Source organism: Streptomyces sp. CBMA152, assembly GCF_014596475.1.
Classification (GTDB): domain Bacteria; phylum Actinomycetota; class Actinomycetes; order Streptomycetales; family Streptomycetaceae; genus Streptomyces.
This window is the reverse complement of the sequence record NZ_MECJ01000038.1, coordinates 1-115,343: the sequence shown is the minus strand read 5'-3', so window position 1 is coordinate 115,343 and position 115,343 is coordinate 1. Positions and strand designations below refer to the sequence as shown.

The window sequence follows — 115,343 nt, the reverse complement described above, 5'->3', positions numbered from 1 at the left end:
CCGGTCGTCACTGTCGTCGTCGATCACCCAGACATGCGCGGCAGGAAAGTCCCCTCGCAGCTGCGCGACCGTAGTCCCGACAACAGCTTCCTCGTCCCGGCACGGCACGAAGAAGTGCCAGTCCAGGGCGGCCGGGTCACCGGCTTCCGTCGGCGGCCGACGCACATACGAGCGCCGAGCCCCGGCCCAGTAGAGGAGAAAACAGGTCAAGAGGGCGAAGGGGAAGAGGAATATGAGCAGGCTGGAGAACACGGGAAGTCTTTCAGTGGAGATGCGGTGGCAGGGGGCCCGTACGAGTGGGGCGCGCGTGCGCCCCTTAAGGGGCGCGGGGCTGTGACATCTGCGGCTCCGCCGCGGGGCGCGACCAGCCACAACCGGCCCGCAGCAGAAGAACCAGGCGACCGTCAGGCCGCGGCCGCGTACGTCGTCTCGCGCGACGACACAAGACGGCCCAGCAGCGCCACGATCCGCCGCGACGCGAGCCCGTCTCCGAACGGGCTCGGCAACGCGGCAAGCCGGGCACGCCCACCCGCACCCAGCGCCAGCGCCGCACGCGCCGCACGCCCCAGCTCAGGACCGGGCGCGACCAGGGTCGCGAAGTCGGCCATGGCCTCCGGGCGTTCGGTGGAGTTGCGGACCACCACCAGCGGGCGGCCGAGTACGGTGACCTCCTCCTGGACGCCCCCGGAGTCGGAGACGAGCAGGGCCGCGTGCCGGGCGAGGGCCAGGAAGTCGCGGTAGCCGAGCGGCCGGGTCACCCGCAGCGGGGCGAGGAGCTCGACGAGGCCCGCCGCCTCGATACGGGCCCGGGTGCGCGGGTGGAGCGGGAGCACCACCGGCACCTCGGCGGCGAGCGCGGCCAGCTCGGTGAGGATCGCGCGCAGGGCCGCCGGGTCGTCGGTGTTCTCGGGGCGGTGGACGGTGGCCAGGACGAAGCCGTCAGGGGTGAGGCCGAGACGCTCCAGGTGTGCGAACCGCTCGTCGCTGGAGGGGAGTTGGCTGTGGACGGCCTCGACCACCGTGTTGCCGGTGATGTCGACGAGGTCGGCGCGGACGCCCTCGGCCAGCAGGTTCTCCCGGTTCTCCGGCGTCGCCGCGCACAGCACGTCGGCGAGCCGGTCGATCAGGACCCGGTTGTGCTCCTCGGGCATGTTCCGGTCGTGGCTGCGCAGCCCGGCCTCGACGTGCACGAGCGGGATCGAGCGGGCGTTGGCGGCGAGCGCCCCGGCGAGGGCGGCGTTGGTGTCGCCCTGGACGACCACGGCGAGCGGCGGCTCGGCCAGGAACAGCGCGTCGAGCTGGGCGAGGCCCGCGGAGATCTGCACCGCGCGCGGCTGTCCGCCGATGCCGGTGAGGTACGTCGGGTCGGGGATGCCGAGGTCGGTCAGGAAGCGGCCGGACAGTTCCTCGTCGTAGTGCTGACCGGTGTGCACGACATGCGCGGCGGGCCCGAGGAGGCGGATCAGCTCGGTCAGCTTGACCAGCTCGGGGCGGGTACCGAGGACGACGGCGATGCTGCGGGGCGGCAGGGCGGACACGGAGAGCTCCAGGGACGGACCGGCGGGGACGTCCACCAAGCTCGCCGCCGACCGTTGCCCACCCGGCTGGTACTCGGTTGCCCGACGGTTGCGGTTCCCGCCGGGGAACGGATTCGGGACTTTCGGCCCCGCCGCCCCGGGACCTTGGCCCGGGACCTTGGCCCGCACCCGGGCATGCCGTACGACCCGTACGAGCTCAAGGGCTCACGAACCCACCGGCTCAGCCGCCGCCCTCCCCCTCCCCCCGATACCGATACCCCATCCCCCGCACCGCCTCGATCGGGTCCGTCTCCAGGCTGCCCGCCGCCTGCTGGAGTTTGCGGCGCACCCGCAGCACCGCGAACTTCACGCGGTCGCGGCCGACGCCCTGCGGGTCGTCCCAGACCTGGTCGAGGAGCTGGTCGGTGGTGACGACCCGGCCGCGGTTGCGGACGAGGACCTGGAGCAGGCGGTACTCGATGTCGCTGAGCCGTACCTCCTCGCCGAGCCAGACCGCCGAGCGCCGCTCGGGCACCAGGCGCAGTGACTCGTCCTGGGCCGTGCCCGCCCAGCGCGAGGTGGAGGCGCGCCGCAGCAGTGCCTCGATCCGGGCGACCAGCTCGTCGTTGCCGAACGGTTTGGGCAGATAGTCGTCGGCCCCGGCCCGCAGCCCCCGCACCCGGTCGCTCTCGGCTCCGCGCGCGGTGAGCAGCAGTACGGGCAGGTCGGTCATGTCCCGGGTGCGCTCCAGGACCTGCCAGCCGTCCAGCCCGGGCAGGCCGATGTCGAGCAGCATCAGGTCGGGCGCGTCGGCGAAGAGGCGCCGCAGCCCCTCGCGGCCGTCGGCGGCGGCCACCACCTCGTATCCGGCCCGGGTGAGCAGCACACGCAGTGCGGTGGCCACATCGGGGTCGTCCTCGACGATCAGGATCCGGGTCATGGCGCCTCCTCCTCACGCGCGGGTCCCGTGATCGGCAGGTGGACCGTGAACAGCGCTCCCCCGCCCGGCGCCTCGGCGACCGAGAGCTCGCCGCCGTGGCGGCGCACGATGTCGCGGCTGAAGGTGAGGCCGAGGCCGGTGCCGGGGAAGCCGCCCGACTCGGCGTTGGGGGCGCGGACGAACCCGGAGAAGATCTCCTCGCGGTACTGCTCGGGCACCCCGATCCCGGTGTCCGCGACCGTGATGCGCCACGTGTCGCCCTCCGGCTCGGCCTCGATGGCGACGCGCCCGCCGGGCGGGGTGAACTTGGCGGCGTTCTCCAGGAGGTTGGCGAGCACGTGCTCCAGGCGGTGCTCGTCCCCGTACAGCGGCGGTCCCGGCGTACAGCTGAGCACGGTGAACAGTCCGGCCCCGGTCAGTGTGGACATCCGGTCGGCCACCGCGTGCTCCAGCATCCGCGCGATGTCCACCTCGCCGAATTCCAGCCGCAGTTGAGGCTCGCGCATCATCGTGGTGTCCATCAGCGTGGTGATCACTCCCGCCATGCGGGCGGCGTTGCGGCGGATCGCGGCGAGGAAGTTCAGCTGGTCGGCGCCGAGCGAGCCGGAGGCGGGGTCGGCGAGCAGGTCACAGAAGCTGATGATGGAGGTCAGCGGGGTGCGCAGTTCGTGCGAGGCGGAGGCCAGGAACTCGTTGCGCTGACGGGCCAGCTCCGCGAGCGCCGCGTTGTCGCGGTGCAGCGCGTGTTCGCGGCGCTTGTCCTCGGTGATGTCCTCGGCGGTCCACAGCGACCCGAAGGGCTCGCCGCCCGCGTCGTACAGCGGCTCCACGTCGCGCCGGATGACCCGGCCGTCGGTGAGCGCGATCTCGGCGGCGCGGTGGACGCGGCGCGCGGCGATGGCGGCGGTGCCCTCCACGATCCAGGCCGGGCGCTCGGCGAAGTGGTCGAGGACCGCCTCCACCACGGGCTCCAGCGGGGCGCCGGGGGCGTAGGCGACCCGCCCGGCCAGCGCGAACATCTCGACGAAGCGACGGTTGACGGCGACCACGTGCTCGTCGCCGCCCTGCACGATCGCCGCCCGGGGCAGTGCCTCCAGGACGGCCTGAAGCCGGTCGCGCTCACGGTCCACGCCAGCACGGTACGCGCGGATCACCGCTGGTCGGCGGCGCCGCGCCTCCCGGCGGCCGACCGGGACCGTGTCAGTGCTCGGTCACCTTGCCGTCCGCGACCTCGACGCGCCGGGTGGTGCGGACCGCGTCCAGCATCCGGCGGTCGTGGGTGACAAGGAGCAGCGTGCCGGTGTACGAGTCGAGGGCGGACTCCAGCTGCTCGATCGCCGGCAGGTCGAGGTGGTTGGTCGGCTCGTCGAGGACGAGCAGATTTACGCCCCGGCCCTGGAGCAGCGCGAGGGCCGCACGGGTGCGCTCGCCCGGCGAGAGCGAGGTGGCCGGGCGCAGCACATGGTCGGCCCGCAGACCGAACTTGGCCAGCAGGGTCCGTACTTCGGCCGGCTCGGTGTCCGGGACGGCCGCGCAGAACGCTTCGAGCAGCGATTCCTCGCCGACGAACAGGCCACGGGCCTGGTCCACCTCGCCGACGACGACGCCGGAGCCGAGCGCGGCCTGGCCCGCGTCGAGCGGGAGGCGGCCGAGGAGGGCGGCGAGCAGCGTGGACTTGCCCGCGCCGTTGGCGCCGGTGATCGCGACGCGGTCCGCCCAGTCGATCTGGAGCGAGACCGGGCCGAAGGTGTAGTCGCCGCGCCGGACCTCGGCGTTGTTGAGGGTCGCCACGACCGAGCCGGAGCGCGGCGCGGTCGCGATCTCCATGCGCAGCTCCCACTCCTTGCGGGGCTCGTCGACGGTGTCGAGCCGTTCGATCATGCGCTGGGTCTGGCGGGCCTTGGCGGCCTGCTTCTCGCTGGACTCGCTGCGGAACTTGCGGCCGAGCTTGTCGTTGTCCCCGGCCTTGCGGCGGGCGTTCTTGACGCCCTTGTCCATCCAGCTGCGCTGCATCTGGGCGCGGCCTTCGAGGGCGGCCTTCTTGTCGGCGTACTCCTCGTAGTCCTCGCGCGCGTGCCGGCGGGCGGTGTCGCGCTCTTCCAGGTACGCCTCGTAGCCGCCGCCGTACAGGGTGATCTGCTGCTGGGCGAGATCGAGTTCGAGCACCTTGGTGACGGTGCGGGTGAGGAACTCGCGGTCGTGGCTGATGACGACGGTGCCGGCCCGCAGCCCCCGTACGAAGGTCTCCAGGCGCTCCAGACCGTCCAGGTCGAGGTCGTTCGTCGGCTCGTCGAGCAGGAACACGTCGTACCGGGAGAGCAGCAGCGAGGCGAGGCCCGCGCGGGCGGCCTGGCCGCCGGAGAGCGCGGTCATCGGCTGGTCGAGGCCGACGGTGAGGCCGAGGGTGTCGGCCACCTCCTCGGCGCGCTCGTCGAGGTCGGCGCCGCCGAGGTCGAGCCAGCGCTCCAGGCTGTCCGCGTACGCGTCGTCGGCGCCGGGCGCGCCCTCGACCAGCGCCTCGGTGGCCGCGTCCATGGCGGTCTGGGCGGCGGCGACACCGGTGCGGCGGGCGAGGAAGGCGCGCACGGTCTCGCCGGGGCGGCGGTCCGGCTCCTGCGGGAGGTGCCCGACGCTGGCGCCCGGCGGGGAGAGCCGCAGCTCGCCCTCCTCCGGAGTGTCCAGCCCGGCCAGCAGCCGGAGCAGGGAGGACTTCCCCGCTCCGTTGGCGCCGACGAGGCCGATGACGTCGCCGGGGGCGACGACGAGGTCGAGCCCGGCGAAGAGCGTGCGGTCGCCGTGTCCGGCGGCGAGGTCCTTGGCGACGAGGGTGGCAGTCATGAGGTCTAGATCCTACGTGGGTGCCAGGACTCCCACGGTCCGGTTTTCGCCACGCCCGCGCACCGCCGGTACGGCGGACCGTTTCGGCACATATGCCCGGTGGACCGTTTCAGCGCCACGCTCCAGCGGACCGTTTCAGCGCGCGACCGCCGTAGTGATCACCCCGCCCGTGGTCCGCGCCACCAGGAAGGACTCCCCGCGCAGGACGTGCGGGTCCAGCGGCACCTGATGGGTGCCGGGGTCGAGGATCGCGTCCAGGACCTCCTCGGTGTGGACGCGGTGCAGCCGGTCCAGGCGGTACGCGGTCAGGCGCACCCGGCAGGTCGCGCCGACCGTGAGGCGGGCCTCGTCAGGGGTGGCGAGCAGCCGGGTGAGGCGGCGCTGGGCGGGCGGGGTGCGGTCCAGGGCCTGTTCCAGCTGGGCGACGAGCAGCGGGGTGACGGGGGCGAGGCCGATCACATACGCCGGGTGCGCGTGGGCCCGGGCGAACGCGGCCCGCACGGCGGCGCGTTCGTCCTCCGGAACCCCCCGCCCGAAGGCGACCGCCCCGTACGACATGAGCTCCTCGGGCATCGCGTCGCTCACGTCGTGCGCGATGTCCGCGCCGATGCCGATCGAGCGCAGCGCCGCCGCGAGCTTGCCGAGGACGGCCGCGCGGGCCCCGATCAGGAGCACCCGGCGCCGGGGCGGCTCGTCGTCGAGCAGCCGCTCCAGGGCCGCCCGGTACTCCTCGGCGCGGAAGCGGAACGGCCCTATCCCGTGGTAGCCGTTGCGCTCCAGATCGGGCACGGGGGCGGTCTGCCAGGCGAAGTCGCGCCAGATGATGTCGTCGCCGCGCCGCTCGATGACCGCGGTGACCGCGCCGCACGCCAGGTCCTCGCACTCCGGGCAGGCGTAGACCACGTAACGCCCGTTCGCGAGCGGTGGGTCGGTCTCCAGGAGCAGGCTGCGCACCTGGGCGCCGAGGATCGCGGGCGGTACGTCGGAGGCCAGCGGCGAGACGGCGTCCAGGTCGGCGAGTTGGAGCAGCAGGGGGCGGCCGTTGACGACGAAGTCCATGAAGTCGCGGTGCAGTTGCGGTGATCCGTTGCCATCGACGTCGCCTGCCCGCATCGCGGGGGCCAGTCCGAAGGTCGCGTACGCGGCAGACATATCCCCAGTATTCCCACCTTCCGGCTGTTTCGAGCACGGCATCACCCGATCCGCTACCGTCCCGTCATGAGCGACGAGACGATCGTGGTGGGTGGCGGGGTCATCGGTCTGACGACGGCGGTCGTCCTGGCGGAGTCGGGCCGCAAGGTCCGGGTGTGGAGCCGGGATCCGGTCGACGGCACCACATCGGCGGTGGCGGGCGCCCTGTGGTGGCCGTACCGGATCGAACCGGCCGCGCGCGTCGGCGAGTGGGCGCTCACCTCCCTGCGGGTGTACGAACAGCTCGCCGCCGAGCCCGAGACGACCGGGGTACGGCTGGTGGAAGGGCTGCACGCGGGCATCCGGCTCTCCGAACTCGGCCCATGGGCGGCCGAGGTGGACGGGCTGCGCCAGTCCGCGCAGGGGGTGCTCGCCCGGGTGCCGCTGATCGACATGCCGACCCATCTGGACTGGCTGCGCGCACGTCTGGAGGCCACGGGCACGAAGGTGGAGATCCGTGAGGTCGACCGGCTCCCCGACGCGCCGCTCGTGATCAACTGCACCGGCCTCGGCGCCCGCCACATCGTGCCCGATCCGCAGGTACGGCCGGTGCGCGGCCAGTTGGTGATCGTGGAGAACCCCGGCATCACCGAGTGGTACACCGCCGTCGACGACTCCGATGCCAGCACCTACTTCTTCCCCCAGCCGTACGGACTGCTGCTCGGCGGCACCGCGCAGGACGACGCCTGGGACCTGACCCCCGACGCCCGGACCGCCGAGGAGATCGTCGCGCGATGCGCCCAGGTGCGCCCCGAGATCGCCGGGGCACGGGTGCTCGCGCATCGGGCCGGGCTGCGGCCGGTGCGGGACGGAGGCGTCCGGATCGAGGCCGAGGCGACCAGCTCCGGTGGTGTCGTGGTGCACAACTACGGCCATGGCGGCGCCGGTGTCACCGTCGCCTGGGGGTGTGCGCGGGAGGCGGCCGCACTGGCCGCCTCCCGCACTCCCCTCCGGTGAGAACCCGTCTCAGCAGCGCTGGCCGGGTTCGGCCGCGCGGACCCTCATCGCTCCCCCGGGACCCGGCTGCCCGTCTGCGGGACCGAGACGCCGGTCGGACGCGCGAGATGCGGCGCGACCTGCGGCGGCGTGCCGGTGGTGGCCCGGCGGAACGCTCCCGTACCGCCGACCAGCGGCAGCTTCGCCCAGGTGTGGGCGAGGTCGACGGTGAGTGTCGGGGTGCTCGCGGGCGGGTCGATGAGGTCCTTGTCGGTGCCCGCGACGATCAGCGCGAGCCGGTGCCCGGCCGGGACGACATGGTCGCTGGCATGCAGGTCGAGCGTGATCGTGTACGGCGTGCCCGGGTTCAGCGGCTGCCCGGTGTCGCCCGTGTAGTGGCCGAGGTCGGCCCAGCCGCGGCTGAACACGGTGTAGTCGACAGCCTTCTTGTCGGCCGAGGTGACCTTGTAGCAGGAGCTGTCCCCGGTCGTGCTCGGGCCCCAGCAGGTGCGGTCGGTGCCGGTGAGGATGCCCTCGCCCGCGCCGCCGTAGTTACGGATGGTGTCGGGGCCGAGGTCGACCAGGACCGCCGAGAGATGAGCGCTGGTGGTGGTCGGGGTCGCGGTGACCGTCACCTTGGAGGAGCCGGAGAGCCGCAGGTCCTTGGTGAGCGTCGGGGTGACGAATCCGGCTTTCTCCGGGGTCGGCTTGTCCACGGTCGCGGACCAACTGGTCTCGTCCAGCGCCGGGTTGTCGGTGAACGTCTCGCTGGAACCTGCGGGTGCGCGGCTCAGCCCGAGGGTGCCGACGCCGGGCGCGGAGCCGGTGGCCGGGCGCAGCACGGTGTCCCGGGTGCCCGTGGGCGGCCACACGGCATCGGTGGACCACTGGTCGACGTGGCGCTCGATGTCGGCCATCGGCGCACGCTCGATGCCGTTGTCATAGCCGAGGAGGTAGTGGTCGAACCACTGGTGCAGGGTGTCGACCCAGTCGGAGCGCCGGTAGTCGAACGGGTCGACGTGCCCGGTCTGGGAGAGCCAGATCTTGCGCTCGACACCGTTCGCCGCGAGCGCGTCCCACCACTGGCCGAAGTTCTTGGTGCGCACGTTCAGGTCCTGCATGCCGTGCACCACGAACACGCTGGCCTTGACCTTGGACGCGTCGGCGACGTAGTCACGCCCGGTCCACAGCGGCGTCCAGTCGCCGTCGCGCGGCGCCCCGTCGACGAGTTTCTGCTGTACGGCGCCGCAGTGGGCCCGCGCATCCGGGCTCTCGACGTAGTTGGAGAGCCAGTCGGGGCCCGAGTCGTAGAGCGAGGCGCCCTTGGCGAAGTAGTAGTCGTACCAGGAGGAGATGGAGCTGATCGGCACGATGGTCTTCAGGCCCTCGACGCCGGTGGCGGCGACCCCGTTGGCGATGGTGCCGTCCCAGCTCTTGCCGATCATGCCGGTGCGGCCGTTGGTCCAGTCGGCGCCGACGCGCTGTGTACCCGTACGGGTGGTGTAGGCACGCGCGCGGCCGTTGAGCCAGTCGACGACCGCCTTCGCCGACTGGACGTCCGAGGAGCCGCCGACGTCGACACAGCCGTCCGAGCGATTGGTTCCGGACAGGTCGACGGCGACGAAGGCGTAGCCGCGCGGCACGAAGTAGTTGTCGTAGAACAGCGGCATCTGGACGACATGGCCTTGCGCGTCGTACGTCTTGAGCTGGCTCTCGTTGCCGCGCCCGCAGCACGAGTAGTACGGCGAGGCCTCCAGGATGACCGGAACCTTGCGGCCCTGCTGTGCGGGCTCGCGCGGGCGGACGATGTCGACGGCGACCCGGTCGGTCCTCCCGTCGCCGTCCGCGTCGAGGCGGGTGTCGACCCAGACGGACTCGCGGATGGCGTTCTCGTACGAGTAGACGGGCCTGCTCTCCTTGGCGCGGGCGGCCTGGGCGCCCACCGGCGAGACGAACAGGGCGGTCAGGGCGGCCGCGACCGCCACCACGAGCAGGCGACCCCAGCGGGGCGACCGGAGCGAGCTGTTCCGAGGCGATCTGGACCTCGTGCGGGTGAACCGCGTGGCTATCGGCATGGGCGGACGGTACTCCCGTCAACTCCCGTGCAAAAGAGGGCAGTCGTGGTCCGAAAGAGAGTCGAGTCGAGCAAGTAAACATGTCGGCGCAATGGCGATCGTGTGACAGCAGGGGCCATGGACATGACCGGTGCGGCGGGCGCTGAATAGGGTCCGAAGAGATCGTTCACCCCGACGACTTGGAGCACTCGTGCACCGCAAAATCATCGCCCCGAGCGTGCTCGCCGCGTCCCTGCTGCTGGCGATCCCGGCATCCGCGACCGACTTCACACCGGGAGCCCCGGGTATCGGCGACTCCTACTACCCGAGCAGCGGCAACGGCGGTTACGACGTTTCCCACTACGACCTGAGACTGAAGTACCAGCCCACCACGGACCTGCTGGAGGGCACGGCGACGATCCTCGCCACCACCACGCAGAACCTCTCCCGCTTCAACCTCGACTTCGGGCTCCAGGTGAGCGAGGTGCTGGTCAACGGCACGAAGGCGACGTACGCCAAGTCCGGCACCCAGGAGCTGGAGATCACCCCGGCCGCGCCGCTGGTCAAGGGGAAGTCGATCTCGGTGGTGGTGAAGTACGCGGGCAAGCCGTCCGAGCTGAGCATCGGCGGCTACACGGCCTGGCACCGCACCCCGGACGGTGGTGTGGCCGCCCAGGAGCCCGACTCGGCCGTGTGGTGGTTCCCGTCCAACGACCACCCGCTGGACAAGGCCACGTACGACGTGTCGGTGCTCGTGCCGGACGGCACCCAGGCGATCAGCAACGGCACGCTCCAGTCGCAGAGTTCCGCGCGGGGCTGGACGCGGTTCAACTGGCGCTCCAACAAGCCGCAGGCCAGCTATCTCGCGACGCTCGCGATCGGCAAGTTCGACATCACGACGGACACCACGGCCAACGGCCTGCCGATCATCAACGCGTACAGCAAGGACCTCGGTGACAACGACGGCGCCGCGCGCGCCAGCGTCGAGCGCACCAAGGACGTCGTCGAGTGGCTGAGCACCCTGTACGGCCCCTACCCGTTCAACTCGGTCGGCGGCTACGTGCCCAACGTGACCTCCGGCTTCGCCCTGGAGACGCAGACCCGCCCGTACTACAGCCCCAAGCAGTTCGCGAACGGCGCCAACGTCTCGGTGATCGTGCATGAGCTGGCCCACCAGTGGTACGGCGACAGCGTGTCGGTGAAGGGCTGGAAGGACATCTGGAACAACGAGGGCTTCGCCCGCTACACCCAGTGGCTCTGGTCGGAGAAGGAGGGCGAGGGCACCACGCAGGAGCTGGCTGACTACGTGTACGCCCAGCACCCGGCCAATGACCCGTTCTGGCAGGTCAAGCCGGGCGACCCGGGCCCGGACAACCAGTTCGACCTGGCCGTCTACGACCGGGGCGCGCTCGCCATCCAGGCGCTGCGCAACGCGGTCGGCGACAAGGCGTTCTTCGCCATCCTCAAGGGCTGGCCGACGGCCCACCAGTACGGCAACGCCAATGTGGGCGACTTCGTACAGTACGCCGAGAAGATCTCCGGCAAGCCGCTCGCCGGGCTCTTCGACACCTGGCTGTACCAGCAGGCGAAGCCCGCCGCCGCGGCCGCGAAGAAGGCCAACCTCGTGGCCCGGTCCGCCGGAACGCCGGTGGCCCAGCCGAAGTCCTGGAAGAAGATCGCGGAGACGAACGACATCCACGACCACCACTGAGGGCTCCTGAACCGGTGGGCGGGCGCGGCTGGGAAGCCCGCGCCCGCCCACCACTTAGCGCTCTGCTGGGGGCGGCGGCGCGCCACTACGCTGTACGCGGCGCCCCGCCCGGCGCCGCCACGCCGCCCGCGAGGAGCACCCGCCTTGACCGAGCAGCACACCGCACCGGACACGGACCCGCACCCCGGGTCCCGGCCCACGCTGGAATCCGTCGCCGCGCGCGCCGGTGTCTCCCGGGCCACGGCGTCCCGGGTCATGAACGGCGGCGCGGGCGTGCGTCCCCCGCTGGTGAACAAGGTGCGCCAGGCGGTCGAGGAGCTGGGATACGTCCCCAACCACGCGGCCCGCACCCTGGTCACCCGGCGCACCGGCGCGGTCGCCGTGATCATCGCCGAGCCGGAGATCCGGATCTTCTCCGACCCGTTCTTCTCCCAGCAGATCCGGGGCATCAGCAAGGAACTCACCGCCCACGACACCCAGTTGGTGCTGCTCCTCGTGGAGGGGCCGGGCGACTACGAGCGGATCGCGCGCTATCTGGCGGGCGGACACGTCGACGGCGCGCTGGCCTTCTCGCTGCACACCGACGACCCGCTGCCCGCGATCGCCCGCAGGACCGGGATACCGACCGTGTACGGGGGCCGCCCGAGCTGGCCGACGCCGCCGGGCGAGCGGCCCGTGCCGTACGTCGACGCCGACAACCGGGCCGGTGCCCGCGCGGGCGTACGCCATCTGCTCGCGCTCGGCCGCACCCGCATAGCCCACCTGGCGGGCCCGCCCGACCAGACCTCGGCGACGGACCGGCTCGACGGCTTTCATGACGTCCTGCCCCACACCGACCCGAAACTGATCGCCGAGGGCGCCTTCACCGTGGAGAGCGGAGCCCACGCGATGGCCCAACTCCTGCACCGGCGGCCCGACTTGGACGCGGTGTTCGCCGCGAACGACCTGATGGCGTCGGGCGCGCTTCAGGTGCTGCGCGAGCGCGGCCGCCGGGTGCCGGAGGACGTGGCCCTGGTCGGCTTCGACGACATGCCGGGCGTCGCCGAGGCGACGGACCCACCGCTGACGACGGTACGTCAGGACATCGAGGGCATGGGCCGCCTCATGGCCCGACTGCTGCTGAGCGGCCTGAACGGGGACGGCACGAGCCCGGAGCCGGTGATCACGGAGACGGTACTGGTGCGGCGGGCGTCCGCGTAACGCGTCATCCAGCGCGCTTCTCGGCCTTTGCCCGCGCCCTGGCCCGTCGGGCGAGCGGCAGATAGCGCAGCCGCTCCGGCAGTACGGGCACGACCGCCCGCACCACGCGGCCGAACCGGCGCAGCGCGCGCTCCTGGGCGTCGGTCCATTCGAGCCCCATCGCCGCGCGCGCGTCCGGCGGCAGGAAGCCGATGGTCAAAAACCGTCTGAAGCGCGCGATCGGCGGCAGGAGCAGCGGCCAGCACAGCCGCAGCAACAGTCGTACGGGGAGCGGCCCGAGGGCGGGGGCCGGAACGTCCGGGTGGAGCGAGACCAGCTCCTCGACCACGGCGTTCGCACCGATCTCGTCGGCGAGCACCTTGCGGTAGTACGGCCAGAACTCCTCGATGCTCTGCGGCATGTCCCGGTCGTGGATGCCCAGAACGCGCCCGACCTGAAGCCACTCCGCGTACATCTGCCGCTCCTGCGCCTCGGTGCAGGGACGGCGCAGGTACTGCTGGCTGTAGGCGAAGATCGGATACCCGGTGGCATGCACCCACGCGTAGTTGGCCGGGGTCAGCGCATGGTAGCGGCGGCCCCGCGCGTCGGTGCCCTGGATGCTCCGGTGCAGCTCCCGCAGCCGACGCCCCTCCTGGGCCGCGGCCTCGCCCCCGTACACCCACAGCTGGAGCGAGCGCAGCGAGCGCTCACCGCGGCCCCAGGGGTCGGTCCGGAACACAGAGTGCTCGTCGACCCCGGCGCCGACGGCGGGATGGGCGACCTGGAGCGCCAGGGCCGCGGGCAGCGTGAGCAGGACCCGCACGTCCCCGGCGAGGCTCCACAGCACTCCGCCGGGCGGGGGCGGGGTGGGGTCGGTGGACGTACGGTTTTCGATCACACATCCAGGGATATCAGATGACTAGTGGGGCGCGAGTTTCGGATGGTCGGTGTCGGGGAGCCAGTCGCGCCCCGGCTTGTACTCCAGCCAGCGCCGGGAACGACCTGCTTCGGCGAAACCGCGCAGCAAGGTGTCGAGCTGTGGATGGCGGGACGACTCGCGCCAGGCCAGCGACCAGGCGTACAGCGGTGTCGGCTCGACGAGCGGGATGGAGCGCAGGCCCGTGTGGTCCGGCAGCGGCGCGTCGGCGGGGAAGACGGTGAAGCCGTCGGGGTCGGTGCTCAGGCCCCGGACGAGGTGGTCCAGGCCCAGGTTGGGGCCGTCGTGGCGCCGCGTGATCTGGAACTCGTCGGCGAAGCGGCGCAGGAAGTCCAGACGGCTCAGCTCGGCCGGACACCACAGGACGCTGTCGCGCAGCTCGGCCGGGCGCACCGCGTCGGCGCCGGCCAGCGGGTGCGAGGGGCCGACCACCAGGTCGACGGGTTCGAGGCGCACGAGGCGCTGCGTGAGTCCCGCGTCCCGGCCGTCGGGCAGCGGGTGCACCCGGCCGAAACCCAGGTCGGTGTCCCCGCGCAGCAGCGCCCCCGCGACCGACGGCCAATCGCGCCCGGGGCCCGGCTCCCACCGCACGGCGGCGAGCGCCTGCACCGCCTCGGCGACCGTACGCATCGGCGCGTACAGATGGCCCCAGGTGTCGATCCGTACGGCCGGTCCGGCGTCCGTCACCGCGGCGACCGCCCGCTCGCCCGCCGCCAGCGCCTCGCGCGCGGCGGGCAGGAACCGCTCCCCCGCCTCGCTCAGCCGGACGCCGCCCTGACGCTCGAAGAGCCGTACGCCAAGCAGCTCTTCCAGGCGGGCGATGCGCTTGGACAGCGCCTGCTGACTGGTGTTCAGCTCTTCGGCGGCGCGTCCGAAGTGCAGTGTCCCGGCGGTCGCGGCGAAGGCGCGGACCTGGGCGAGGTCGAGGTCCATGGCGCTGACCTTATGCGACAACGCTTTGTTGTCGATCATGCGGTCCGGTTGTTGGCCGGGCCACCGCTCCACGCGGTCCGATGGTCCCCGAAGCCGGAAAGCGAAGCCGGAAAGCAAGCGCCACCGAGGAGTTGACCACGATGAAAGCCTTCGTCCCGACCGGAGATCCCGCCGAGCCGGTCGTGCTCGCCGATGTCCCCGAGCCGACGCCGCGCCCCGACGAGGCGCTGGTGAAGGTCGAGGCGTTCTCCGTCAACCGGGGCGAGACGTTCAAGCTGGAGCGGCCCGTCCCCGGCGAGCGCCCCGGCAAGGACATCGCGGGCTTGGTGGTGCAGCCGGCCGCCGACGGCAGCGGGCCGTCCGGGATCACGCGGGTCGTCGGCCACCCCATGGCGGGCGGCTGGGCGGAGTACGTGGCGGTGCCGACCGGCGCGCTCGCCGAACTGCCCGACAGCGTCTCCGTGCTCCAGGGCGCGGCCCTGCCACTGGCCGGTCTCACCGCGCTGCGGCTGCTGCGCGCGGCCGGACCGGTGCTCGGCCGCCGGGTTCTACTGACCGGCGCCTCCGGCGGCGTCGGCCACTACGTCACCGAACTCGCGGCCGCCGCCGGGGCCGAGATCACCGCCGTGACCAGGGACGCCGAACGCGGCGCCCGGCTCGCGGAGCTCGGCGCCGCCGAGATCGTCCACGACGTCGCCGGGGCGCGGGGCCCGTACGACATCGTCCTGGAGTCGACCGGCGGCCGGGCGCTCTCCGTCGCACTCGCGCGGCTCGCCCGGCGCGGCACGTTGATCTGGTTCGGGCAGGCCAGCCGCACCCCGGCGACGCTCGACTTCTTCGACTTCTTCAGCGGCCCCGAATCCGCGACCATCCGCCATTTCCACTACCTCGACGCCGACACCCGCCTCGACGAGGACCTGGCGGCGCTGGTCCGGCTGACCGCCGAGGGCCGTCTGCACCCCGAGATCGGCCGCGTCACGGACTGGGCCGACACCGCGACCACCCTCACCGACCTGCGCGACCGCCGCATCCGCGGCAAGGCCGTCCTCACCCTGTCCTGAACACCACGCCTGAAAGCAACCGAAGGAGCAAGACCGTGAGCACCACCGACCCCCGCGCCGTCGTCATCCGCTACGTCGAGGCCGTACGCGACGGTGACATCGACGTCATCCGCGACAGCTTCGCCACGGACGCGACCTGGCACTACCCGGGCGATCTGCCCATCTCCAAGGTGTGGCACGGCCGCGACGCGATCATCGACGACTTCCTCGGCGGCATGGGCCCGGTCCTCGTCCCCGGCACCATGGAGATCGAGCTGATCAGCACGATCGCCGAGGGCGAGCGGGTGGTGGCCGAATGGACCTCCAAGGCCGAGACGGTCTACGGCGGTACATACGACAACCGCTGCCTCGGCATCTACACGGTCCACGACGGGAAGATCGTCTCGGTCGTCGAGTACGCCGACACGAAGCATGTCGCCGAGACCCTGTTCCCGGACGATGCCACCGACCGCCTCGGCGGATGACCGCCCCCGGGCCCCTTTCACAACAGTGGTGAGACAGCAATACTGTTGAACCGGATCGACCGCGAACCGGGAAAGAGGCACAGCCATGGCGACCGAGACCGAGGAGCCGACCCTCACGGTCGACGAACTGGCCGCGCGCGCCGGGGTCACCGTGCGCACCATCCGTTTCTACAGCACCAGGGGTCTGCTTCCGCCGCCCTCGATCGGGCCGCGCCGGGTCGGTCACTACGGCCCGGCGCATCTGTCCCGGCTCGCCCTCATCGAGGAGTTGCAGCACCACGGGATGACGCTCGCCGCGATCGAGCGCTACCTCCAGCAACTGCCGCCCGATCTGAACGCGCACGATCTGGCGATCCACCGCGCCGTGGTCGCCTCCTGGGCGCCGGACGCCGCCGAGGAGACGACCCGGGCCGAGCTGGAGCGGCGGGCCGGGCGCGCCCTCTCCGACGTGGACATCGACCGGCTGGCCGCCATGAACGTACTGGAGCGCACCCCCGGCGACGGCGACGCGTTCCGGGTCGACCCCGGGCTGCTCGCGCTGGGGGTGCAGCTGCTTGACGTGCCGATCGCGCACGAGACGATCCTGGCGGCGCGGACCGTCCTCGTGGACCACACGCGCTCGGCCGCGCACGAGCTGACGCGGCTGTTCCGGGACGAGGTGTGGAACCCGTACCGGGAGCGCGAGTCGGACCCCGACCATGTGGCCGCGATGAAGTCACTGTCGGCGCACATGCAGCCGATGGTGGTGCAGGCGCTGGTCACGGCGTTCCAGCGGTCGCTCAAAGAGGAACTGCGGGCCGCCTTCCGCGCCGAGGCCGAATAGCGAGTGAGGGGCCGGGGATCTCCTCCCCGGCCCCTCCCCCTTTACGCGTCGGCGAACCTCACGCGTCGACGGGCCTTACGCGTCCGTGAACTTCTCGCCCCGCTCCGCCTTCTCCACCAGCAGTGCCGGCGGCAGGAACCGGTCGCCGTAGCGCTCGGCCAGTTCGCGGGCGCGGGCGACGAAGCCCGGCAGACCGCCCTCGTAACCGTTCATGTACTGCATCACGCCACCCGTCCAGGCCGGGAAGCCGATGCCCATGATGGAGCCGATGTTGGCGTCGGCGACCGAGGTGAGCACGCCCTCCTCGAAGAGGCGGACGGTGTCCAGCGATTCGGCGAAGAGCATCCGCTCCTTCATGTCCTCGAAGGGGACCTCGACGTCGGGCTTCCCGAAGTGCTCGCGCAGGCCCGGCCACAGCCGTACGCGCTTGCCGTCCTCGCCGTACTCGTAGAAGCCCGCGCCGCCGCTGCGGCCGGGGCGGCCGAACTCGTCGACCATGCGGTCGATCACCGAGTCCGCCGGGTGGCCGGGCCAGACGCCGCCCGCCTCCTCGACCGCGCGCCGTGTCTCGTCACGGATCTTGCGCGGCAGGGTGAGGGTCAGCTCGTCCATCAGGGAGAGGACCTTGGCGGGGTAGCCCGCCTGGCCCGCCGCCTGCTCGATGGAGGCGGGCTCGATGCCCTCGCCGACCATCGCTACGCCCTCGTTGATGAACTGGCCGATGACGCGCGAGGTGAAGAAGCCGCGCGAGTCGTTGACGACGATCGGGGTCTTCTTGATCTGGCGGACCAGGTCGAAGGCGCGGGCCAGCGCCTCGTCGCCGGTGCGCTCGCCCCTGATGATCTCGACCAGCGGCATCTTGTCGACCGGCGAGAAGAAGTGCAGCCCGATGAAGTCGGCCTGGCGGGTGACGCCTTCGGCGAGACCGGTGATCGGCAGCGTCGAGGTGTTGGAGCAGAGCAGCGCGTCCGGCTCGACGATGTCCTGGATCTCCTGGAACACCTTGTGCTTGAGTTCGGTGTTCTCGAAGACCGCCTCGATGACCGCGTCGCAGCCCGCGAGGTCGCGCGGGTCGGCCGTCGCCGTGATGCGGGCGAGCAGTTCGTCGCGCTTGGCCTCGGTCGTACGACCCCGGCTGAGCGCCTTGGCGAGCAGCTTCTCCGAGTACGCCTTGCCCTTGTCGGCCGCCTCCTGCGAGACGTCCTTGAGGACGACCTGGATGCCGGCCCGGGCGCAGGAGTACGCGATGCCCGCGCCCATCATGCCCGCGCCGAGGACGGCCACCTTGCGGACCGGGCGCGGCTCGATGCCCTTGGGGCGGCTGGCGCCGGAGTTGACGGCCTGGAGGTCGAAGAAGAACGCCTGGATCATGTTCTTCGCGGTCTGGCCGGTGACCAGCTCGGTGAAGTACCGGGCCTCGATGGTCAGCGCGGTCTCGAAGTCGACCTGGGAGCCCTCGACGGCGGCCGCGAGGATGTTGCGCGGCGCCGGGTAGGGGGCGCCGTTCAGCTGCTTCTTCAAGTTGGCCGGGAACGCCGGGAGGTTGGCGGCGAACTTGGGGTTCGACGGGGTGCCGCCCGGGATCCGGTAGCCCTTGACGTCCCAGGGCTGCTGGGACTCCGGGTTGGCGTCGATGAACGCGCGCGCCTTGGCGATCATCTCCTCGGGCGTGGCGGCGACTTCGTGGACGAGGCCGTTCTCAAGCGCCCGCTGCGGGGTGTACTGGGTGCCCTGGAGCAGCACCTTGAGGAGCGCGTCCGCGATGCCCATCAGCCGTACGGTACGGGTCACACCGCCGCCCGCCGGGAGCAGGCCCAGGGTGACCTCGGGCAGGCCGATCTTGGAACCGGGCGCGTCGAGGGCGACGCGGTGGTGGCTGGCGAGCGCGATCTCGTAACCGCCGCCGAGGGCAGCGCCGTTGATGGCCGCGACGACCGGCTTGCCCAGGGTCTCGATGCGGCGCAGCGAGTGCTTGATGGCGGTGCCGGTCTCGAAGGCCTGCTGGGCGTTCTCGGGGCCGACCTGGATCATGTCCTTCAGGTCGCCGCCCGCGAAGAAGGTCTTCTTGGCGGAGGTGTAGATGATGCCGCGGATGGAGTCCTTCTCGGCCTCGGCGCGGTCGGCGATGGCCGCGATGGAGTCCTTGAAGGCCCGGTTCATGGTGTTGGCGGACTGGTTGGGGTCGTCGAGGACGAGGGTGACGACGCCGGTCTCGTCCTGTTCCCAGCGGATGGTCGTGCTCTCGTTCATTGCTGAAATCTCCGTATGAGGGGGTGCCGGGACAGGACGGTCAGAGACGCTCGACGACGGTGGCGATGCCCATGCCGCCACCGACGCACAGCGTGGCCAGGCCGTACCGCTGGTCGCGGCGCTCCAGCTCGTCGACGAGCGTGCCGAGGATCATCGCGCCGGTGGCGCCCAGCGGGTGGCCCATGGCGATGGCGCCGCCATTGACGTTGATCTTGTCGAGCGAGAGGCCCATGTCGCGGGCGAAGCGCAGCACCACTCCGGCGAACGCCTCGTTGATCTCGACGAGGTCGATGTCGTCGATGGTCAGCCCGGCCTTGGCGAGCGCCTTGCGGGTGGCCGGGGCGGGGCCGGTGAGCATGATCGTCGGCTCGGAGCCGGAGACGGCGGCCGAGACGATCCGGGCGCGCGGGGTCATGCCGTAGCGCTCGCCGACCTCTCGCGAGCCGATGGCGACCAGGGCCGCGCCGTCCACGATGCCCGAGGAGTTGCCCGCGTGGTGGACGTGGTCGATCTTCTCCACCCAGTGGTATTTCTGCAGCGCCACCGCGTCGAAGCCGCCCATGTCGCCGATGGCCGCGAACGAGGGCTTGAGGGCCGCGAGCGAGTCGGCGGTGGTGCCGGGCCGCATGTGCTCGTCGTGGTCGAGGACGACCAGGCCGTTGCGGTCCTTGACGGGCACGACGGAGCGGGCGAACCGGCCGTCCTTCCACGCCTCGGCGGCCCGCTCCTGCGAGAGCGCCGCGTACTCGTCGACATCGCGGCGCGAGAAGCCCTCGATCGTGGCGATGAGGTCGGCGCCGATGCCCTGTGGGGCGAAGTTGGTGTCGAAGTTGGTCATCGGGTCGGCGAACCAGGCGCCGCCGTCCGAGGCCATCGGGACCCGTGACATCGACTCGACGCCGCCCGCGAGCACCAGGTCCTCCCAGCCCGAACGGACCTTGGCGGCCGCCAGGTTGACGGCCTCCAGGCCCGAGGCACAGAAGCGGTTCTCCTGCACGCCCGCGACCGTGTCCGGCAGCCCGGCGGCGATGGCCGCGATGCGGGCGATGTCGGAGCCCTGGTCGCCGACCGGGCCGACCACGCCGAGGACGATGTCGTCGATCGCCGCCGGGTCGAGGTCCGGGAAGCGGCCTCGGACCTCGTGGATCAGCCCGACGACCAGGTCGATCGGCTTGGTTCCGTGCAGGGAGCCGTTGGCCTTGCCGCGCCCGCGCGGGGTGCGGATCGCGTCGTACACAAACGCTTCGGTGCTCACTGATAAGCCTTTCAAAGAGGGTTAGCCGAGCAGGGAACGACCGATGATCTCCTTCATGATCTCGGTCGTCCCGCCGTAGATGGTCTGGATGCGGCCGTCGGTGAACGCCCTGGCGACCCGGTACTCGCTCATGTAGCCGTAGCCGCCGTGCAGTTGGAGACAGCGGTCGGCGACGCGTTTTTGCAGTTCGGTGGCCCACCACTTGGCCATCGAGGCGTGCACGGCGTCGAGTTCCCCGTTCGAGTGATCGACGATGCAGCGGTCGAGGAACGTACGGGTGACGGCGCACTCGGTGGCCATCTCGGCGATCTCGAAGCGGATGTGCTGCTTGGTGGCCAGCGGCCGCCCGAACGCCTCGCGCTCCTTGACGTACGTCGTGGTGATCTCCAGCAGGTACTCGGCGGCGGCGATCGCGGCGACCGCGATGCTCAGGCGCTCCTGCGCGAGATTGGTCATCAAGTGGATGAAGGCGCCGTCGAGCTCGCCGAGCAGGTTCTCCTTCGGCACGCGTACGTCGGTGAAGAACAGCTCGGCCGTGTCCTGGGACTTCTGGCCGATCTTGTCGAGGTTGCGGCCGCGCTCGAAGCCGTCCATGCCGCGCTCGACGACGAGCAGCGACAGGCCGTGCGCGCCGCCCTCCGGCGTGGTCTTGGCGACGACGATCACCAGGTCGGCGAGGATGCCGTTGGAGATGAACGTCTTGGAGCCGTTGAGCAGCCAGTGGTCGCCCTTGTCCTCGGCGGTGGTGCGGATGCCCTGGAGGTCGGAGCCCGCGCCCGGCTCGGTCATGGCGATCGCGGTGATCAGCGAGCCGTCGCAGAACCCGGGCAGCCAGCGCCGCTTCTGCTCCTCGGTGGCCAGCCCCGTGAGATACGGCCCGATGATGTCGTTGTGCAGCCCGATCGCGAGCCCGGCGGCGCCCGCCCGGGTGAACTCCTCGGCCAGCACGGCGCTGTAGCGGAAGTCCGCGTTCCCGCCGCCTCCGTACTCCTCGTCCACGGCGAGCCCGAGGAGCCCCTGGCGCCCGGCCGCGAGCCATGCCTCGCGCGAGACGATGCCGTCCTTCTCCCACTGCTCGTAGTGCGGCAGGACCTCCTTGGCGAGGAAGGTGCGTACGGTCTCGCGGAAGGCGTCGTGCTCGGCCGTGAAGATCTGCCGCTTCACCTGTCGTTCTCCTCTGTGGTGTGGTGGTAAAGGGCCGGCACGTCCCAGTCGCGGGCGACCTCGGCGGTGTCGGCGCCCGGCAGCGCGGGCGGGCGGCGCAGCGAGCCCGGGGTGCGCGAGAAGCGGGGCGCGGGCGCGGGCTGGGTGATGCCGCCGTGCTCGGCGAAGGTGCCGCGCGCGGCCAGATGCGGATGCGCGGGCGCCTCCCGCATCGAGAGCACGGGCGCCACGCACGCGTCCGAGTCCTCGAACACGGCCGTCCACTCCGCGCGCGTACGGGTCCGGAACCGCTCGGCGACAGCCGTACGCAGCTCGTCCCAGCGAGCGAAGTCCTTACGGGCCGGGGCGACGGCCTCGATGCCGAGCAGTCGTACGAACTCGTCGTAGAACTGCTGCTCAAGGGCGCCGACCGCCATGTACTGGCCGTCGGAGGTCTCGTACGTGCCGTAGAAGGGGCAGCCGCCGTCGAGCAGGTTGGCGGCGCGCCGGTCCTGCCAGCCGCCGGCCGCCAGCATGCCGTGGATCATGGTGGCGAGATGGGCGGCGCCGTCGACGATCGCGGCGTCCACGACCTGGCCCTCGCCGTGGGCGCGCGCGTGCTGGAGCGCGGCGAGGACGCCGACGACGAGATAGAGCGAGCCGCCCGCGTAGTCGCCCACGAGATTGGCGGGGACGGTGGGGCCCTCGTCCGCCTTGCCGATCATGCCGAGGGTGCCGGTGACGGCGATGTACGCGATGTCGTGTCCGGCGCGCGGGGCGAGCGGGCCGTCCTGGCCCCAGCCCGTCATCCGCCCGTACACCAGCCTCGGGTTCCGGGCCAGGCACTCCTCGGGCCCGACCCCCAGGCGCTCGGCGACGCCGGGGCGGTAGCCCTCGACGAGGATGTCGGCCCGCTCGACCAGGTCGAGGACGCGGCGGGGGCCGTCCTCGGCCTTGAGGTCGATCAGTACGGACCGTTTGTTGCGGTTCGTGAGGTCGTACGCGGGGTCGATGGCCAGGCCGTGGCCGCCGGGGCGGTCGACGCGGACCACGTCGGCGCCGAGGTCGGCCAGGAGCATCGCGGCGAACGGGCCGGGCCCGATTCCGGCCAGTTCGACCACCCGCACACCTGCGAGCGGCCCGTTCCCTGTCGTCGCCATCAAGCCCCCAGCACTGTGACACAACTGATGTAACATCAGTGATGCTAAGAACACGTTCCAGTTCGCACAAGCCCCTGCGCGAGCAAGCGCTTGGTTTTTACGCGGGGTTTTACGCGGCTTCGGCGGTCGCCCTCAGCGACTGCTCGGCTCAGCGGGCGTCGAGCTCCGCGACCAGCTTCTTCGTGGCGACGGCCCGGTAGCTCTCCTCCACCCACTCGCACAGCAGATCCACCCTGGGCGCGCCCTTCCCGGCGACCGGCAGCTGGACCCAGCCGGACTTGCCGAGGCCGTACCCCGAGGGCTGGGCGCCGGGCGAGGTCAGGGCGTGGGCGTGCGTGGACTCGTCCGTGAGCTTGACGCCCATGCCCAGCGGGTGGCTGCCGTCGTCGACACCGAGGAACACGAAGATCTTCTTGTTGGCCTTGACCACCGTCTCGCCCCATGGGTGCTCCTCGACGGCCCCGGGCAGGCTCAGGGCAAACTCGCGCAGCTTCTCCCATTTCGCCAGCGCGGCCTTCGACGGTGCGGCCATGTCCTGCCTCCTTGATCACCCGCGACACCTCATCTCACGCTAGCCTCAGCCACCGACAACGGCATGGGACGAGAAGCAGCGGAGGATCACCTTGGAGCGGACGGCCAGGCCGTACGACGTCGTGCTGTTCGGGGCGACGGGGTTCGTGGGCACCCTCACCGCGGAGTATCTGGCCGCGCACGCGCCGCACGGCTGTCGCTGGGCGCTGGCCGGGCGCTCGCTGCCCAAGCTGGAGCGGCTGCGCGAGCGGCTCGCCGCGATCGACCCGGCGTGCGCCACGCTCCCCCTGCTCACCGCCGACTCGGCCGACCCGGACTCGCTGCGCGCCCTCGCCGAGTCCGCGCGCGTGGTGGCGACGACCGTGGGCCCGTACGTCTGGTACGGCGAGGGTCTGGTCGCCGCATGCGCCGAGGCCGGGACCGACTACCTCGATCTGACCGGCGAGCCGGAGTTCGTGGACACGATGTACGTACGCCATGACGCGCGCGCCCGGGAGACCGGCGCGCGTCTGGTGCACGCGTGCGGCTTCGACTCGGTGCCGTGCGACCTCGGTGTGTACTACACGGTCCAGCAGTTGCCGAAGGACGTGCCGCTGCGCGTCGACGGATTCCTGCGCACCTCCGCCACCTTCTCCGGCGGCACGCTCGCGTCGGCGCTCAACGCGATGGGGCGCGGCGCGCAGCAGCTGCGGGCGGCCCGGGAGCGGCGGCTGCACGAGCCGCGGCTGGTCGGCCGCCGCGCCCGCGCCCCGCTCGGCGCCCCGCACTTCAGCCGCGAGACGGGCGCCTGGGCGCTGCCGCTGCCGGTCCTCGACCCGACGGTGGTGGCCCGCTCGGCGTCCGCGAACGCCCGTTACGGCCCCGACTTCCGCTACCGCCACTTCGCGGCCGTCCGCCGTCTGCCGCTGGCGCTCGGCGCGGTCGTCGGCGCGGGGACGGCATTCGGAGCGGCCCAACTCCCCGCCGTACGACGGTGGTTGATGAACCGTTACGAAGCGGGCAGCGGGCCCGACAAGGAGAAGCGCGACCGCAGCTGGTTCTCGCTGCGCTTCGTCGGCGAGGGCGGCGGGCGCCGGGTGTTCACCGAGGTGTCGGGCGGCGACCCGGGCTACGACGAGACGGCCAAGATCCTCGCCGAGGGCGCACTGTGCCTCGCCTTCGACGAACTGCCCTCTGGGGGCGGCCAGTTGACGACGGTGGCGGCGATGGGCGACCCGCTGCTCGAACGGCTCCAGGCTGCGGGCATCCGTTTCCGGGTGGCCCACACGCGCTGATAGCTACCCCGCCGTGAGCGCGGTGCGCAGCGCCTCGCGGCAGAGCGCGTCCGCGCGCCGGGTCGACTCGGGCAGCCGGTAGTGCGGGGTGAGCCGCAGGACGTGGGCGCAGGCGTTGTCGAGGCCGACCCGGTGGCCGACCGAGACGAACACCGGCTTGACGTCGGCCCGGGTCCGCAGCGCCCGCCCGACCTCCTCGCCCCGCTCGGCCACCAGCGGCGAGCTGTCCCCGCGCCGGGCGCCCGGCTGCTCGTACGTGAAGGTGAACGGGTTCTTGGCGACGCCGATCACCGGCAGCCCGGTGAGGACGCCGAGGTGGGCGGCGAGGCCGAAGCGGCGGGGGTGGGCGAGCCCGTACCCGTCGCAGACCACCAGACCGGGACCGGCGCTCAGCGCGTCCAGGGCCGCCAGGACCGTGGGGATCTCCCGGAAGGCGAGCAGCCCGGGCACGTACGGGAAGGCCACCCGGCCGACGGCGGTGGACTCCTCGACGACCTCCAGGGTGGCGGCGTCCAGGACCACTGCGGCCGCCGCGACGACGTCCCGCTCGTCGTCGTACGCCACGTCGACGCCCGTGACCAGACCGGTGCCGGGCGGCGGCCCGGGCTCGTCGAGCACGACACGGCCGCGCAGTTCGTCCTGCACGGCCAGGGCCTGCGACTCGTCCGTGGGCCAGCCCTCGGGGATCTGTGTAAGCGTCATGTTCTCAGCCTAAATGCGGGCCGGAGTAGCCTGGCGATCATGTTCATACTCGACCTGACGTACACCGCTCCCCTCACCCGCGTCGACGAACTCCTCGGCGAGCACGTCGCCTGGCTGAACGCGCAGTACGCGGCCGGTGTCTTCATCGCCTCCGGCCGCAAGGAGCCCCGCGAGGGCGGGGTCATCCTCGCCGTCGGGGACGACCGCGCGGCGATCGAGAAGATCACGGCGACCGACCCCTTCAACGTCAACGGCGTCTGCGCGTACCGGATCACCGAGTTTTTCGCGACCAAGACGGCGCCCGAACTCGCCCCGTACCAGCAGGAGTTGCCTTCCAGCTAGCCAGGTCTCAGCGGGCCAGCCGCGCCACCCGGCCCTTCTCGCCCGCGGCCCAGCAGCCGCCGTCGGGGGTGCAGTCCACGGTGTCGTACGAGCCGGTGTCGACGGTCCGCCAGGTGCGGCCGCCGTCCGTGGTCAGGTCGGTGCCGGTGGGGCCGACGGCGAGCGCGGCCGAGCGGCTGTGCGGCAGCCAGGCGACACCCGAGCGGTAGGCGGCGACCGGGGCCGTCGCCTGGCGCCAGTCCCGCCCGCCGTCGCCGGTGACGGCGGCCGCACTGGGCGAGGGCTGTCCGGCCCGGTAGTCGCCGCCGACCGCGATCCCGTGCGTACGGTCGCGGAAGGCGAGCCCGAAGACTCCACGCGCCGGGTCGCCCGCGGGGATCGTCGACTCGGCCGCCGTCCAGGTCAGGCCCCGGTCGGCGGAGTGCAGCACGCGCGCGGTGGCGCCGCCGCCGGTCGCCAGCCACGCGTCGCGCGGCCCGGAGCTCACCAGGCACTGACCGCTCGCCGCGAAGGCCGCCTCACCGGGCTGGGCGGCCGGCATCCCGGCGCTCGGCAGCACCTTCCAGGAGCGGCCGCCGTCGGCGGTGGACAGGATGCGGTACTTGCCGTCGACCGGGTCGCCGACCGCCAGGCCGTGGCGGTGGTCGAAGAAGGTCAGGCAGTCGTAGAACGCCTTGGGGTCGGTGTTGCGGAACGACTCGGTCCAGGTGGCGCCGCCGTCCTCGGTCCGATACACGCGGGACGCCTCGCCGTCGCCGATGGCGAGCACCACGGCCCGCCGGGCGTCGAAAGCCCGTACGTCCCGGAACTCCAGCTCGGCCGCGCCCGGCGGCGAGACGTTCCGCCAGCTGCGGCCGCCGTCCACGGTCCGCAGCACCGCCCCCTTGGATCCCGCCACCCACGCGGTGGTGCGGCTGACCGCCGACAGTCCGCGGAAGCGGGCGTCGGTCCCGGTCTCGGTGAGCTGCCACTTCGGCGCGGAGCGGGCGCCGCCGTGGGCGTCACCGCCGGCGTCGTCGTGGCCGTGCGCGTGGGCGGGCGCGGTCAGCGCGGCCACCAGGGCCACCCCGCCCAGCCCCACCGACAGCAATCGTCTCGTCTTCCCCATGGGCCTCATGGCGCTGGAAGCTAGCCCGCCCGACGAGGTGCCGTCCAGAGGGCGAAATTCGACCGTATCGCCATCAATCCGGAGCGCGTTAAGCACCCCGTAAAGGCGGGCGGTGACGCACCGGCAGGTGACGGGCACGTAGCGATCAGGTGACACAGGTCACCCTTCGTCGATGTGCACGCAACGGTGTTTTCTGCCGTCTTCGTGAACAGCAGGAAGAGAAGTACCCGGTCGTGAGGTTAGGGGAGCAGGGCGTTGTCCACTGTCATCGAGCAAGCCGTCGAGGCCCGCCTGATCGCGTCCGACCCCCGGGTGCAGATCGTCCCCGCGATGCTCGGCTACGACCGCGAGGACCCGTTCGCCGTACGGATGGTCTTCCCCGCCCCCGCCACGCTCGAAGGGGTCGAGGTCTCCTGGGCGTTCGCCCGCGAGCTCCTCGAAGCGGGCCTGGAGACGTCGGCCGGGATGGGCGACGTGCGGGTGCGGCCGTACGGCTTCGACCGTACGGTCCTGGAGTTCCACGCGGCGGAGGGCACCGCGATGGTGCACATCCGTACGTCCGAACTGCGCCGCTTCCTCAAGCGCACGCAACTGCTGGTCCCGGTGGGCCAGGAGCACCACTACCTGGACCTGGACGAAGACCTCACCGAGCTGCTGCGCGACGCCTGTTGACGCGTATCGGCGCGTCCCATCAGCTCGTCGAATAAAACATTTGCGGCCGCCCACCGCCTGTCGTAAGTTCGTCATGGCCCTGTTGTCGTCGATCGGAGTAGGACGTTGCTCGTCTGAGGCTTCTGAGACACCGTCTCGCGCACCCTTCCGTGTAGCGCGCGCGGTGTGACCATGCCTCCGAGCCGTCCCGCCACGACCAGGGCCTTCTTCATGCCCTGACCGGTGTCTCAGTTCCCCGTTGCACTGCCTCAATCACTCTTCCCCGCAACCGGGAGACATTTTGTCTACTTACTCCGCGTCCTCGACGCACATCGGCTGTGCCGACCTCTCCTTCACCTGGCCCGACGGCACCACCCTGTTCGACGGCTTCCACCTGGCGGTCGGCCCGGGCCGCACCGGCCTGATCGGCCTCAACGGCTCCGGAAAGTCAACGCTGTTGCGCCTGCTGGCCGGTGAACTCACGCCCACCGACGGCCGGATCTCCACGGCGGGCGAGATCGGCTATCTGCCGCAGAACCTGACCCTGGCCACCGGGCTGCGGGTCGACCAGGCCCTCGGCATCGACCGGGTCCGGGCCGCGCTGCACGCCATCGAGTCGGGCGACGTACGCGACGAGCACTTCGCGGCCGTCGGCGACGACTGGGACGTCGAGGAGCGGGCCCGGGCCGCGCTCGGCCAGCTCGGCCTCGACGGGGTCGGCCTCGACCGCACGATCGGTGAACTCTCCGGCGGCGAGTCGGTGTTGCTGCGCCTGGCCGCGCTGCTGCTGCGCCGCCCGGACGTCCTGCTGCTCGACGAGCCGACCAACAACCTGGACCTGAGCGCCCGCCGACGGCTGTACGAGGCCGTCGAGGCGTGGCCCAAGGTGATGGTCGTGGTGAGCCACGACCGTGAACTGCTGGAACGCGTCGACCAGATCGCCGATCTGCACGACGGCGAGGTCGCCTGGTACGGCGGCAACTTCTCGGCGTACGAGGAGGCGCTGGCCATCGAGCAGGAGGCGGCCGAGCGTATGGTCCGGGTCGCCGAAGCCGACGTACAGCGCCAGAAGCGCGAACTCTCCGACGCGAACGTCAAGTTGGCGCGGCGCAAGCGCTTCGGCCAGAAGAGCTACGAGAACAAGCGGGTGCCGAAGATCGTCGCCAACGGCCGCAAGAGCGACGCCCAGGTGTCGGCGGGCAAGCACCGCATCCTGCAGGCCGAACGCCTCGCCCAGGCCCGGGACCGGCTGAACGAGGCGGCGGACGCGGTGCGGGACGACGACGAGATCCGCGTGGAGCTCCCGTACACCAAGGTCCACCCGGGCCGGACCGTCCTGACGCTCAGGGACCTCCGACTACCGTACTCCGGGCAGGCGTTGCGCGACCTGGACATCCACGGCCCGGAGCGGATAGCGCTGGTCGGCCGCAATGGCGCGGGCAAGACCACACTTCTTCGCGCGCTCGCCGGGCAGCTGGAACCGGCGGCGGGCGAGGCGGTGGCGCATGTGCCGCTGCGGTTCCTGCCGCAGCGACTGGACGTACTGGACGACGAGCTGAGCGTGGCGCAGAACGTGGCGCGGTTCGCACCGGGCGCCACCGAGAACGCGATCCGGGCACGACTCGCCCGCTTCCTGTTCAAGGGCGCGCGGGCCGACCACCTGGCCGGAACGCTCTCGGGCGGTGAACGCTTCCGGGCCTCGCTCGCCGCGCTGCTCCTCGCGGAGCCCGCGCCGCAGCTGCTGATGCTGGACGAGCCGACGAACAACCTGGACATGGCGAGCGTGCGCCGCCTCACCGACGCGCTGTCCGCGTTCGAGGGCACGTTGATCGTGGCCAGCCACGACATCCCGTTCCTGGAGTCGATCGGGGTCACGCGCTGGCTCCACCTCGCCGACGACCTCACGGACACGACGGCGGAGGAGGTGCGCGAGCAGGGCTGACGCGCCCCAGTCTGCTTCACCTCCGCGCAGGTCGATTTGGAGCCTGCGCGGAGGTCAAGCGGTAGGTGACATTCCTCCCCGCGACAGATCTCCGACCTGCCCATACAACGGAGAGTAGTCAGTCAGAAATAGGGCGGGACTTGGCCAGGGCTTACCCCGCGCTTAACCTACGGTCTCGTAACCTACGTAGGCGTAGGTAACGCCCGTCCCCTTTCCCGTCCCTCCTGGAGCACCCGTGACGATCACTTCTCCCCACCTCGGCAGTTCGGCAGCGTGGACCGATGCCCGACTGCTGTACGCGCTGGAGGAGGTTGTCGAGAAGGAGCTCAACCGGCATCTCAAGGTCGCCAAGGACTGGATGCCGCACGAGTACGTGCCGTTCTCGGACGCGCGGAACTTCCCCGGGCTCTTCGAGGACGGCGAGGCGTGGGAGCCGCAGCAGTCCAAGGTCACGGACATAGGCAAGATCGCGCTCGTGGTGAACCTGCTGACCGAGGACAACCTCCCCAGCTACCACCACGAGATCGCCAGCCTCTTCGGCCGTGACGGCGCCTGGGGCACCTGGGTGCACCGCTGGACCGCCGAGGAGGGCCGGCACGGCATCGTGATGCGCGACTACCTGCTGGCCTCGCGCGCCGTCGACCCGGACAAGCTGGAGCAGTTCCGGATGGCGCACATGTCGGAGGGCTTCGAGTCCGACAACCGGCACTCGATGCTGCACTCGGTCGCGTACGTCGCCTTCCAGGAGCTCGCGACCCGTATCTCGCACCGCAACACCGGCCACCAGTCGGGCGACCCGGTCTGCGACCGCATGCTGGCGCGGATCGCGACCGACGAGAACCTGCACATGGTCTTCTACCGCAATCTGCTCGGTGCCGCCTTCGAGCTCGCGCCGGACCTGACCATGCAGGCCGTACGCGATGTCGTCGTCGGGTTCCGGATGCCCGGCCACGGCATGCCCGGCTTCGAGCGCGCGGCGGCCCAGATGGCGATCGGCGAGATCTACAACCTGCGGATCCACCACGACGACGTGCTCCAGCCCGTCCTGCGCTTCCTGAAGGTCCTGGAGATCGACGGGCTCGGCCCCGAGGGTCTGAAGGCGCAGGAGGAACTCGGCATGTACATGGGCGGGCTGGACGCCGAGGCGAGCAAGTTCGACGTGAAGCTGGCCGCGCGGAAGGCCCGCATGGAGGCGCGCGACCGCGCGTGACCCGTGTGCCGGTGTGGGGCGGCTCGCGGGCGTCCCCTTCCGGGGCGGCCGACGGGCTGCCTCTCCTAGCGGGCGTCCTCGCGGATCAGTTCCGCCGCCTTCTCCGCCAGCGCCACCGTCGGTGCGTGCGTATGGCCGCGGGTGATGCGCGGCATGACCGAGGCGTCGACGACGCGCAGGCCCTCGACTCCCCGGACCCTCAGCCGGGGGTCGGTGACCGAGCCGTCGTCGGCGCCCATCCGGCAGGTGCCCACCGGGTGGTACAGCGACTCGGCCGAGCCGCGCACCGCCGCCGCGAGCTGTTCGTCGTCGACCCGGCCCGGGTAGGGCGCCAGCGGCCCGGATGTGTACGGCGCGAGGGCCGCGGCGCCGAGCAGTTCCTCCGCCCTGCGCACCCCCGCCATCAGCCGGCCCAGGTCGTCGTCGGCCGTGAGGTATCCGGGGTCGATCCGGGGCGGGGTGGTCACCGCCGTACCGCCGAGCTCGATGCTGCCCTCGCTCGCGGGCTGGAGCAGGACCACTCCGATGGTGAAGCCGTGCTCGGTCGGCGGGGTGAGCCCGTGGTCCACGAACGGTGCCGGGGCGAAGACCAACTCGATGTCAGGTGCGTCCAGTTCGGGCCGGGTGCGCACGAACGCGACCGCCTCCCCCAGATTCGAGGTGAGCGGTCCCCGGCCGCGCAGCAGGAACCGGCCGATGTTGGGCAGCGTGTCGGCGCCGGTGAGCGTGACGGGCTGCGGGCAGCGCATGGTCACCGCGTACGAGAGGTGGTCCTGGAGGTGGCGGCCGACGTCCGGTGACGCGACGCGCACCTCGACACCGGCCGCGCGCAGCCGTTCCGGGTCGCCGATGCCGGAGAGCATGAGCAGCTGCGGCGAGCCGATGGCGCCCGCGCTGAGGATGACCTCGCGCCGGGCGCCGAGGATGTCGGGGACCCGGTCGGCCACGACTCCGGTGACCCGGTTGCCGTCGAACTCCAGCCTGCGTACGCGTGCTTCGGTGTAGATGTCGAGGTTGGGGCGGCGGGCGGCGGGTTTCAGATATCCGTCTGCGGCGCTCCAGCGGCGTCCCTTGCGCTGGTTGACGGGTGTACGGGCGTAGCCGGAGTGGTCGGGGGCGTTCAGCTCGGGCAGCTCGGTGAGACCGGTGTCCCGGCAGGCGGCGAGGAAGGCCGCGGTGACGGGGTTGGGGTCGCGGGGCGGTGCGATGTACAGCGGGCCGTCCGTGCCGTACACCGAGTCCGCGCGAGCGGGTCCCGTCCAGCGTTCGGCGCGGCGGAAGTACGGGACGAGCCGGTCGTGCGTCCACTCGGGCCCGGCCGCCGCGCCCCATGCGTCGTAGTCGTCGCGGTGGCCGCGGATCCACATCATCGCGTTGATGGCGGACGAGCCGCCGAGGGTGTGCCCGCGCGGCCAGTACAACTCGCGGCCGCCCAGCGCCTCCTGCTTCGCCGTGCTGAAGTCCCAGTCGTACGGCGTCTTGAAGAGCTTGGGGAAGGCGGCGGGGATCCTGATCTCGGGCTTGCGGTCGCGTGGCCCGGACTCGATGAGCGCGACCCGCACCGAGGGGTCCTCGGAGAGCCGCGCGGCGAGCACGCATCCGGCCGAGCCGGCTCCTACGACGATGTAGTCGTAGTACGTGGTCCGTCGCTCGCCGCGACGATGGGTTCCGGTACCGTCCGCTGTCCTCAACACGCCCCCAGGGCCTGGATCTCGACTGCTCATTCGAGCTCGTTCCGGTCGCGATCCAGCATGGCCCGGGGATGGCACGGAGTGCCAGGGCGCCGACGGGCCGGGGCGGGCAGGGTTGGCCGGGATGATCGGCATGGTGGGGTGCGGGGGCGGCGTTCCGTGGCCGGACATGCCGAATGCGGACGCGCGGCCCGCCCCCGAAACGGGCTCGCGCGTCCGCCGGCGGAACCCGGCCAATTCCTGAGACGGCCGGGCTCGTGGCTCGGACCCTCTCAGCGCCGGTTGCGCCGCAGCTGCAGTCTCTCCTGCTCGGAGAGGCCGCCCCAGACGCCGAAGCGCTCGTCGTTCGCCAGCGCGTACTCCAGGCACGCCTGTCGGCCCTCGCAGCTCCCGCAGAGCAGTTTGGCCTCCCGCGTCGAGCTGCCGGGGGCGGGGAAGAAGAACTCGGGCCCGGCCTGGGCGCACAACGCGGTCTCCTGCCAGGCGAGTTCCGGCCCGGCGTTGATGGTGTTGATCGACATACGTACAGCCTGGCGGGGCGGGATCAACGTCCGGTCAATGATCGTTGAACGTCGGATTCGGTCGACGTCAAGCGATCACTCGGTGCGGCTCTGTGTTTGGCCGATTACTGCTGGTCGAACCGCCTCATGCCGCATGCGGCGCCTCGCTCTCGATGAGCTGGCGGCGTCCAGGCCCTTCTTGCGCCCGGGGGTCGTTCCGGAACGCTTACGGCCTGCCGCCTCCCACCGCTTCCAGCCGGGTTCCGGGGCGCTTCCGGCCGCATTGGCCGTTGCCCGGAGCGACCAGATGGGGCGGCCGTAGTGTGGAGCCCTTAGTCGATCACGACCCGGGCAGGGGAGCGGACATGACCGAGGCCACCACGGTGCGCACACCGACCGGCGCGCAGGCGGTGCAGCGCGCCCTGGAGGTGCTGCACGCCTTCCACGACAACGGCCCGGACCTGAGCGCGTCCGATCTCTCCCGACGGCTCGGCTTACCCGTCTCCACCGCGCACCGACTGGCCCGTACGCTCGTGGCCGCGGGTTTCCTGGAGCAGGACGCACGCACCTCGCGCTACCGTCTCGGCCCCGCGATGACGGAACTCGGCCGCCTCGCCTACCACCAGCGCGGCCTGCATCTGGCCGCGCCGGAACTGGCCGACCTGGCCGCGCGGACCGGCACCGCCGCGGACCTCGCCCTGCGCAGCGGCCCGTACGCGGTGATCGTCGCGGGCGGCCCGGTCACCCCGATGTCCGCCCTGCGCCACCCTCTGCGTACGACGGCGCCCGGCAAGGTGCTCCTGGCCTGGCCACGCCCGGACGAACAGGCGCCGCTCGACGAGGAGTTCACGTCCATACGCACCCACGGTTACGCACGCGACGCACCCCCCGGCATCCGCACACTGGCCGTCCCGATCCTGGACCGAACCGGCCACGCCCGCTTCGCCCTCACCCTGCGATCCGCCCCCACCCTCCTCACCGACGAACGCCTCCCCTGGTTCCTCACCCACACCCGAGCCTGCGCCCAGGCCCTGGAAATCCTCCTGCTACCGCCGACGGAACGCCGCCTGCCGACGCCGTAGCCCCCGCCCTCCCACGCTCCCGAGGATCCCCAGGTCATCGACCTGGGGATCCTCCACTTCTCTACTGCCTCGAACAGTCGCCGTAGCCGGCGGCGAGTCGTGCTCCCTCTTCGATGTCGTCGTAGCGCACGCGGACATCCTGGATGCCGAGGCCACGCATCAGGTCGTGGAGTGCCACGACGTAGATCCGTCCTCTCCTGCACAGCCGGCAGGGGAAGTCACCGCGCCTTGCCTGTTTGTACGCCGTGCCCAGACTCACGTTCAGCGCCTTTGCTGCGACCCTCATCCCGACTTCCGCAGGAAGACCGAAAACGGCGGAGAAGGGTACGGACTCGTCCCGATGCCGTTTCATACGTCCTCTCCGATCTCGAACAGGCTCCGCTGGTGGTGTCCGGTGCCGCACCGGTCCCCGCTCCGCTTCTGGGTCAGGCCGGCCCTCCTCAGCCGACGCACCTCTCGGACGTGCTGCAGCAGTCCGAGGCGCTGAGCCAACGCTCCGATCCGCTCTCCGTGTGCCCGTTGGGCGAGCGCCATCGACATCGGCCCGACTCGCACCACCTGGCCGTCGATGAAGAGCGGGGCAGCCATGTGGGGAACTGGCACACAGATCCCGTTCTCGATCTCCGCCTGTGGCACTTCGTTCGGCGCCCGACGGCCTGTTTTGCGGCCGGCCGCATAAGCCGCGTCGACCAGATGGGCCTCGATCTGGTCGGGGTTCGCCGCTCGCACCGTCGCCATGCCCTGGATCGCGCCGGCCAGTACCTCCGAGCAGACGTCATCGGACTCGGCGCCGGTTCGGCCGACGACGGTCCGCACCACTCCCTTCAAGCGTGGGGTGAGGAGCCACAGGGCGATGAGGGTCCACGGTCCTTCCAGGCCTTGTTCCGCCTCGTGGTGCAGGTGCTCGGCGATGGCCTGCCACTGCTCAGCCCGCTTGGCACTTCGCCGTTCCTCGTACCTCATCGTGGCCCACAACGCGCTGAGCGGTAGGCAGGACTCGGCCGATGCCTCGGCGCAACTCCCAGTGTGGAGGCAGAGGCGCTCGGCTGGAGCGCACGTCTCCACCCAGTGCGCCAGGCACGCGAAGACATTGGTGTACGGCAGGAGGGACATCACGGTTCCCTCTCCTCGGCGTCGGCCGGCGCCGAACCGTGCGAGTCCCCGGGTGCGGGACCGGATCCGTTGGGAGACGGCGGCTGCGTCGACCACCACGCCCCTTGCGGGCTGTCGGCGTTCGGCCAGAGTTCCGAGGGCTGCGGAGTGCGGGGCTCTTCGGGTTCGGGTCGAATGCCGCCCCCCGTCGGCCCTCTCTCGGCGTCGCCCTTGAAGGCATCGTCATCCTCGTCGACGAGGGTGCCTCGCAGGTGTTCGGCCGCCTGCGGTCGTCCGGAAGCCTCCATCATGCGGGCGAGCCGATGGACGAACGAGGCTCGTTCCTCCGATCCGCGGGCGATGCCCATCGTCTCCAACAGGGCGGAGACTGGCTCATACCGAACCTGCGGCTGACTGTCCGGCGGCGGGGCGTTCTGGTCCTGGTGGGCTGCGGCCGCATCAGCGTCCCGCGCGTGATCGATGCCGTTCGGCCATGCGACGCCGGCCGGCGAGGCCTGACCACCGATGAGATGACGGTAGGAATCCGGGATCTTCTCGTCGTTCGCGGCAGCCGACAGACAGGACAGTGGACCTATCAGATCCGTCGCACGATCGATCTCGTCCTCGTGGCGGGACAGCCACCACACGACGGCGCTGCCCGGCGATCGCAGCACGTCCTCACCGAAGTACTCCCGGCGGCTGCGCTCGTACTCCCGCTGCTGCTCCCAGGAACCGACGTTCCTCCTGTGCTCCTCCACCTCTTCCAGGTGGCGCCGGTCCCCCTGGCGCAAGTGGAGGCGTACATCGGTGGCGTAGGCCGTCACGGTGCCCGACTCGTCCTGAACGGGCTGTCCGAGCGGTCCCTCCAGCCAGTGGCGCAGGAAGTCGGCTCGACTGGGGTGCTCGGCCGCCGTGTACTGCTCGACGCGCCGCAGGACGGAAGTCACCGCCAGGGCCCCCGGGTTGCCGTGCGATGTGGTGAGCAGGTCCGTACGGGTCCGCCATCGGACCGTGGCGGTGAAGAGGAACGGATACTCGTCCAAGCCGCTGATGACCGGCACATCGATGACCGGTATCGCCAGGTACGGCGGCTCGATGGGGAACTCCGGCGTGTCCGGGGCCTCTTCCCGACCAGCGGTGGCTCTCCCCCGGCCGTTCCGGGCGTACATATCGAGTAGCAGCGAGCCGGCCACGACCGCCACGAGGGGGAACCATATCCAGTTGGGCCAGCCGAGCAGCGCCGTGACGGCGAGCATTCCGGCGATGAAGCCGAGGGGCAGCAGACGTGGTACGCGGCGGGACGTCATATCCCTTCTCCTCTCTCTTGTGCACCGGCCGCGGAGTGCGTGGAGCCCATCCCGAGCAGCACGTCGATCTCGCGGCAGAACAGTTCACCGACGCGCTGCCGTGCTGCGGGCGGTATGGGCGCCGTGCCGGGGGCATCCGACAGCGCGGGCACGGTCCATTCGCAGACGGCTATGTAGAGACGGTTCAGTGCGCCGTAGTCCCCTGCGGCGGCGACGATCAGCGAGCCGACGACGCGGTGGTCGAGGGGCCCGCGCGCCAGGGTGTCCAACCAGCGGTGCAGCACCGGTGTCCACTCCATTGCCGGTCTCGCCATCAGCAGCGCCCGCCACCCCAGCGCGAACTCCTTGTACGGAGGCACGATGCGCAGAGAGACCGGGTCTAGCAGGCCGAGTAGCAGCTCGTCGGCGCCTTCCGCCAAAGGAAGGCCGGCGATCCGGTCGGCCAGCCGCCGGAACACGCGTCGGTTGGTGTGCGCGAGGTCCAGCAGCGCCGTACGGGCCGCCACACGTTCCGCCCCCGTCTGGCGGAGAGCGAGGTGCCGAAGACGGACCGCGGCCTGCTCGGGGTGAGTCGCCGCGATCACCTGTCGGCACACATCCGTCAGAACCGACGCCAGGCCCGGAGAGATCCGGCCTGTCGCCCAGTCGTAGGCACGTGACCGGAAATACGAGCCGAACCGCTCGTGGCTGAGGCCCAGTTCGAGCGCTGCCGCCGCCTCGGCCCGGAAGCGTCCGCCTTGTTGCCGGGTCCAGGCCTCGACGAGGGTGCACACATGGTCCGGGCATCCAGTCGCCATGGCCTGCTCCGCGAATCTCGCGATCAGGTCCATACGGCTCTTGGCCCTGAGTTCGGGCATTTCGTTGCACCGGGCCACCCAGTCCCGGAAGGCAGGCCTCAGGTCTGGAAAGTTGGTCCAGAAATGCCTTCTCACGGCGCTGTCGTAAGCGAGCCGCCGAAACACGATCCGTCCGTCGTCACCGCGCTCGATGCCGAGTTGCGTGAGCTGTTCACCGAGGTCGGCCCGAGCGAGTCCGACCGGGTCGTCGCTCTCGTGCCCCAGTACGTCGAGCAACAGCTGCGCGCCTCTCAGGGCCGCCTCCGCCGGGGCGTCGCTGACCATCGCCGCCGCCACCAGCAGTGCACGCTCGTGCGCCCCGCGGTGTTCCCGAAGTTGACGCGCCACCTCTTCGGACCAGTTGGTTGCGGCGGCCACGGCTTCGGCACGCCACGTCCGAAAGCTTGTGCCGTACCGCTTGGTATCGCGCGCCTCGGCGACCAGCTCGGCCAGCCGCGCAAGCTCCCGCATGGGGGCACTGACGAACAGATGGTGCAGTTCCTCGGTGTCCAGGTCGTCGGCGCCGAAGGGCACCTCACGGGCGCGCAGGTGCCGGATGAAGACAGCACGACCACGAGGGCGTCCCAACGTCACGACGAGCGACGACAGATCTTCGTGGAGCATCCAACCCAGACCGGCCGGGAGGACGACCGCCATGCGGGCATCGCCCTGCTCGACGACGGACCGGTACTGGATCAGGGCGCGCTCCGCCGAGGGATAGTCGCCGTCGGTGACGCTCGACAGGTCCAGCAGATAGCGGTCGTCGGTCGAGACCTCGAAGGAGCCCTCCTCCCGGGTCGGCGGGAGTTCCTCGACGGGCCTGGCGGCGGTGGGCACATCCTCCAGCAGCATGGTCGCGGCGGCCCGCCTCCCGAGGCCTGGAGGACCGTCGAGCAGAACCACCGAGCCACGCGGTTCGAGCCGTTCGGCGGCCCGCCCGTAGTGCTGGGGCGGCACGAAGCAGCCGATGAGCCGACGGCGCTGCTCGCGGACGAGCGTCAGACGGGTGGTGCCCGCTCTGAAGAGGTGCTCGTTGGCACCCACCATCCAGGTGACGAAGTTGAACTGGTCGCCGCTGCCGGTGTGAACGCCCGCCCGTGGGGCGGAGACTGTCGTACGGTGACCTGTCACCGCTCACCGTCCGAGGGGCGCGGGCCTCCCCGCTCCTGGTTCACGGTGCCGTGGTTGTCCCCGACGTACCCGATCTGCATTCCGTCGCCGGAGATCCGCGGCGAGAGATGCTGCTCGCCTGCTTGGTAGAGGTGGCCGCTGCCCGTGTGGACGGGGCCCTGCGGTTCGCTCACGAACGTGCCCGTGAAGTCGCCGTTCACGTTTCCGATGCCACCGCGCTGGCTGCGGTTGACCACCTTCTGCGGCGCGGCTTTGCGGGATGCGTCCTTCCCCGTCTGGCCGCCCTCGCGGGAGGACTGCTCGTGTTGCCCGTCGGACGCTGCCGCGCCACCCAGTTCGGGAACGATGCGCCCGAGATCCTCGGCCAGGCGCGACAGATCGGACTCCGCGTTTCGATGGTTGAGCCTGCGGTACTGGCAGTCGACCAACTCCCCCAGCTCTGCGGGCAGTTCCTCGCGCCTGAGCCTCTCGGCCTTGCCCACGAGTACGGGGATGACGACAGCACCGGTGTCGAACGCCTCAAGGATCTCCCGGCGGATCCAGTCCTCCGGATCCGCGAGAGCGGGGCCTCCGGCAGCGGAGCGGGCCGCGAGCCAGCGGGGACCTATGACTGCGAGCAGTACGCTGCACCGCCGTACGGCGGTGAGGATCTCCTGCGGGAACTTGCTTCCCGGACTGATCGACTTGCTGGCGCGGAAGACCTTCTCGTCGCCGAACCTCCGGGACAGCTCTCTTTCCACGAGAGTGGCGGTGAACTCCTCGTCTCCACTACGGTAGTTCACGAAGATCACAGGCATGGTGCAGTCTCCTCTGGAGATGGGCAGCACGAGCCGCCGAAGGATGACGTGGGTGTGCAGCCCGAGGCAGCACGCCGTTCATGTGTAAACGGGCACGGCGGAGCGGACGGCCGTACGCGACACGCGTAAGGGGATAGCGCGGTCAGTGGTCGGCCATGGCGTGCGCCAGGCCTGGGCGCAGCTCACGAACTGCGGGGTGGGAACGGAATCGCCGCAGTTCACGGTCGAGTTGGCCTACGTCTGTCCGGATCGTCGCCGACGGCGCGAGGTCGGTGAACATCAGCAGCTCCCGCGCCACTTCGCAGGCGTGCTCGATCTCGCCCGAGGCGGAGTGCGCCAAGGCCCGGCGAAGGCCGTAGCGGACGCGGGTGCGCACCGCGTGAGGGGGGATGCGCAGGCACTCGCGGTCCAGGATCTCGGCGGCCTCCCGGTGCCGGCCCAGGTCGTGCAGGCACCAGCCGGTCACCATCGAGACGAGGTCGGGGACCTGGGTGGGGCCCAGGACAGGACCGTTGTCCCTGGCGTCGTCCTTGGCCAGGAGGGTGCGCGCACGGTCCAGTTCGTTCAGGCAGGCGCTCTCGTCACCGGCCAGCGCGTGCCCCTGCGCGGCTCGTTGGGTCGCCAGCCCGCGGATCCGGGGCGGCACACCGTCGCGCTGAGCCTGCTCGACCAACTCGACCGTCTCTTGGGCATCGTTGTTGTACAGGGCAATGAGGGCACGACGGACCAGGGCGTAGTCCGCCAGATCCGTGTCGCCACCGGCCCGGGCCAGTTCCACCGCCTGTGCTGTCCAGTCCAGGGCCTCGGCGACACGCCCCGCCTCCTGAGCCATCCACCCGGCGTATTCGGCGAAGCGAGCAGCGATGACCAGCAATTCGGACCGGACGCTGCTTGAGGATTGGGTGGCCATGCGGGTGATGGTGGAGACCTGTGCACCGAGCGGCGCCAGAAGCGCGGTGGGTGCGCTGGCCTGGCCCAACATCCGCATCTGCTGCAGCTGATCGTGGAACAGGGCGGCCGTCGGCAGTGCCGGGTAGCCCGTCCAAGGTCCCCCGCCCCGGCCTCCCATGGCGGCGGCCACCAGGGAACCGGCGCCCGTGGCGAGCACTTCCCTCCGCCCCTGGGCTCGGCGGGCATCAGTGGGCTTCGGTGCATCCAGCATGTGCGCGAGACGCCCACCCGTCTTGAACAAGGCGTCACAACGACGTGCCAGTGCCTGAGTCGGTTTCTTGTTTCCTCGCTCCACCTTGCAGAGGTGACCTTTGCTATAGCTCACCTCCTTGGAAACTTCCTCCAGCGTCATGTTCGCGGCTTCTCGCAGCCGACGCAGCTCTGCGCCGAAGCCTAAAGGAACCTTCATCGGCACCTCCTTAAGCAAGTCACACATGACCATTGCGTCCCCTGACGAATCAGGAGCCGAGAGAAAGTGTGGCACGCAATACTCGCTCCACGTAGGGCCGATCAGAAGTTTCCTGTTTCCTCTTCTTTTCACCAGCACAGGACACTCACTTAGCAAAGTGACGTCCTACCGACCTTCGGTGGCGGCCGGAGCTCGCGGTCCGGTCCTCGTCTGCGCCACCACACAGACGCTCTGACTCCTACCGACCCCCATACCCGTCCGGCCGCCGGAGGCGGGGATGTGGTGAAGTGAGGGCCATGACCGACATCGAGACGATCACGGTGCCCGGCCATCTGCGGGGGTATCCCGGGGTGGCGTTCGGCGGATTCGTAGCGGGGGTGCTCGCCGGGCGGGCGGCGGCCAAGACCGTACGGGTGGACTTCCGGCGGCCGACCCCGGTGGAGGTGCCGGTGGGGCTCGCGGAGACCGCCGACGGTGGCGCCGTGCTGACCGGCGCGGACGGGGTGCTCGCGGTGGCCACGCCCGACGAGTTGGACCTCGAAGTCCCCGAACCGCCCTCCTGGGGCGAGGCGTTGGCGGCGGCCGAGGCGTACCGCGCGGCTCCGCCGGAGGGCGCCGTGGACTGCTTCGGGTGCGGACTCGACCGCACCCCCGACACCGGGCTGCGCCAGCACTGCGGGGCCGTGCCGGGGCGGGATCTGGTGGCCACCGCGTGGACCCCCGGACCCGCGCTCGCCGACCCCGAGGGGATGCTGCGGCCGGAGCTCGTGTGGGGCGCACTCGACTGCCCCGGAAACGCGGCGGGCCGACTTCGGGGAGGGATGCGGGCGGGCGCGGTAACAGCCTCGCTCACGGCCCGCCTGCTCCAGCCGGTGCCGGTTTCCTCGCCCCTGGTGTCGTACGCCTGGGTCCTCGCGGAAGGAGGCCGCAAGCACCGGATGGGGGTCGCCCTGGCCACGGCCGAGGGTGACCTCTGCGCGGTCGCCTCGGCGCTGTGGGTGGACCCCCGATAGCGCTCTTGGTACCGGCTAGCCCCCGCCCTCCCCCACTCCCTTCTTGGCCCGACTGGGCTGCACCCTCTTGGGCTCCCCCGGCATCTTCGGATAGTCCGGTGGGTACGGCATGTCGCCCAGTTCGTGTTCGTCGCGGGCGGCCAGTTCCAGCAGTGGCTCCAGGCTGTACGCGTGGGTGTCCATGTCCGCGTGGATGTCGCCCAGTTCGGCGTAGCGCGCGGGCATCGTGCGGAGGTCGAAGTCCTTGGGGTGGACGTCGTTCAGCTCGTCCCAGCGCAGGGGGGCCGAGACCGGGGCGTGCGGTTTGGGGCGGATCGAGTACGCGGAGGCGATCGTGCGGTCCCGGGCCGTCTGGTTGTAGTCGACGAAGATACGTTCGCCTCGCTCCTCCTTCCACCAGGCCGTCGTCACACGGCCCTCCATCCGCCGTTCCAGCTCGCGGCCGATCGCGATGGCGCAGCGGCGTACCTCGGTGAAGGTCCAGCGGGGTTCGATCGGTACGAAGACGTGGATGCCCCGGCCGCCGGACGTCTTGGGCCAGCCTCGGATTCCGAACTCGTCCAGCAATGCTCGGAGTTCAAAAGCCACCGGCACCGCGTCGTCGAAGTCCGTGCCGGGCTGGGGGTCCAGGTCGATGCGGAGTTCGTCGGGGTGGTCGGCGGCCTCGCGGCGTACCGGCCAGGGGTGGAAGGTCAGACAGCCCAGATTCGCGGCCCACAGGACGGCGGCGGGCTCGGTCGGGCAGATCTCGTCGGCGTGACGGCCACTGGGGAAGGAGATCCGCGCGGTCGGGATCCACTCGGGGAGGTTCTTGGGCGCCCGCTTCTGGAAGAAGGACTCGCCGTCGACCCCGTCGGGGTAGCGCTCCAGCGTCGTCGGGCGGTCGCGCAGGGCGCGGGTGATCCCGTCGGCGACGGACACGTAGTACTGGGCCACGTCCAGCTTCGTGTAGCCGCCCCCGCCGCCCTCCGGGAAGTACACCTTGTTCGGGTTCGACAGCCGTACCGTCCGCCCCGCCACCTCCAGCTCGACCGCCTCACCCTTGCTCGTGCCCATGCACGCCACGGTAGGCCGCCCCCACATCCCTCGCATATCGTAAATGGCGGATATCCATCTTATTCAGGGACAATCCGGTGCATGGATCTGCCCGTCATGCCGCCCATGAAGCCCATGCTCGCCAAATCCGTCGCGAAGATTCCGCCCGGTATGCAGTACGAGGCGAAGTGGGACGGGTTCCGGGCGATCGTGCACCGCGACGGGGCCGAGATCGTCATCGGCAGTCGCAACGGCAAGCCGCTGACCCGCTACTTTCCCGAGCTCGCCGAGGCGCTGACCGCGCGCCTGCCGCAGCGCTGCGTCGTCGACGGCGAGATCGTCATCGTCCACGACGGCCGTCTCGACTTCGACCGGCTCAGCGAGCGCATCCACCCGGCCGCCTCCCGTGTGAAACTGCTCGCCGAGCAGACCCCGGCCAGCTTCGTCGCCTTCGATCTGCTGGCCCTGGGCGACGAGTCGCTGCTCGACACCCCGCTGGCCGAGCGCCGGGCCGCGCTGGTCGAGGCGCTGCGCGGCGTCACCGCCCCCGTCCACCTCGCGCCCGCCACCACGGACGCCGCCCAGGCGCAGGAGTGGTTCGAGCGGTACGAGGGTGCCGGGCTCGACGGGGTCGTGGCCAAGCCGCTCGACCTGCTGTACCACCCCGACGCCCGGCTGATGTTCAAGATCAAGCATGAGCGTACGGCCGACGTGGTGGTCGCAGGCTACCGCTTCCACAAGAGCGGACCGGTCGTCGGCTCCCTGCTCCTCGGGCTGTACGACGACTCGGGCGCGCTCCAGCACATCGGCGTCTGTGCCGCCTTCCCCATGAAGCGGCGGGCCGAGCTCGTGGAGGAGCTGGCTCCGCTCCTGATGGACGACCCGGTGGCCGACGGTCACCCCTGGGCCGCCTGGCTGGACGAGGCCGCCCACGCCGGCGCCCGGCTGCCGGGCGCGCAGAGCCGCTGGACCGGCAAGAAGGATCTGTCCTGGGTGGCGGTGCGGCCGTCCCGGGTCTGCGAGGTGGCGTACGACCACATGGAGGGCGACCGCTTCCGGCACACGGCCCAGTTCCGCCGCTGGCGCCCGGACCGGGACCCCGCGAGCTGTACGTACGCCCAGCTGGAGGAGCCGGTCCGCTACGACCTGGCCGAGGTGCTGTCGGGCGGGTAATCCTCAGCCGACAAACGCCCCCGGCCGCCCCGCCCCCGTCAGTCGCGGCGCGCGATGACCCGGTACGCGTTGGAGAACCGCGTACGCCTCAGCAGCGGGTTCAGCAGCTGGTCGATGCCGTACACCGCCAGCAGGAACGGCAGCGCGGAGTACACCAGCGCCGACCGCACCACCCGGCTGACCCGGCCGGGGCGCTTCGCACGCCAGGGCACATCGTCCGGCGGCAGCAGGCGGCTGAACAGGAACCATGTCGCGCACACCAGGTCCGCCGGGATGTGGGCGTCGCGCCGCTCGGCCACCACGACGGTGAAGCCGAGGTTGCGCAGCCGGGTGCAGAGGTTCTGCATCGGGATGAGGTTGAGGTGCTGGGGCTGGAACCAGGGCAGCCAGAGCCGGCCGAGCAGCCGCCCGCAGAGCGACTGGGGGTCGGGGACCTCGATCAGCAGATGGCCGCCGGGCGCCAACGCCGTGTGCGCGGCGGTGAGTTCGCGGTGCGGGTCGAGGGTGTGCTCCAGGTAGTGGAACATGCTGACCACGTCGTACCGGCCCGTCATCGTGTCGGCCAGATCGACGAACAGACCACGGTACGCCTGCTCGACGCGGCCCTCCTTGGCCGCGTGCTCGACGCCCTCGCCCATGTCGAGGCCGTCGAACGACGTGTCCGGCAGCACCTCCTTGGCGGCCGCGCAGAAGTGGCCGAGCGAGGTGCCGACGTCCAGCCAGCGGGCGGGCAGGGCGACACGGCGCAAGGCGTGCGCGCTGCGGCGGAACCGCTTCTTGCTGCCGTTGCCCTCGAACATCTTGGCCGTGGTCTCGGCGCCCAGGCCGTCGTAGAAGTCCCGGTAGTAGAAGTCCAGGCCCTCCTGGCTCAGGCGCGGGTTCTGGAAGATGTGGCCGCAGCCGAGGCATTCGTCGAGCACGAACTCCCCCGGCTTGTCCTGGATCAGGTCACGGGTGCGGAACTTGCGCCGCAGGTCGGGACCCAGGCACCAGGGGCAGTTCGTGCGCGCCGGCAGGAAGAACCGGGCCGTGCCCCGGGCCAGCTCCTCGCGGTACGCCGGGCGGAGATCGGCGATCTGTTCGCTGCGTGGCATGTCCGGTTCCTCTCTGTCGATCCATCGGGTTCTCGCGCGGTGCCGGTGCTAGCGACCGCCCGCACCGGCGAGCTCTTCCAGGTACGTGGCCGCCGCCGACTCCCCGCCCGCCTTGCGGAACGCGTCCCGGATACGGTGGGCCGCCTCTCGGTACCGGGGTTCCGTCACCACGGCGTCGAGCGCCGCACCGATCTGGTCGCGTCCCGCGCGGCCGAACTTGATCCGCAACCCGGCCCCGGCGCCCACCACTTGGGACGCCACCACCGGCTGGTCGTCCCGGATCGGGGCGACGACCAGCGGCACGCCGTGCCACAGCGCCTCGGTGACGGTGTTGTGGCCCGCGTGACAGACGACCGCCGACATCCGTTCCAGGAGCGCGACTTGGGGCAGCGACGTCCGCACCAGCACATCGGGGCCGACCGCGACGGGCCCGAGCAGCCCGCCGGGGTCGCACACCACCGCGCGCAGCTGTCCGGTCCGGGCGCGTACGGCCGCCACGCTCTCGGCGAGGAAACGCCCGCCCGCGTCCGGGTTCGCCGTGCCGAGCGTGATCAGGACCGGCGCCGTCCCGGGTGCGAGATCGAGCCACTGCCAGGGAAAGTCCCCGGCGTCCGAACGCCGGGAGGCGAGCGCCGGTCCGACGAAGCGCAGGTCGGTGGCGGGGACGGGATACGGGCCGACGAGCTCGGGGGTGGTGAAGGCGAGCGTCAGCAGCGGCGAGAAGCGCGGATCGTGGGTGGCCGCCGGGTCGCCGATGCGCTGCCGCAGCCGCCCGAGCAGCGCGGTGAGCCAGCCTTCGACGCCCGGCAGTCCGGCCATGCTGTCGGCGAGCTCGGCGGAGGTGGTCGACGAGGTCGCGTACGGGACGCCGAGCCGTTCCGCGACCAGCGCGCCCGCCACCGTCTGCTGGTCGCAGACGACGACGTCCGGGCCGAACGCGCCGATCGCCGCCTCCACCCCGGGCGCCATCGCCTCGGCGAGCGGGCCGAGGAAGCCGTCCCAGAGGAACTTCAGCGCCGCGATCCCGCGCAGCTGCGGCGGCCTCAGCCCGTCGATCCGGTCGGGCCCGGCGCACTCGTACACCTTCGGCCGTCCGCCCACCAGCCGCCCGACGACCACCGGCCGCCCCGCCCACGCCACCTCGTGCCCCCGGGCGGTCAGCTCGGCGGCGACGGCGGCGGCGGGGTTGATATGGCCGGTCAGCGGCGGCACGACGAAGAGGAACCGGCTCACCGCGCCGATCCCGTTTCGCTCGGCTCGGCCAACTCCCGTACAGCTGCCGCATGTTGACGGATCCAGTCAAGGGCCAGCTCGCCCACCGTGTCGGCGGCCTCGACTAGGACCGAGTGCTTCTGCCCCGGTACGACGGCGACCCGGCAGCGCGGCAGCAGCGAGCGCAGCCGGGCGGCCTCGGCGGCCACCAGGCCCTCCTGCCCGTTGATGAGCAGCACCGGGCAGCGCACCCGCCTCAGCTGCGCGTCACTGAGGACCCGGCCGGCCGGAATGTCCCGGGCGATCGTCGTGGACCGCACCAGACGTCCGGCGGCCAGCCCGAGCCGGCGGATGTGCGCGTCGTGCCGGGCGTCGCCGGTCCGGGTGGAGGAGAGCGTTCCGTACTGCTCGGTGAACCAGAGCAGCGCGTCGTCCTCGGGCATGTCCCCGGCCTGGCGCAGGGCCGCCGACATCGTCTCGGACCAGGCCGCGTTTGCCGGACCCGACTCGATCACGGTGACGGTGGCGACGCGTTCGGGCCGGTGGACCACGTAGTCGAGGGCCACCGTACCGCCGAAGGAGTTGCCCACGAGGTGGACGGGACCGTCGACGTCCAGCTCGTCGAGCAGGCTGTCGAGATCGGCGGTGAAGTGTTCGAGGGCGTAGCCGGTCGGGGGGCGTTCGCTGCGGCCGTGGCCGCGCAGGTCGTACATGACCGCGTCGAACCCGGCGGCGGCGAACGCCGGGCCGAGGGTGAAGTAGAAGCTCGCGAGGCTGTCGATGAAGGCGCCGTGGATGAACACGACGGTGCCGTACGGGTGGTGGCGCCTGGGGGCCAGACGCTGTACGTGCAGCCCGAGCCCGTTCGCCCGGATCATGACCATCGGACGGCTCCCGGTCCGGGCGTCGAGGCCGGTCCCGCGCTCAGGCACTCCACGACATGGTCGACGAGGCGGCCGACGGAGAGCGCGATGACCTCGTCGATCTCCAGACCGGCCACGAACTCGGCGAAGTTCACGCGGTCGCCGTACCACTCCTGGAGCTGCCCGGAGAGCATGACGAGATCGATGCTCTCCAGCTCCAGGTCGTCGCCGAAGAGGGTGTCGGGGCGGATGTCGGCGGGATCGGGCGCGTACTCCCCGAGCACCGTCACGATCAGCCCGGCGATCTCGGCCAGAACAATCTTCTCGTCCGGAACAGACTTATGGTCCGGCGGCGTGAGCGGGGCGGCGCCGGGCGGCAGTTCGCTGGTGGTCACTGAGCACTCTCCTTGGGGGACACGGAGGACGTGGTCCAGGCCACGACGTGGGTGAGCTCGATCAAGGTGCAGTGGACGTGGTGATGGCGGTCGTCGACGGCAACGACCAGGTCTTCAGGGGTTGCCTCCATCACCGCGAAGGCGTGCGGGCGGCCGCCGAATCCGGTGCCCTCCGCCTTGGCGGCCGCTTCCTTGGCGGCCCAGAAGCGGGTGAACCACAGGGCCTCGGAGTCGTCCGTGGTGGTGGTCAGCCGGGCGAGGAGCGCGAGTTCGGCGTGGCCGAGGGCGACGTGGTGGGTGTCGGGGGTGCGGTCGGTGACGTGCTCGATGTCGATACCGACCGGATGTGAATCGGGGCGGACGATCGCCACCGCCAGCTCGTCCCGATGGGCCAGCGACAGTTCCAGCGGCGGCAGTACGCGACCGTGCACACCGACCGCACGCGGGCGCCCCGACTCCTCGTTCACGATCTCGATCTCGGCCGGGAACACCGCGCCCTCGCCGTGCTCCCACAGCCACCGCCGCACCGCGTCCTTGGCCGCGATCCGCCCGAGCAGCCACTGCCGCCGTCCGCGCGGCGGCCGCGCCTCGTACAACTCCCGCTCCCTGGCGCCCAGTTGCGTACGCATCAGTAGATCGCGGGAGGCGAGGTCCGGCCAGACGTCCCGGAGCAGGAACCAGCCGCCGGGGCGGGGGTCGGAGAGCGCACGGCGTTCCGGGTATCCCCCGGATTTGCGCGCGTCGAGCCCCGAGAAGCGGCGGTCGCGCCAGTCGGAGATCTCCGCCCACACCGTGCCGTCGGGGAGGGTCAGCCGGACATCGGCGAGGAGGGTGTCCTCGGTGAGCGAGGTGATGGTGGCGTGGCAGTCGACGGGGGTGCCGGTGGGTGGCTGCGGCCCGTGGAAACGTACTTCTCCGATCGCCACCGGGAAGATGACCGTGCGTACGGGATGGGTCGACATCAGCCAGTAGCCGAGGAGTTGGCCCACGTTGTCGAGCAGCGCACCCGGGGCGGGCGGTGCGGTGATCGTGCCCCGGACGTGCGCCGGGCCGATCGCGGTGAGCCCGGTCACGCCCCGAAAGGCGGGTCCGTGGAACATCCATCGGTCCTCGTACAGCTGCGCCGCGCGGATCTCGGGGGGACGCTCGCCGGTGGTGTCGAGGGGTGGCGCGGGCGGCGGGGGCGGATAGGCGGGGGCCAGCTGTACGGTCGCGCGGGCGTACGGGCCGAACGCGACCGCCATCCGGCCTTGTCCCTGCGGGCGGGCGGTGACGGTGACGTCCACGGCCGGGACGGCACTGACCCACTTCTCCAGCCGTACGTCGTGCACGGCGACGGCCCGCTGACCCGGAGCGGCCTCCTCGGCGGCGGCCATCAGGTGGTGCAGGACGGTGGTGGCCGGGACCACGGGATACCGGTCGGACACATCCGGCCAGCCGGGCCGCTGCGGGAAGAAACAGTGGTCAAGGAGGTAGGGCATCGCGTCCGTGGAGACCCGCAACCGCGTCTGCCGCTCGGCGGACTCCGGGCGTGTCTGCCGCTCGGCGGGCCCACTCGCCGCCTCCAGTACGGCGGTGACACTCTCAGCGGTCTCCCGCAGCAACGCGTCGAGCTCGGCGGCAACAGGGTGACGACTAGTGATGTCCGAAGCTAACGAGCGTGCCCCGTACGGCCGTTCACCATTCGTACGAGGTACGAGCTCGGCCCGCAGCGCGTCCCGGCGGCCGGGGTCGAGGGGCACCAGCGCGGCGCCGAGGTCGAGAGGGGTGGCGGGGCGCGTACGCGCCCCCGACGCGCGAGGCCGCCGCGACACCGGCTCGTACCCCTCCGCCCACAACCCCGTCTCCACCCGCCGCAGTTGGGCGAGTCCACCGCGCTGGGGCGAGTTGGCCGAGAGGGCGAGGTGGTCGCGGGACTTGAGGGTGTCGTCGATCAGGGAGGTGAGCCGGCCCGTGCCCATCTGGATGAACGCACGGAACCCGGCCGCGTACATCGCGTCGATGAGCGGGCGGAACCGTACCGGCTCAAGGAGATGGCGTACGAACAGGGCCCGGACCTCGTCGGGGGCCGTCGGGAACGGGGCCGCCGTGGTGCCGGACCAGACCGGGACGCGCGGCGGCAGGATCTCCGCCGCGTTCAGCCCCTGCGTCAGCGGGCCCAGGTACGGCGCCAGCATCGGGGTGTGGAAGCCGGAGCGGAACGGGAGCACCTGGCACATCACATGCTCGGCCCGCAGCTTCGCCACGAACTCCGCGACCGGCCGCTCGGGGCCGCAAATCATGGACTGGCTCGGGGAGTTGTCGTGCGAGAGCACCACGTCCTCGCGGCCCGCGAGCGCTTCGGTCACCCGGGCCGCCGACGCACCGATCGCCGCGAACGTCAGGCCCGGCACGCGCAGTGAGTCGGGGTCGAAGGCCGCGAAGAAGTCGTCGGTGCTGTCGGCCGGGAACAGTCCGCCCGCGATCATCGCCATCCACTCGCCGACGCTGTGACCGGCCACCCCGTCGGGCTCGACGCCCATCGCGCGCAGGGCCGCGTCGAGGACCCGCCCGACTCGCAGCACACCGAGCCCATGCCGGGCCACGTCCGTCGCCTCGGTGTACGCGCGACCCGGCAGCCGCAGCCCGTAATGCTCGACCACCTCGTCCACGCGAGGAGCGAACTCGGCCTCAAGTCCCGGGAAGACGAAGGCGACCTTGCCCCCGGTCCCGCCACCAAGGAGCGGGCGCGGGGTGAACCACACATCGCCACGACCGCGCCAGGGACGGCCCGCCGCCACCGCTCTGCGGGCGAGCGCGAGGCGCTTGGGGGTCGGATCGACGATGCCGAGCCGGGCGACAGCCGCGTATGACCTATCACTCCTCGCCAGTACGGTCGCGTCGTCCGCGTCCAGGAGTCGCGCGAGGTCGTCCGGCGAGTCCGCGCTCATCCGCAGCACCCGTTCCGGCTCGCGCACGTCGGCAAGGGGTCGCGGACGGGGCGTGGTTGATGCCACCTTCCGTACATCCGGCGCCTGTTCCAGCACCACATGCGCATTGATCCCGCCGAAGCCGAACGCGTTGACGGCGGCCCGACGCAGTGGCGCGTCCCAGGGGCGGGCGACATCCTGCGGGCGGAAGCGAGTTCGGTCGAGCGCGGGGTGCGGGTCGTCGCAGTGCAGGGTCGGCAGCAGGGTCGCGTGGTGCACGGCGAGGGCGGCCTTCACCAGTCCGGCGACGCCCGCGGCGGGCATACAGTGCCCGATCATCGACTTCACCGAGCCGATGACCGCGCCCCCGGGGGCATCCGAAGGGCCGAACACCTCGGCCAGTGTGGCAAGTTCGGCTGCGTCACCCGCCGGAGTGCCCGTGCCGTGGGCTTCCAGGAGTCCGATCGCGTCCGGGGCACAGGGGTCGAGCCCGGCCGCCTGCCACGCCTGCCGGACCGCGCGGGTCTGACCGCCCGGGTCGGGGTTCATCAGACCGGTGCCGCGGCCGTCGCTCGTCACCCCCGTGCCGCGGATCACCGCGTACACCCGGTCGCCGTCACGTTCGGCGTCGGCGAGCCGCTTCAGGACGACGACGCCGGTGCCCTCGCCGATGAGGATTCCGTCGGCGGCAGCGTGGAAGGGACGACTGCGCTGGCTCGGCGAGAGCGCGCGCAGCTGGGCGAAGACGCTCCACAGGGTGATGTCATGGCAGTGATGGACCCCGCCCGCCAGCATCATGTCGCAGCGCCCGGAGGCGAGTTCATCGATCGCGCGATCCACCGCGATGAGCGAGGACGCGCAGGCCGCGTCGACGGTGTACGCGGGGCCGCGCAGATCCAGCCGGTTGGCGATGCGCGAGGCCGCCAGGTTGGGGACCAAACCGATCGCCGACTCGGGGTGCTCGGGCCCCAGCGCGTCGGTGAACGCGGCCCGCACGCGGTCGAGTTGGTCCGGGGCGAGCTGAGGCAGCAGTTCGCTCAACGTACGGGTCAACTGATGTGCCGTACGCACCCGTTGGTCGAGGCGGACCAGGCCCGGGGTGAGATAGCCGCCCCGGCCGAGGATCACGCCGACGCGGTCGCGGGCGGGCAGCCGGTCCGTGCCGCCCGCGTCGGCGACGGCCCGGTCGGCGACGGAGAGCGCGATGAGCTGGTCGGGCTCGGTGCCCGCGATGGAGTGGGGCATGATGCCGAAGCGGGTGGCGTCGATCTCGGCGAGTCCGTCGACGAAGCCGCCGCGCCGGCAGTACACCCGGTCGGCGGCGGCCTTCTCCTCGCCGGGCCGGTAGTACACCGGGTCCCAGCGCCCGTCGGGCACCTCACGGATGGCGTCCACACCGTCGACGAGGTTGCGCCAGTAGGCGTCCAGGTCGGGAGCACCGGGCAACAGGACAGACATCCCGACGATGGCGACGGGCATCTGACGGCCAGTCATCCTCACATCCGCCATCTCACAGAGCCGATGCCGTGTAGACGACGGACCTGGTCGACTCGTCGCCCCACGCCAGCTCCCGCAGCAGGGCCAGCGTGCCCTCCTCGCGGTCGATGAGGGACACCCCGCGCCGGGCGTACTCGCGGGCGAGGTGCGGGGTGACCATGCCGCCGTGCTCGGCGGACGGTGCCCACGGCCCCCAGTGCACGGTGAGCGCCCGGCGTCCGGTGCGCCGGGCCCAGCGCTCCCCGAGACCCGCGAGGGCGTCGTTGGCGGCGGCGTAGTCGCTCTGGCCACGGTTGCCGAGTACGGCGGAGACGCTGCCGAACAGCACGGCCAGCCGTGGCCCGCTGGGCAGGTGCGCCATGGCGTCGAGCAGCGCGCGGGCGCCGTCGACCTTCGTCCCGTACACCCGGCGGAAGGACTCGGGGTCCTTCTCGGCGATGAGCCGGTCCTCGATCACGCCCGCCGCGTACACCACCGCGTCGATGTGCCCGTGCTCGGCCTGGATCTCCTTGACCGCCTGTGCCACGGCGGCGGTGTCGCACATGTCGGCGACGCGGTAGGCGGCGCGAGCGCCGACCCGGTCCAACCGGTCCAAGGTGTCCGCGACTTCGCGCCCGGCGAGGATCGTCCTCACCTCGCGTTCGATCGCGGCGGGGGCGAGCTCACCCCGGGCGACCAGGACCGCGCGCAGTGCCGCCTCGTCACCGGCAGCCGCGATGTCCGGGTCCTCGGGTCCGGCGGGCAACGGGGTCCGGCCGAGCAGCTCGATCCGGCAGCGGGCGGCGGAGGCGAGGGCCAGGGCGAAGTCGGCCGTGATCCCCCGGGCGCCCCCGGCGAGCACGACCACCGACTCCTGGTCGAGCCCGAGAGCCGCCACCTCGGCGACCCCGTCCCCGGCCGGTCCCGCGCCGGTGCGTGCGAGCCCGGTGAGCGGGTCCTCGACGAGCGCGAGCCCGTACCGCTCTTCGGCGGTCCGCAGGACGACAGGGGAACGATCCGACACGGACAGCTCCCCCACCAGGAACTCGGCCCACTGCGCGGCGGGCGCGGCCGGGTCCAGATCGACGACCCGGGCCGAGATGTCCTCGTACTCCCGCCCGATGGTCCGGAACAGCCCGTGCAACCCCGCTCCCATCTCCTCCCCGGCACCGGGTGCGGTCCTGGCGCAGATCAGCCACCTGGGCGCGAGCCGCAGGGCGGTCCGGAAGACCTCGAAGGCGCCGGGGAGCAGCGCCCCACCACCATCGGGCGGTGTGTCGCGCACGACGGCGCCGAGGTGGAACACCCCGTCGAGCGGCCCGTCGGTCTCGTCGAGCCGTCGGTCCATGTCGTACGTGACGACCTCGGCCCCACCGCGTACCAACCGGGCCGCCAACTCCTCGGCCACCTCGCCGCCGCCGAGCAGCGCGAAACGTCTGCCGGGGAGTGAGGGGGCCGGGGGGAGGTCGAGGGGGATTGGTCGGAGGGTCAGGCGATGGGGGGCGATGCCCGCGATGGCATCCGGGGCGGCGGTTGGCGCGGCAACAGTCGGCGCCGCTTCGGTCACGGTGTCGTGTGCGGTGATCCAGGACGTGATCGCCGCGACCGTACGCGCCCGGGACAGCTCCTCCATCTCAGCGTCGTCGAACGTACGGGTCCCCGCGAGGTGGCGGGCCAGTTCGCCGACGATCTCCGTGCGTTTGATGGAGTCGATGCTCAGATCGGCTTCGAGGTCGAGATCGGGCTCGATCATGTCGGCGGGGTAGCCGGTGCGTTCGCTGATGACGGTGAGCACGGCCTGCTCGATGTCGACGACGGGCGGGCGGGGCGCTTCCGCCGTGACGACGGGCTCCACGGGGAGCGCCGTGGGCACAGGCACCGGTGGCAGCGAAGCCGCACCGCCATTGGCCCCCAAGTACGTGAGCAGTACGTCCCGTTGAGCCGCGACCAGTTCACGCGTCGTCCGCAGGAAGTCCGAGATCAGCCCCTGCTCCGACGAGCCCTCCTCAGCGCGCTGCCCGGACGCACTCTCCAGAGTGACCCGCCGCGCCGGTTGCAGAGCGCCGGGCAGCAGGTCTCCGGAGCGGGTACGGACCAGCTGGCCGTCCACCGTCCAGCCGGGCGGCTCCGGTGGTGCCGTCACCGCGCCCCGGCCCTGGAGGAGCCGCCCCGTACGTACCGGCACACCCGCGACCGCGAGGCGGCCAAGCGATCCCAGGAAGCCACGCAGTCCGGAACCGGGGCCAGGCTCGCAGGCCACGGCCAGATGCGGGCGGTCGCCGAGGATCTTGCCGACCAGACCGGTGAGCACCGCGCCCGGCCCCGCCTCGACGAAGATCCGGGCCCCCGCCGCGTACATCGCCTCGACCTGCTCGGCGAACCGCACCGGGGAGCCGATCTGCGCGGCGAGTTCGGCGCGTACGGCGTCGGGCCGGGCCGGGTAGACACCGGCGGTCCGGTTGGACCAGACAGGGAACTCCGCTGCCCGCACGGCATGTCCGGCCACATCCGACGCGAAACGTTCCCCCGCGCCCGCGACCAGCGGACTGTGGAACGCGCAGGCGACCGGAATGCGCTGTGCCCCGAACCCGGCGTCCTTTAGGCGTCCGATCGCCTCGTCCACCGCTTCGGTGGCACCGGAGACGACGGTCTGGCGCGGCGCGTTGCGGTTCGCCGCCACGACCCGGTCCGCGAGCCCCGCGTCGGCCAGGACCCGCTCGACCTCGGCGGGGCTCGCGGTGACCGCCGCCATCGCGCCCGGGTCGTCCCCGAGCGAGCCGAGGATCGCCTCGGCGCGACGGGCACTGAGGTCGAGCAGCGTCTCGGGCGACAGGGCCCCGGCGGCGGCGAGCGCCACCAGTTCGCCGTACGAGTGCCCGGCAGCCATGTCGGGACGTACGCCCGCCTCACCGAGAATGTGATGTGCCGTCAAACCAGCTATTCCGAGAGCTGGTTGAGCCATTCGCGTATCCGTGAGGATCTGCCGCTGACGTTCCTTGGCCACCTGCTCGAAGGCCCTCGGCGGATAGAGGGCGGGAGCGTACGTCCGGCCCTCCTCCAGATACCGGGCCGCCTCCGGGAACGCCACCAGCAGATCGGCGAGCATGCCGGGCCGCTGACTTCCCTGCCCGGGGAAGAGGAAGGCGACTTTCCGCGCCTCGCCCATCGGCCCATCCGCCCGGAAGACACCCCGCGCGGACTCTCCCGCCGACACCTTCCCCAGCAATTCCCGCAGCTCGTCGACACCGTCCGCAACGACCGCGATCCGTACGGGCGCACTGCGCGTCTCGGCGCGGCGGGCTGCCTTCAGCGCGGCATCCCGTAACCGGACGCCCTCCCCCAGCTCACCGAGCAGCCACTCCGCCTCCCGCCCGGCCGCCGCCTCGTCCGCGCCCCGGAACAGGAACAGCTCGGCGGGCCAGGCGTCGTAGCCCCGCAGCGGCGGCACGCTCGCCTCGTGGGCAGTCAGGACGGCATGGAAGTTGGTGCCGCCGAAGCCGAACGCGCTGACCCCGGCGACGCGTTCGGCCACCGGCGTCGCCCAGGGCCGGGCCTCGGCGTGGAAGACGAAGGGGCTGGTGTCCGCGTCCCAGGCCGCGTTCGGCTCCTGGAGGTGGATCGTGGGCGGGGTGATGCCGGTGTGCAGGGCGAGCGACGCCTTGATCAGACCGGCCAGACCCGCCGCGCACTTCGTGTGGCCGATCTGGGACTTGACCGACCCCAGTGCGCAGCTGCCCGGCTCCGCGCCGGACTCGCTGAACACGACGGTCAGTGTGGCCAGTTCGGTGCGGTCACCCACCACCGTGCCCGTCCCGTGCGCCTCGACCAGGCCCACCTGGGCGGGCGAGAGACCCGCGATCCGGTACGCACGCTCCATCGCGGCCCGCTGACCCTCGGGCCGGGGCGCGGTGAGGCCGAGTGAGCGGCCGTCACTGGCGCTGCCGATGCCCTTGATCACGGTGTACACCCGGTCGCCGTCCCGCTCCGCGTCGGCCAGGCGCTTCAGTGCGATACAGGCCACGCCCTCGCCGAGGACCGTGCCGTCGGCGGAAGCGTCGAACGTACGGGAGCGGCCGCTCGGGGAGAGGGCGCGGACGGACGAGAAGAGCAGGAAGTCGTTGACGCCGTTGTGGAGGTCCGCGCCACCGCAGAGCACCAACTCGCTGTTGCCGGACGCGAGTTCCTTGCAGGCGACGTCGAGCGCGGCGAGCGAGGAGGCGCAGGCGGCGTCGACGGTGTAGTTGGCGCCGCCGAGGTCGAGGCGGTTGGCGATCCGGCCCGCGATGACGTTGGCGAGCATGCCGGGGAAGGAGTCCTCGGTGAGTCTCGGCAGCTGCTCCTCGATCGCGGCCGGGATCTCGCCGACGTATGCGGGCAGCACGGTGCGCAGCGTGGTCGCGCCGGACAGGTCGCTGCCGGACTCGGCGCCGAAGACCACCGACGTACGGGAGCGGTCGAACGGCCGGTCGCCGTACCCGGCGTCGTCGAGGGCCCGCCGGGCGGCTTCGAGGGCGAGTAGCTGTACCGGTTCGATGCTGCCGAGCGAGGCGGGTGGAATGCCGTACGCGAACGGGTCGAAGGGGATCGGCGGCAGGAACCCGCCCCACCGCGACGGGGTCGTGTCGGCGCGCTCGCCCGTCGGGTCGTGGTAGATCGCCGGGTCCCAGCGCTCGGCGGGCACCTCGGTCACCGCGTCGACGGCGCCCACGATGTTCGCCCAGTACGTCGCCAGATCGGGGGCCTGCGGAAACATGCAGGCCATGCCCACGACAGCGATGTCGAGCGGCGCCGGCGCCTCGACGCTCTCCTCGGCCGCACCCGGAGTCAGCTCCTGCGCGCGCCGCTGTACGAAAGCGGCCGCGCCCGCGGTCACGGCGTCGTGCAGCGCGCCGACGGTCGTCGCCGCCGACCGCAGCACGGCGACCTGCCCGGCCATGAACATCCCCTCGTCCAGCTGCCGCTGCTCGGCGACCGGCCGCAACTCGCCGTCGTGACGCTCCACACCCTTGCTGGCGATCCGCAGCCGCCCGATGTTCAGCTGCTCCAGCTCCGCCCACGCCTCGGGGTCCGGCACACCGTCCGCCCGCAGGCGCGCGCGTACGGTCGCGTAGTCGTCGGTGTACGGGCTGGTGACGCAGCGGGTCGCATGGCCCGGGGCGCTCTCCAGGAGGGCGGTCGCGCCCGCCTCGATCACCTGGCGCTGGAAGAGCGGCTGGATGGCCCCGCACTCCACCGCCTCGGCGGTGAACAGGTAGGCGGTGCCCATGAGGACACCGACCGCGACCCCGCGAGCGGCCAACGGGGCGGCGAGCGCGGCGGCCATCGCGGCGGAGCGTTCGTCGTGGATGCCGCCCGCGAGCAGCACTTCGAAGTCGCATGCGGTACCGGGCGAACCGGCCACGTATTCCTCGATGACGGCGAGCTGCGCCTCCCAGAGCGGAAAGCTGTTGCGCGGCCCGACATGGCCGCCGCATTCGGCGCCTTCGAAGACAAATCTACGCATGCCCATGTCAATGAATTGGCCGAGAAGCGTCGCCGAGGGCACATGCAGGAACGTCCGGATGCCCGCCGCCTCCAACTCGGAGGCCTGGGACGGACGACCGCCCGCGACGATGGCATGCGTGGGGCGGACGGCTCGTACGGCCTCCAGCTGCTCCGCCCGGATCCGGCCGTCCGTGAAGCCGAGGATGCCCACGCCCCAGGGCCGCTCGCCCAGCTCGGCGCGGGTGTGCTCCAGGAGGGCGCGGCTCTGCTCCCCGTCCGACAGAGCGAGCGCCAGCATCGGCAGTGCCCCCTCGCGGGCCACGGCCGCCGCGAAACCGGCCTGGTCGCTGACGCGGGTCATGGGGCCCTGTACGAGCGGGAGCCGGGTACCGAGGGCGGCCGCCATGGGTGAGTCGGGGGCCAGCACGCGGGCGGCGTCCGGCTCGCTCACTACGGCCCCGATCGCGTCGCGCACTCCGCGCACCGCGCCCGCCACAGTGCCCCACCGCCCTGCGAACCGGGCGGCGAGGAACCCGTCCTGGCCGATGGGGAGTTGGACGCCCGTACGCTCGCGCCGCAGCGCCCGGACACCGTCGACCACGGTCGTGTCGGACCCGTCCGTGGTGCGCAGCGCCGCCGCGGTCTCGTCCGGCAGCCCCGACTCGGCGAGAAGCGCCAGCTGGACGTCGAGGACGACCCCGGCCGCCCCGCCGACCACGGCCGCCGCCGCGGTACGGGGACCGATACCCCCGCACGCCCATACGGGCAGGTCGTACGCCGGGTCGGCCAGCAACGCCTGGAGCAGGACGAAGGTGCTCAGCTCACCGGTCCGGCCACCGCACTCGCTCCCGCGCGCGACGAGCCCGTACGCGCCATGGGACGCGGCGAGGCAGGCTTGCTCAGGATCACTTACCTCCATCAACACCCGCACATCTGCGGGCAGTTGGTCTGGACGCCATGGTGCATCGTTGGCGAGCACCACCACCGCCGGGCACGCGCCGCCGCACTCCTCGGCCAGCTCCTCCGGGGTGAGCGCGCAGGTCGGCCCGACCCTTACGCCGAAGTCGGCCGTCCAGCGCCGCAGCAGGGCGAGCGCGTCGCGGGCACTGCGATCGCCCGCGCCGAGGTCGAGCACACCCAGTCCGCCGGCTCGGCAGACGGCGGCGACGAGGCGTGGGTCGGGCAGGCCCAACGGGCTTAATCCGACGACGAGTTCACGGTTCGGCGCAACGGGCGTCATGGAGACTCCGAATCAGACCGGTGGGGAGATGAGGGGGGTGGCGGCGACGGCGAGCCGGGCGTACTGGGGGACGGCGTGCCCAACGGGCAGCCGGAGGCCTGGCTGCCCGACGACGACTGGCCGCCGGGGCGGTACTCGTACCGTTGCCGGGACGTGCTGTGGGTCTGGGGCTCGGGCTGGCGGGACGGGGAGGGTCGCCCGCGGCCGGTCCGGTGGTCGGTCCGGTGGCCGGTGCGGACGTGGTGCCATGCGCGTAGACGTGACCATCCGCCGGATGGCCGGAGCCGACCATACCCATCGGGACGGACAGCTGCCAGGGCGCCTGGCGACGGGAGGTGGCGCGCGTGCAGGGGTGAGCGATCTGCCGCCCGGCCTTCGCGCTGCCTCGCTCTCCCATGGGCGCGTCACCCTCCCTGACGACTCGTCATATCTGACACTCCGTCATGTTGCAATGAGGTGTCGATGGTCGATTTCGGTGTATCGGACAGCGAGACGGCGTCCGCAGCGGGCCGTGCAGCCCGGAGCGGACCCCCGGCCACGAAACTCCCGCACAATGGTGAATTACGTACGCGTGAATTCTTGAATTCCACTGCCGGGCAGGGCGGTTGGCAGCCCGGAGACCCCTGGGCTTTTGTACGGAAGAGACAAAAAGTGCGGCGGCGCCACTCATCGCGGTGACAAGAACCGGGGATTCCCTTAACCCCTCGACAGCCTTGCATATCCACGCCTTGACCGACCACCTACTCGCAAGTAGTTTACGCATCCGAAACGCGGAACTTTCCGCCCTTCACACACCCTCAGGCCCAAGTGTTCGCGCCAGTTCCGCACTGTCCGTACAACACGAGAGGTGGCTCATGGGAGCTTTGGAGAGAAAGGCCGGGGCGCGATCCGTGCTGGCCGTCGCGGCAGCAGGCGGCGTGGTCGCGGGGCTGCTCGGCTTCGCGGGCGCCGGGACCGCGCAGGCAGATCCCGCAAAGCTTGTCCAGCAGTACGACTGTGTATTTCCGCTGATCAGCAATGACCCGATCGAGGCGACGATCACGGCCGACATTCCGAGCCAGATCGAGGCGGGAACGCCGTCGCCGGCGTTCGCGGTCAACGCGGCCACGAAGGTCAGCTCGCGCGCGGCGCAGGGGCTCGGGCTCGTCGGCGGCAAGACGCTGGAGGGAAAGGCGACGGCGAGTGTCACCGTCTACACACCGGACGGGCCGCTCTCCGGGATCGGCGTCGAGAACACGGTCGCGAAGACCAACATCCCCAGCCCGCCGGCCGACTTCACCGTCAACGCCACGGGCAACGCACCGTCCCTCACCTTCAACACACCCGGGGACGCGCGCATCGAGGTGGACGGCATCAACCTGCACGACATGATCGTGCGGGACGCCAACGGCAAGCCGATCCAACTCGTCACGGGCAAGGACACCTTCGACGCGCCCTGCACGCTCAAGTCGACGAACAAGGTCCTGGCGGCCTTCAAGGTCGTACCGAAGAACCCGACGAGCCCCACCAACCCGACCAACCCGACGAACCCAACCAACCCAACCAACCCAACGAATCCGACCAACCCAACGAACCCAACGAACCCGACCAACCCCACCAACCCGACCTCGCCGGGTGGTTCGACCGCTCAGCAGAACCTGAGTACGCAGGTCAAGGCCGTGGCCGGAACGCTCTCCATGAGCCAGCCCGGTGACAGCGTGGCCCTGTCCTCGGTGAACCAGGGTGCGGGCGGTGTCTCCAGCGGCAATCTCCAGACGGTCACCGTCAAGGACGGCCGCAACGGCGCCACCGGCTGGTCGCTCACCGGCAAGGTCAGCGACTTCACCGGTACGGCCGGGTCGATCGGCGCGGACAAGCTGAGCTGGAAGCCCGCCTGTGTGACGTCTCCCGGCTCCAAGAGCAACTGCGTGGCCGGTTCCGAGGGCACCGTCGGGACCGTCGGCGCGACGCTGGCCAGCGCTCCGGACGCGGCGGCGACCGGCGGCCAGTTCGCCGTGGACAGCGGTCTTTCCCTGAACATCCCCGCGACCGCGGCGGCGGGCGACTACAAGGCCGTGCTCACGCTGACCCTGACGTGAGTCACGCCTCCTCGTGGGCCGGTCGCACACGGCGACCGGCCCATCTCCCGTCCCCGACTCCCCTTCCCCCGGCGGTGAGATACGTATGAGACAACCGCACGTGAGACACGCCTTCCTCGTCGTCCTCGGTCTGCTCGCGGTGTGCGTATCCGCGACCCTGCCGAGCACTTCCGCACAAGCCGCCGACAACGGCCGGTGGTCGGTCTTCCCCGTTGCTCAGGGCGCGAAGAACGCGCAGCCCCGGGCGTACTTCCGTATGACGGCCGACCGCGGCGCGACCGTCCGCGACCAGGTGACGGTCAAGAACCTCGGCGCCCGTGAGACGACCTTCCAGTTGTACGGGACTGACGGCTACAACACCCCGCGCGACGGCGGTTTCGCGGTGCGCGGCAGGAACGAGCGGATGAGCGGCGTCGGGGCATGGACGCGTCTGGACCGTTCCGAGGTCACCATCGCGGCGGGCGGCGAGGCCACCGTCCCGTTCACCCTCACCGTGCCCAAGGACGCCGAACCGGGCGACCACCCGGGCGCGATCGTCGCCCTCGACCCCCACCTCGGCGCGTCCAACGGCAACGGGGTCGCGGTCCAGCAGGCGGTCGGGGCGCGCGTCTACCTCAAGGTGAACGGCGCTCGCGTGCAGCGGCTGCGCATCGAGAACGTACGGTTCCGCTACACCGCCCCACTCGTTCCCGGCGCGAAACGCGCGGCGACCATCTCGTACGCGCTGGTCAACAGCGGCAACGTGATGCTGTCGCCACAGGTGAGCCTGCGGGCGAAGGGGGTGTTCGGACACACCGCGTTCGAGCCGCCGGGGCGACGGCTCCCCGCCGAACTGCTGCCAGGCCAGCGCGTCGAGGTCACCCAGAAGTGGGTGAGCCCGCCGCTGGTGGACTGGGGGAACGTGGAGGTCACCGCCAGCGACACGGCCGGGAACCTGGTGGAGAGCGCGGAGGTCGACTACGCGACGGTGAACTGGACGGTCGTGGCCTTGGCCGGGCTAGTGGTGGTGGGGGGCGGGGTGTGGGTGGTGCTGCGTCGGCGGGGGGCTGGTCGGGCGGGCTGAGCGGCGTGTGGGATGCCGATGCGGTTCCGCGCCCCCTGTCTTTTAGGGGCGCGGGGAACTGCGCGACAAGCCACGCACGGTCCGCAGCCGAACATCCACACTTCCAGCGGAGTGCTCAGTCGTCCTCGCCCCGGATGCGGCGAGGCAGATAGTGGGTGGCCGCGATACCCGCCGCGCCGAGCAGCCCCGCGCCGGTGAGCAACGCGCCGACGGTGGTGACTCCCGTACCCGCGAGGCTGCCGTGGCCGTCGCCCGATCCGTCACCGGGGCCGTTGACGTGGGTGGTCAGGTCGGTGCCGCCGCTGCCGCCGCCCGTGGTGCCCGCGCCGGGTGCGGTGGGCGTACCCGTGGTGCCGGAGCTCGGGGTGCTGCCCGGCCCGGTCGGAGCGGGGCCGGTCGGGGTCGGGCTCGATGGGGTGGGACCGGCCGTCGTAGTGGGGGTCGGTGCGGGGCCCGTGGGGGTGGGGGTCGGGCCCGTCGGGTCGGCGCCGGTGATCGTGAACCGGTGCAGTGTCTTGTTCTGGTCGGCCGGCTTGAGCGTGCACGGTGCCTCGAACACGTCGCCGAAGGGCGGGAGTTGGACGACCTTGCCCGCCGCATCCCGGGCCGTGAGTTTCAGCGTGATGCTGTTGACGTCGATGGTGGCCGCGCCGGGTCGGCGGAAGGAGAGCGAAGGCGCCGAGCCCGATGCCTTGACCTCGAAATCCTTCGGCGGGCTCGGCACATTGGCCTTTTCGACGGTGTTGTCGATGCCGACGTCGAGCTGTTCCCCGCCCGGCAGATTCACCGTGGCACTCGCGGACGCGACCCCCTCCACGGTCTTCGCGCCCACCAGGCCGAGCCCCTGCGCCGCCCGCGAGCTCACCGTGGACAATGCGTCGATCTTTATCGCGCCCGTCTGCGTGTTGACCGGAATCGAGGCGGGCAGATCGGCGGTGATCGCGACTTTCAGCGAATCGGCGCCGATCAGCGGGAATTTACACTCGTACGTCTGTGAAAGCTTCGCCTCCACGGCGATCGCGCTGCCCGTTCCGCAGGTCAGAAGCACGGCACCCGTGGCGCCGACGACTCCCGCGACCACCAGCGCGACGGAACCGCTGCGCATGCGTTTCACCCTCGTCCCACATTCAGGAACTCCCATACTCCCGGGAACGTACTGAAGGGACCGGGGGCGGTCAACAGCCGTTACGAGTAACGGCCGAATCGGGTCGGCAGGCCGTGAGGAATGCGCACCCACCGACGGAAAAAGACCGACCGATTCGTCACGCGATGCCAATTACCCATTCCTTGCTGATCGATGGCGAATTTGCCCTTGACCCCCACCTTACTCCCCAGTAGTTTCCCCAGCCGAAAGACGAGAGTATCGCTCCCGTTGCACCCGGGGGCCCCGCATCCGTTCGCGCCCGTACCACGCAACGCGAGAGGCAGCTCATGGGAATTCAGAGAAAACGGTCCAGGAGGGCCCTGCCCACGCTGGCCGTCGTCACCGCCACCGGCGTGGTCGCCGCCGTGGTGTCCGTCGGTGCGGCCGGGACCGCAACGGCGGTACCGGCCAGGCTGGTTCAGGACTACTCCTGCGTCTTCCCGCTGATCAACGCCGATCCGATCAAGATCACCATCACGGCGGACATCCCGGCCGAGATCCAGAAGGGCCAGGCGACCCCGGCCTTCGAGATCACCTCCGCCACCCTGGTGAGCTCCCGCGCCGCGCAGGGCCTGGGCCTGGTCGGCGCGAAGACGCTGGAGGGCAAGGCGACCGCCGACGTCACGGTGAACACCCCGTCCGGACCGCTCTCCGGCATCAAGGTCGAGAACGACGTGGCCAAGGGCAACATCCCCAGCCCGCCGGCCGACTTCACCGTCGTCGCCACGGGGCACGCGCCCTCGCTCACCTTCGACCAGGTCGGCGACGGCAGCATCGACGTCAACAACATCTCCCTGCACGACATGATCGCGCGGGATGCCAACGGCAAGCCGGTGCAACTGGTCACGGGCAAGGACACGTTCGACGCGGCCTGCACCCTGACGTCGACCGACAAGACCCTGCACCGCTTCAAGGTCGTGGACAACAACCCCACGAATCCCACCAACCCGACGAGCCCAACCAATCCAACGAACCCCACCAGCCCGACGAATCCAACGAGCCCGACCAACCCTACAAACCCAACCAGCCCCACGAACCCTACGAACCCGACCAACCCCACCAGTCCAACCAACCCTACGAACCCAACAAGCCCGACCAACCCGACCAATCCCATCAACCCCAACCCACCCATCCACCTCAGCTACGGCCTCACCGGCAGCTCGTCCATCAAGGCCGCCAACGGGACCGCGGCGCTCGGCGGGGGCATCGAGGCCGACTTCGACCTCGCGTCCGGCTCGTACAAAGCGGACCTGACGCTCGACCCGACCACCGGCAAGTTCTCGATCCTCGGCTTCCTCCCCGCGACCGCGAAGATCGAGTTCCAGCAGGTGGAACGGACGACGGGCACGCTCAGCGCCGCCGGTGACCTCACCGCCAAGTCCCGTATGAACGTGAAGCTCCCCCAGATCGCGATCTTCGGCATCCCACTGGGCGGCGGCGCGGACTGCGGGACCGGTACCCCAGCAGACATCAACCTGACGTCGGACGGCAGGTTCGACCCGCTGGGCGGCGGCAAGCTCAAGGGTGTGTACACGCTCCCCGCCCTCAAGAACTGCGGCGCGTTCAACGACATCCTGAGCGCCTTCACCGCCGGGCCCGGCAACGCCATCGACATGACGCTGGCGAAGAAGAGCTGAACAGCGGGTCAGGAAGGGCTGACCTGACCCGCCGAGTCGGACTCGTGGGCCGGTTCCCGCGCCCCGGGCGTCGGGAGCCGGCCGCTCGTCGTCCCCTTCGGTACGGCGACGGCCGCCGTGAACCGAGCCCGCAGCCCCACCACCCGCGCCCCCACCCCGCGCAGGAACCCCGTCGGCAGGAACACCAGGTCGGCCACGATCATCGAGAGTGAGAAGTACGGCAGGCCGAGCAGCAGCCCGATGCCGATGTGCTCGGCGAACAGAAGCGCCAGCAGGACGTTCTTGGCCCGCCGGTCCAGGACGCTGAACGGGAAGGCGACCTGGACGAGCACCGTCCCGTACGTCAGCGCGAGAACGATCAGGGGGTGCGAGGTGAGGGCGTGGGAGAGCGAGGGATACGGTTCCAGCCAGTCGAGCCCCGCCGACCAGTACACCGCCGTGCCGTCCTGCCAGGACACGCCCTGGATCTTGTACCAGCCGGCCGACGCATACAGCAGACAGACCTGGATCATCAGCATCAGCACCCCGCCGTTGTGCAGCAGATGCCCGATGAGCTCCAGCGTGCGGCGCGCACCCGGACGCGCCCGGAGCCCGCGCCACACCGCCTGGCCCGCCCAGCACCCCCACAGCAGCAGCGCCCAGCCGCCGGTGAGCTGAGCGGCGAGCGTGGCCCAGGCGAGGACGAGCCCGCAGAAGGACCACAGGATCGCGCCCGTACGATCCCGCTGTCGCTCGCGGCGCCGCGCGTCCAGTGACCACACCTGCCCGCACCGCGTGAAGGCCAAGTAGATCGCGGTGATACGGAAGATGGTGTCGCCCGCGTTCAGCACGTTCTCGTTGCGGTGGTCGAGGGACAAGACGCTGATGACGAACAGCAGCGAGGTCGTACGGGTGCGCCAGCCGACCAACAGCGCCGCCGCGACCGCCGCCGAGAGCAGATAGAACACCTCGAACCACACCTGGCCGCCCGACCAGCGCAGCACACTGAAAGCGTGGCTCTGGTCGAGCGAGTGCTCGGCGAGCCGCCGGCTCCAGGGGGCGTCCGGCCCCCACATCCGCTCGCGGCGCGGGAACTCATGGACCAGGAGCAGCAGCCAGGCCCCGCCCATCCCGATCCGTACGGCCGCGCTCTGATACGCCCACACCCGCGCGTCACACGCCCGCGCCAGCACCCGGTCGAGTATCAACTTGCCGTCCATATCGGACAGTTGACTGGTCACGACGTACGCCCTTCCGCGAAGTCGTCCGCGCCCACCGGCCACCACGGATACGTACGCACGACCGGCGCGGCGGCGGGGCCGTTCCGCTTCCACGGTGGTGGTGCGACGGTGGTGTCGGTCGACTGGAACCGGATGCGTTCGACGCGTGCGCCCTTCGGGGTCGCGGGGAGGCGGGACAGCGCGAGGCGTTTGAGGTACTGCTCGCTGTCGAGGCCGCGTAGCCCGATGGGTCGCTGATCGGCGTCGTGCGAGGCGAGCAACGCCGCCCAGGCGGTGGCCAGTTGCTGCCGGATGCGGCTCGGCAGCGGGTTGCCGCGCAGCTCCGCGAGATCCTGGGCGGTGAGGTCCTGCCAGGGGCCGACACTGGTCGTGCCGTCCGGCATCCGCAGCTCGACGCGGGCGCCGACCGCCGTCATGGTCCGGGTGATCTCCGGCGCGAACAGCTGCCAGCTCTGGACGAACTCCGGCGCCATATAGCTGTTGAGCCCGGCGCCGAGGGAGTCGGTGGCCGCGTTGTGCGGGGCGAGATAGAGGAAGGTCGCGCCGGTGTGGACGAGGAGGCCCACCGCGACGACGGCCGCCGCGACGAGGACGGCCGCCCGCTGCCGCCGCGAGAGGGGGCCCGGGCCGTCGGGGTCAGGAACCATCGCCAGCCCCCTGTCTGTCCTGGGCTGCCGCACAGCCCGGACTCTCGTCGAACGCCGCCTTCAGCTTCGGGTCCGTACGCAGATCGTCCGCCGGGCCCTTGTACGCGCCCACCGCCCGCAGGGACGTGCCCGCCGCGTCCAGCGCCGAGTTCAGCGACTTCTGGTCCGTGACCGTCGCGCGGGAGAGCGTGGCCGCCGCCTCCCCCACCGACGCACGCGCCTTGTCGAGATGGGCGAGGGCCTTGCCGAAGGCGGCGGCCCCACCGTCCACCGGCGGCGCCCCGTCCTTCCCCATGGCCGTCCGCAACGCCCCGAGCCGGTCGGAGAGCGCGGTGAGGAAGGTGACCATCTGGCGCTGGGCCCGTACCGGCTGTGTCCGGTCCACCGTGGGTACGGCGAGCCGGGCCCCGCTGTCCGTGAGGTGCCGGCAGACCCCGGCCGCCCAGTCCACCTCCGGCGGCGGCTGGGACGAGGAACCGCAGCCGGTGACCGCCAGGCAGGCGGCCGCGAGAACCGCCGCCAGTGCCGTACGTCGTATCGCCACGCAACTCACCTCGCACGGTTGAAGGTGTCGATGGACGCGATCCGCCAGACCCCGGCCTGATGGACCGCGTCGACAGCGAACATCGCGGCCGCGACCGTGGTGCCGCCGCCCTTGCCTGTCCGCGTGCTGCTCTGGTCGGCGAAGACCAGGACCCGCGCCCGGTCCCCGTCGACGACCTCCACCCCGCTGTCGGTGACCGTCGTGGTGAGCACCAGCTTCTGCCGTGGCCCCTGCTCCCGGACCGGCGCGATCATCGCGCGGTACTGCTCGACGGCCGCCCCGGTCAGCGCGGTCTTCACCGCGGCCTCGCTTTTGGCCGGGTTCGCGTGGTCGTACGAGAAGATCCCCTGCACGGCGTCGTCGACGACACCCTTGACCTCGCTGGTACGAGCGGTGTCGGCCAGCGCCGTGTTGTGCCCGGCGGAGTCCGTCCGCCGGTCCTCGCCCTGGACGTACGCCACGACGGAGAAGACGGTGAGCGCCACGGTGAGCACGGCGAGCAGCAGAGGCCGCAGGAACGGCCTGGTCCGGCGCGCGGCGGGCGCGGAGCGTCGTACGACGGGTACAGGCCGACGCTCGACGGCCGGACGTGCGGCAGCCAACCGACGCTGCCGGTTGACGAGATGGCGGGTGGTCGACATCGGGGCCTCCGGGGTCAGCTGCCGCTAGGGGTGGACGGTGCGGTGGCGTCGCCGACCGGTGCCTGGCCGAGCCGGCTGAGTTTCCAGCCCTCCGGGGTGCGGGTCAGTTCGGCGAGCATCCGGCTGTCCTTGGTGCTGATCTTCTTGTCCGCGGTCACGACGGTGATCCGGATCGCGACCATCACTCTCGCCCGCCCGGCCCGTTCGTCGAGCTCGGTGACCGCCCCGGAGAGCACTTTGGCGGTGGTCGCGGTCTTGGCGTCCCGGACCTGCTGCTCGAACTGCGTTCTGCTGCCCTTGAGTTCATTGAGCAGATCACCGGTGGCGGACTGCTCCCATGCGTCGAGGCCGCGCGTCAGATCGCCGTAGTCGAGGGTGTTCATGTTCTGTACGGCCCGCTCCCCCGCCTGGAGCGCCGCGTCGCGGGTGCGCGCGAAAGCTGCCTGCTCGTCGTGCGCCGACGCGTACCAGGAGCCGCCCGTCCAGACGGCGAACGCCATCGCCAACGCGGCCGCCAGAAGCGCGACCGCTGTGAGCGACAACCGCCTGTGCACTGCTATACGTGCCATGAGCACCTCCCCACTCGCCCTAGCGGGCCTTGATCGCGGTGATCCGCCAGTGCCCGCCGTCGAGTTCGGCGGTCACCGAGAGCTGCGCGGCCACGGTGGTGGCCTTCTGCCCGCGCCGCTCGCTGGTCTGGTCGAGGAAGAGCAGCAACTCGGCGCGGGACGCGGTGAGCGCACGCACCCCCGCCCGCGCGACACGCGTGGTGAGCGTCAACTGCTGGTCCCCGACACGCTGTTGCACCTGCGCGAACAGCCCGTCGTACTCCTTCGCCGCCTCCCCCGCCAGCAGCGAACGCGCGTCCTGACGGGTCCGGGCGAGCGTCGCCGGGTCATACGTGAACACCCGCCCCACGGCGGTGCTCACCTCGTCGAGTACCTCGCCTGTGGCGGTGCTGTCGGTGAGGGCACGGTTCGACGCGGCCGGAGAATCCCTCAACTCCCGCTCCATCACCAGGAATACGGCACTCACCACCACCAGAACCGCGATCAGCGAAGGCGGCAGGAAACGCCGCAGGCGCATCCGGATGACCGGTTCCTCGACGGCGGAAACAGCTTCGGTCGTCGTCATACGCCCCTCACCCCGCCCCCGCCGTGACCGTCACCGCGATCGCCGTCAGTGAAGTCAGCTTCCAGCCGCCGCCCGTCCGGGCCAGTCCCGCCTCGAAACGTTTGCGGTCGGTGGTCGGTGCGCCGGTACGCGGTCGGGCCTCGATGCGTACGGTCGCGATCAGCCGGGCGGTGCCCGCGCGGTCGTCGAGCTGAGTGACGGCGGCGTCCGTGACCTCGGCGCTTGTGGTGGCACCCTGTTCCTTCAGCACCTCTGCACTCTTGGCCCGGGTGGTCCGCAGCTCGTCGTGGAGCGGGCCGGTGGTCACGGAGAGCCAACCGTCGAGGCCCTTGTCCGCATCCCGGCCGTCGATCGAGTTGAGCCGGGCGACATACGTTCGCCCGGCGGCGAGCACCGCGTCGCGGCTCTTGGCGTACGCCAGGTCGTCATCGCCGCGCGCCCTTACGTACGTCCATGCGGAGACACCGCACAGGGCCGTGCCGAGCACCAGCCCGAGCAGCACGATCGTCCGTCGTCGTCTCATACCGTCACCCCCCGAGCCCGAGCAGCCCGGCGAGGTCCACCGGACTCCGCGACGGTGCGGACGGCGCGCCCAGCACCGGCCCCGAGGAGACCCCCGAGCCAGGAACAGCGGGTACCGGAATCGACCCCCGGGGCGCATTGCCCGAGCCGCGTACGTTCTGGCCACTGCCGGGTGGCGCCGCACACCGTGCCGCCGAGTTCACGGCCGAACTCCCAGACGTATCAAGGCCGTTGCGGTACACTGTGCCCTCGTATCCAGCCGTACACGGCAGCGGTTTGAAGAAGGTTGTGACCATCCCGAAGGCCGCACCACCCGGACCGACCGCCGTGGAACCCGCCGCCGCCACCCGGGGCAGCCGCACCATCAGCTCCTCCAGGCCGTGCTGCCGCGTGACCAGGAGCTCCGACGTCGTGGTCAGATTGGCGAGGAGCACGCTCAGACCCGGGTCGGTGTCCCGCAGCAGCGAAGTGAACTCATCGGCAGCTTCCGGGGTTTGCTCGATCACCCGGCGCAGATCCGAGTCGGAGTCCTTCAGCTGTCGCGCGATCTTCCGCGCCCCCGTGGCGAACGATGTGAGCGCCTTCGTACTGTCCGCCTGCGTCCGGAGTACGGTCTCGCCGTCAACGAGCAGCTGAGTGGTGGCCGGCAGCGCCTGGTCGGCGGCGTTGATGAACTGGCTGCCCGTGTCGAGGAGCACCTGGAGGTTGGAGCCCTGGTTGGCGAAGGCGCGGCCGAGTTCGTCGACCGCCGTGCGCAGCTCGTCGGTGGGTACGGAGGCCGCCAAGTCGTTGATCCCGGTGAGGAGTCGGGTGATCGGGGCGGGTGTGCTGGTCCGCGTGCGGGGCACGATCGAGCCGTCGCCGAGGAACGGGCCCTTGTCGGTGCGCGGCGCCAGGTCGATGTACTGCTCGCCGACCGCCGAAAGACCGGCCACCTTCGCCTCCAGGTCGGCGGGGATCGGCGCGGTGCCCTTCTTGATGGCGAGCCGCGCCTCGACCCCGTCGTCGGTGAGCCCGATGCTCCGCACCCGGCCGACGTCCACACCCCGGTAGGTGACCCCGGACCCGGTGAACAGCCCACCGGTCTCGGCGAGTTCGACGCGTACGGTGTACGAGCCCGGCGCGCCGACGAACCGTCCCAGGTCCGCGTACTTCACCCCGATGTAGCCCAGCACCAGCGCGCCGAGCAGCAGGAAGGCGAGGTTCTTGAGGTGGGTGCCGAGGGTGATCACCGGGCGCCGCCTTCCTGGGGGACGGACGGCAGCGGCAGCGCGCCGGCTGCAGGCCGGACCATGGTTCCCGGTGCGGCCGCGACCTTCAGATAAACGTTGAGGTAGTCCCCCTTCACGCCCGTCAGCACCTCGTCCGTGAACGGGTACGTCATCAGCACCTGGAGCGAGGCGGGCAGGTTGCGTCCCGCGTCGGCCAGGCCCTTGAGGGTGGGCGCGAGGGCGCGCAGGTCGGCGACGATGTCGTCCTTGGTGCGGTCGACGGTGTCGACGGCCACGGACGACAACGCGTCCAGGGACTTCAGCATGGTGACGAGCGAACCGCGCTGCTCCTGGAGGACTTTGAGCCCCGGGCCGAGCCCGTCCAGGACCGTGCCGACCTGGGCGTCCCGGGCGGCCACCGTGGACGACAGCTTGTTCAGCCCATCGAGCGCGTCCGTGATGTCACCCTTGTGGGCGTCGAGGTTCTTGGTGAACGTGCCGATCTGGGTCAGCACCGACCGGGCCGCGGACTCCCGGCCGCCCAGCGCCCGGTTCAACTCCCGCGTGATCGTGTTGATCTGCTGGACCCCACCCCCGTTGAGCAGCATCGACAGGGCTCCGAAGACCTCCTCGACATCAGCGTTGCGGTTCGTACGGCTGACGGGGATCACCGCGCCGTCCCGCAGCGGATCCGCGCGCGCCGCGAGATCCTTCGGGGCCACCAACTGCACGTACTTCTCGCCGAGCAGACTGGACTGCTCCACATTGGCGTACGCGTCGGACGGCAGCCGCACCTTGCCGTTGACCTTCATCGTCACCCGGGCCAGCCAGTCGTCCCGGCTGACCTCGATCTTCTCGACCCGGCCGACGGGCACGTCGTTGACCTTCACCGCTGACTGCGGGAACAGGCTGGTGACGTCCTTGAAGACGGCGGTGACCCGGTACGGGTGGCTGCCGAGGTCGGCGCCGCCGGGCAGCGGCAGGTCCTCGATGCCGTGGAACGACGGCACTCCGCAGCCGCCCGGCAGCAGTGCCAGACCGGTGACGACCAGCGCGGCGCTCAACGCCATCCCGGCCCGCGCGACCCCGCGCCTCATCGCCCGCCTCCCGGCTGCCGCTGGAACGTCTCGGCGGCGGGCAGCGGCAGCACGGCGATCTCGTTGAGGTCGGCGCGGCCGTCGATGGTGCGGGTCGCCGGGTTGTACGCGTTCTCCAGGTTGGCGGCGGCCAGCGGCAGAGTGTCCAACGCCTCACCCAGGGAGGCCCGTTGGTCGACAAGCGACTGGGTGAGCACGGCGAGCCGGTCGACGTCCTTCTTCAGCGCGCCCCGGTTGTCCCGGACGAACGTCTTCACCTGCCCGAGGGCGGTTCCGAGCTGCCGGAGCGCGGCGGCGAGGTCGTCCTTCTCCCCGGCGAGGAAGGTGGTCACATCGGCGAGCTGTTGTTCGGTGGTGCGTACGGTCCCGTCGCTGTCCTTCAACACCGTGACGAACGACTGGAGTTGACGCACCGTACGCACGAGGTCGGCGCTCGAACCGCCAAGGACCTTCGAGGCCCCGCCGAGCTGCTGGATCGTACGGCCGATGTCGTCGCCGTTGCCCCGCAGGTTCTTCGCGCCGGTGTCGATGAGGTCCGAGAGCGCGCCCTTCTTGTTGGCGCCTTCGGGGCCGAGGGCCGTGACGAGGTCGCCGACGCTCTTGGCGAGCTCGTCCACCTCCATCGGGGTCGCGGTCCGCTCCTCGGGGATGACATCGCCGTCCCGCAGGGTCGGGCCGCTGCCGCTGTACGCGGGGCTGAGCTGCACGAACCGGCCGGAGACAACGCTCGGCGCGATGACGACGGCCCGCACGAGCTGCGGCACCCGCACACCCTTGCGCACACTGAGGGTGACCCGCACCCGCCGCCCCTCCGGATGAATGCGGCCGACGCTGCCGACCCGTACACCCAACACCCGTAGATCCGACCCTTCGTGCACACCCACCGTGCGATCGAAGTACGCCGTGATACGCATGGCGCCGCTGTCGCCCAGCACCCGTACGGCGGCGACCGATGCGGCGGCCGCGACGACGAGCGCGAAGGCGATGCCGAGGGCGAGGAACTTGCGCGCCCGAATCCTGTCCATCAGGGTTCGCATCAACTGCCGCCTCCCTTACTGTACTTGGGCGGCATGCAGCCGTTCGGCGGTGTGCCGCCCGGAGGTACATACGTCTTCGGGACGAGCCCGCAGAGGTAGCTGTCCATCCAGTGGCCGTTGCCGAGGGTGTTGCCGACGAGGCGGTAATACGGGCCCGCCTGCGCCAGGATCCGGTCGAGGCCCGCCTTGTTCTTGGTCAGGATCTCGGTGACATGGTCGAGGGCGGTGAGTGCGGGGCCGATCCGGGCGCGGTTGTCGGCGACGACTCCGCTGAGCTGGGTGCTCAGGTCGCGGGCGCCGGTGAGCAGGCCATGGATGGCGTCACGCCGGTGGCTTACCTCCGTCAGCAGCAGACCGCCGTTCTCCAGGAGGCTGCGCAGCCGGTCCTTCTTGGCGTCCAGCGTCCGCGTGACCTGGTCGGTGCCCTTGAGCAGCCGGGTGATCTGCTCGTCGCGGCTCGCGATGGCCAGCGACAGATCGGCTAGCCCGGTGACGGCCTTGTGCACGCCGGGCCCGGTGTTGCCGAAGGTGGCCGAGATGGTCTCGAAGCTCTTCGCGATGGCCTTGGTGTCGAGCTCGCCGACGGTCTCGCCGAGTCCGTTGAGCGCGTCGAGTACGTCGTACGGGGAGGTCGTGCGGGTGATCGGGATCCGCCGGGCCGGGTCCTGGGCGGCGGTGCCGCGCGGGTCGACCGCGAGGTATTTCGAGCCGAGGAGGGTCTTGATCGCGATGCCGACCGTACTGGCGTCGCCGATCCAGGCGTCCTTCACGGTGAACGTCACCGCCACCTTCGGCCCGTCGAGCCGGACCTTGTCGACCTCGCCCACCTTCACCCCCGCCACGCGCACGTCGTCGCCGGGGTGGAGTCCGGCGGACTCCTTGAAGTCGGCGGTATAGCGGGTGCCGCCACCGATCAGGGGCAGGGACTTGACGTTGTAGACGAGCAGCCCGAGCAGGGTCATGGTGAGCAGTCCGACGACGGCGATGGCGACGGGGTGCCGCTCGTGGAGTGGTCTGCGGGGCTTGCGCAGCCGCCGTAGAGAGGTCATCGTCGGCACCTCTGGTCCTTGAGGGCGAGGCCCGTGGGGGCCGGGCTGCCGTCGTCCGTGGTGACCCCGGTGACCTTGGCCTCGCACAGATAGAGGTTCAGCCAGGAGCCGTACGAGGCGATGCGGGTGAGGGCCCGCATCTTGGCCGGGGTGCGCTGGAGGAACTGTTCGAGGAGCGTGCCGTTGTCGGCGAGGTTCGCGGAGACGCGGCCCAGCTGGTCGATGCCGCTCTTCAGTGGCGCCCGGCCGTCGTCGAGCAGACCGGCCGTGCTGGTGGTCAGCGACGACAGGGCGCTGATGGCCTGCCCGATGGGTTTGCGGTCCGCCGACAGACCGGCCACCAGGTCGTCGAGGGTGTCGACGAGCGAAGTGACGTGCGCCTCGCGCGTGTTGACCGTACGCAGCACGGTGTTGAGGTTGTCGACGACCGACCCGATCACCGCGTCCTTGGCGGCGAGCGTGCTGGTGACCGAGCCGATGGTGGCGACCAGACTTTCCACCGTGGGGCCTTCACCCTGGAGCACCTGGACGACCGAGCCGGCCAGTTTGTTGGTGTCGGCCGGGGAGAGCCCCTGGAACAGCGGCTGGAAGCCGTTGAACAGCTGGGTGAGGTCGAGGGCGGGCGAGGTGCGGCGCAGCGGGATCGTCGCGCCGGGCCGCAGCGGCGCCTGCCCGGCCGGGCCCGTACCGCGCTCAAGGGCGAGATAGCGCTGCCCGACCATGTTGAGGTATTTCACGGACGCGGTGCTGGTGGCGGGCAGCGCTCTGCCCTTGGCCACCGAGAACTTCACCTGTGCGTACCGCCGTTGGACGATCTCGACCGACTCGACCTGACCGACCCGGACACCCGCGATCCGTACCGAATCGCCCTTGACGAGTCCGGTGGCGTCGGTGAACCACGCCTTGTACGCGTCCTTGTCGCCCAGGCCCGTGTTGCTGACGCTGAGCGCGAGCACGGTGGTGGCGACCACGGTGACCAGGACGAAGATCGCCGACTTGACGATGGGGCCGGTCAGGGAGGCGCGGCTCATCTCAGTCTCACCTCCGTGCCCCGCAGCAGCGGCCCGGCGAGCACGCTCGACCAGTCGGGCAGTTCCGTCGGCGCCGCCTTGCTCCCCGCCGCCAGCACCTCGTTCACCAGGGCGTTCTCCTGCGGCGAGTTGGCGACGCCAAGACCGCCGCCGACCGTCGTGAGCGGGGCTGCGGCCGCCGGGACCCGGCCCGACACGGGGGCGCCGCCGTACGGCACCGGGTAGCAGGCCGGGCCGCCGGTCGCGGTGTAGCGCGGGGTGTCGCGGCCGGGCTGGTAAGGGCCCCGGTCCTGGACCACCGTCACGTCCACGTGCAGCCCGGGCTCGTCGGTACCCTTGCCCAGGGCGCGGTCCATCGCGGGGACGAAGTCGGCGAGGGTCTGGAGGGTGCAGGGGAAGGCCGGGGCGTAGCGGCCGAAGATCTGGAGCGGGGGGCGGCTCGCGGCGGTGACCCGGATGAGGTTGGACCGGTTCTGCCGGATCCAGGGGGTCAGGTTCTGCGCCGACGTGGTCACGGCCGCGTACGCGGCCGAGAGCTTGCGCTGCTCGGCGGCGAGCGTCGCGCTGGTGGTGGTCGCGTCGTACAGCGCGTCGACGATGTCCGGCGCCGCGTCCGCGTACCCACCGCTCATCTTCACGAACGCCTCGACGTCCCGGTTGAGGACGGGCAGGTCGGGGTTGAACTTCCGTAAATACGCGTCCAGTTGACCCATCGACGCGCCGATCCGGTCGCCGCGTCCGCGCAGCGCGTCCGATGCGGCGGTGAGCGTCGCCGACAGCTTCTGCGGCTGTACGGCGGTGAGCAGCGGCAGCAGGTTGTCGAGGGCGTTCTCCAGCTCGACGGCGTTGTGGCTGCGGTCGCGCGGGATGACACTGCCCGCCGCCAGGGGCCGCGCCGAGGGCTGTGCGGGCGGGACGAGCGCCACGTAGCGCTGGCCGAAGAGGGTGGTGGGCAGCAGTTGGGCGGTTACGTCCGAGGGCACCCGGCGCAACCGGTCCGGCTTGAGGGCGAGAGTGAGTCGGGCGGTCTCGCCGTCCGTGTCGATCTTCTCGACCCGCCCGACGACCACGCCGCGCAGCTTCACGTCGGCGTCCGGGCGCATCTCGTTGCCGACCGAGCCGGTCTCCACGACCACCCGGGCGGTGTCCTCGAAGTCATGGCGGTAGACGGCCAGCGAGACCCACACCAGGGCGAGCGGAAGCAGCAGATAGAGCAACCCGGCCAGCCTGCGGCGGCGGGCGAGCACCCGGTCCGCCGGGCGCGCCCTGACAGTAGCCGTCCGCTCCCGCACCGGCGCGCTCATCCCGCGACCTTCACCGTGGTCGTGGCGCCCCACAGCGCCAGGCTGAGGAAGAAGTCGGTGACGCTGATCAGCACGATCGCGGTCCGCACCGAGCGGCCCACGGCCACCCCGACGCCCGCCGGGCCGCCGCTCGCGCGGAAGCCGTAGTAGCAGTGCGCCATGATCACCAGAACGCTGAAGACCAGCACCTTGAGGAACGACAGCAGTACGTCGGTCGGCGAGAGGAACAGCGCGAAGTAGTGGTCGTAGGTGCCGGTGGACTGGTTGTTGAAGAGGATCGTCACCATCCGGGACGCCAGATACGACCCCAGCAGCCCGATCCCGTACAGCGGGACGATCGCCACGGCCCCGGCGACGATCCGGGTGGAGACGAGGTACGGCATCGGGCGCACGCCCATGCTCTCCAGGGCGTCCACCTCTTCGTTGATGCGCATCGCGCCGAGCTGCGCGGTGAAGCCCGCGCCGACCGTGGTGGAGAGCGAGAGCGCGGCGACCAGCGGGGCGATCTCGCGGGTGTTGAAGTACGCGGAGACGAAGCCGGTGAAGGCGTCGGTGCCGATCTGGCTGAGCGCCGCGTATCCCTGGAGGCCGACGACCGTACCGGTGAAAACGGTGATGCCGATCATCACGCCGACCGTGCCGCCGATCACGCTCAACCCGCCGGTGCCGAAGGAGACTTCGGCGAGCAGACGCTGGATCTCCTTGGGGTAGCGGCGGACCGCGCGCGGGATCGAGAGGAGGGCGCGCAGATAGAAGAGGAGCTCGTCGCCGGGGCGGTCGAGCCAGGCGAACAGCCGACTCGGCTCGCCGCTGCCGCGGCCTCGGTCAAGGAGCGCCATGTCAGAGCCCCTTCGACGGGACGAGCTGGAGGTAGAACGCCGTCAGCACCATGTTCACGAAGAACAGGATCAGGAAGGTGAAGACCACCGACTGGTTCACGGCGTCGCCGACACCCTTCGGGCCGCCCTTGGGGTTGAGGCCCCGGTAGGCGGCGACGACCCCGGCGATGAAGCCGAAGACCACCGCCTTGAACTCGCCGATCAGCAGGTCGGAGAGCTGGGCGAGCGAGGAGAAGCTGGCCAGATACGCGCCGGGGGTGCCGTGCTGCATGATCACGTTGAAGAAGTAGCCGCCGAGCGTGCCGACGACCGAGACCAGGCCGTTCAGAAGCAGCCCGACCGACATCACCGCCAGCACCCTCGGTACGACGAGACGCTGCACCGGGGAGACGCCCATGACCTCCATGGCGTCCAGCTCCTCGCGGATCGTCCGCGAGCCCAGGTCCGCACAGATCGCCGAGCCCGCCACCCCCGAGATCAGCAGCGACACGATCAGCGGACTGGCCTGCTGGACCAGGACGAGGACGCTCGCGCCGCCGGTGAACGACTGGGCGCCGAACTGCTCGATGAGCGAGCCCACTTGGAGCGCGATGACCGCGCCGAACGGGATCGTCACCAGCATCGCGGGCAGGATGGTCACACTGGCGATGAACCAGAACTGCTCGATGAACTCCCGCACCTGGAACGGCCGCCGGAACGTGAGGCGCACCACGGTCCAGCCGAGCGCGAACAGCTTGCCCGTCTCGCGCAGCGGGTTGAGGATCCGTAGCGGGGGCCGGGGCGAGGGCGCGCCGGGGCCGCTCACCGACTCGGCCGGGGCGCTCACGCGGGCGCTCCGCCGTCGTACGTGGACAGCGGCCGGGTCCGTACGAGCGTGTCGCCGTCCGGGACTCCGCTCAGGTCCGCCTCGACGGCCGCGCGGGCCGCCGGCGGCAGGGAGTCGAGCAGCCCGCGCACCCGGTCGCGGCGGCGCTGGACCGCACGGCGGACCGGCAGGCCGGGGGTGGGCTGGAGTTGGGGGGCGACCGTGCGCCGGGTGGGCGGGCCCGCGACGAGGCCGTGCGAGGCCTCGCGGGCGATGGTCGCCCGGTCCTTCTCCTCGGACATCCCGATGGGCCCGGCCCGGTGTCCGCCGAGAAACTGCTCGACCACCGGCTCCTCGCTGGTCAGCAGCACCTCACGGGGCCCGAACGCGACGAGGTCGCGGCAGAACAGCATGCCCATGTTGTCGGGGACGGTGGTGGCGATGTCGAGGTTGTGGGTGACGATCAGCATCGTCGCGTCGAGCTCGGTGTTGATGTCGATGAGCAGTTGCGAGAGGTACGAGGTACGGACCGGGTCGAGGCCGGAGTCCGGTTCGTCGCAGAGGATGATCTGCGGGTCGAGCACCAGGGCCCGGGCGAGCCCGGCCCTCTTGCGCATCCCGCCGGAGATCTCCCCGGGCAACTTCCGTTCCGCACCGGCCAGTCCGACGGTGTCCATGCGTTCCATGACGATCCGGCGGATCTCCGACTCCTTCTTACGGGTGTGCTCGCGCAGCGGGAAGGCGATGTTGTCGAAGAGCGTCATCGAGCCGAACAGCGCCCCGTCCTGGAAGAGCAGCCCGAAGAGCTTGCGGGCCTCGTAGACGTCCCGTTCACGGCTGTTGGCCATGTCGACGCCGTCGACCAGCACCCGGCCCGCGTCCGGCCGCAGCAGTCCCACGATCGCCTTGAGGAAGACCGTCTTGCCGGTGCCGGAGGGGCCGAGCATCACGCTGATCTCCCCGGCGGGCAGGGTGAGCGTGACGTCCTGCCAGATGGTCTGCCGTCCGAAGGTCTTGGTCAGCCCCTCGACGACCACGTCGATTCCCATGGCTCGGCGGCTCCTCAGCGCTTGGGCAGTTCGGGGACGGGCGGGGCGCTGCCGGCCCCCGCGAGCCGCCCCTGCTGGATCCGGACGGGGTTGCCCGGGCCCGACAGGGTGGCGGTGAACAGCGGCGACAGGTCCTCGCCCCGGCTGCCGCACCCCGCGAACGGCGGGATGGCGATCTTCCCGTCGAGGACCCCGCCGGTGAGGAAGTCGTACGCACCGGAGAGGGCCGTGTCGATCGGGCGCGAGGTCCGGCAGTGCGGCCCGACGTCCATCGGGACGCCGTTGACGCGCAGGTCGTACAGGCGCAGGTACTGGCGGTAGGCGATGGCGGTGGTGAACGTCCGGCCGCGCCGGATGTTGACGACGGTGACCGGCCCCGCCTCGAAGTGGACCTTCGCGCTGGTGGGTTGGAAGCCGAAGGCGAGGAAGGTGGCCTCGGCGTCGGGGAAGCCCAGGATGCCGACCGAGTCCGACTCGTCGTAGTCGGGGGCGCTCACCGTGCGCTTGCCGAGGTCGAGGTGGAGCAGCCCGGGGGTGCCGTGCGGATCGTTGATGACCAGCGCGCTGCCGAGCTTGGCGACGGTGGCGTAGCCGACGGCCACCACACAGAGCGAGGCGTCGAGCCGGCTCTCGGTCGCACCGGGCGGGGGCTGCGGCAACCGCGTCCGGTCGAGCTCGCCGGGCGGGAGGTCGGCCGGACAGTTGGGCGCTTGGCCGAGCTTGCCGGGGCCGACTTGGATGGGGGGCGGGGTCGTCCTGGGGGCGTTGGTGGTCGGTGTCGGGGTGGCTGTGTGGACGTCCGGGGGGCCGCCGGTCGCGGGCTCGGCCACGGGCCAGGCGGCGAGAAGCGGGCCGGGCGGGGTCTCCGGCGAGCAGCGCAGCTCGACCGGGCCGGGCGCCGGGGACGGGGTGGGAGTACCAGACACGGGCGCGGGCGTCGCGCTTCCCTCAGACGCTACCGCTCCCCTGGATGGCAGCAACGTGAGCATCAACTCCCGTGCGGTGAGCGTTACTTCACCCGCCCCCGCAACCGTCACCATCGGCACCTCACCCCCGAAAGCCGGCCGCGAGCCACCCGCGTCCAGCACGACGCGAGGTGCGACAAGCCCCGACCAGTCGGCCGCGACAGTGCGTCCGTTCTGGGCGACCTCGACGGCGAGGCGGGCGGTCCCGGAGAGCTCGGTGGTGCCAGTGGGCATCAGCGCCGCGACCACCTCGGGGGTGAGCTCGGGGCGTACGGTGAACCCCTCGACCCGTAACGGCTGCCCCGGTCGACCACCCTGCGGATATGCCGCGTCGAAGTCCACAACGGCCCGACTTCGTACGGTCCCTGACGTACAGTCATAAATGGCCTGAACGCCCGTCTTCCGGTCCCGCGCAATCGTCCCGGATGCCGGAACGAGACCGAGGAGAAGCGCGAGGATGCCCAGCGCGGCGGCCATGGCCGCGCGGCGCCGGTCGAATGCACCACTCATGGCCCTTCTCCCCTGATTCGCCCCTGGTTCACCCCGGAATAGCGGTTGCGCCGCCTCGAACGAGCCGTGTCGCCGTGACGTTACGTACGAGTAACCCTCGGTCGCAATACCGGTTCCGTGCGAATCTTCGATCTCCTCGCCCAGCGCCCGGTATTTGTCACCGGCGCCACAATTCCGGTTGCTCGCTTTATCAACCGCGGCACACATCCCGAGCACGCAAAAGGGCGGGGCCCCACGATCCGGGGGGACGGATCGCGGGGCCCCGCCTGGGGCCGCTTCCTGGGGCAGGGGCCGCGGCCCCCGGAACGGACGTCGATCGCTCGCCGAGAGGGGTGGCGAGGGCGTCGGCCCGTGGCAGCGCCGACGCTATGCGCGGGTAATGCGACCGTGCAATAGCAGAGGGTCGAATCCGGCCGTAGTGCCATGCGTACGAGCGTTATGCCGCAGGCACGAACAACACCACGGGAATTTCGTACACGAGTCAACGGCCTTGCCTTTGCGGGCGGCCGGAACACGCACCCGATGCCTCCCACACATTTCCCCGTCCGCACGGGTGCCTTCGGGCCCGGGCTGGTCTATGTTGCAGATGTTGTGAGTTGACTGTGTGCTGACGGCGGCCCGGGACCGGGGCCTGCGGGGCGTCACCCACTCGCGCCGACCGCCGACCGTCGAGCCGAACGTCGCGGCCAGTGAAAGGGACCCCCGCATGCCGAACGCCCTCCACACCTCGGCCTCCGGCGAGCAGCTGGGACCGATCCCCCGGGAGCTCGCCACCATCATGCGGCCCGAACTCCCGTCGCTGCTCGACGAGATCAAGGCGGAGGTGCTGCGCGCGTATCCGGAGTACGCGGAGGTCATCGCGGGACCGCACGGCCGGTTCGTGCACTCGGCGATCGAGCAGAGCCTGACCATCTTCGTCGACCAGGTGGTGCGGCCCTCGGTGCCCTCGCCGCTGCGCGACGAGATGATCCGCACCTTCGGCCGGTACGCCGCCGCCGAGGGCCGGAGCCTCGACACCCTGCGCGGCACCTTCCGGGTGGGCGCGCGCGTCGCGCTGCGCCACACCAAGAAGCTGGGCAAGCGCTACAAACTCTCCCCCGTCTTCATGCTCTCGTTCGCGGACACCCTCTTCGCGTACATGGACCAGTTGGAGGCACTGGCCAGCGAGGGGTATCTGGAGGCCAGGGCGTCGGCCGGTGAGGGTCCCGACGAGTTACGAAGAAAGATCCTGCGGCTGATCGTGTCCGGGAACGCGACGCCGCAGGCGACCCTCGTCGAGCTCGCCGGCCGGGCGGGCTGGCGGCTTCCCGAGGAGCTGTGCCTGGTCGCCCTGAGCGCGGGCGCCCGCCCGGCCCGTACCGCGCTGCACGGCGACATGCTGATGGATCTGGGCGACCCCCAGCCGTACCTCCTGGTGCCGGGTGCCATGGACACCGGCCGCCATCAGGCACTGGCCCAGGCGCTCGCGGGGGCGCGGGCGGCGGTCGGTCCCACGGTGGCGCTCGCCGGTGCGGGCGACTCGCTGCGCTGGGCGCGCCAGACGCTCGGACTCGCCCAGGCGGGGATCATCAAGGAGGCGCCGGTCATCCACTGCGCGGACCATCTGGTCACGCTGCTCCTGATGTCCGACCCGGCGCTCGTCGAGCAGCTCGCGGCGCGTGAACTGGCGCCGCTCCAGGGCCAGACGGCGACCCGCCGCGCCCGGCTCACCGAGACGTTGCGCACCTGGCTCGCGACCCGTGGCACCGCCGCCCAGATCGGCGAGGCGCTGCACATCCACCCGCAGACGGTCCGCTATCGCATGCGGAACCTGGACGCGGCGTTCGGCCGCCGTCTGAGCGACCCCGACCACCGGTTCGCCACCGAGATCGTGCTGCGCGCGATGCATCTGCGCGAGTCCGCCGCACCCCGGCCCGCCCCCGCGCCCCGGGCCACCCGCTCCCCCGCCCGGTCGCGCTGAGGAACGCTGAGGAACACGGAACCGACCGCCGGCCGCCCGTCGTGCGTTGCGTGGCTGCGGCCCGGCGATTGTGGGAGGTTCCGACCAGGCGGAACATCTGCCGCCGCCCGGCCCCTCGCCCGTACAGTGCCCTGGGCCCGTCGCATGGCCCTCAAACGGGTGTTGTCGGTGGGGCGGGAGGGGTCAGATGGCGCAGTCGCGTGGCGGGCATTGGGGCCGGTTCGCCGTTCATGTCCTGCGCGGCCAGGCGCAGGTCGACTTCATACCGAGCGCCGTGACCGGTGCCGTATTCTCGGTGGGGCTCTTCGTCGCGGGCTGGCCGTACGGCCTGTACGGGCTGCTCGGCACCGCCGTGGGCACCGCCACCGCCCAGCTCCTCGGGGTGGAGCGGGGCCGGGTCGCCGCCGGGCTCGAAGGGTTCAACGCCTGCCTGGTCGCGGTCGGTTTCGCGGTCAGCCTCGGCGCCGGGCATCTGTCCACCGCGCTGCTCGCGGCGGGTGGCTGCGCGGTGGTCACGGTCGTCGCCGGGGGCACCGCCACGGTGCTGCGCACCTGGGGGCTGCCCACGCTGACGCTCCCCTTCTGTCTGACGGCGAGCGCCATGACGATCGCGGCGCCCGGCTTTCGCAAGGTGTGGCACCACGGCGAGGGCCCGGCCGCGCTCGCCCGGGCCGCCGAGGGACCGGTCGAGCTGGGCCTGCGCGATGTGGTGCACGGATTCTTCGCGAACGTCGCCCAGATCTTCCTGATGCCCCAGTGGTACGTGGGGCTGATCTTCCTCGCCGGGATCTTCGCCGCCGACCGGCTCGCGGGCGCGATGGCGTGCGCGGGCAGTGCCGTCGGCATCCTCACCGCGTGGGCGCTCGGCGCCCCGGCCGAGCGGATCGCGGACGGCACGATGGGCTACAACGCCGTACTGGTGGCCATCGCGCTGTGCGGGGCGCTGCTCGCGGCCGACCGGTGGAGCCTGGGGTTCGCGGTGGTGGGCGCGGCGGCCGCGACCGTGCTCGGCCCGGCGCTGAGCGCGCTGTTCGCCCCGGCCGGGGGCCAGCCGTTCACCTGGCCGTTCGTCCTGACCACGCTGGTCTTCCTGGCCTCGGTCCCGGCCCTGCCGAGGCTGCGGCGCACGGGTACGCAGCCCTCGGAGGAGCCGGCCCGCACCGTCGCGTAACCCCGTATCGCCGTCCCCGTACCGCTTCATCCGCTCGGCCTACACGGCATGCGCCCCACCTGCGGCGGTGTGAGGGTGCAGGGGTGAGCACTGCCAGCGACACCGCACCACCGGCACCCGCCGCCGCGCCGCCCGTGCTGGACGTCCGTCAGCGGAACATCGTCTTCGGCACGATCATGCTCGGGATGCTGCTCGCCGCGCTCGACCAGACCATCGTCGGCACCGCCCTGCCGACCATCGTCTCCGACCTCGGCGGCGCGGCCCATATGTCCTGGGTGGTCACCTCGTATCTGCTCGCGGAGACGGTTGCGACCGCGCTCGTCGGCAAGTTCGGCGACCTGTTCGGCCGCAAGGTGGTCTTCCAGGTCTCCGCGATCATCTTCATCACCGGCTCGTTCCTGTGCGGGCTCGCGACCAACATGTCCCTGCTCATCGCCTGGCGGGCGCTCCAGGGCATCGGCGCGGGCGGGCTCATGGTCACCGCGATGGCGCTGATCGCCGATGTGATCCCGCTGCGGGACCGGGGCAAGTACCAGGGCGCGATCGGCGCGGTGTTCGGTGTCTCGACGGTCATCGGGCCGCTGCTCGGCGGGCTGTTCACGGACCATCTGAGCTGGCGCTGGGCGTTCTACGTCAACGTGCCCATCGCCGTCCTCGTGGTGATCGCCGCCGCCCGCAACATCCCGGCGGTCCGCTCGGTGGCCAAACCGGTGATCGACTACCTCGGCATCGGTCTGGTCGCGGCCGGCGCGAGCGCCCTGATCCTGGCGACGAGCTGGGGCGGCAACGAGTACGCCTGGTCCTCGCCCACCATCCTCGCGCTCTTCGTGTGCGGGGTGCTCGCGCTCGCCCTGTTCTGCTGGGCCGAGACCCGGGCCGTCGAACCGATGCTGCCGATGCGGCTGTTCCGCAACCCCGTCTTCACCGTCTGCTCGGTCCTCAGCTTCATCGTCGGCTTCGCGATGCTCGGCGCGATGACCTTCCTGCCGACGTATCTCCAGTACGTGGACGGCGACTCGGCCACCATCTCGGGCGTACGCACCCTGCCGATGGTCATCGGCCTGCTCATCGCCTCGATCTTCAGCGGCAACGTGGTGAGCAAGACCGGCCAGTACCGGATCTTCCCGATCGTCGGCGCGCTGGTGATGGGCGTCGGGCTGTATCTGCTGTCCCTGATGGGACCGGGCAGCGGGGCCTGGCTGGAGTCGCTGTACATGCTGGTGCTCGGCCTCGGCATCGGGCTGTGCATGCAGGTCCTGACGATCGCCGTGCAGAACACCGTCGACTACACGGACCTCGGCACCGCCACCTCCGGCGTCACCTTCTTCCGTACGCTCGGCAGCTCCTTCGGCACCGCGGTCTTCGGCACGATCTACGCCAACACCCTCAAGCCCCAGCTCGCCGACGGGGTGGCCGCCGCCGCGCGGGCGAGCGGCCTCGCCCCCGCGCAGCTCGCGAAGGCCGCGCAGTCGCCCGGCGGGCTGCACAAGCTGCCCGCCGCCGCGTCCGGACCGATCGTCGACGCGTACGCCGACTCGCTGCACACCGTCTTCCTGTGGACCGTACCGGTGGCGGCCGTCGGGTTCGTGGTGGCGCTCTTCCTCAAGCAGGTGGAGCTGCGCGACACCGCGCGGTCCTCCTCCACCGACATGGGCGAGGGCTTCGCGCAGCCGTCCACCGGTGACTCGCAGAAGCTCCTGGAACTGTCGGTCGGAAAGATCGTCCGCGGTGCGGGCATCGACACCGCCCGCCATGTCGTGACCCGTTCCGACTCCCGGCTCGACATGGCGGGGGCCTGGGCCGTGATGCAGGTGGAACTGTTCACCAGGATGGTCGGCCACGCGAGCCTCGGCCTGATCGCGGCCCGCCGCCATGTGCCGCCGGAGGTCCTGGTGCCGGTCTTCCAACGGATGGTCGACGAGGGCTTCCTCACCCGCGAGGACACCTACTTCATGCTCACCGAGGGCGGCCGGCGCGAGGTGGGCGCGATCGCCACCTCCTGGTCGGACTGGCTCAACGAGCAGCTGGAGAAGGACCGGGGACGGCCGCGCAGCGCGGAGCTGCGGGCCGCCGCCGACGCCATCGCCAAACGCCTGCTCGCCGAGGACCTGGCCAACGGGTTGCCGCCGGCCGACCGCGAGAAGGTCGGCGCGGCGGTGCACTGACCAGGTCCGTTCCTGGCGTCACCTGAGCTCAGTGGCCCTCGTGGCCGTTGTGCCCGTCGTGGCCGCCGTGCCCGGCCATGTGGTCGAACTTCAGCGCCTGCGCCGGGGCGACCACATACGGCCGCATCATGCCCATGTCCTCGTGCTCCAGCAGATGGCAGTGGTACATGAACCGCCCGTACGCGCCGTCGAACCTCCCCAGTACGCGCACCAGTTGACCGGGCGGGATCCGGAACACGTCCTTGAACCCGTGCTCGTTGGGCGCGAGCGGGATGACCCGGCTCGGGTCGTACGTCACCGGCGTGCGCGTGCCGCCGAGCTTCAGGTCGAAGCCGTCGACGGTGTACGCGTCCCGGCCCATCACCTGGAAGTCGGCGAGGTGGACGTGCATCGGGTGGACGGGGCCGCCGAGGTTGAGGAAGCTCCACTGCTCGTAGGCGCCCTCGGCGACGGTGAAGCCCAGCGCGTCGTTCATGGTGCGGGAGATCCGGCGGTACGTCTTCACCGTGCCGTCGGCGCCCTTCAGCTGGATGACGCCGTCGGTGGGCAACTCGACCTGGCCGTCGGCGACTTCGGCCATTTCCCAGATCTCGGGATGGCCGCCGCCCCCGACGGTTCCGGGCGTGGTCAGCACGATCAGGCGGTGCCCGTGCTGGATCTGCCCGTGCTCGTAGGGCCGGAAGGAGCCGGAGAGCACCCGGGGCAGGACGAAGTCGTCGGGCTCGGCGCACTCGCGCACCCGGAACTCCATCACGTGCGGATAGCGGACGTTGTTGACCGGGTCGGGCACCCCGGCCGCCTGGCCCGCGCCCTTGTTGACCAGGCGCAGACTGCGGCCCGCCAGCGCCCGCAGGTCCAGGAGCAGGTCCAGGCGCTCGGCGGGCGCCACGGTGAGAGTGGGCAGCGCCGTGTCGAAGTCGAGCGGCACCGGGGCGGGCAGCAGTCCCCCGTCGCTGCCGATCTGGTGGAGCACGCCCGGCACCGGGGTGTCGTCCTCGTCGAGCAGCACCAGGTCGTAGATGCGCGCGTTGGAGGCGTTGACCAGCCGGAAGCGGTACCAGGCGGCCTCGGCGTCGAGATACGGCCAGATGACTCCGTTGACCGTGGTGAACGGGCCGGAGAACGGCAGCGTCACCGGCATACCGGTCTCCGCGTTCTTCGGGTCGATGACGACGGTCTTGTGCAGCAGCCGCCCGTTGAGCTGCCCCTCGTCGTCGGTGTCGATGTTCCGGTCGGCGAGGATCAGCGGCATCTCCCGCTCCCCGCCCGGCAGCCGCAGCGCGTCCTCCTCGTCGTCGCGCAGCAGATACGTGCCGACGAGCCCGGAGTACACGTTGAACCGGGTGATGTTCATGGCGTGGTCGTGGTACCACCACTGCACGGCCCGGTGGTCGTTCGGGTACTCGGACAGCTGCGCGTCGCCGTGCCCCACGGCGTTGTCGGCCCAGCCGTCGTTGCCGCCGCCGGTGCGGGCGCCGTGCAGATGCGTCACCACCCAGGCGGGCAGTGCGGCCACGTCCGGGTTGGGCACGGCGCCCTCGCGGCCCGGCTCGGTGCTGGCGGGCGGTGTGCCCGGCGGACGTGCGGGCACCTCGACGGAGGTGACCGGATACTCGCTGCCCTCCGGCACACGGTTGGTCCAGGCGAGCCGGATCCGCTGCCCGCGCCGCACCTCAATGGTGGGCCCGGGCACGGTGCCGTCGTAACCCCACATCAGGGTGGGCGGCAGTTGGCTGTGCAGCCGCACCCAGGTGGGGCGGATGGCGATCTCGGTCTCCCGCAGCACGTCGGCCGACGCGGGCCGCAGCACCTTGGGAACCGGCAACGGGTCGATGTACGGGACGAGTTCGTCCCCTGCGGTGTTCTCGTTCACCTCGGACATACTTCCCCCTGATCCCGGCCGTCACGGCCGCGCTCGCGGGAAAAGACGCCATCTGGACCTAAGGGGTTCAGCCCCTGACATATGAGGTCGAGTACGCGCGATGCAGGACTCAGTCCGTGAACACCGCGTCCAGATACACCCACGCGCCCTCGTACCGTACGAACCGGCTCTGCTCGCGGAGCGAGTCCGTGGCGCCGTCGTGGGTGTAGTGGGCGCGGAAGGTGACCGTGCCGGTGGTGTGGAAGGCGCTGCCGTCCGTGGTGTCCAGGATCTCCAGGCGGGTCCAGCGCATCGCCGGGTCGAGGTCGAGACTCTCGGGCCGGTTGTCGGGGTGCCAGGTGCGCAGCAGATACGGCTCGTCGCCGACCGCGAACGCACTGAATCGGGAGCGCATCAGGGCCTCGGCGGTGGGCGCGGCCGCCTGCCCCGAGTGGTAGCGCCCACAGCACTCGGCGTAGGGCGCGGGCAGCCCGCAGGGGCAGTCCTTGGGGGCGGTGGGACGGGCGGGGCGGGAAGTGCGTCGAGCCATGCCCCTATCTGACCACATGGGAAACCGTGCGAATTGGCCGACCGCACCCGAACACCGGGCCCGAATACGTCTTCCGGCCTGACCGCCGCGACCGTATGCTCCTGCGCCGACATCACTGTTACCACCGGTAATAGGGGGCATCATGGAGCGAACGGGCAGTACGCGGCGCACGTTTGTCGCGGGGACGGCGGTGGCGGGCGCGGCGACCGCCCTGGGGATCGAGGCGGCGGTGCCCGCCGTGGCCGCCGGGCGTTCGGCGGCGGCACCGCAGGCCGGACAGTCGGTCGTGGTGCTCGGCGGCGGGGTGGCCGGGCTCACCGCCGCCCACGAGCTCGTCGAACGCGGCTTCCACGTCACCCTCTACGAGCGGCGCGCCCTCGGCGGCAAGGCACGCAGCATGGACGTACCGGACAGCGCCCGGGGCGGCCGCTCCCCGCTCCCCGCCGAGCACGGCTTCCGCTTCATCCCCGGGATCTACCACAACCTGCCGGACACCCTGCGGCGCATCCCCTTCCCGGGCAACGCCAACGGCGTCTGGGACAACCTCGTCGCGCCCAAGGAGATGATGTTCGCGCGCACCGGCTACGAGGACCTGCGTCTCCCGCTGCCCTGGTCGGGCACTCCCCAGCAGCTCACCCTGGACGCGCTGCGGCGCGCGCTCACCGGGGTGCTCGGCACCTTCCAGCGGCTGCCCGCACGCGAGGTCGCGTACTTCGCGGACCGCCTGGTCACCTTCCTCACCAGCTGCGACGAACGCCGCAACGACCAGTGGGAGAAGACGCCGTGGTGGACGTTCACCCGGGCCGGACAGATGAGTTACGAGTACCAGCGCATCCTCGCGGTCGGCGTCACCCGCAACATCGTGGCGACCAAGGCGGAGGAGGCGAGCACCCGCACGGTGGGCTCGCTCCTTGAGGCGTTCGTCTTCAACGCGCTCGGCCGGGGCGCGGACGGCCCCCTCGACCGCATCCTCAACGCCCCCACCAACGAGGCATGGATCGACCCATGGGTGGCCCAACTACGTTCGCTGGGCGTCGAGTTCAAGATGGGCTGGACGCTGCGGGACTTCGCGTACGACGGGTCGAAGGTGACGGCGGCGATGGTCGAGGACCCGGACGGCGTGCGCCGCACGGTCGGCGCCGACCACTTCGTCTGCGCGCTGCCGGTCGAGCACGCCCGGCTCACCTGGAACTCCGCCCTGCGCGCCGCCGACCCGCAGCTGGCCCGCTGCGACAAGCTGCGCACGGACTGGATGACGGGCATCCAGTTCTATCTCACCGAACGCCCGGACGTCGTCCACGGCCACTTCGACTGCATCGACTCCCCCTGGTCCCTGACCGCGATCGCCCAGGCCGAGCACTGGCCGCACCACGACTTCCCGGTCGACTACGGCGACGGGGCGGTGGTGGACTGCCTCTCGGTGGACATCTCCGAGTGGGACAAGCCCGGGATGCTGTACGGGAAGACGGCCAAGCAGTGCACCCGCGAGGAGGTCGCGCGCGAGGTGTGGGCGCAGCTGAAGGCCGCCGTCAACGACACCGGGAGGCAGGTCCTCAGCGACGGCAAGCTGCACTCGTGGTTCCTGGACCCGGGCGTCTCGGGGATCGGCACCCCGGAGCCGAAGAACGAGGACGAGCTCCTGATCCACCCGGTGGGCACCTTCCACAACCGCCCCTCGGCGGCCACGAAGATCCCCAACTTCTTCCTGGCGGGCGACTATGTGGCCGTCCCCATCGACCTGGCGACGATGGAGGGCGCCAACACCTCGGGCCGCCTGGCCGCCAACGCCCTTCTGGACCGTACGGGTTCGACCGCGCCGCGCTGCACGGTCACGCCGCTCTACAGCGCGCCGGAGCTGGATCTGCTCAAGCGCGACGACCGGTTCCGCTACCGCCTCGGTCTGCCCAACGTGTTCGACGTGGGGTGAGGGGCGGCGGCGTGACAGCCGTACGCAGAATCGTTACTCCTAAGAAAGGGGACAGGGAAGGGATCACGTCAGCAGGAAGTCGGCCTTGCCCGACTTGGCGCCGAGGATGAACGCGGCGATCTCGTTGCTGGTGTAGATCAGAGCGGGACCCTCCGGGTCGGCCGACTGGCGCACCGCGACCCGGCCGTCGGCCAGCTTCATGGCCTCGACGCAGTTGCCGCCGTTCCCGCCGCTCCACGGCTTGTGCCAGCCCTCGGTCCCGAGATCGCGGGCCGGCATGCCGTTGTAGATGTGATCCATTCACAGCTCCTCGCGGAGATCCGCCAGGATCTCCTTCGTGCGTTGCGCAGTCGCGGCCTGGGCCGCCATGCGATCCATGACTTCGAGGTGGGTCGCCACCTCGGGGCGCGCGTCGAGATAGACGGCTCCCGTCAGGTACTCGCTGTAGACCATGTCCGGGAGCTCCGGCACGGCGAATCTGAACAGGACGAACGGGCCGTACGTCCCCGGGTGGTGACCGGTCGCGAACTCCGCCATCTGGAGCGTCACATGGGGCAGTTCGGCGGCTTCGAGGAGCCGGTCGAGCTGCCCGCGCAGCACGGCCCGGCTGCCGACCGGGCGGCGCACCACGGTCTCGTCCATGATCGCCCAGAAGCGCGGGGCGTCCGGCCGGGTGAGCAGCGACTGGCGCTCCATGCGCAGCGCCACATGCCGGTCTATGTCGGCGGGTTTGGTCGCCCCGAGCGCGCCGCTGATCATCACGGAACGCGCGTAGTCCTCGGTCTGGAGCAGTCCCGGAACGAAGTGCGGCTCGTACGTCCGGATGAGCGACGCGGCCCCCTCCAGGCTCACGTACATGCTGAACCAGTCGGGCAGGATGTCGTGGAAGCGCTGCCACCACCCCGGCTTGTTGGCCTCCTCGGCGAGCGCGACGAACCCGTCGGTCTCCTCGTCGCCGATGCCGTACGCCTTGAGCAGCAGCTGTACGTACGGGATCTTCAGCGCGACCTCGGCCGTCTCCATCCGGCGGATCGTGGCCGGGGCGACGCGCAGCACCTTCGCCGCCTCTTCGCGCTTGAGGCCGGCCCGCTCACGCAGGTCCTGCAGGCGTCTGCCCAGCACGACCTGCCCCACGGTCGGGGCGGACCGGGGTTCACTCACGTCTTCCTCCCCTAACCCTGTTGCCGAGCAGTGTGCCATGCCACCTCAGCGCAGAAAACAGCACTCTGCATTTTTCAGAGTGCCCCTTGCCAAGTGTCACGGATGGGTGGAAGGTAGGGCGGTGAACGCCAGCACATGCGGCTGTCGCGCGCGACGCCGCTTCCCCACTGTGAGGAACCGGTCGTGGCACTTGGTAACGCGCTCGTCCCGCAGCTCATAGCCGCGGCTCCCGCTGTCTCCGTCGCCGATGTCCGCCGGTACTCGTTCGAGCTGACCGCTCGCCCCGAGTCCGTCGGCGCCGCCCGTCACCACACCGCCGAGCTCGTGACCCGCTGGGGCCTGGGCGAGGAGCTGGGCGACGAGGCGGCCCTGGTCATCTCGGAACTCGTCACCAACGCCGTCGTCCACACCGCGGGCACCCAGGTGTCCTGCGAACTCTGCTTCACCGACGGCCAGTTGACGGTCGCCGTCCGCGACCAGGGGTACGGGGCCGGCGGGCCCACCCTGTGCGACGCGGCCGCGAGCGAGGAGCGCGGGCGCGGGCTGCTGCTGGTCGACGCGCTCAGCGTGGCATGGGGCGCGCACGACGTTCCGCACGGCCCGGGGCGCATCGTCTGGGCCCGGCTCGGGGCGGGCCGAGCGTGTTGAGAGGTTCACGGACTCTTCTGTCCAGAGGCGGCCAGGAACAGGCTGGGGGGCCTTGGGGGCCTGGCTCGCACGGGGGCGCCGGAGCGATCGGCGGCGGCATACTGGTGCCGCCGCCGTCGCTCCCGGCGCTTCAGGGCATCGACGCGGTGGGCGTGCCCGCCGCATACGGCTTCCGGGTGCTGTCCCGGCTGCCGCGCCCGGGCTGCGTCTACGCGGACCCGGACTGCTGGTGGTGGCTGGTCCCCGCCGGCTCGGACCACGATCTGACCTGGCCGCATCCGGCCCGTTACGCCCCGGGCGCCCGCGTCCCGGAGACCGTCGGCCGCCGGCTGATCCACACCCCGGACGGCCCGACCCCGTACACCCCTCCGATCCCGCTGTACCTGGTGGTTTGCCAGCTGACTGGAACGGCACCGGCATGGAACTGACGCGCGCACTCGCCGACCCGGGCTGGGACGTCTTCCCCGGCCCCATGGACCGCCGTCCCCGGCGCGGGCTCAGCCCGTCGTCAACCCCTGCGCCGCCCTGACCAGCGCTTCCAGGACCGGCCTGAGCAGCGGATGGTGCTCGGCGCCACTGCGTACCGCCGCGAAGACCCGGCGGGTGGCGGCCGGGCCCGCCACCGGGCGTACCACCGTGTTCTTCTGCTCCATGCCGCGCAGGGCCGAGCGGGGCACCAGCGCCACGCCCGCGCCCGCTCCGGCGAGCGCCGCCACCGCGCGGAAGTCGTCCGAGGAGTGGATCAACTTCGGTTCGAATCCCGCGAGTTCACAGGCGAGGAGCACCACGTCGTGGCACGGGTTGCCGGGGTAGGGGCCGATCCAGTCGTCCTCGGACAGGGCCGAGAGCCGCACCTCGGGCGCGTGCGCCAGCGGGTGGTCGGCGGGGAGCACCGCGTCGAAGGGCTCGGCGTAGAGCGGGACCCGGACCAGGCGCCGGTCGTCCTCGCGGGGCGCGCCCCGGTACTCGACGGCGAGGGCGAGATCCGCCTCCCCGTCCAGGACCATCGGCAGCGACTCGTCGCCCTCCACGTCCCGCACCCGCACCCGGATCATGGGGTGTGTCCCGCGCAGCCGGGCCACGGCCGGGGCCAGCACCTCGGCGATACCGGTCGCGAAGGCCGTCACCGTCACGTCTCCGGCCTCGCCGCCCGCGTACGCGGCCAGCTCCGCCTCGGCCCGCTCCAGCTGCGCGAGGACCGCGTTGGCGTGCTCCAGCAGGATCTCACCGGCCGCGGTGAGCCGTACGCCCTTGCCGCTGCGGATCAGCAGCGTGTGGCCGGTCTCCTGCTCCAGGGCGGCGAGCTGCTGGGAGACGGCCGAAGGGGTCAGATAAAGCGCTGCGGCCGCGGCGGTCACCGTACGGTGGTCCGCCGCGGCGCGCAGGATACGGAGCCGGCGCGGGTCGATCACCCGGCCATTGTCGCCCGGGCGTCGACGAACGCCGCCACGGCCTGCTCCACGTCCGCCGTGGAGTGGGCGGCCGAGAGCTGGACCCGGATACGGGCCTGGCCCATCGGGACGACCGGGTAGGAGAAGCCGATCACGTACACACCGCGCTCAAGCAGCAGCTCTGCCATGCGGGCGGCCTCAGCGGCGTCGCCGATCATGACGGGCGCGATGGCGTGGTCGCCGGGCAGGATCTCGAAGCCCGCCTCGGTCATCTTCGTACGGAAGAGCGAGGTGTTGGCCGCGAGCTTGTCGCGCAGGTCGCCCGCCGACTCAAGGAGGTCGAGGACCTTGAGGGAGGCGGCCGCGATCACCGGGGCCAGCGAGTTCGAGAACAGGTACGGGCGCGAGCGCTGGCGCAGCAGGGCGACGATCTCGGCGCGGGCCGCGACATAGCCGCCGGAGGCGCCGCCGAGCGCCTTGCCGAGGGTGCCGGTGATGATGTCGACGCGGTCCATCACGCCGTGCAGCTCGGGCGTGCCACGCCCGCCGGGGCCCACGAAGCCCACCGCGTGCGAGTCGTCGACCATGACCATCGCGTCGTAGCGGTCGGCGAGGTCGCAGATCTCCTGGAGCGGGGCGACATAGCCGTCCATCGAGAAGACACCGTCGGTGACGATGAGGCGGCGGCGGGCGCCCGACGCCTCCTTGAGCTTCGCCTCCAGCTCGGCCATGTCGCGGTTGGCGTAGCGGTAGCGCGCGGCCTTGGACAGGCGGATGCCGTCGATGATCGAGGCGTGGTTGAGGGCGTCGGAGATCACCGCGTCCTCGGCGCCGAGCAGGGTCTCGAAGACACCGCCGTTGGCGTCGAAGCAGGACGAGTAGAGGATCGTGTCCTCCTGGCCGAGGAACGCCGACAGGCGCGCCTCCAGCTCCTTGTGGACGTCCTGGGTGCCGCAGATGAAGCGGACCGAGGCCATGCCGTAGCCCCAGCGGTCCAGCGCCTCCTTGGCGGCGGTGATCACCTCGGGGTGGTCGGCGAGGCCCAGGTAGTTGTTGGCGCAGAAGTTCAGGACCTCGCCGGTCGGGACGGCGACCGAGGCGTTCTGCGGGGAGGAGATCACCCGCTCGGGCTTGAAGAGGCCGGCCTCGCGGATCTCGTCGAGGGTGTTCTTGAGGTCGTCGCGGACGGACGCGTACATGCTCAGGCTCCTAGATGCCGAGTAGCTGCCGAGAAGGGGACTCAGACGGTCCAGTCGAGGATGATCTTGCCACTGCGGGCGGTGGCCGCCTCGTCGAAGGCCGCGTCGAAGTCCTGGTAGCCGTAGCTGCCGGTGATCACGGGGCTGAGGTCGAGGCCGCCTTCGAGCAGCACCGTCATCGCGTACCACGTCTCGAACATCTCACGGCCGTAGATGCCCTTGACCGTGATCATCGAGGTGACGATCTTCGACCAGTCGACCGCGAACTCCTGGGCGGGCAGGCCGAGCATCGCGATGCGGCCGCCGTGCGTCATGTTGTCGATCATGTCGCGCATGGCCTCGGCGCGGCCGGACATCTCCAGACCGATGTCGAAGCCCTCGCGCAGACCGAGCTGGCGCTGCGCGTCCGCGATCGAGGACTGCGCCACGTTCACGGCGAGGGTCGCTCCGGCCTTGCGGGCGATCTCCAGGCGCTCGGGGCTGACGTCGGTGATCACGACGTTACGGGCGCCCGCGTGCTTGGCCACGGCGGCGGCCATGATGCCGATCGGGCCCGCGCCGGTGATCAGGACGTCCTCGCCGACCAGCGGGAAGGAGAGCGCGGTGTGCACGGCGTTGCCGAACGGGTCGAAGATCGCGGCGACGTCGAGGTCCACCGGAGTGCGGTGCACCCACACGTTGGAGGCGGGCAGCGCCACGAACTCCGCGAAGGCGCCGTTGCGGCCCACGCCCAGGCCGATGGTGGAGCGGCACAGGTGGCGCCGGCCCGCGAGACAGTTGCGGCACTTGCCGCAGACCAGGTGGCCCTCGCCGCTGACCAGGTCGCCGACCGCGATGTCCCGGACGTCCGCGCCGATCGCCGCGACCTCGCCGACGAACTCGTGGCCGAGGACGAGAGGGGTCTTCACCGCGCCCTGCGCCCAGCCGTCCCAGGAGCGGATGTGCAGGTCGGTGCCGCAGATGCCGGTGCGCAGCACCTTGATCAGCACATCACCGGCTCCGTACTCCGGCTCCGGGACGTCCATGAGCCACAGTCCGGGTTCGGCGTGCTGCTTGACAAGGGCCTTCATGGGCGGGGCTCCCGGGCGCGTACAAAGGGGGCGAAAGGCCATGGATCCATGGCTGATCACTAATCTGCCGAGCGGGAGCGTTCCCGTCCATCGAGGATTTCTTAAGCGGGGCAACAGCCGAGCTTCACGCGCGCCCCTCGCGCGCTCCCGCTTCACTCGCGTCACCCGCCGCGTCGGCTTGCGAAGTGTCGCCCTCCCATTGTCTAAGGTGTGCGCAGCGCGAAGAGGGGGGTACGGGTGGCGCGGGCGGGAGTGCGTGGGATACGGGTGCCGGTCGGCGACGACGCGGCCCGGTGGGCGACGCGCGGGCGCTGCCGCCGGGTGCTGTTCGTGATCCACAACGTGACCTCGGCAACCCGGCTGCTCGATGTCCTGCCGCTCTTCCACGACGACCTGCGCGTGCAGCTGCTCGCCACGTGTACGGGGTCGTCCGCGTTCGAGGCGGGGGTGGCCGAGCTGCTGGCGGAGACCGGGGTGCCGGTGCTGCCGTGGGAGCAGGCCGTACGGACTCCGGTCGACCTCGCCGTCACGGCCAGCTTCGGCGGTCAACTGCACCGTATTTCGGGGAAGTTGGCGGTGCTTTCACACGGCGCTGGCTACAATAAAACGCTGGCCACACCGGGAGCCGGGAGCCGGGAGCCGGGAGCCGGGAGCCGGGAGCCGGGAGCCGGGAGCCGGGAGCCGGGAGCCGGGAGCCGGGAGCCGAACAGGGCATGCAGGGCGCGCCCGTGTTCGGGCTTTCGCCGTCGTGGCTGCTGCACGACGGGCGGCCCGTCGCCGACGCCATGGTGCTCTCCCACCCCGAACAGCTGGAGCGGCTGCGGGCGCACTGCCCGCAGGCCGCGCCGACCGCCGTGCTCGCCGGGGACCCCTGCTTCGACCGGATCCTCGCGGCCCGGCCCCGGCGAGAGTCGTTCCGCCGGGCGCTCGGCGTGCACCGGGGCCAGCGGCTCGTCCTGCTGAACTCGACCTGGAACCCCGAGTCCCTGTTCGGTGACGCGGGCGACGACGTACTGCCCGCACTGCTGCCCCGGCTCACCGCCGAACTCCCCGCCGACGAGTACCGGCTCGCCGCCGTGCTGCACCCCAACATCTGGCACGGCCACGGCCCCGGCCAGATCCGGTCCTGGCTCGACCGCGCCCGGCGCGGCGGACTGGCCCTCGTGGACCCGCTCGACGGCTGGCGCCAGGCGCTCCTCGCGGCCGACGCGGTCATCGGCGACCACGGGTCCGTCAGCTACTACGCCGCCGCGCTCGGCACCCCGGTGCTGCTCGGCGCCGCCCCGCTCGACGGGCTCGACCCGCACTCCCCCGTGGCCGCCTTCGTGCGCGACGCCCCGCGCCTCGACCCGTACACGCCGCTCCTCGGCCGGCTCGAACGCCTCCTCGCCGCACACCGGCCGCTGCCCGGACCCGCCGCGCTGACCACCGCCGTGCCCGGCGAGTCCGCCGCCCGGCTGAGGACGCTGTTCTACTCGCTCATCGGCATCCCCGAACCCACCGGGCCCGCCCTGCTGGAACGCCTTCCGCTGCCCCCGTACGAACCGCCGCTGCGCACCGCGCCCATGCGCGTCCTCACCCGACTTCTGGGCGACGGCGAGGTGACCGTCACCCGCCATGCCGATCCCGCGTACGAGCCCGTCGGGGACGGCGAGCTGCACACCGCCGTGCACGAAGAGACCCGCGACCCCGGTCAACTCGACCTGGCCGATGTGGTGTTGGGCCATGGAGCGCCCGACGACCCGCGGCTGGGCCCGCCCGAAGAGCGCGCCGCCGAAGCCCTCGCCCGCCATCCCGGCTGCGCCCTCGCCGCGTATGTCACCGACGCCACCTCCTGCACCGTACGCACCCGCGCGGGCGCACTCGTACGCCTTGAAGGCGACCGGGGCGGGCCCGACCCGGCCGCGTACGCCTCGGCCCTGCACGCCTGGCTCGCGGCGGGCAAGTCGCTCGACGAACTGACCGAGCGGGGGCTGACGGTACGGACGGGTGCGGTCGCCCACCAGGTCAGGGTGCTGCGCTGACGCAGCGCTCGCGCAGGGCCCGCAGCCGGGCGAGATGGTAGGCCGCGCGGTCCTTCTCCAGGGCCGCGATCGCCTCGTCGATCAGTGGCAGCGCGGCCACCGCGTCGTCGCCGTCGAGATGGGTCTCGGCCAGGTCGGTGAGCGTACGGGCCGTGTTGTACGGCTCGGCCGTCTCGCGGAAGAAGCGCAGGGCAAGCTCAAGGCGCGCGATCGCCTCGGGCCGCCTGCCCTGGCCGCGCAGCGCCCGGCCCCGGTGGCGCTCCAACAGGGCGCGGGCGCGCGGCAGATCGGCCGCGCCCTCGTCGTCGGGGCCGATCCCGGCGAGCAAAGCGTCCGCCTCCTCGAACCGTTCGTACGCCTCCTCGAAGCGCCACTGCCGCAGCCGCAGCAGGCCGAGGGACTCCACGGCGGTGGCCCGCCCGCGTACGTGTCCGGCGCGCCGCTCCGCCTCGGCGGCGGCCAGGAACTCCGCCTCCGCCTCGTCCCAGCGCCCGAGTTCGGTCAGGTCGAGGCCGAGGAGGGTGTGCATGCGTCCGGCCGCGCGCGAGTCGGGGTCGCGGGCGTCGGCGGCGCGGACGCCCGCCCGTAGCGCGGGCAGGAGTTCGTCGTGGCAGCCCATCTTGAGCTGGAGCGGCCACAGCGCCTCGTTCAGCTCGCACACCGCGTCCGTGTCGCCGAACTCCTCGGCCGCGTACACCGCTTCGAGCAGATTGCCGAGCTCGGCGCGGAGCGCGTCCAGCGCCTCGCCCGCGTCGCGGTAGTCGCCCGCGCGCAGTGCGCCGGCCCGGGCGCCGATGCGCCAGCTCTGGCTGAGTGCGGCGAGGCTCGCCCGTACCGCGAAGTCCGCGTACCACGCCACGGCCCGCCGCAGCGCGGCCGAGCAGGCCGCGATCCCGTCCTCGTGGACGGCGGCGGCCTCGGCGTGCGCGCGGACGCCGGGGCGGTAGCGGCAGCGCTCGCCGTCCTGCTCCAGGAGCCTCGACTCCACGAGTTCGGCGAGCTGCACGGCGGCCTCGTCCCGGGGCACGTCCAGCGTCGCGGCGGCCGCGTCCGGGCCGATCGCGGGCCAGGCGCGCAGCGCGAGCAGCCGGTAGGCGCGGGCGGTGGCGGGCTCCAGGGTGCGGTATGTGTCCTCGACGGCGGTACGCACCGGGTCGTCCGGGGACGGCGCCGCCGAGGTGTCGAGGAGCCGGGGCGCGGCCGCGCGCAGGGCGTACGGCGAGCCCGCGCAGCGCCGCAGCACCCCCGGCAGCGCCGCCTTCGCCTCGGCCACCGCCTGCTTGCCCGCCACCTGGGTCAGCAGCCGGACCGCGTCCTTGTCGGTGAGCGGGCCGACGGCGACCGGTACCGCGTCCAGACCCGCGAGCGGGCGCCGGGAGACGACGACGGTGAACACGCCGGGCGCCGAGGTGAGCAACGGCCGGATCTGCGCGGCCGAATGGGCGTGGTCGAGGACGATGAGCAGCCGCCGCCCGGCCACCGTGCGCCGCAGCGCGTCCGCCCGCCCGTCCGCGCCCGGCGGGATCTCCTCGCGCGCCATGCCCAGCCGGTCCAGGAGCAGCCGCAGGGCGGTGGCGGCGTCGAGGGCGCCCGCCGCGGAACCGCCGCGCAGATCGAGGTGGAGCTGTCCGTCGGGGAAGCGCGCGGCCTCGCGGCATCCCCAGTGCAGGGCGAGCGCGCTGGTCCCGATGCCCTCGGGGCCGTACAGCAGGACGAGCCGGGGGCGGCCGTCGGCCTTGCGGTCGGCTTCCTTGTCGAGGGCCTTCAGGGCTTCCTTGCGGTCGGTGAAGAACCGTGTGGAGGCGGGGAGTTGGGGGACGCCGAGGGCGAGTCCGGGCGTCGGTGCGGTGCGGGCGAAGGCCGACCACGCGCGGGCGAGGTCCGGGTCGCGGCGGGCGCCCTCGCGCACCAGCCGTGCCACCGCCTCCAGTTCAGCGGGGTCCCGGGGCGCGGGCACCTCGCGGCCCGCGACGCGCCGCACCAGGCCGCCCGCAGACTCCCAGGCCCGCTTGCCCGCCTCGTTCGCCATCCCGGATCCGACGGCGCCGAGCACCGCCGTGACCGCCGACACCGACAGCGTCTCCAGCATGCCGCACTCCCCCGCTCCAGATCCCGGTCGGGCTCACGCTAGCAACAGGAGGCGGGACAAATGGAGTTCGCGAAGGGTGACTCCCGGTCAGCTTTCGTCGCCGGGCCGGTCAGTGCTCGCGGTCCCGGACGCGTCAGCTCTCCGTACCCGGTCCCGTCGCGGCCACGACCTTCAGATGCCCCCGCCCCCGCCACGCGGCCAACGGCCTGGCGCGGCGCCGACGGCCGCTCGTCCCGCGCAGCACCAGCGTCACCCGGCGCAGCCCCAGCTTGCCGAGCTTGCCCGACGACTCGTCGACGATCCGGCACTCCACCACGTCCCAGCCCGGGTCGGGGTGGCGCAGCGCGCGTACGGAGCCGTCGTGGTCCACGGCGGCCGGGCCGACCATGCGCATCCAGTGCGGCAGGCCCTGCTGGTAGGCCGCGCTCATCAGCGGGTCGTCGGCGATCTCGCTGCGGACCGCGCTCAGTTCGGGGTGGTCGGGGTCCTGCTCCAGGGCCGACGAGAGCTGCGCGAGCATCGGCAGACACCAACCCGTCTCGTGCTGGGCGAGCACGGAGCCCGCGTTGGGGTGGAAGAGCACGAACCGGAGGAAGTTGTCGCGCGGCATGGCGCTCGCGTGCGGGCCGACCGCGCGGAACAGCGTGTGGTACGCGGTGTTGGCGTGCAGCACGTTCCAGCCCCGGTCGACCAGGAACGACGGTAAGTCGGTGGCGTCCATCATCGCGATGTGGTCGTCCACATACGCGCGCGTATCGGCGTCCCACTCCTCGGCTGCGGTGCCGCCCCGTACGTTCTGCGGTACCGGGCCGACCGACCTGTTCACCAACGGTTCTTCCACCATCGAGAACGCGACTCCTCTTGCAGGCACGCGGTGCGCCTGCCGTCCTCCACGTCCTCGTGCCACAGAGGTCGATCTTCGCACCGTGTTGCGATCCTGCTCCCGTCGGCAGGACAATGTCAACCATCGTGGCATTCAAGCCCGAGAACGCCTCAAATACGCCACAGCTGTGGCAAGTTCTGGTTGTATAGACCGGGAACAAGTAGCCTCCGGACAGCTTCACCGCGTGTTCGAGCGGTACGGAGCAACTCGGGTGATCTAGGAGAATTACTGGTGACGGACGGCTTCTCGGATCCGGGACCAGCGGCCACGGGCCCCCTGGGGGCCATCGCCGCCCGCGTCGACGAACTGGCCCGCAAGCTCGGAATGAGCCAGGCCGAGGTCTTCGACGTCCACCAACTCTCCGACGCCTCGGGGGTTCCGGCCGATGTCGTCCAGGCCCTGCTCGACGGCGAACCGGCCGGTGAGCCGGACCTCCAGGCGCGGTTCCTCCAGCGGTTCTCACTGCTGCGCCGCTCCCGGCTGAAACCCAACGGACGCCCGTACACCCAGCAGGAGATCGCCGACGGCGCGGGCATGTCCCGGCAGCAGGCGGGCGCGCTCATCAACGGCGACCGGCGCCCCACGATGGAACACTGCGACGCCATCCAGCGGTTCTTCAAGGTGCACGCCGGCTATCTCACCGCCGACGACGCCGAGGCACTGGCCGACGCGCTGCTCCGTACCGAACAGGAGCTGCTGCACACCTTCGCCGCGCGTGAACAGGAACGTGAGCAGGAACGGGAGCGCGACGCGCCCTCCCCCGCCGCCGATGACCCGCTGGAGAAGCTGCTCCAGGACCACGGTGTGCGCGGCATCGCCTGGCGGGCCGCCCAACTGCCCACGGACAAGCACCGGGACAAGGTCGCCGAGTGGCTGGACATGCTCCTGGAGAGCGTGAAGCGCACGGATACCTGAGCGCGCGCCGTCCCGGTGCCCGATCGCGCCCCGCCCAGGATTTGGGCGGGGAATGCGATCTTCCATAGGATCCGGCGATGATCACCAGAAAACGGCTGGCGGCCGGGGTGTGCGCGCTGCTCGCCACCCTCGCCACCGGTATCCTCCCGGCCGACGCGGTCGCGGACGACGGACCGCCCGCGCAGAAGGCCGCCCCGAAGGTCGAGCTGGTGCTCGACGTCAGCGGGTCCATGGGCGCCCGTGACATCGACGGCCAGTCCCGGATCTCCGTCGCCAAGCAGGCGTTCAACGACGTACTGGACTCGACCCCGCCCGAGGTCGAGCTCGGCATACGCACGCTCGGCGCCAACTACCCCGGCGACGACCGCCAGGTCGGCTGCAAGGACACCCGCCAGCTGTACCCGGTCGGCCCGCTCGACCGCACCGAGGCCAAGACCGCCGTCGCCACCCTCGCCCCGACCGGCTGGACGCCGATCGGCCCGGCGCTCCAGGGCGCGGCGCAGGACCTCAAGGGCGGCGACGCGACCCGCCGGATCGTGCTCATCACGGACGGCGAGGACACCTGCGCCCCGCTCGACCCGTGCGAAGTGGCCCGCGACATCGCGGCGCAGGGCATCCACCTGGTCATCGACACCCTCGGCCTCAACCCGGACGCCAAGACCCGCGACCAGCTCACCTGCATCGCCCAGGCCACCGGCGGCACGTACACCTCGGTACAGCACAAGGACGAGCTCAAGGACCGCGTGAAACAGTCGGTGGACCGCGCCGCCGACCCCGTGGTCGTCCCGGTCGCCACCAACGGCGCCGCGAGCTGCGAGAGCGCGCCCGCGCTCAAGTCCGGCCTCTACACCGACCGTGAGACCTTCGGCGAGCACCGCTGGTACAAGGTCGACGTCAAGCCCGGCCAGGAGCTGCGCGCTTCCGTCAGCGTCGGCGCCGACCGCGCCGTCAACAACGACTACGGCGTCCTGCTGAGAGCCGTCACCCAGCACGGCCGCGAGATCGTGCGCGGCTCCGAGGCGGGCGACGGCCGCACCGACCTCGTCTCGACCGGACTGCGCTACCCCAAGGCGAAGGCCAAGGACGACAAGACCCCCGAGACCGTCTGCCTCCAGGTCAGCAACTCCTTCTCGGCGCCCGCGTCCGTGAAGACCACGCCGGGCATGCCGGTCGAGCTGGCCGTCGACGTGGTGGACGGGCCCGACCAGGCCTCGGACGTCGCCGCCTTCGGCCTCGGCCGCGGCTGGTGGCTGCTCGGCGTCCTGGTGCTCACCGGCTTCGTCGCCGGTCTGCTCTGGGGCTGGATCTCGCGCTGGCGTGTAGCGGTCTGGAGGACCAACTGATGCGTACGACAAGGATGGTGGCGGCCGCGCTGCTCACCGGCGCGGCCCTGCTGACCACGGCGGCCCCGGCCCTCGCCGACACGCCCTCGCCCAACCCCAGCAAGAGCAAGAGCGAGGGCGCGCCGACGGTGGCGGGCACCACGTTCCGTACGGCCACGACCGTCAAGCAGGGCCAGAAGGCCACGGCCGACGCCTCCAGCGGTGACTACCTGTACTGGGTCTTCCCCGCCGACGCCGGCCAGCGCCCCACCGTGGACGCCACGGTGACCCTTCCGTCCACCGGCCGCCACGAGACCACGACGTGGCGGATCGACGTGTACGACGGCCTGCGCCGCCGTCAGCCGTGCATGTACGGCATGCAGACGCGCTCGGCCGCGGCGGATGCCACATCTGTGGCACTGTCCTGCACCCTGCGCCCGGTGCGCGCCTGGGCGGACACCTGGTCCACCGACCCACTGCCGGGCAGCTACTACGTACGGCTCACCGCCGTCGGGCTGCCCGCCGCCGACCGGGGCCTGCCGGTCAAGGCGGAGATGACCCCGACCACGGTGAAGGCGGGCGGCGCCCACGCGGTCGACGGCACCCTCTCCACCCCGCTGGGGGCGGGCGGCCCGAAGGCCGAGCCGGACGACGGCTGGTCGTCGGGCTGGTGGACCGACCGCTGGATCTGGACGGCCGTCGGCGGCGTGCTCGGCGCCCTCGCCGGCGTCGCGGGCTACGCCCTGACGCGCGGCCGTGGCCGCCCGTCGTACGTACCCCGAGGCTGACACACCGTCACTCCGCCCGCGCCAGACGGCGCGGGCGGAGTGCGTCTGCCGGTCAGGGGAACGTGAGAAAGACCGTCTCCCGCTCGCCCTGAAGGCGGACGTCGAAGCGATGGCCCCGTGCGTCGGGGTCGGCCTCCGCCATCAGGGTCCGGCGCCGCTCGGGCTCCAGCGCGTCGAGCAGCGGGTCGGAGACATCCCTCAGATACACCCGCGTGAACAGGTGGTGCGGCAGCCCGCGCGCGAAGACCGCCACCGCGAGATACGGGACCGGTCCCGGCGCCAGAGTCCGTACGACCCAGTGCCCCGCCGCGTCCGTGGGGACCCGGCCGAAGCCGGTGAAGTCGACCCCGTTACGGGCGAGAGAGCCCGGCCTGCCCATCCCGTCGGGCGCGGGCTGCCAGAACTCCAGGAGCGCGTCCGGTACGGGATCGCCCGCGCCGTCGTACACATGGCCGTGCAGCGTGATCGCGTCCGGGTGGTCCGGCGGGGCCATCGCGGCGCCGCCCTCGAACGGCAGGGCCTCGCCGTAGAACGGCCCGATGGTCTGGAACGGCGTGGGCTGCGCCTCCATCAGTGGCCACCGTCCTCGAACCGGGTGGCCGAGGGACCGTCGAGCACGATGTCCCAGCGATACCCCAACGACCAGTGCGGGACGGATCGTTCGGGGTCGTACGCCGCCACCAGGCGCTCCCGCGCCGCCTCGTCGTCGACCGAGTGCAGGATCGGGTCGAGGGCGAGCAGCGGGTCGCCCGGGAAGTACATCTGGGTGATGAGCCGCTGGGCGAAGGCGGTGCCGAAGAGCGAGAAGTGGATGTGCGCGGGGCGCCAGGCGTTGTGGTGGTGCTCCCAGGGGTAGGCGCCCGGCTTGATCGTGGTGAAGGCGTAGCGGCCCTCGGCGTCGGTGAGGCAGCGGCCGTGTCCGGTGAAGTTGGGGTCGAGCGGCGCGCGGTGCCGGTCGAGCTGATGGGCGTACCGGCCGGACGCGTTGGCCTGCCAGATCTCCACCAACTGCGTGGCCACGGGCTGCCCTTGGCGATCGGTGATCCGGCCACTGACGGTGATGCGCTCGCCCAGCGGCTCCCCCGGGTGCCGGACCGTCAGATCGTGATCGCGCTCCGACACGTCCGTGGCACCGAAGACCGGCCCGTACAGCTCGACGGCCTCGGGGTCGCGCACCGGCAGCGACTTCCGGTGCGGATACCGCAGCGGAACGCCCCGGTACGGAGGGATGTCATGGTGACTCGCCGTCATATATGCCTCCTTCACGCCGACTTGAGGGCGTTCAGCTCTACGAGCTCGGTCTCGGTGGGCGGCGCCGTCACCTCCACCCGGTCCGCCGTCCGCAGCGGCCACCCGGTCGCCTCGCGGACCTGCTCGACGCTCACCCCGGGGTGCACCTGGGTCAGGACCAGTTCGGCGGTCGCCGGGTCCGGGCGCAGGACGCCGAGGTCGGTGATGACGGCGGTCGGCCCCCGGCCGCGCATCCCGTACCGGGCGCGGTCGCCCGGGCCGGCGCCATGGCCTAGCGTGGTGACGAAGTCGAGGTGCTCGACGAGGGCGCGCGGCGAGTGCCGCAGCACGATCAGTACCTCGCCGCAGTGCGCGGCGATCTCCGGCGCCCCGCCCGCGCCGGGCAGCCGCCCCGGCGGACGTCCTGGACCCCGGTCCACCTCGGTCGTGTTGATGTTGGCGTGCCGGTCCAGCTGGGCCGCGCTGAGGAATCCGACGTCGACGCGCCCGCCCTGGAGCCAGTAGGAGAACATCTCCGGTACGGAGACGAGCGTGTCGGCGGTCTCGGCTAGTTCGCCGTCGCCGATGGAGAGCGGCAGCCGGGACGGCTTGGCGCCGATGACACCGGACTCGTAGATGAGGACCAGGCCGGGGTTGTGGAGGCGGCGGGCGAGGTTGGCCGCCGTGGACGGCAGCCCGATCCCGACGAAACACGTTCTCGCCCCCGCCAGCGCCCGCGCCGCGTTGATCTCCATCAGCACGGCGCCGCCCGGCCCTTCGCTCATCCGGTCACACACTCCTTGAGCCATTGGCAGAACACCTCACGGTCGCGGGAGACCCGGTCCCACTCCCGGTAGTAGTCGTTGTCCCGTTCCGAGTACCCGGCGGCGTACGAGGGATGGGCCCCGCCCGGCACCACCGCCACCGCGTCCACGACCCAGCCCGGCAGCACCACCGCGCCCGGGCGCGGCTCCAGTTCGCGGACCAGCTCCTCGACGGTGACCAGGACCCGGTCGGCCGCGAGCACGGCCTCCTTCTGCACCCCGGCGAGCCCCCACAGCTGGACGTTGCCTTCGAGGTCGGCCTGCTGGGCGTGGATGACCGTGACGTCCGGGTTGACCGCCGCCACCGCCGCCAGCTCCTCACCGGTGAACGGGCAGTTGACGGTTGACACCGTTGTCGTACGCCGGTCGTGGCCGGTGCCGCGATAGCCGCGCAACAGCGCGAACGGCATCCGGGAGGCGCCCGCCGTATAGCGGTTGGCCATCCCGGCATGGCTGTGCTCGTCCAGCTCCAGCGGTCTGGGCCAGCCGTTCTCGACGGCGTCGCGAAAGCGGTGCAGCGAGCCGACGCCCGGGTTGCCACCCCAGGAGAACACCAGCTTCCGCGCCAGTCCGGCGCCGATCAGCTGGTCGTAGATGACATCGGGCGTCATCCGTATCAGCGTGAGATCGGTGATCCCCTGCCGGATGACCTCGTGCCCCGCGGCGAACGGAATGAGATGGGTGAACCCCTCCATCGCGACGGTGTCCCCGTCGTGGATCAGGTCGGCCACGGCGTCCCGCAGCCCTCGGATCTCGGCCATTGCTTCCCCCTGCCCCGAAACTCCCCGTAGCGGTAGGCTCAGTGTTTAGTCAGTGCACTGAGCACCTACCGGTTCCGAAGCTAACCGGGTGGGTCCGACGGGTCAACACTCTCAGTACTCTGAACACTTGACCGTACGCGGTTGACCGAAAGCGCTCGCCCCGGGCGGCCGTACGAGAGGAACACGCCGTGTCCGCAGTCGACTTGAGCGGCCACCCCGGACATCTGGCCCGGCGGCTCCAGCAGGCCCACCATCTGCTCTGGACCACGATGGTCTCCGAGCAGACCACCTCACCCCAGTTCGCCGTGCTCAACACGCTGGTCGCCGACCCGGGCCTGGACCAGCGGACCGTGGGCGAGCGGGTCGGCCTGGACCGCTCGACCATCGCCGAGGTGGTCAGCCGCCTGACCCGGCGCGGGCTGCTCCGCAAGCGGCGCGACCCGCACGACGGCCGGCGCTCCCTGCTCGCGGTCACCGAGGAGGGCCGCGCGCTGCACCGCGAACTGACCGCCCGTACGGCTCAGATGAACCAGGTCTTCCTCGCCCCGCTGGCCCCCGCCGAACAGGCCGCCTTCCTCGACCTGCTGCGCCGGGTCGCGGACGCGGCGGCCGAAGGGTTCCGGGAGGCCGACGAACAGGCCGAGGCGAGCTGATCGGGCGAGCCGGTCCGCCCGCCGGACCGTCCGGGGCGCCAAGCTGATCACATACGTACGGGAGTCCGCGCCGCCGAAGGAGAACGCCATGTCCACCACCACTCTGGAGCACCCCACCGTCGCCGTCCTCGGCACCGGCATCATGGGCGCGGGCATGGCCCGTAACCTGCTGCGGGCCGGGCTGCCGGTGCGCGTCTGGAACCGTACGCACGCCAAGGCCGCCCCGCTCGCCGCCGACGGGGCGAGCGTCTGCGCGAGCCCCGAGGAGGCGGTGCGCGGGGCCGACGTCGTGCTGACGGTGCTGCACGACGGCCCCTCGGTCGCCGAGGCGATCGACGCGGCGGCACCCGGCCTGACCCCCGGCGCCGTGTGGCTCCAGTCCGCCACGGTCGGCCCCGAGGCGACGGCTCAACTGGCCCAGCGTGCGGCCGAGTTGGGGATCGTCTATCTGGACGCGCCGGTGGTCGGCACCCGGCTGCCCGCCGAGCAGGGCCGGCTCACGGTCCTGGTCGCCGGGCCGTCCACCGCCCGCGCGGCCGTCACGCCCGTGCTCGACGCGATCGGGCAGCGCACGGTCTGGGCGGGCGAGGAGCCGGGCGCGGCCTCGCAGCTGAAGCTGGTCGTCAACACCTGGGTGATCAACCTGGTCAACGGCATCGCCGAGTGTCTGAACCTGGTCGAAGGGCTGGGCCTGGATCCGAAGGCGTTCCTGGACACGGTCGCGGGCGGCCCGCTGGACAGCCCGTATCTCCAGGCCAAGTCGGCGGCCCTGCTCTCCGGCGACCTCACCCCGAGCTTCGCGCTCTCCACCGCGCTCAAGGACGCCCGGCTGATCCTTCAGGCGGCCGAACAGAGCGGTGTGCGGCTCGACTTGGTGGCGGCGTCCGCGGCCCGGTTCACCCGGGCGCGGGCGGCCGGCCACGGCGACGAGGACGTGATCGCGACGTTCTTCGCGGGCCGCCCCGAGCAGCCGTGACCGGCCGGATGTTCAGCCGGCCTCGCGCCGCATCGGCGGCTCCTGCGGGGTCGGCTTGACCGGGCCGAACAGCACGGCCTTCGCGATGCGCGGGGCGAACAGCGCGGAGATCGGGGCGTTCAGATACACCACGTCGCGGAAGACCTTGCTGATCACCGGGTCGCCGGTGGCCCGGGCCTCCACGCGCCCGAGGTACCACCCGGAGACCCGGTCGGCCACGGTGCTGCGCGCCGCGCTGCCCGTCGCGGTCGGCATGTTCTTGTCCGATCCGGCCGAGACCTCCCACGCCTGCCGCGACGCCGCGAACATCGCCTTCTGGACGCGCCGCGTCGTCGGCGTACGGCGGCTGTCGCCGAGCGCGTCACGCAGTGCGAGGGCGCTGAAGGCGGCGACCGTCATGCCCTGGCCGTAGATCGGGTTGAAGACGCACTGGGCGTCGCCGGTGGCCAGGAACCCGGCGGGGCGGCGGCCCGGACGGTCGTAGCGGCGGCGGATGTTGGCGGTGGTGCGGTAGGCGAGCGCGGTCGAGTCGGCCTTGGCCGCGTCCAGCCAGTCGCGGGTGAACGGGTGCGGCATCCGGTCGGTGTACTCGGTGAACCCCCGGTCGTCCAGGGGAGGTTCGGCGCCGCGATACCCCGAGAGCGTGACCGTCCACCGGTCTCCCTCGATCGGCAGCACGACCGCGCCGAACGTCTGGCCGGGATTGGGCACGACGAAGTGGCCCCGCACGTCGCTGTCGCCGTCTCCGTCCTCGCCCGTACGGTAGAGGCGCGTCGCGTAGGCGAGGCCGGTCTCCAGGGTCTCCTCGACGGCCGGTTCGGCGCCGATGGCGGTGAGCCAGTCGGCGGCCTTGGTACTGCGGCCCGAGGCGTCGACGACGAGGTCGGCGGCGAGCCGCTGCGGCTCCCGGCCCACGGCGGCGGCCGCGGCCCCGCGTTCGCGCAGCAGCACACCGCGTACGCGTGCGGCGTCTCCGACCAGGCCGACGGTCTCGGTGCCCTCGACCACGTCGATCCGGGGGTTGGCCAGCACCCGGCGGCGCACCAGCCACTCCAGCAGGGGCCGCGTCGGCGTGAGGAAGTAACAGGTCTCCTCGGTGCGGCGGAACCAACTCCCGCCCTGCCAGTGCACGATGTCGTTGGGCGTGCCGACGTGGGGCGCGCCGTGCGCGATCAGCTCGTCGGTGAAGCCGGGCAGCAGTGTGTCGTACGCCCCTTGACCGCCCGGGATCAGCACATGGGTGTGGCGGCTCTGCGGCACCCCGCCGCGCGGCTCAGGACCGTCGGGCAGCCGGTCGCGCTCGACGATGGTCACCCGCTCCGCGTGGTCCGCGAGCACATGGGCCGCGAGCAGCCCCGCCAGACTTCCCCCGATGACGACCGCGTGCCGTGCCCCCGCCCGGCCCGCGCCCCTCCCGTTCACCGTGTCCACCAACGTCAATCCCCTTGCTCGGCGCGATCTCCGGCCGTCCAGTATGACGCGCCGCACGGCCCGGAACCTGCCTGAGCCATACGATTTGGCCCGATCCGACCGCCCGCTCGGCAAAGGTCAGGCACCATGGAACACACGGACCGCATGGACCGCACGCAACCCCCGCATCCCAGGATCGGCGGCTTCACCTACCGCCGGGTACCGGTCGCCGAGGCGGTGTCGCTCCACGTGGCCGTCGGCGGCTCAGGGCCACCCGTGGTGCTCCTGCACGGCTTTCCGCAGACGCATCTGATGTGGCGTCATGTCGCCCCGGAACTGGCCGCCGACCACACGGTGATCTGCCCCGATCTGCGCGGCTACGGCGACAGCGACAAGCCGCTCGACACCGACGGCCTGGCGTACGCGAAGCGGACCATGGCCGCCGACATCGTCACTCTGGCCCGTACGCTCGGCCATGACCGGTTCGCGCTCGCCGGGCACGACCGGGGCGCGCTCGTCGCCATCCGCGCCGGGCTCGACCATCCGGGCGCCGTCACCCATCTCGCCTCGCTGGACGTCGTGCCGACCCTCGACACCTGGGAGGTGCTGCGCGGCACGTCCGGCGCGGTCGGGTTCCCGCTCTATCTGATGGCCCAGCCGCCGGGCCTGCCGGAGCGGATGATCGCCGCCACCGCCGACGATTTTTTCGGCCACTACCTGGATCTGTGGACCCGCGACCCGGCCGCGATCCCCGCCGAGGTGCGCGCCGCCTACCTACGGGCCTGCCGCGCCGCCGTCCCGTCGATCGTCGCCGACTACCGCGCCTCGGCGCACATCGACGTGGAGCACGACGCCGCCGACCGGCGCTCGGGCAACCGGCTGCGCATGCCGGTGACGGTCGTCCAGCAGGACTGGGGCGCGGCGCCGGGCGTGGACGCGGCCGAGCTGTGGCGCGACTGGGCGCCCGATCTGGTCCACCGGACCGTCTCCTGCGGCCACTTCATGGCGGAGGAGTCCCCCGCCGAGGTCGTCCGCGCCCTGCGCGAACTCCTGACACGCTGACCGGGCCGCCCCCTGCGAAGGGGACGACCCGGCCGCGTACACGAAACGATCAGGCGGTCAGGATCGCCGGGTCGCTGACGCCCTCCGCGCCCGTCTCCACATGCCCGGCGAACCGCCGCAGGAACGTGCTGTCGGTGCTGGACACCACCGACACGTCGTACCAGCGCTTGCTCGCCAGCAGGTTGACGCAGTACGTGACGGTCGCGCCCGGCCGGACGGTGAGCGCGCGCGACGCTCCGCCGTATCCGTTGGTGACCGTCAGACGGGCGCTCGCCGAGCCCGCGTTGGTGAAGGTCAGATCGAGGTTGCCGGTGGCGGCGTTGTGACGTGCCGTCACCTCCGGGCCCGCGGTCTTGCCGGCGTTGCGGAAGGTCCGCAGGAAGCCGTTGGGGCCGAACACGCTGAGGTCGGTGGTGCCCTTGGAGTACGCGGTGTTCCAGGTGTCCGAGAGCGTCTTGCCCGCCTCGGTCGTGTACGTCCACGGCCCGTCCGTACGGTTCGCGGAGGTGACCAGGAACTGCGCGCCCGAGGCGGTGCCGCCGCTGAACTTCAGCGTGAACTTGCCGGTGCTCGCGTTCGCCGAGCCGTCCACGCACGGCGCGTACCGCAGCGGCCGGGTCCGGCGCGAGCCCGGCTCCTGCTTGGGCATGGCGCCGGTCGTCGGCGGGACCGGCACGAAGTCGGGGTGGCGGTTGTGGTCCGGCGGCACATACGCGTCGGTCGACGGCAGACCGGCGGGCGCCGTGGTCGAGCGGCTGAAGTCGAACGCGGACGTCAGGTCACCGCAGACCGCCCGCCGCCAGGGCGAGATGTTGGGCTCCTGGACACCGAAGCGGCGCTCCATGAACCGGATGATCGAGGTGTGGTCGAAGGTCTCCGAGCAGCTGTAACCGCCGGTGGACCAGGGCGAGACCACGAGCATCGGCACGCGCTGGCCGAGGCCGTAGGGACCGGCGGCGTGGGTGAGGTCGCCGCCGTAGTAGTCGGTCGAGGTGGCGACCGTGGACAGGCCCTGGTTGGCCGAGGACGGCGGGAACGGCGGCACGACGTGGTCGAAGAAGCCGTCGTTCTCGTCGTACGTGATGAACAGCGCGGTCTTCGCCCACACATCCGGGTTGGCGGTGAGCGCGTCGAGGACCTGGGAGATGTACCAGGCGCCGTAGTTCGCGGGCCAGTTGGGGTGCTCGGTGAACGCCTCGGGCGCCACGACCCACGAGATCTTCGGCAGCGTACCGGCCTTGACGTCGGCCTTCAGGACGTCGAAGAACCCCTCGCCCGCCTTGGCGTTGGTGCCGGTACGGGCCTTGTCGTAGAGCGGGTCGCCGGGCTTGGCGTTGCGGTAGTTGTTGAAGTACAGCAGCGAGTTGTCGCCGTAGTTGCCCCGGTAGGCGTCGTTGATCCAGCCCCAGCCGCCGGCCGCGTCCAGGCCGTCGCCGACGTCCTGGTAGATCTTCCAGGACACCCCCGCCTTCTCCAGGCGCTCGGGGTAGGTCGTCCAGCCGTACCCCTTCTCGTCGTTGCCGAGAACGGGCCCGCCGCCGGTGCCGTCGTTGCCGGTGAACCCGGTCCACATGTAGTAGCGGTTGGGGTCGGTGGAGCCGATGAACGAGCAGTGGTACGCGTCGCAGATGGTGAAGGCGTCGGCCAGCGCGTAGTGGAAGGGGATGTCCTCGCGCGTCAGGTACGCCATCGTGGTGGACGTCTTGGCGGGCACCCACTGGTCGTACTTGCCGTTGTTGAACGCCTGGTGGCTGCCGGCCCAGTCGTGGTTGAGGTCCTGGATGAACTGCAGGCCCAGGTTGTCGGCCTTGGGCCGGAACGGCAGCACCTCCTTGCCGTTGCCCTGCTGGTGCCAGACCGACTTGCCGCTCGGAAGGGTGACCGGACGCGGGTCGCCGAAGCCGCGTACGCCCTTCAGCGAGCCGAAGTAGTGGTCGAAGGAACGGTTCTCCTGCATCAGGACGACGATGTGCTCGACGTCCTGGATGCTGCCCGTGGTGCCCTGGGCCGGGATGGCGGCGGCGCGGGCGATGCTGTCGGACAGCATCGTGAGGGCCGCGGTGCCGCCGGCGAGCTGGAGGAACCGGCGCCGATTGAGTTCAGCCATGAGTGAGGAGACCTCTGCAAGCGTGTGGGGACAGAAGCGACTGGAGTGTTCCAAGAACAGCGAGGGTTACGGAAGGGCCAGTGGCGAATCCATGGCGCGCGGCGGTACGGAAGACGAACAGGCCCCGCCGCATGCGACGGAGCCTGTTTCGGCCATGTCCTGACTTGTCCCAGTCCGGGACGGCGTCTCAGTGGTGCTGGTGCTGCTCCTGCTCGTGCTCGGCGCTGTGGAGCTGCTTGTACTCCTCGACGGTCGCCTTCGGTACGTACGCGCCCTTGCCGTACAGGGCCTTGGCGAGCTTGGCCCGCAGCCGCTCGGAGCGCTTGACCTTGCGGCGTACGCCGTTCTCGTCGACCTCCGGGCCGATTTCGAAGGGCTTGGGCTGCTCGTGCTGGGTGAGCGTGTAGAGCTGCGCCTGGGTCATCGGTTCATGGACCTCGACGAACTCGCCGTGCGGCAGCTTCTTGATGATGCCGCTCTCGCGGCCGTGCAGTGCCTTGTCCCGGTCGCGCAGCTGAAGGCCGTGGCAGATCCGTTTGGTGACGATGAAGGTGAGCGCCGGCACCAGGAAGAAGCCGATCCGCACGAACCAGGTGATCGAGTTGATGGAGAGATGGAAGTGGGTGGCCCACAGGTCGTTGCCGCCGCCGACCAGGCACACGAAGTACATGGCGAGCCACGCCGTGCCCAGGCCCGTACGGACCGGGTGGTTGCGCGGCCGGTCCGCGATGTGGTGCTCGCGTTTGTCCCCGGTGATCCATGCCTCGATGAACGGATACGCGCCGATCGCGGCCAGCAGCAGCGGGAAGAGCGTGAACGGGATGAGGACGCCGAGGGCGAGCGTATGGCCCCAGGCGTTGATCTCCCATCCCGGCATCACCCGGATCAGGCCCTCGGAGAAGCCCAGATACCAGTCGGGTTGGGCGCCGGTCGAGACCATGTCGGGACGGTAGGGACCCATCGCCCAGACCGGGTTGATGCTCGCCACCGCGCCCATGATCGTCAGCAGCCCGAAGACCAGGAAGAAGAAGCCGCCCGCCTTCGCGGTGTAGACCGGCATCAGCGGCGCGCCCACCACGTTCTTCTCGGACCGTCCGGGCCCGGCGAACTGGGTGTGCTTGTGGTAGAAGACCAGGATCAGATGGGTCACCACCAGACCCAGGATCAGCCCCGGCAGCAGCAGGATGTGCACCGAGTAGAGCCGCGGAATGATGTCGTGGCCCGGGAACTCCCCGCCGAAGAGGAAGAACGAGAGATACGTGCCGACCACCGGGATCGACAGGATCGCGCCGTCCGCGAACCGGATGCCCGTGCCGGACAGCAGGTCGTCCGGGAGCGAGTAGCCGGTCAGACCGGTGATCAGCGCGGTGAACAGGATCGTCCAGCCGAACAGCCAGTTGAGCTCGCGCGGCTTGCGGTAGGCGCCGGTGAAGAACACCCGCATCATGTGCACGAGGAGACCGGCGCAGAAGACGAGCGCCGCCCAGTGGTGCACCTGCCGGATGAGCAGACCGCCGCGCACCTCGAAGCTGAGGTCGAGCGTCGACTCATAGGCCCGCGTCATCCGTACACCGTTCAACGGGGTGTACGCGCCGTGGTAGATGACCTCCACACCGCTCGGCTCGAAGAACAGCGTCAGATAGATACCGGTGAGAATGAGGACGATAAAGCTGTAAAGGCAGATCTCGCCGAACATGAAGGACCAGTGGTCCGGGAAAATCTTGCGCATCTGGGTCTTGGCGAGTGAGTAGATGCCCAGGCGCCCGTCCGCCCAGTCGGCCAGCTTCTCGCCCTTGCCCGGCTCCGCCGGCCGTGCAGTGTTCTCCGTGCCGCTCTGAGTACTGCTGCTCATGCGTCTCCCCCTAAAGGCAATGCTGTCCCTTCGAGGCCTGTAACAGGGTAGACACCGGCATGCGTGGGCCAACAGCCCTTACCCGGACGCGAGTTGAGTGACGCAGCCCACTCGGTGCGGCGGGCGGGGCTCAGCGCCCGGACGCCACGGGCTCCTCCACGGGGTGCGCCGGGCCCTCCACCTCGACGTATGCCTCGCCCTCGGGCCAGGGAACGTCGGTGTAGGCGACCAGGACCTCGGGCAGCCCCTGGTCTTCGTGTGCCATGAGTTCCAGCCGGTGGTCGCTGCCCCGGAAGTGGCAGCGGTGCACCCGCGTGCGCACCTTGCCGGGTCCGGGCGTGACGCTGAGCCGCAACTGGCGCGGGCGGAGCAGCACCGGACCCCGGCGCGCCGCACCGGCGTTGACGGTGAGCTTGAGGATGCCGAAGGCGGTCTCGGCCCGCTGACCGTCCAGCTGGGCCGCGACGATGTTGGCCTCGCCGAGGAATCCGGCGACCGAGGCGTCGGCCGGTTCGCGGTAGAGCACCTGGGGCGTGGCCTGCTGCACGATCCGGCCCGCCCGCATCACCGCGATGGTGTCCGCGAACGAGATCGCCTCGTCCTGGTCGTGGGTGACCAGGACGGCGGTGGCCCCGGCCGCGCGCAGGGTCGCGGCGACCTCGGCGCGCAGCTCGGTGCGCAGGGCCGCGTCGAGGGCGGCGAACGGCTCGTCCAGGAGCAGCAGTTCGGGCCGGGGTGCGAGCGCCCGGGCCAGCGCGACCCGCTGCTGCTGACCGCCGGAGAGCTGATGGGGGTGGCGGGCGCCGAGCCCGGGCAGCCCGATCAGGTCCAGGAGTTCGGCGACCCGCTCGCGGCGCTGTGCGCGGGGCAGGCCGAAGCCTATGTTCGCGGCGACGCTCAAGTGCGGGAAGAGGGCGCCGTCCTGGGGTACGTAACCGATCCGGCGGCGCTCGGCGGGCAGCCTGCGCCGCCCGTCGTCGAGCAGGGTGTCGCCGAGCGCGACCTCGCCGCTCAGCGCGGGGTGGAACCCGGCGACGACCCGCAGCAGGGTGGACTTGCCGCACCCCGACGGGCCGAGGACACAGGCGAGGGCGCCGTTGGGGACCGCGAGGTCGACGCCGTCGAGGATCGGGGTGCGGCCGTGGGCCGCGTGCAGGGCGTGGATCGCGAGGCCGCTCATCGGGAGGTCTCCGGGGTGGGGTGGGAGGCGAGCGCGCGCCGGGTCAGCAGCAGCACCGGGGGCACGGACATGAGGACCATCAGCGCCGCGTACGGGGCTGCGGCGCCGTACGCCAGGCCGCTGGTGTAGATCCAGAACTGGGTGGCCAGGGTCTGGGTGCCGGTGGGGCGAAGGAGCAGGGTGGCGGTGAGTTCGGTGCTCGCGGTGAGCAGCACCATCGCGGCGGCGGCGCCGAGCCCGGGCAGCACCAGCGGGAGAGTGACCCGTACGAAGACGGCGAGGGGGCGCGTGCCGAGCGAGCGGGCGACCTCCTCGACGCCCGGCGGCACGTGGGCCAGAGCGGCCCGTACGGCGGTGAGGGCGAGCGGGAAGAAGAGGATCACATAGCCGGTGACCAGCATCGGGGGCTGCTGGTAGAGGGGTTGGGCGTAGCGGATGGCGAAGAAGACCACGGAGAGCGCGACGGCGATACCGGGCAGCGCGCGGGTGAGGTACGCGGCACGCTCGGCGGTCCGGGCGAGCCGGGTGCCGCGCCGCCACCCGTAGAGGGCTACCGGCACGGCGGCGGCCGTGGACACGGCGGCAGCGGCCGAGGCGTAGCCGAGGGTGGTGAGCGCAGAGGACCACACCGAAGCCGACGGCAGGGTGGTCGAGTCGCCCTTCACCAGCCAGTACGCGAGCGCGTAGACCGGCACGCCGAGCGATACGGCGACGACCGCGGCAAGGGCGCCGCACGCGGCGCCGCACGCGGGCAGCTTCCCGCGCCCGAGCCGGGCGGGCGCGGCCCGGCGCGCG

At 71.4% G+C, this 115,343-nt stretch carries 98 protein-coding genes (1 of these 98 running past the window's edge); 30 read left to right on the top strand and 68 right to left on the bottom strand.

What is annotated here, in order from left to right; genetic code table 11:
- The 6 genes from BG418_RS37870 to BG418_RS37845 form a co-directional block, all read right to left on the bottom strand.
- Positions 1–252, bottom strand: partial view of a glycosyltransferase gene (locus BG418_RS37870; RefSeq protein ID WP_188278617.1) — the 5' end (the start) only. Its footprint begins 1,077 nt before the window's first position; 252 of the gene's 1,329 nt are visible here — the first part of the coding sequence; its start codon is at positions 250–252; the stop codon falls past the left edge of the window.
- Positions 253–404: 152 nt separating this feature from the next.
- Positions 405–1,574 carry a non-hydrolyzing UDP-N-acetylglucosamine 2-epimerase gene (wecB, locus tag BG418_RS37865; RefSeq protein WP_317453889.1) on the bottom strand — a complete coding sequence of 390 codons (1,170 nt, stop codon included), beginning with the start codon at positions 1,572–1,574 and terminating at the stop codon, positions 405–407.
- 184 nt (positions 1,575–1,758) lie between these two features.
- Positions 1,759–2,457, bottom strand: a complete 699-nt coding sequence (locus BG418_RS37860) for a response regulator transcription factor (protein WP_188278616.1) — start codon at positions 2,455–2,457, stop codon at positions 1,759–1,761.
- Positions 2,454–3,587, bottom strand: coding sequence for a HAMP domain-containing sensor histidine kinase (locus BG418_RS37855; RefSeq protein ID WP_317453888.1), 1,134 nt, complete (start codon positions 3,585–3,587; stop codon positions 2,454–2,456). The genes BG418_RS37860 and BG418_RS37855 overlap by 4 nt, the downstream gene beginning before the upstream one ends.
- Before the next feature lie 70 nt (positions 3,588–3,657).
- The gene (locus BG418_RS37850; protein ID WP_188278614.1) at positions 3,658–5,295 is read right to left on the bottom strand and encodes an ABC-F family ATP-binding cassette domain-containing protein; all 1,638 of its coding nucleotides are present in this window, start codon (positions 5,293–5,295) and stop codon (positions 3,658–3,660) included.
- Positions 5,296–5,430: 135 nt separating this feature from the next.
- The gene (locus tag BG418_RS37845; protein WP_188278613.1) at positions 5,431–6,447 is read right to left on the bottom strand and encodes an oxidoreductase; all 1,017 of its coding nucleotides are present in this window, start codon (positions 6,445–6,447) and stop codon (positions 5,431–5,433) included.
- Positions 6,448–6,513: 66 nt separating this feature from the next.
- Here BG418_RS37845 and BG418_RS37840 point away from each other — a divergent pair, with 66 nt between their 5' ends.
- On the top strand, positions 6,514–7,443 hold the full coding sequence (locus BG418_RS37840) for an FAD-dependent oxidoreductase (RefSeq protein WP_188278612.1): 930 nt from the start codon (positions 6,514–6,516) through the stop codon (positions 7,441–7,443).
- Between the two features lie 44 nt (positions 7,444–7,487).
- Here the strand turns inward: BG418_RS37840 and BG418_RS37835 are convergent, their stop codons facing one another.
- The gene (locus tag BG418_RS37835) at positions 7,488–9,497 is read right to left on the bottom strand and encodes a Xaa-Pro dipeptidyl-peptidase (protein ID WP_188278611.1); all 2,010 of its coding nucleotides are present in this window, start codon (positions 9,495–9,497) and stop codon (positions 7,488–7,490) included.
- A gap of 190 nt (positions 9,498–9,687) precedes the next feature.
- Between BG418_RS37835 and BG418_RS37830 the strand changes: the two genes are divergently transcribed.
- Positions 9,688–11,187 carry a M1 family metallopeptidase gene (locus tag BG418_RS37830; RefSeq protein WP_188278610.1) on the top strand — a complete coding sequence of 500 codons (1,500 nt, stop codon included), beginning with the start codon at positions 9,688–9,690 and terminating at the stop codon, positions 11,185–11,187.
- Positions 11,188–11,331: 144 nt separating this feature from the next.
- On the top strand, positions 11,332–12,387 hold the full coding sequence (locus tag BG418_RS37825) for a LacI family DNA-binding transcriptional regulator (protein ID WP_188278609.1): 1,056 nt from the start codon (positions 11,332–11,334) through the stop codon (positions 12,385–12,387).
- A 4-nt stretch (positions 12,388–12,391) separates the two neighbouring features.
- Here BG418_RS37825 and BG418_RS37820 read toward each other — a convergent pair whose 3' ends face one another.
- Both BG418_RS37820 and BG418_RS37815 read right to left on the bottom strand, forming a co-directional pair.
- Positions 12,392–13,264 carry an oxygenase MpaB family protein gene (locus tag BG418_RS37820; RefSeq protein WP_188278608.1) on the bottom strand — a complete coding sequence of 291 codons (873 nt, stop codon included), beginning with the start codon at positions 13,262–13,264 and terminating at the stop codon, positions 12,392–12,394.
- Between the two features lie 21 nt (positions 13,265–13,285).
- Positions 13,286–14,236 carry a LysR family transcriptional regulator gene (locus tag BG418_RS37815; RefSeq protein ID WP_188278607.1) on the bottom strand — a complete coding sequence of 317 codons (951 nt, stop codon included), beginning with the start codon at positions 14,234–14,236 and terminating at the stop codon, positions 13,286–13,288.
- A 140-nt stretch (positions 14,237–14,376) separates the two neighbouring features.
- Between BG418_RS37815 and BG418_RS37810 the strand changes: the two genes are divergently transcribed.
- From BG418_RS37810 to BG418_RS37800, 3 genes are all read left to right on the top strand, one after another.
- The gene (locus BG418_RS37810) at positions 14,377–15,297 is read left to right on the top strand and encodes a zinc-binding dehydrogenase (protein WP_188278606.1); all 921 of its coding nucleotides are present in this window, start codon (positions 14,377–14,379) and stop codon (positions 15,295–15,297) included.
- A gap of 35 nt (positions 15,298–15,332) precedes the next feature.
- Entirely contained in the window at positions 15,333–15,761 is a 429-nt protein-coding gene (locus tag BG418_RS37805) for a nuclear transport factor 2 family protein (RefSeq protein ID WP_188278605.1), read from the top strand.
- Positions 15,762–15,846: 85 nt separating this feature from the next.
- Positions 15,847–16,584: a MerR family transcriptional regulator gene (locus BG418_RS37800; RefSeq protein WP_188278604.1), complete on the top strand. Its 738-nt coding sequence runs from the start codon at positions 15,847–15,849 to the stop codon at positions 16,582–16,584.
- 75 nt (positions 16,585–16,659) lie between these two features.
- Here the strand turns inward: BG418_RS37800 and BG418_RS37795 are convergent, their stop codons facing one another.
- The 5 genes from BG418_RS37795 to BG418_RS37775 form a co-directional block, all read right to left on the bottom strand.
- The gene (locus BG418_RS37795; RefSeq protein WP_188278603.1) at positions 16,660–18,834 is read right to left on the bottom strand and encodes a 3-hydroxyacyl-CoA dehydrogenase NAD-binding domain-containing protein; all 2,175 of its coding nucleotides are present in this window, start codon (positions 18,832–18,834) and stop codon (positions 16,660–16,662) included.
- A gap of 40 nt (positions 18,835–18,874) precedes the next feature.
- Positions 18,875–20,089, bottom strand: a complete 1,215-nt coding sequence (locus BG418_RS37790; protein WP_188278602.1) for an acetyl-CoA C-acetyltransferase — start codon at positions 20,087–20,089, stop codon at positions 18,875–18,877.
- 21 nt (positions 20,090–20,110) lie between these two features.
- On the bottom strand, positions 20,111–21,253 hold the full coding sequence (locus BG418_RS37785; protein ID WP_188278601.1) for an acyl-CoA dehydrogenase family protein: 1,143 nt from the start codon (positions 21,251–21,253) through the stop codon (positions 20,111–20,113).
- Positions 21,250–22,428: a CaiB/BaiF CoA-transferase family protein gene (locus tag BG418_RS37780; RefSeq protein ID WP_188278600.1), complete on the bottom strand. Its 1,179-nt coding sequence runs from the start codon at positions 22,426–22,428 to the stop codon at positions 21,250–21,252. The genes BG418_RS37785 and BG418_RS37780 overlap by 4 nt, the downstream gene beginning before the upstream one ends.
- Positions 22,429–22,540: 112 nt before the next feature.
- Positions 22,541–22,924, bottom strand: coding sequence for an MmcQ/YjbR family DNA-binding protein (locus BG418_RS37775; RefSeq protein WP_188278599.1), 384 nt, complete (start codon positions 22,922–22,924; stop codon positions 22,541–22,543).
- Between the two features lie 91 nt (positions 22,925–23,015).
- On the opposite strand from BG418_RS37775, the gene BG418_RS37770 reads away from it, so the two are divergent.
- Entirely contained in the window at positions 23,016–24,197 is a 1,182-nt protein-coding gene (locus BG418_RS37770) for a trans-acting enoyl reductase family protein (RefSeq protein WP_223186009.1), read from the top strand.
- A gap of 3 nt (positions 24,198–24,200) precedes the next feature.
- Here BG418_RS37770 and BG418_RS37765 read toward each other — a convergent pair whose 3' ends face one another.
- Entirely contained in the window at positions 24,201–24,899 is a 699-nt protein-coding gene (locus BG418_RS37765) for an endonuclease V (protein ID WP_188278598.1), read from the bottom strand.
- A 39-nt stretch (positions 24,900–24,938) separates the two neighbouring features.
- Here BG418_RS37765 and BG418_RS37760 point away from each other — a divergent pair, with 39 nt between their 5' ends.
- Positions 24,939–25,241: a YciI family protein gene (locus BG418_RS37760; RefSeq protein WP_188278597.1), complete on the top strand. Its 303-nt coding sequence runs from the start codon at positions 24,939–24,941 to the stop codon at positions 25,239–25,241.
- 7 nt (positions 25,242–25,248) lie between these two features.
- On the opposite strand, the gene BG418_RS37755 is transcribed toward BG418_RS37760, so the two are convergent.
- Complete coding sequence (locus BG418_RS37755) at positions 25,249–26,358, bottom strand: oxidoreductase (protein ID WP_188278596.1); 1,110 nt, start codon at positions 26,356–26,358, stop codon at positions 25,249–25,251.
- Positions 26,359–26,604: 246 nt separating this feature from the next.
- On the opposite strand from BG418_RS37755, the gene BG418_RS37750 reads away from it, so the two are divergent.
- From BG418_RS37750 to BG418_RS37740, 3 genes are all read left to right on the top strand, one after another.
- Positions 26,605–27,021 carry an SsgA family sporulation/cell division regulator gene (locus BG418_RS37750; protein WP_223186008.1) on the top strand — a complete coding sequence of 139 codons (417 nt, stop codon included), beginning with the start codon at positions 26,605–26,607 and terminating at the stop codon, positions 27,019–27,021.
- A gap of 310 nt (positions 27,022–27,331) precedes the next feature.
- Positions 27,332–28,942, top strand: a complete 1,611-nt coding sequence (locus tag BG418_RS37745) for an ABC-F family ATP-binding cassette domain-containing protein (protein ID WP_188278661.1) — start codon at positions 27,332–27,334, stop codon at positions 28,940–28,942.
- A 235-nt stretch (positions 28,943–29,177) separates the two neighbouring features.
- Positions 29,178–30,152 carry an acyl-ACP desaturase gene (locus BG418_RS37740; RefSeq protein WP_188278595.1) on the top strand — a complete coding sequence of 325 codons (975 nt, stop codon included), beginning with the start codon at positions 29,178–29,180 and terminating at the stop codon, positions 30,150–30,152.
- 65 nt (positions 30,153–30,217) lie between these two features.
- Here BG418_RS37740 and BG418_RS37735 read toward each other — a convergent pair whose 3' ends face one another.
- Together BG418_RS37735 and BG418_RS37730 are read right to left on the bottom strand one after the other, a co-directional pair.
- The gene (locus BG418_RS37735; protein ID WP_317453887.1) at positions 30,218–31,846 is read right to left on the bottom strand and encodes a GMC family oxidoreductase N-terminal domain-containing protein; all 1,629 of its coding nucleotides are present in this window, start codon (positions 31,844–31,846) and stop codon (positions 30,218–30,220) included.
- Positions 31,847–32,115: 269 nt separating this feature from the next.
- Positions 32,116–32,364, bottom strand: a complete 249-nt coding sequence (locus tag BG418_RS37730) for a WhiB family transcriptional regulator (RefSeq protein ID WP_188278593.1) — start codon at positions 32,362–32,364, stop codon at positions 32,116–32,118.
- 344 nt (positions 32,365–32,708) lie between these two features.
- Here BG418_RS37730 and BG418_RS37725 point away from each other — a divergent pair, with 344 nt between their 5' ends.
- Complete coding sequence (locus BG418_RS37725; protein ID WP_188278592.1) at positions 32,709–33,425, top strand: IclR family transcriptional regulator; 717 nt, start codon at positions 32,709–32,711, stop codon at positions 33,423–33,425.
- Positions 33,426–33,486: 61 nt separating this feature from the next.
- On the opposite strand, the gene BG418_RS37720 is transcribed toward BG418_RS37725, so the two are convergent.
- From BG418_RS37720 to BG418_RS37695, 6 genes are all read right to left on the bottom strand, one after another.
- Positions 33,487–33,777, bottom strand: a complete 291-nt coding sequence (locus tag BG418_RS37720; RefSeq protein ID WP_188278591.1) for a hypothetical protein — start codon at positions 33,775–33,777, stop codon at positions 33,487–33,489.
- On the bottom strand, positions 33,774–34,538 hold the full coding sequence (locus BG418_RS37715; protein WP_188278590.1) for a hypothetical protein: 765 nt from the start codon (positions 34,536–34,538) through the stop codon (positions 33,774–33,776). The genes BG418_RS37720 and BG418_RS37715 overlap by 4 nt, the downstream gene beginning before the upstream one ends.
- Positions 34,538–35,824: a hypothetical protein gene (locus BG418_RS37710; protein WP_188278589.1), complete on the bottom strand. Its 1,287-nt coding sequence runs from the start codon at positions 35,822–35,824 to the stop codon at positions 34,538–34,540. Before BG418_RS37710 ends, BG418_RS37715 begins: the two co-directional genes overlap by 1 nt.
- Complete coding sequence (locus BG418_RS37705; RefSeq protein WP_188278588.1) at positions 35,821–37,791, bottom strand: hypothetical protein; 1,971 nt, start codon at positions 37,789–37,791, stop codon at positions 35,821–35,823. The genes BG418_RS37710 and BG418_RS37705 overlap by 4 nt, the downstream gene beginning before the upstream one ends.
- A complete protein-coding gene (locus BG418_RS37700) occupies positions 37,788–38,588 on the bottom strand; it encodes a toll/interleukin-1 receptor domain-containing protein (protein WP_188278587.1) in 801 nt (266 codons plus the stop codon). The genes BG418_RS37705 and BG418_RS37700 overlap by 4 nt, the downstream gene beginning before the upstream one ends.
- Before the next feature lie 142 nt (positions 38,589–38,730).
- The gene (locus BG418_RS37695; protein WP_188278586.1) at positions 38,731–39,948 is read right to left on the bottom strand and encodes a helix-turn-helix transcriptional regulator; all 1,218 of its coding nucleotides are present in this window, start codon (positions 39,946–39,948) and stop codon (positions 38,731–38,733) included.
- Between the two features lie 296 nt (positions 39,949–40,244).
- Here BG418_RS37695 and BG418_RS37690 point away from each other — a divergent pair, with 296 nt between their 5' ends.
- Entirely contained in the window at positions 40,245–40,961 is a 717-nt protein-coding gene (locus tag BG418_RS37690) for a PaaI family thioesterase (RefSeq protein WP_188278585.1), read from the top strand.
- Between the two features lie 15 nt (positions 40,962–40,976).
- Here BG418_RS37690 and ligD read toward each other — a convergent pair whose 3' ends face one another.
- A complete protein-coding gene (gene ligD / locus BG418_RS37685) occupies positions 40,977–42,017 on the bottom strand; it encodes a non-homologous end-joining DNA ligase (protein ID WP_188278584.1) in 1,041 nt (346 codons plus the stop codon).
- 81 nt (positions 42,018–42,098) lie between these two features.
- On the opposite strand from ligD, the gene BG418_RS37680 reads away from it, so the two are divergent.
- Positions 42,099–43,169 (top strand): ATP-dependent DNA ligase, encoded by a 1,071-nt coding sequence (locus BG418_RS37680; protein WP_188278583.1) that lies wholly within the window; start codon positions 42,099–42,101, stop codon positions 43,167–43,169.
- 38 nt (positions 43,170–43,207) lie between these two features.
- On the opposite strand, the gene BG418_RS37675 is transcribed toward BG418_RS37680, so the two are convergent.
- From BG418_RS37675 to BG418_RS37650, 6 genes are read right to left on the bottom strand one after another with little or no spacing between them, the layout of a single operon-like run.
- Complete coding sequence (locus tag BG418_RS37675; RefSeq protein ID WP_188278582.1) at positions 43,208–44,263, bottom strand: class I SAM-dependent methyltransferase; 1,056 nt, start codon at positions 44,261–44,263, stop codon at positions 43,208–43,210.
- 48 nt (positions 44,264–44,311) lie between these two features.
- On the bottom strand, positions 44,312–45,496 hold the full coding sequence (locus BG418_RS37670; RefSeq protein ID WP_188278581.1) for a glycosyltransferase: 1,185 nt from the start codon (positions 45,494–45,496) through the stop codon (positions 44,312–44,314).
- Positions 45,493–46,359 carry an alpha/beta fold hydrolase gene (locus BG418_RS37665; protein WP_188278580.1) on the bottom strand — a complete coding sequence of 289 codons (867 nt, stop codon included), beginning with the start codon at positions 46,357–46,359 and terminating at the stop codon, positions 45,493–45,495. The genes BG418_RS37670 and BG418_RS37665 overlap by 4 nt, the downstream gene beginning before the upstream one ends.
- Positions 46,350–46,733 carry an acyl carrier protein gene (locus tag BG418_RS37660; protein ID WP_317453886.1) on the bottom strand — a complete coding sequence of 128 codons (384 nt, stop codon included), beginning with the start codon at positions 46,731–46,733 and terminating at the stop codon, positions 46,350–46,352. Before BG418_RS37660 ends, BG418_RS37665 begins: the two co-directional genes overlap by 10 nt.
- Complete coding sequence (locus BG418_RS37655; protein WP_188278579.1) at positions 46,730–51,136, bottom strand: type I polyketide synthase; 4,407 nt, start codon at positions 51,134–51,136, stop codon at positions 46,730–46,732. Before BG418_RS37655 ends, BG418_RS37660 begins: the two co-directional genes overlap by 4 nt.
- A 16-nt stretch (positions 51,137–51,152) precedes the next feature.
- The gene (locus BG418_RS37650) at positions 51,153–57,842 is read right to left on the bottom strand and encodes a type I polyketide synthase (RefSeq protein WP_188278578.1); all 6,690 of its coding nucleotides are present in this window, start codon (positions 57,840–57,842) and stop codon (positions 51,153–51,155) included.
- Between the two features lie 854 nt (positions 57,843–58,696).
- Between BG418_RS37650 and BG418_RS37645 the strand changes: the two genes are divergently transcribed.
- Positions 58,697–59,920, top strand: a complete 1,224-nt coding sequence (locus tag BG418_RS37645) for a DUF6801 domain-containing protein (protein ID WP_188278577.1) — start codon at positions 58,697–58,699, stop codon at positions 59,918–59,920.
- A 100-nt stretch (positions 59,921–60,020) separates the two neighbouring features.
- Entirely contained in the window at positions 60,021–60,983 is a 963-nt protein-coding gene (locus BG418_RS37640) for a DUF916 domain-containing protein (protein WP_188278576.1), read from the top strand.
- 115 nt (positions 60,984–61,098) lie between these two features.
- Here BG418_RS37640 and BG418_RS37635 read toward each other — a convergent pair whose 3' ends face one another.
- A complete protein-coding gene (locus tag BG418_RS37635) occupies positions 61,099–62,088 on the bottom strand; it encodes a DUF6801 domain-containing protein (protein ID WP_188278575.1) in 990 nt (329 codons plus the stop codon).
- A 326-nt stretch (positions 62,089–62,414) separates the two neighbouring features.
- Between BG418_RS37635 and BG418_RS37630 the strand changes: the two genes are divergently transcribed.
- Positions 62,415–63,764: a DUF6801 domain-containing protein gene (locus tag BG418_RS37630; protein WP_188278574.1), complete on the top strand. Its 1,350-nt coding sequence runs from the start codon at positions 62,415–62,417 to the stop codon at positions 63,762–63,764.
- Positions 63,765–63,772: 8 nt separating this feature from the next.
- Here BG418_RS37630 and BG418_RS37625 read toward each other — a convergent pair whose 3' ends face one another.
- Genes BG418_RS37625 through BG418_RS37545 form a run of 17 tightly spaced genes read right to left on the bottom strand, consistent with a single transcriptional unit; the run spans position 63,773 to position 79,369 of the window.
- On the bottom strand, positions 63,773–64,984 hold the full coding sequence (locus tag BG418_RS37625; RefSeq protein WP_188278573.1) for an HTTM domain-containing protein: 1,212 nt from the start codon (positions 64,982–64,984) through the stop codon (positions 63,773–63,775).
- Complete coding sequence (locus BG418_RS37620; RefSeq protein WP_188278572.1) at positions 64,981–65,631, bottom strand: DUF5819 family protein; 651 nt, start codon at positions 65,629–65,631, stop codon at positions 64,981–64,983. Before BG418_RS37620 ends, BG418_RS37625 begins: the two co-directional genes overlap by 4 nt.
- Positions 65,621–66,175 carry a hypothetical protein gene (locus BG418_RS37615; protein ID WP_188278571.1) on the bottom strand — a complete coding sequence of 185 codons (555 nt, stop codon included), beginning with the start codon at positions 66,173–66,175 and terminating at the stop codon, positions 65,621–65,623. The genes BG418_RS37620 and BG418_RS37615 overlap by 11 nt, the downstream gene beginning before the upstream one ends.
- 5 nt (positions 66,176–66,180) lie before the next feature.
- A complete protein-coding gene (locus BG418_RS37610; protein WP_188278570.1) occupies positions 66,181–66,816 on the bottom strand; it encodes a nuclear transport factor 2 family protein in 636 nt (211 codons plus the stop codon).
- A gap of 14 nt (positions 66,817–66,830) precedes the next feature.
- Entirely contained in the window at positions 66,831–67,385 is a 555-nt protein-coding gene (locus tag BG418_RS37605; RefSeq protein ID WP_188278569.1) for a hypothetical protein, read from the bottom strand.
- 19 nt (positions 67,386–67,404) lie between these two features.
- Positions 67,405–67,950, bottom strand: a complete 546-nt coding sequence (locus tag BG418_RS37600; RefSeq protein WP_188278568.1) for a hypothetical protein — start codon at positions 67,948–67,950, stop codon at positions 67,405–67,407.
- Between the two features lie 7 nt (positions 67,951–67,957).
- Positions 67,958–68,473: a hypothetical protein gene (locus BG418_RS37595; protein ID WP_188278567.1), complete on the bottom strand. Its 516-nt coding sequence runs from the start codon at positions 68,471–68,473 to the stop codon at positions 67,958–67,960.
- Between the two features lie 4 nt (positions 68,474–68,477).
- Positions 68,478–69,704: an MCE family protein gene (locus tag BG418_RS37590; RefSeq protein ID WP_188278566.1), complete on the bottom strand. Its 1,227-nt coding sequence runs from the start codon at positions 69,702–69,704 to the stop codon at positions 68,478–68,480.
- Positions 69,701–70,780, bottom strand: a complete 1,080-nt coding sequence (locus BG418_RS37585) for an MCE family protein (protein WP_188278565.1) — start codon at positions 70,778–70,780, stop codon at positions 69,701–69,703. The genes BG418_RS37590 and BG418_RS37585 overlap by 4 nt, the downstream gene beginning before the upstream one ends.
- Positions 70,777–71,817, bottom strand: a complete 1,041-nt coding sequence (locus BG418_RS37580; RefSeq protein ID WP_223186006.1) for an MCE family protein — start codon at positions 71,815–71,817, stop codon at positions 70,777–70,779. Before BG418_RS37580 ends, BG418_RS37585 begins: the two co-directional genes overlap by 4 nt.
- Positions 71,817–72,866: an MCE family protein gene (locus BG418_RS37575; RefSeq protein WP_188278564.1), complete on the bottom strand. Its 1,050-nt coding sequence runs from the start codon at positions 72,864–72,866 to the stop codon at positions 71,817–71,819. The genes BG418_RS37580 and BG418_RS37575 overlap by 1 nt, the downstream gene beginning before the upstream one ends.
- The gene (locus tag BG418_RS37570; RefSeq protein ID WP_188278563.1) at positions 72,863–73,897 is read right to left on the bottom strand and encodes an MCE family protein; all 1,035 of its coding nucleotides are present in this window, start codon (positions 73,895–73,897) and stop codon (positions 72,863–72,865) included. The genes BG418_RS37575 and BG418_RS37570 overlap by 4 nt, the downstream gene beginning before the upstream one ends.
- Positions 73,894–75,201: an MCE family protein gene (locus BG418_RS37565; protein ID WP_188278562.1), complete on the bottom strand. Its 1,308-nt coding sequence runs from the start codon at positions 75,199–75,201 to the stop codon at positions 73,894–73,896. Before BG418_RS37565 ends, BG418_RS37570 begins: the two co-directional genes overlap by 4 nt.
- Positions 75,198–76,040: an ABC transporter permease gene (locus tag BG418_RS37560; RefSeq protein ID WP_188278561.1), complete on the bottom strand. Its 843-nt coding sequence runs from the start codon at positions 76,038–76,040 to the stop codon at positions 75,198–75,200. Before BG418_RS37560 ends, BG418_RS37565 begins: the two co-directional genes overlap by 4 nt.
- 1 nt (position 76,041) lies before the next feature.
- On the bottom strand, positions 76,042–76,845 hold the full coding sequence (locus BG418_RS37555; protein ID WP_317453892.1) for an ABC transporter permease: 804 nt from the start codon (positions 76,843–76,845) through the stop codon (positions 76,042–76,044).
- 17 nt (positions 76,846–76,862) lie between these two features.
- Positions 76,863–77,894, bottom strand: coding sequence for an ABC transporter ATP-binding protein (locus BG418_RS37550; RefSeq protein WP_188278559.1), 1,032 nt, complete (start codon positions 77,892–77,894; stop codon positions 76,863–76,865).
- 14 nt (positions 77,895–77,908) lie between these two features.
- Positions 77,909–79,369 (bottom strand): DUF6801 domain-containing protein, encoded by a 1,461-nt coding sequence (locus BG418_RS37545; RefSeq protein ID WP_188278558.1) that lies wholly within the window; start codon positions 79,367–79,369, stop codon positions 77,909–77,911.
- A gap of 706 nt (positions 79,370–80,075) precedes the next feature.
- Between BG418_RS37545 and BG418_RS37540 the strand changes: the two genes are divergently transcribed.
- The 3 genes from BG418_RS37540 to BG418_RS37530 all read left to right on the top strand — a co-directional run bounded on the left by BG418_RS37540 (position 80,076) and on the right by BG418_RS37530 (position 84,665).
- The gene (locus tag BG418_RS37540; RefSeq protein ID WP_188278557.1) at positions 80,076–81,329 is read left to right on the top strand and encodes a helix-turn-helix domain-containing protein; all 1,254 of its coding nucleotides are present in this window, start codon (positions 80,076–80,078) and stop codon (positions 81,327–81,329) included.
- Positions 81,330–81,516: 187 nt separating this feature from the next.
- The gene (locus tag BG418_RS37535) at positions 81,517–82,500 is read left to right on the top strand and encodes an urea transporter (protein ID WP_188278556.1); all 984 of its coding nucleotides are present in this window, start codon (positions 81,517–81,519) and stop codon (positions 82,498–82,500) included.
- Positions 82,501–82,583: 83 nt separating this feature from the next.
- A complete protein-coding gene (locus BG418_RS37530; RefSeq protein ID WP_188278555.1) occupies positions 82,584–84,665 on the top strand; it encodes an MDR family MFS transporter in 2,082 nt (693 codons plus the stop codon).
- Between the two features lie 28 nt (positions 84,666–84,693).
- Here the strand turns inward: BG418_RS37530 and phsA are convergent, their stop codons facing one another.
- Complete coding sequence (gene phsA, locus BG418_RS37525; protein ID WP_188278554.1) at positions 84,694–86,547, bottom strand: O-aminophenol oxidase PhsA; 1,854 nt, start codon at positions 86,545–86,547, stop codon at positions 84,694–84,696.
- Between the two features lie 109 nt (positions 86,548–86,656).
- Entirely contained in the window at positions 86,657–87,076 is a 420-nt protein-coding gene (locus BG418_RS37520; RefSeq protein WP_188278553.1) for a YchJ family protein, read from the bottom strand.
- 142 nt (positions 87,077–87,218) lie between these two features.
- Here BG418_RS37520 and BG418_RS37515 point away from each other — a divergent pair, with 142 nt between their 5' ends.
- A complete protein-coding gene (locus BG418_RS37515) occupies positions 87,219–89,003 on the top strand; it encodes an FAD-dependent oxidoreductase (protein WP_188278552.1) in 1,785 nt (594 codons plus the stop codon).
- Between the two features lie 63 nt (positions 89,004–89,066).
- Here BG418_RS37515 and BG418_RS37510 read toward each other — a convergent pair whose 3' ends face one another.
- Both BG418_RS37510 and BG418_RS37505 read right to left on the bottom strand, forming a co-directional pair.
- On the bottom strand, positions 89,067–89,303 hold the full coding sequence (locus BG418_RS37510; RefSeq protein ID WP_188278551.1) for a DUF397 domain-containing protein: 237 nt from the start codon (positions 89,301–89,303) through the stop codon (positions 89,067–89,069).
- Entirely contained in the window at positions 89,304–90,164 is an 861-nt protein-coding gene (locus BG418_RS37505) for a Scr1 family TA system antitoxin-like transcriptional regulator (RefSeq protein WP_188278550.1), read from the bottom strand.
- A 183-nt stretch (positions 90,165–90,347) separates the two neighbouring features.
- Here BG418_RS37505 and BG418_RS37500 point away from each other — a divergent pair, with 183 nt between their 5' ends.
- Both BG418_RS37500 and BG418_RS37495 read left to right on the top strand, forming a co-directional pair.
- Entirely contained in the window at positions 90,348–90,812 is a 465-nt protein-coding gene (locus tag BG418_RS37500) for an anti-sigma regulatory factor (RefSeq protein WP_188278549.1), read from the top strand.
- 86 nt (positions 90,813–90,898) lie between these two features.
- Positions 90,899–91,240, top strand: a complete 342-nt coding sequence (locus BG418_RS37495; protein WP_188278658.1) for a hypothetical protein — start codon at positions 90,899–90,901, stop codon at positions 91,238–91,240.
- 69 nt (positions 91,241–91,309) lie between these two features.
- On the opposite strand, the gene BG418_RS37490 is transcribed toward BG418_RS37495, so the two are convergent.
- The 4 genes from BG418_RS37490 to BG418_RS41040 form a co-directional block, all read right to left on the bottom strand.
- Complete coding sequence (locus BG418_RS37490) at positions 91,310–92,224, bottom strand: LysR family transcriptional regulator (protein ID WP_188278548.1); 915 nt, start codon at positions 92,222–92,224, stop codon at positions 91,310–91,312.
- Positions 92,221–93,402: a glycine C-acetyltransferase gene (locus BG418_RS37485; RefSeq protein ID WP_188278547.1), complete on the bottom strand. Its 1,182-nt coding sequence runs from the start codon at positions 93,400–93,402 to the stop codon at positions 92,221–92,223. The genes BG418_RS37490 and BG418_RS37485 overlap by 4 nt, the downstream gene beginning before the upstream one ends.
- A gap of 41 nt (positions 93,403–93,443) precedes the next feature.
- A complete protein-coding gene (gene tdh / locus BG418_RS37480; protein WP_188278546.1) occupies positions 93,444–94,472 on the bottom strand; it encodes an L-threonine 3-dehydrogenase in 1,029 nt (342 codons plus the stop codon).
- 203 nt (positions 94,473–94,675) lie between these two features.
- Entirely contained in the window at positions 94,676–95,002 is a 327-nt protein-coding gene (locus BG418_RS41040; protein WP_188278545.1) for a hypothetical protein, read from the bottom strand.
- Between the two features lie 183 nt (positions 95,003–95,185).
- Between BG418_RS41040 and BG418_RS37470 the strand changes: the two genes are divergently transcribed.
- The gene (locus tag BG418_RS37470; protein WP_188278544.1) at positions 95,186–96,496 is read left to right on the top strand and encodes a hypothetical protein; all 1,311 of its coding nucleotides are present in this window, start codon (positions 95,186–95,188) and stop codon (positions 96,494–96,496) included.
- On the opposite strand, the gene BG418_RS37465 is transcribed toward BG418_RS37470, so the two are convergent.
- Positions 96,480–98,585: a tetratricopeptide repeat protein gene (locus BG418_RS37465; RefSeq protein ID WP_188278543.1), complete on the bottom strand. Its 2,106-nt coding sequence runs from the start codon at positions 98,583–98,585 to the stop codon at positions 96,480–96,482. The two genes, BG418_RS37470 and BG418_RS37465, sit on opposite strands and share 17 nt — an antisense overlap.
- Before the next feature lie 133 nt (positions 98,586–98,718).
- Positions 98,719–99,429, bottom strand: a complete 711-nt coding sequence (locus BG418_RS37460; RefSeq protein ID WP_223186004.1) for a hypothetical protein — start codon at positions 99,427–99,429, stop codon at positions 98,719–98,721.
- Positions 99,430–99,699: 270 nt separating this feature from the next.
- On the opposite strand from BG418_RS37460, the gene BG418_RS37455 reads away from it, so the two are divergent.
- The 3 genes from BG418_RS37455 to BG418_RS37445 all read left to right on the top strand — a co-directional run bounded on the left by BG418_RS37455 (position 99,700) and on the right by BG418_RS37445 (position 102,493).
- Positions 99,700–100,383 (top strand): helix-turn-helix transcriptional regulator, encoded by a 684-nt coding sequence (locus BG418_RS37455; RefSeq protein WP_188278541.1) that lies wholly within the window; start codon positions 99,700–99,702, stop codon positions 100,381–100,383.
- Positions 100,384–100,460: 77 nt separating this feature from the next.
- Positions 100,461–101,726 (top strand): VWA domain-containing protein, encoded by a 1,266-nt coding sequence (locus BG418_RS37450; RefSeq protein WP_188278540.1) that lies wholly within the window; start codon positions 100,461–100,463, stop codon positions 101,724–101,726.
- Complete coding sequence (locus tag BG418_RS37445; protein ID WP_188278539.1) at positions 101,726–102,493, top strand: hypothetical protein; 768 nt, start codon at positions 101,726–101,728, stop codon at positions 102,491–102,493. Before BG418_RS37450 ends, BG418_RS37445 begins: the two co-directional genes overlap by 1 nt.
- Before the next feature lie 52 nt (positions 102,494–102,545).
- Here BG418_RS37445 and pcaG read toward each other — a convergent pair whose 3' ends face one another.
- Genes pcaG through BG418_RS37425 form a run of 4 tightly spaced genes read right to left on the bottom strand, consistent with a single transcriptional unit; the run spans position 102,546 to position 105,308 of the window.
- Positions 102,546–103,064, bottom strand: coding sequence for a protocatechuate 3,4-dioxygenase subunit alpha (pcaG, locus tag BG418_RS37440; protein ID WP_188278538.1), 519 nt, complete (start codon positions 103,062–103,064; stop codon positions 102,546–102,548).
- Entirely contained in the window at positions 103,064–103,744 is a 681-nt protein-coding gene (gene pcaH / locus BG418_RS37435; RefSeq protein WP_188278537.1) for a protocatechuate 3,4-dioxygenase subunit beta, read from the bottom strand. Before pcaH ends, pcaG begins: the two co-directional genes overlap by 1 nt.
- An 11-nt stretch (positions 103,745–103,755) precedes the next feature.
- Positions 103,756–104,508 carry a CoA-transferase subunit beta gene (locus BG418_RS37430; protein ID WP_188278536.1) on the bottom strand — a complete coding sequence of 251 codons (753 nt, stop codon included), beginning with the start codon at positions 104,506–104,508 and terminating at the stop codon, positions 103,756–103,758.
- Entirely contained in the window at positions 104,505–105,308 is an 804-nt protein-coding gene (locus BG418_RS37425) for a CoA transferase subunit A (protein ID WP_188278535.1), read from the bottom strand. Before BG418_RS37425 ends, BG418_RS37430 begins: the two co-directional genes overlap by 4 nt.
- A gap of 188 nt (positions 105,309–105,496) precedes the next feature.
- On the opposite strand from BG418_RS37425, the gene BG418_RS37420 reads away from it, so the two are divergent.
- Both BG418_RS37420 and BG418_RS37415 read left to right on the top strand, forming a co-directional pair.
- Positions 105,497–105,961 carry a MarR family transcriptional regulator gene (locus tag BG418_RS37420; RefSeq protein WP_188278534.1) on the top strand — a complete coding sequence of 155 codons (465 nt, stop codon included), beginning with the start codon at positions 105,497–105,499 and terminating at the stop codon, positions 105,959–105,961.
- 46 nt (positions 105,962–106,007) lie between these two features.
- The gene (locus BG418_RS37415) at positions 106,008–106,937 is read left to right on the top strand and encodes an NAD(P)-dependent oxidoreductase (protein ID WP_317453891.1); all 930 of its coding nucleotides are present in this window, start codon (positions 106,008–106,010) and stop codon (positions 106,935–106,937) included.
- A 12-nt stretch (positions 106,938–106,949) separates the two neighbouring features.
- On the opposite strand, the gene BG418_RS37410 is transcribed toward BG418_RS37415, so the two are convergent.
- Entirely contained in the window at positions 106,950–108,371 is a 1,422-nt protein-coding gene (locus BG418_RS37410) for an NAD(P)/FAD-dependent oxidoreductase (RefSeq protein ID WP_188278532.1), read from the bottom strand.
- Positions 108,372–108,494: 123 nt separating this feature from the next.
- On the opposite strand from BG418_RS37410, the gene BG418_RS37405 reads away from it, so the two are divergent.
- On the top strand, positions 108,495–109,409 hold the full coding sequence (locus tag BG418_RS37405; protein ID WP_223186003.1) for an alpha/beta fold hydrolase: 915 nt from the start codon (positions 108,495–108,497) through the stop codon (positions 109,407–109,409).
- A gap of 49 nt (positions 109,410–109,458) precedes the next feature.
- Here the strand turns inward: BG418_RS37405 and BG418_RS37400 are convergent, their stop codons facing one another.
- From BG418_RS37400 to BG418_RS37385, 4 genes are all read right to left on the bottom strand, one after another.
- Complete coding sequence (locus BG418_RS37400; RefSeq protein WP_188278531.1) at positions 109,459–111,516, bottom strand: phosphocholine-specific phospholipase C; 2,058 nt, start codon at positions 111,514–111,516, stop codon at positions 109,459–109,461.
- 187 nt (positions 111,517–111,703) lie between these two features.
- A complete protein-coding gene (locus BG418_RS37395; protein WP_188278530.1) occupies positions 111,704–113,368 on the bottom strand; it encodes a cytochrome bc complex cytochrome b subunit in 1,665 nt (554 codons plus the stop codon).
- 130 nt (positions 113,369–113,498) lie between these two features.
- Positions 113,499–114,548, bottom strand: coding sequence for an ABC transporter ATP-binding protein (locus BG418_RS37390; protein WP_188278529.1), 1,050 nt, complete (start codon positions 114,546–114,548; stop codon positions 113,499–113,501).
- Positions 114,545–115,343: iron ABC transporter permease (locus BG418_RS37385; protein ID WP_188278528.1), on the bottom strand; the 799-nt coding region annotated here is incomplete at its 5' end. The genes BG418_RS37390 and BG418_RS37385, both read right to left, overlap by 4 nt.

What these genes read in the sequence shown, in the direction of transcription:
- BG418_RS37695 (WP_188278586.1), bottom strand. Translation starts at nt 39,948, where the DNA reads ATGAAGGTTCCTTTAGGCTTCGGCGCAGAGCTGCGTCGGCTGCGAGAA.
- BG418_RS37545 (WP_188278558.1), bottom strand. Translation starts at nt 79,369, where the DNA reads ATGAGTGGTGCATTCGACCGGCGCCGCGCGGCCATGGCCGCCGCGCTG.
- BG418_RS37595 (WP_188278567.1), bottom strand. Translation starts at nt 68,473, where the DNA reads ATGAGACGACGACGGACGATCGTGCTGCTCGGGCTGGTGCTCGGCACG.
- BG418_RS37515 (WP_188278552.1), top strand. Translation starts at nt 87,219, where the DNA reads ATGGAGCGAACGGGCAGTACGCGGCGCACGTTTGTCGCGGGGACGGCG.
- pcaG (WP_188278538.1), bottom strand. Translation starts at nt 103,064, where the DNA reads ATGGAGGCGCAGCCCACGCCGTTCCAGACCATCGGGCCGTTCTACGGC.
- BG418_RS37520 (WP_188278553.1), bottom strand. Translation starts at nt 87,076, where the DNA reads ATGGCTCGACGCACTTCCCGCCCCGCCCGTCCCACCGCCCCCAAGGAC.
- BG418_RS37795 (WP_188278603.1), bottom strand. Translation starts at nt 18,834, where the DNA reads ATGAACGAGAGCACGACCATCCGCTGGGAACAGGACGAGACCGGCGTC.
- BG418_RS37845 (WP_188278613.1), bottom strand. Translation starts at nt 6,447, where the DNA reads ATGTCTGCCGCGTACGCGACCTTCGGACTGGCCCCCGCGATGCGGGCA.
- BG418_RS37810 (WP_188278606.1), top strand. Translation starts at nt 14,377, where the DNA reads ATGAAAGCCTTCGTCCCGACCGGAGATCCCGCCGAGCCGGTCGTGCTC.
- BG418_RS37800 (WP_188278604.1), top strand. Translation starts at nt 15,847, where the DNA reads ATGGCGACCGAGACCGAGGAGCCGACCCTCACGGTCGACGAACTGGCC.
- BG418_RS37585 (WP_188278565.1), bottom strand. Translation starts at nt 70,780, where the DNA reads ATGAGGCGCGGGGTCGCGCGGGCCGGGATGGCGTTGAGCGCCGCGCTG.
- BG418_RS37650 (WP_188278578.1), bottom strand. Translation starts at nt 57,842, where the DNA reads ATGACGCCCGTTGCGCCGAACCGTGAACTCGTCGTCGGATTAAGCCCG.
- BG418_RS37680 (WP_188278583.1), top strand. Translation starts at nt 42,099, where the DNA reads ATGGATCTGCCCGTCATGCCGCCCATGAAGCCCATGCTCGCCAAATCC.
- BG418_RS37775 (WP_188278599.1), bottom strand. Translation starts at nt 22,924, where the DNA reads ATGGCCGCACCGTCGAAGGCCGCGCTGGCGAAATGGGAGAAGCTGCGC.
- BG418_RS37600 (WP_188278568.1), bottom strand. Translation starts at nt 67,950, where the DNA reads ATGACGACGACCGAAGCTGTTTCCGCCGTCGAGGAACCGGTCATCCGG.
- BG418_RS37605 (WP_188278569.1), bottom strand. Translation starts at nt 67,385, where the DNA reads ATGGCACGTATAGCAGTGCACAGGCGGTTGTCGCTCACAGCGGTCGCG.
- BG418_RS37450 (WP_188278540.1), top strand. Translation starts at nt 100,461, where the DNA reads ATGATCACCAGAAAACGGCTGGCGGCCGGGGTGTGCGCGCTGCTCGCC.
- BG418_RS37725 (WP_188278592.1), top strand. Translation starts at nt 32,709, where the DNA reads ATGACCGAGGCCACCACGGTGCGCACACCGACCGGCGCGCAGGCGGTG.
- ligD (WP_188278584.1), bottom strand. Translation starts at nt 42,017, where the DNA reads ATGGGCACGAGCAAGGGTGAGGCGGTCGAGCTGGAGGTGGCGGGGCGG.
- BG418_RS37690 (WP_188278585.1), top strand. Translation starts at nt 40,245, where the DNA reads ATGACCGACATCGAGACGATCACGGTGCCCGGCCATCTGCGGGGGTAT.
- BG418_RS37665 (WP_188278580.1), bottom strand. Translation starts at nt 46,359, where the DNA reads ATGGTCATGATCCGGGCGAACGGGCTCGGGCTGCACGTACAGCGTCTG.
- BG418_RS37445 (WP_188278539.1), top strand. Translation starts at nt 101,726, where the DNA reads ATGCGTACGACAAGGATGGTGGCGGCCGCGCTGCTCACCGGCGCGGCC.
- BG418_RS37390 (WP_188278529.1), bottom strand. Translation starts at nt 114,548, where the DNA reads ATGAGCGGCCTCGCGATCCACGCCCTGCACGCGGCCCACGGCCGCACC.
- BG418_RS37485 (WP_188278547.1), bottom strand. Translation starts at nt 93,402, where the DNA reads ATGTACGCGTCCGTCCGCGACGACCTCAAGAACACCCTCGACGAGATC.
- BG418_RS37655 (WP_188278579.1), bottom strand. Translation starts at nt 51,136, where the DNA reads ATGACTGGCCGTCAGATGCCCGTCGCCATCGTCGGGATGTCTGTCCTG.
- BG418_RS37760 (WP_188278597.1), top strand. Translation starts at nt 24,939, where the DNA reads ATGTTCATACTCGACCTGACGTACACCGCTCCCCTCACCCGCGTCGAC.
- BG418_RS37580 (WP_223186006.1), bottom strand. Translation starts at nt 71,817, where the DNA reads ATGCGAACCCTGATGGACAGGATTCGGGCGCGCAAGTTCCTCGCCCTC.
- BG418_RS37535 (WP_188278556.1), top strand. Translation starts at nt 81,517, where the DNA reads ATGGCGCAGTCGCGTGGCGGGCATTGGGGCCGGTTCGCCGTTCATGTC.
- BG418_RS37405 (WP_223186003.1), top strand. Translation starts at nt 108,495, where the DNA reads ATGGAACACACGGACCGCATGGACCGCACGCAACCCCCGCATCCCAGG.
- BG418_RS37710 (WP_188278589.1), bottom strand. Translation starts at nt 35,824, where the DNA reads ATGACGTCCCGCCGCGTACCACGTCTGCTGCCCCTCGGCTTCATCGCC.
- BG418_RS37560 (WP_188278561.1), bottom strand. Translation starts at nt 76,040, where the DNA reads ATGGCGCTCCTTGACCGAGGCCGCGGCAGCGGCGAGCCGAGTCGGCTG.
- BG418_RS37510 (WP_188278551.1), bottom strand. Translation starts at nt 89,303, where the DNA reads ATGGATCACATCTACAACGGCATGCCGGCCCGCGATCTCGGGACCGAG.
- BG418_RS37635 (WP_188278575.1), bottom strand. Translation starts at nt 62,088, where the DNA reads ATGCGCAGCGGTTCCGTCGCGCTGGTGGTCGCGGGAGTCGTCGGCGCC.
- BG418_RS37540 (WP_188278557.1), top strand. Translation starts at nt 80,076, where the DNA reads ATGCCGAACGCCCTCCACACCTCGGCCTCCGGCGAGCAGCTGGGACCG.
- BG418_RS37765 (WP_188278598.1), bottom strand. Translation starts at nt 24,899, where the DNA reads ATGACGCTTACACAGATCCCCGAGGGCTGGCCCACGGACGAGTCGCAG.
- BG418_RS37700 (WP_188278587.1), bottom strand. Translation starts at nt 38,588, where the DNA reads ATGCCTGTGATCTTCGTGAACTACCGTAGTGGAGACGAGGAGTTCACC.
- BG418_RS37715 (WP_188278590.1), bottom strand. Translation starts at nt 34,538, where the DNA reads ATGTCCCTCCTGCCGTACACCAATGTCTTCGCGTGCCTGGCGCACTGG.
- BG418_RS37630 (WP_188278574.1), top strand. Translation starts at nt 62,415, where the DNA reads ATGGGAATTCAGAGAAAACGGTCCAGGAGGGCCCTGCCCACGCTGGCC.
- phsA (WP_188278554.1), bottom strand. Translation starts at nt 86,547, where the DNA reads ATGTCCGAGGTGAACGAGAACACCGCAGGGGACGAACTCGTCCCGTAC.
- BG418_RS37470 (WP_188278544.1), top strand. Translation starts at nt 95,186, where the DNA reads ATGCAGGGCGCGCCCGTGTTCGGGCTTTCGCCGTCGTGGCTGCTGCAC.
- pcaH (WP_188278537.1), bottom strand. Translation starts at nt 103,744, where the DNA reads ATGACGGCGAGTCACCATGACATCCCTCCGTACCGGGGCGTTCCGCTG.
- BG418_RS37460 (WP_223186004.1), bottom strand. Translation starts at nt 99,429, where the DNA reads ATGGTGGAAGAACCGTTGGTGAACAGGTCGGTCGGCCCGGTACCGCAG.
- BG418_RS37465 (WP_188278543.1), bottom strand. Translation starts at nt 98,585, where the DNA reads ATGCTGGAGACGCTGTCGGTGTCGGCGGTCACGGCGGTGCTCGGCGCC.
- BG418_RS37860 (WP_188278616.1), bottom strand. Translation starts at nt 2,457, where the DNA reads ATGACCCGGATCCTGATCGTCGAGGACGACCCCGATGTGGCCACCGCA.
- BG418_RS37570 (WP_188278563.1), bottom strand. Translation starts at nt 73,897, where the DNA reads ATGAGCCGCGCCTCCCTGACCGGCCCCATCGTCAAGTCGGCGATCTTC.
- BG418_RS37835 (WP_188278611.1), bottom strand. Translation starts at nt 9,497, where the DNA reads ATGCCGATAGCCACGCGGTTCACCCGCACGAGGTCCAGATCGCCTCGG.
- BG418_RS37620 (WP_188278572.1), bottom strand. Translation starts at nt 65,631, where the DNA reads ATGGTTCCTGACCCCGACGGCCCGGGCCCCCTCTCGCGGCGGCAGCGG.
- BG418_RS37780 (WP_188278600.1), bottom strand. Translation starts at nt 22,428, where the DNA reads ATGTTACATCAGTTGTGTCACAGTGCTGGGGGCTTGATGGCGACGACA.
- BG418_RS37720 (WP_188278591.1), bottom strand. Translation starts at nt 33,777, where the DNA reads ATGAAACGGCATCGGGACGAGTCCGTACCCTTCTCCGCCGTTTTCGGT.
- BG418_RS37550 (WP_188278559.1), bottom strand. Translation starts at nt 77,894, where the DNA reads ATGGGAATCGACGTGGTCGTCGAGGGGCTGACCAAGACCTTCGGACGG.
- BG418_RS37400 (WP_188278531.1), bottom strand. Translation starts at nt 111,516, where the DNA reads ATGGCTGAACTCAATCGGCGCCGGTTCCTCCAGCTCGCCGGCGGCACC.
- BG418_RS37730 (WP_188278593.1), bottom strand. Translation starts at nt 32,364, where the DNA reads ATGTCGATCAACACCATCAACGCCGGGCCGGAACTCGCCTGGCAGGAG.
- BG418_RS37425 (WP_188278535.1), bottom strand. Translation starts at nt 105,308, where the DNA reads ATGGCCGAGATCCGAGGGCTGCGGGACGCCGTGGCCGACCTGATCCAC.
- BG418_RS37395 (WP_188278530.1), bottom strand. Translation starts at nt 113,368, where the DNA reads ATGAGCAGCAGTACTCAGAGCGGCACGGAGAACACTGCACGGCCGGCG.
- BG418_RS37565 (WP_188278562.1), bottom strand. Translation starts at nt 75,201, where the DNA reads ATGAGCGCGCCGGTGCGGGAGCGGACGGCTACTGTCAGGGCGCGCCCG.
- BG418_RS37755 (WP_188278596.1), bottom strand. Translation starts at nt 26,358, where the DNA reads ATGAGGCCCATGGGGAAGACGAGACGATTGCTGTCGGTGGGGCTGGGC.
- BG418_RS37645 (WP_188278577.1), top strand. Translation starts at nt 58,697, where the DNA reads ATGGGAGCTTTGGAGAGAAAGGCCGGGGCGCGATCCGTGCTGGCCGTC.
- BG418_RS37675 (WP_188278582.1), bottom strand. Translation starts at nt 44,263, where the DNA reads ATGCCACGCAGCGAACAGATCGCCGATCTCCGCCCGGCGTACCGCGAG.
- BG418_RS37430 (WP_188278536.1), bottom strand. Translation starts at nt 104,508, where the DNA reads ATGAGCGAAGGGCCGGGCGGCGCCGTGCTGATGGAGATCAACGCGGCG.
- BG418_RS37840 (WP_188278612.1), top strand. Translation starts at nt 6,514, where the DNA reads ATGAGCGACGAGACGATCGTGGTGGGTGGCGGGGTCATCGGTCTGACG.
- tdh (WP_188278546.1), bottom strand. Translation starts at nt 94,472, where the DNA reads ATGAAGGCCCTTGTCAAGCAGCACGCCGAACCCGGACTGTGGCTCATG.
- BG418_RS37850 (WP_188278614.1), bottom strand. Translation starts at nt 5,295, where the DNA reads ATGACTGCCACCCTCGTCGCCAAGGACCTCGCCGCCGGACACGGCGAC.
- BG418_RS37815 (WP_188278607.1), bottom strand. Translation starts at nt 14,236, where the DNA reads ATGGACCTCGACCTCGCCCAGGTCCGCGCCTTCGCCGCGACCGCCGGG.
- BG418_RS37610 (WP_188278570.1), bottom strand. Translation starts at nt 66,816, where the DNA reads ATGTCGACCACCCGCCATCTCGTCAACCGGCAGCGTCGGTTGGCTGCC.
- BG418_RS37575 (WP_188278564.1), bottom strand. Translation starts at nt 72,866, where the DNA reads ATGACCTCTCTACGGCGGCTGCGCAAGCCCCGCAGACCACTCCACGAG.